Annotated in this window: 102 protein-coding genes, 1 rRNA gene, 2 pseudogenes and 1 riboswitch; of the genes and pseudogenes, 34 read left to right on the forward strand and 71 right to left on the reverse strand. The window is 74.1% G+C overall.

Annotated features, from left to right (window positions below):
• Window positions 1–123: pseudogene (locus D7I43_RS25350) on the forward strand (C39 family peptidase); the annotation flags it as partial.
• A 69-nt stretch (window positions 124–192) separates the two neighbouring features.
• On the opposite strand, the gene dusB reads toward D7I43_RS25350, so the two are convergent.
• The 4 genes from dusB to D7I43_RS25370 form a co-directional block, all read right to left on the reverse strand.
• Window positions 193–1365, reverse strand: coding sequence for a tRNA dihydrouridine synthase DusB (gene dusB, locus D7I43_RS25355; protein WP_120331080.1), 1173 nt, complete (start codon window positions 1363–1365; stop codon window positions 193–195).
• A gap of 64 nt (window positions 1366–1429) precedes the next feature.
• Window positions 1430–2809, reverse strand: a complete 1380-nt coding sequence (locus tag D7I43_RS25360; protein WP_120331081.1) for a glycine--tRNA ligase — start codon at window positions 2807–2809, stop codon at window positions 1430–1432.
• 109 nt (window positions 2810–2918) lie between these two features.
• Window positions 2919–3488 carry a hypothetical protein gene (locus tag D7I43_RS25365; protein WP_338042006.1) on the reverse strand — a complete coding sequence of 190 codons (570 nt, stop codon included), beginning with the start codon at window positions 3486–3488 and terminating at the stop codon, window positions 2919–2921.
• Window positions 3489–3512: 24 nt separating this feature from the next.
• Window positions 3513–3854 carry an antibiotic biosynthesis monooxygenase family protein gene (locus D7I43_RS25370; protein WP_120331083.1) on the reverse strand — a complete coding sequence of 114 codons (342 nt, stop codon included), beginning with the start codon at window positions 3852–3854 and terminating at the stop codon, window positions 3513–3515.
• A 26-nt stretch (window positions 3855–3880) separates the two neighbouring features.
• On the opposite strand from D7I43_RS25370, the gene D7I43_RS25375 reads away from it, so the two are divergent.
• From D7I43_RS25375 to D7I43_RS33120, 8 genes are all read left to right on the forward strand, one after another.
• Window positions 3881–4138: a DUF6703 family protein gene (locus D7I43_RS25375; RefSeq protein ID WP_120331084.1), complete on the forward strand. Its 258-nt coding sequence runs from the start codon at window positions 3881–3883 to the stop codon at window positions 4136–4138.
• A gap of 54 nt (window positions 4139–4192) precedes the next feature.
• A complete protein-coding gene (locus D7I43_RS25380; RefSeq protein ID WP_120331085.1) occupies window positions 4193–5140 on the forward strand; it encodes a metal ABC transporter substrate-binding protein in 948 nt (315 codons plus the stop codon).
• Window positions 5137–5898: a metal ABC transporter ATP-binding protein gene (locus D7I43_RS25385; protein ID WP_120331086.1), complete on the forward strand. Its 762-nt coding sequence runs from the start codon at window positions 5137–5139 to the stop codon at window positions 5896–5898. Before D7I43_RS25380 ends, D7I43_RS25385 begins: the two co-directional genes overlap by 4 nt.
• A 2-nt stretch (window positions 5899–5900) precedes the next feature.
• Window positions 5901–6773, forward strand: coding sequence for a metal ABC transporter permease (locus tag D7I43_RS25390; protein WP_120331087.1), 873 nt, complete (start codon window positions 5901–5903; stop codon window positions 6771–6773).
• 71 nt (window positions 6774–6844) lie between these two features.
• Window positions 6845–7141: an ArsR/SmtB family transcription factor gene (locus D7I43_RS25395; protein ID WP_120331088.1), complete on the forward strand. Its 297-nt coding sequence runs from the start codon at window positions 6845–6847 to the stop codon at window positions 7139–7141.
• Between the two features lie 31 nt (window positions 7142–7172).
• A complete protein-coding gene (locus tag D7I43_RS25400; RefSeq protein WP_120331089.1) occupies window positions 7173–7571 on the forward strand; it encodes a Fur family transcriptional regulator in 399 nt (132 codons plus the stop codon).
• A gap of 147 nt (window positions 7572–7718) precedes the next feature.
• On the forward strand, window positions 7719–8324 hold the full coding sequence (locus D7I43_RS25405; protein WP_120331169.1) for a hypothetical protein: 606 nt from the start codon (window positions 7719–7721) through the stop codon (window positions 8322–8324).
• A gap of 9 nt (window positions 8325–8333) precedes the next feature.
• Entirely contained in the window at window positions 8334–8501 is a 168-nt protein-coding gene (locus D7I43_RS33120; RefSeq protein WP_192902268.1) for a hypothetical protein, read from the forward strand.
• A gap of 32 nt (window positions 8502–8533) precedes the next feature.
• Here D7I43_RS33120 and D7I43_RS25410 read toward each other — a convergent pair whose 3' ends face one another.
• From D7I43_RS25410 to D7I43_RS25430, 5 genes are all read right to left on the reverse strand, one after another.
• Window positions 8534–10540, reverse strand: coding sequence for an acyl-CoA dehydrogenase family protein (locus D7I43_RS25410; protein WP_120331090.1), 2007 nt, complete (start codon window positions 10538–10540; stop codon window positions 8534–8536).
• A 115-nt stretch (window positions 10541–10655) separates the two neighbouring features.
• Complete coding sequence (locus D7I43_RS25415) at window positions 10656–11159, reverse strand: DUF6328 family protein (RefSeq protein ID WP_120331091.1); 504 nt, start codon at window positions 11157–11159, stop codon at window positions 10656–10658.
• Window positions 11160–11351: 192 nt separating this feature from the next.
• Window positions 11352–12101: a sugar isomerase domain-containing protein gene (locus tag D7I43_RS25420; RefSeq protein WP_120331092.1), complete on the reverse strand. Its 750-nt coding sequence runs from the start codon at window positions 12099–12101 to the stop codon at window positions 11352–11354.
• Window positions 12098–12367: a hypothetical protein gene (locus D7I43_RS25425; protein ID WP_120331093.1), complete on the reverse strand. Its 270-nt coding sequence runs from the start codon at window positions 12365–12367 to the stop codon at window positions 12098–12100. Before D7I43_RS25425 ends, D7I43_RS25420 begins: the two co-directional genes overlap by 4 nt.
• Window positions 12364–13188 (reverse strand): alpha/beta fold hydrolase, encoded by an 825-nt coding sequence (locus D7I43_RS25430; RefSeq protein WP_120331094.1) that lies wholly within the window; start codon window positions 13186–13188, stop codon window positions 12364–12366. The genes D7I43_RS25425 and D7I43_RS25430 overlap by 4 nt, the downstream gene beginning before the upstream one ends.
• Window positions 13189–13288: 100 nt before the next feature.
• Window positions 13289–13393: riboswitch (TPP riboswitch) on the forward strand.
• Between the two features lie 75 nt (window positions 13394–13468).
• On the opposite strand from D7I43_RS25430, the gene D7I43_RS25435 reads away from it, so the two are divergent.
• The 3 genes from D7I43_RS25435 (at window position 13469) to D7I43_RS25445 (ending at window position 16427) form a co-directional block, all read left to right on the forward strand.
• Window positions 13469–14053 carry an ECF transporter S component gene (locus tag D7I43_RS25435; protein ID WP_120331095.1) on the forward strand — a complete coding sequence of 195 codons (585 nt, stop codon included), beginning with the start codon at window positions 13469–13471 and terminating at the stop codon, window positions 14051–14053.
• A 140-nt stretch (window positions 14054–14193) separates the two neighbouring features.
• Window positions 14194–15630: an ABC transporter ATP-binding protein gene (locus D7I43_RS25440; protein ID WP_120331096.1), complete on the forward strand. Its 1437-nt coding sequence runs from the start codon at window positions 14194–14196 to the stop codon at window positions 15628–15630.
• Complete coding sequence (locus D7I43_RS25445) at window positions 15627–16427, forward strand: energy-coupling factor transporter transmembrane component T family protein (RefSeq protein ID WP_120331097.1); 801 nt, start codon at window positions 15627–15629, stop codon at window positions 16425–16427. Before D7I43_RS25440 ends, D7I43_RS25445 begins: the two co-directional genes overlap by 4 nt.
• Window positions 16428–16435: 8 nt before the next feature.
• Here D7I43_RS25445 and D7I43_RS25450 read toward each other — a convergent pair whose 3' ends face one another.
• Both D7I43_RS25450 and D7I43_RS25455 read right to left on the reverse strand, forming a co-directional pair.
• Entirely contained in the window at window positions 16436–17086 is a 651-nt protein-coding gene (locus tag D7I43_RS25450; RefSeq protein WP_120331098.1) for a response regulator, read from the reverse strand.
• Window positions 17083–18282, reverse strand: coding sequence for a sensor histidine kinase (locus D7I43_RS25455; RefSeq protein WP_120331099.1), 1200 nt, complete (start codon window positions 18280–18282; stop codon window positions 17083–17085). The genes D7I43_RS25450 and D7I43_RS25455 overlap by 4 nt, the downstream gene beginning before the upstream one ends.
• A gap of 154 nt (window positions 18283–18436) precedes the next feature.
• Here D7I43_RS25455 and D7I43_RS25460 point away from each other — a divergent pair, with 154 nt between their 5' ends.
• Window positions 18437–19132, forward strand: coding sequence for a hypothetical protein (locus tag D7I43_RS25460; RefSeq protein ID WP_120331100.1), 696 nt, complete (start codon window positions 18437–18439; stop codon window positions 19130–19132).
• A 113-nt stretch (window positions 19133–19245) separates the two neighbouring features.
• On the opposite strand, the gene D7I43_RS25465 is transcribed toward D7I43_RS25460, so the two are convergent.
• The gene (locus tag D7I43_RS25465; protein WP_120331101.1) at window positions 19246–19485 is read right to left on the reverse strand and encodes a hypothetical protein; all 240 of its coding nucleotides are present in this window, start codon (window positions 19483–19485) and stop codon (window positions 19246–19248) included.
• A gap of 372 nt (window positions 19486–19857) precedes the next feature.
• Here D7I43_RS25465 and gndA point away from each other — a divergent pair, with 372 nt between their 5' ends.
• Window positions 19858–21300: an NADP-dependent phosphogluconate dehydrogenase gene (gndA, locus tag D7I43_RS25470; protein WP_120331170.1), complete on the forward strand. Its 1443-nt coding sequence runs from the start codon at window positions 19858–19860 to the stop codon at window positions 21298–21300.
• Window positions 21301–21310: 10 nt separating this feature from the next.
• Here gndA and D7I43_RS25475 read toward each other — a convergent pair whose 3' ends face one another.
• From D7I43_RS25475 to recO, 4 genes are all read right to left on the reverse strand, one after another.
• Window positions 21311–21541: a thioredoxin reductase gene (locus D7I43_RS25475; protein ID WP_120331171.1), complete on the reverse strand. Its 231-nt coding sequence runs from the start codon at window positions 21539–21541 to the stop codon at window positions 21311–21313.
• Between the two features lie 203 nt (window positions 21542–21744).
• Window positions 21745–21930, reverse strand: a complete 186-nt coding sequence (locus D7I43_RS25480; protein ID WP_120331102.1) for a hypothetical protein — start codon at window positions 21928–21930, stop codon at window positions 21745–21747.
• Between the two features lie 141 nt (window positions 21931–22071).
• On the reverse strand, window positions 22072–22848 hold the full coding sequence (locus D7I43_RS25485) for an isoprenyl transferase (protein WP_192902272.1): 777 nt from the start codon (window positions 22846–22848) through the stop codon (window positions 22072–22074).
• A 32-nt stretch (window positions 22849–22880) separates the two neighbouring features.
• Window positions 22881–23723, reverse strand: coding sequence for a DNA repair protein RecO (gene recO, locus D7I43_RS25490; protein WP_120331104.1), 843 nt, complete (start codon window positions 23721–23723; stop codon window positions 22881–22883).
• A gap of 102 nt (window positions 23724–23825) precedes the next feature.
• Between recO and D7I43_RS25495 the strand changes: the two genes are divergently transcribed.
• Window positions 23826–24650 carry a DUF4097 family beta strand repeat-containing protein gene (locus D7I43_RS25495; RefSeq protein WP_120331172.1) on the forward strand — a complete coding sequence of 275 codons (825 nt, stop codon included), beginning with the start codon at window positions 23826–23828 and terminating at the stop codon, window positions 24648–24650.
• Here the strand turns inward: D7I43_RS25495 and D7I43_RS25500 are convergent.
• The 8 genes from D7I43_RS25500 to D7I43_RS25535 form a co-directional block, all read right to left on the reverse strand.
• Window positions 24631–25749 (reverse strand): acyltransferase family protein, encoded by a 1119-nt coding sequence (locus D7I43_RS25500; protein WP_120331105.1) that lies wholly within the window; start codon window positions 25747–25749, stop codon window positions 24631–24633. The two genes, D7I43_RS25495 and D7I43_RS25500, sit on opposite strands and share 20 nt — an antisense overlap.
• Window positions 25750–25973: 224 nt before the next feature.
• Window positions 25974–26873 carry a GTPase Era gene (gene era, locus D7I43_RS25505; RefSeq protein ID WP_120331106.1) on the reverse strand — a complete coding sequence of 300 codons (900 nt, stop codon included), beginning with the start codon at window positions 26871–26873 and terminating at the stop codon, window positions 25974–25976.
• Window positions 26870–27256: a cytidine deaminase gene (locus D7I43_RS25510; RefSeq protein ID WP_120331107.1), complete on the reverse strand. Its 387-nt coding sequence runs from the start codon at window positions 27254–27256 to the stop codon at window positions 26870–26872. Before D7I43_RS25510 ends, era begins: the two co-directional genes overlap by 4 nt.
• Window positions 27249–28655 (reverse strand): hemolysin family protein, encoded by a 1407-nt coding sequence (locus tag D7I43_RS25515; RefSeq protein WP_192902273.1) that lies wholly within the window; start codon window positions 28653–28655, stop codon window positions 27249–27251. Before D7I43_RS25515 ends, D7I43_RS25510 begins: the two co-directional genes overlap by 8 nt.
• Window positions 28631–29104, reverse strand: coding sequence for an rRNA maturation RNase YbeY (gene ybeY / locus D7I43_RS25520; RefSeq protein ID WP_120331109.1), 474 nt, complete (start codon window positions 29102–29104; stop codon window positions 28631–28633). The genes D7I43_RS25515 and ybeY overlap by 25 nt, the downstream gene beginning before the upstream one ends.
• Window positions 29105–29119: 15 nt before the next feature.
• Window positions 29120–30178, reverse strand: coding sequence for a PhoH family protein (locus tag D7I43_RS25525; protein WP_120331110.1), 1059 nt, complete (start codon window positions 30176–30178; stop codon window positions 29120–29122).
• Between the two features lie 211 nt (window positions 30179–30389).
• Window positions 30390–31736, reverse strand: a complete 1347-nt coding sequence (locus tag D7I43_RS25530) for a serine hydrolase domain-containing protein (protein WP_192902274.1) — start codon at window positions 31734–31736, stop codon at window positions 30390–30392.
• A 26-nt stretch (window positions 31737–31762) separates the two neighbouring features.
• A complete protein-coding gene (locus tag D7I43_RS25535; protein ID WP_120331112.1) occupies window positions 31763–32122 on the reverse strand; it encodes a histidine triad nucleotide-binding protein in 360 nt (119 codons plus the stop codon).
• A 91-nt stretch (window positions 32123–32213) separates the two neighbouring features.
• Here D7I43_RS25535 and D7I43_RS25540 point away from each other — a divergent pair, with 91 nt between their 5' ends.
• A complete protein-coding gene (locus D7I43_RS25540) occupies window positions 32214–32975 on the forward strand; it encodes an SDR family NAD(P)-dependent oxidoreductase (protein ID WP_120331113.1) in 762 nt (253 codons plus the stop codon).
• Between the two features lie 25 nt (window positions 32976–33000).
• Here D7I43_RS25540 and D7I43_RS25545 read toward each other — a convergent pair whose 3' ends face one another.
• The 3 genes from D7I43_RS25545 to hrcA form a co-directional block, all read right to left on the reverse strand.
• Window positions 33001–33735, reverse strand: coding sequence for a 16S rRNA (uracil(1498)-N(3))-methyltransferase (locus tag D7I43_RS25545; protein WP_120331114.1), 735 nt, complete (start codon window positions 33733–33735; stop codon window positions 33001–33003).
• A gap of 50 nt (window positions 33736–33785) precedes the next feature.
• Entirely contained in the window at window positions 33786–34931 is a 1146-nt protein-coding gene (gene dnaJ, locus D7I43_RS25550) for a molecular chaperone DnaJ (protein ID WP_192902275.1), read from the reverse strand.
• 71 nt (window positions 34932–35002) lie between these two features.
• Window positions 35003–36025, reverse strand: coding sequence for a heat-inducible transcriptional repressor HrcA (gene hrcA / locus D7I43_RS25555; RefSeq protein WP_120331116.1), 1023 nt, complete (start codon window positions 36023–36025; stop codon window positions 35003–35005).
• Window positions 36026–36274: 249 nt separating this feature from the next.
• Here hrcA and D7I43_RS25560 point away from each other — a divergent pair, with 249 nt between their 5' ends.
• Complete coding sequence (locus D7I43_RS25560; protein ID WP_120331117.1) at window positions 36275–36931, forward strand: DUF4870 domain-containing protein; 657 nt, start codon at window positions 36275–36277, stop codon at window positions 36929–36931.
• A gap of 40 nt (window positions 36932–36971) precedes the next feature.
• Here the strand turns inward: D7I43_RS25560 and hemW are convergent, their stop codons facing one another.
• The gene (hemW, locus tag D7I43_RS25565; protein WP_192902276.1) at window positions 36972–38195 is read right to left on the reverse strand and encodes a radical SAM family heme chaperone HemW; all 1224 of its coding nucleotides are present in this window, start codon (window positions 38193–38195) and stop codon (window positions 36972–36974) included.
• A gap of 19 nt (window positions 38196–38214) precedes the next feature.
• On the opposite strand from hemW, the gene D7I43_RS25570 reads away from it, so the two are divergent.
• The 3 genes from D7I43_RS25570 (at window position 38215) to D7I43_RS25580 (ending at window position 41407) form a co-directional block, all read left to right on the forward strand.
• Window positions 38215–39000 carry an enoyl-CoA hydratase family protein gene (locus D7I43_RS25570; protein ID WP_120331118.1) on the forward strand — a complete coding sequence of 262 codons (786 nt, stop codon included), beginning with the start codon at window positions 38215–38217 and terminating at the stop codon, window positions 38998–39000.
• Between the two features lie 424 nt (window positions 39001–39424).
• A complete protein-coding gene (locus D7I43_RS25575; protein ID WP_120331119.1) occupies window positions 39425–40282 on the forward strand; it encodes a hypothetical protein in 858 nt (285 codons plus the stop codon).
• 219 nt (window positions 40283–40501) lie between these two features.
• Window positions 40502–41407, forward strand: a complete 906-nt coding sequence (locus D7I43_RS25580; protein WP_120331120.1) for a phytanoyl-CoA dioxygenase family protein — start codon at window positions 40502–40504, stop codon at window positions 41405–41407.
• A gap of 130 nt (window positions 41408–41537) precedes the next feature.
• Here the strand turns inward: D7I43_RS25580 and D7I43_RS25585 are convergent, their stop codons facing one another.
• The 8 genes from D7I43_RS25585 to D7I43_RS25620 all read right to left on the reverse strand — a co-directional run bounded on the left by D7I43_RS25585 (window position 41538) and on the right by D7I43_RS25620 (window position 49271).
• Window positions 41538–42179, reverse strand: coding sequence for an MOSC domain-containing protein (locus tag D7I43_RS25585; RefSeq protein WP_120331121.1), 642 nt, complete (start codon window positions 42177–42179; stop codon window positions 41538–41540).
• A gap of 166 nt (window positions 42180–42345) precedes the next feature.
• Window positions 42346–43176 (reverse strand): carbohydrate ABC transporter permease, encoded by an 831-nt coding sequence (locus D7I43_RS25590; protein WP_120331122.1) that lies wholly within the window; start codon window positions 43174–43176, stop codon window positions 42346–42348.
• Window positions 43173–44159 carry a carbohydrate ABC transporter permease gene (locus tag D7I43_RS25595; protein WP_120331123.1) on the reverse strand — a complete coding sequence of 329 codons (987 nt, stop codon included), beginning with the start codon at window positions 44157–44159 and terminating at the stop codon, window positions 43173–43175. Before D7I43_RS25595 ends, D7I43_RS25590 begins: the two co-directional genes overlap by 4 nt.
• Window positions 44156–45445: a sugar ABC transporter substrate-binding protein gene (locus D7I43_RS25600; RefSeq protein ID WP_120331124.1), complete on the reverse strand. Its 1290-nt coding sequence runs from the start codon at window positions 45443–45445 to the stop codon at window positions 44156–44158. Before D7I43_RS25600 ends, D7I43_RS25595 begins: the two co-directional genes overlap by 4 nt.
• Window positions 45446–45658: 213 nt before the next feature.
• The gene (locus tag D7I43_RS25605) at window positions 45659–45946 is read right to left on the reverse strand and encodes a GlsB/YeaQ/YmgE family stress response membrane protein (protein WP_120331125.1); all 288 of its coding nucleotides are present in this window, start codon (window positions 45944–45946) and stop codon (window positions 45659–45661) included.
• A gap of 232 nt (window positions 45947–46178) precedes the next feature.
• Window positions 46179–46463 (reverse strand): GlsB/YeaQ/YmgE family stress response membrane protein, encoded by a 285-nt coding sequence (locus tag D7I43_RS25610; protein ID WP_120331126.1) that lies wholly within the window; start codon window positions 46461–46463, stop codon window positions 46179–46181.
• 306 nt (window positions 46464–46769) lie between these two features.
• Entirely contained in the window at window positions 46770–48647 is a 1878-nt protein-coding gene (gene lepA, locus D7I43_RS25615; RefSeq protein WP_120331127.1) for a translation elongation factor 4, read from the reverse strand.
• Between the two features lie 87 nt (window positions 48648–48734).
• A complete protein-coding gene (locus D7I43_RS25620; protein WP_120331128.1) occupies window positions 48735–49271 on the reverse strand; it encodes a DUF4240 domain-containing protein in 537 nt (178 codons plus the stop codon).
• 172 nt (window positions 49272–49443) lie between these two features.
• Here D7I43_RS25620 and D7I43_RS25625 point away from each other — a divergent pair, with 172 nt between their 5' ends.
• Window positions 49444–50439 carry a phosphotransferase family protein gene (locus D7I43_RS25625; protein ID WP_120331129.1) on the forward strand — a complete coding sequence of 332 codons (996 nt, stop codon included), beginning with the start codon at window positions 49444–49446 and terminating at the stop codon, window positions 50437–50439.
• Between the two features lie 314 nt (window positions 50440–50753).
• The gene (gene rpsT / locus D7I43_RS25630) at window positions 50754–51020 is read left to right on the forward strand and encodes a 30S ribosomal protein S20 (RefSeq protein WP_120331130.1); all 267 of its coding nucleotides are present in this window, start codon (window positions 50754–50756) and stop codon (window positions 51018–51020) included.
• A gap of 153 nt (window positions 51021–51173) precedes the next feature.
• On the opposite strand, the gene D7I43_RS25635 is transcribed toward rpsT, so the two are convergent.
• From D7I43_RS25635 to nadD, 10 genes are all read right to left on the reverse strand, one after another.
• Entirely contained in the window at window positions 51174–51623 is a 450-nt protein-coding gene (locus D7I43_RS25635; protein WP_240033147.1) for a hypothetical protein, read from the reverse strand.
• A complete protein-coding gene (holA, locus tag D7I43_RS25640; protein ID WP_120331131.1) occupies window positions 51620–52600 on the reverse strand; it encodes a DNA polymerase III subunit delta in 981 nt (326 codons plus the stop codon). The genes D7I43_RS25635 and holA overlap by 4 nt, the downstream gene beginning before the upstream one ends.
• Window positions 52601–52732: 132 nt before the next feature.
• Complete coding sequence (locus D7I43_RS25645; protein ID WP_192902271.1) at window positions 52733–55123, reverse strand: ComEC/Rec2 family competence protein; 2391 nt, start codon at window positions 55121–55123, stop codon at window positions 52733–52735.
• Window positions 55120–56082: a ComEA family DNA-binding protein gene (locus tag D7I43_RS25650; RefSeq protein ID WP_120331132.1), complete on the reverse strand. Its 963-nt coding sequence runs from the start codon at window positions 56080–56082 to the stop codon at window positions 55120–55122. The genes D7I43_RS25645 and D7I43_RS25650 overlap by 4 nt, the downstream gene beginning before the upstream one ends.
• Window positions 56083–56279: 197 nt before the next feature.
• Window positions 56280–57053: a hypothetical protein gene (locus D7I43_RS25655; protein WP_120331133.1), complete on the reverse strand. Its 774-nt coding sequence runs from the start codon at window positions 57051–57053 to the stop codon at window positions 56280–56282.
• Between the two features lie 113 nt (window positions 57054–57166).
• Window positions 57167–57934: an SDR family NAD(P)-dependent oxidoreductase gene (locus D7I43_RS25660; RefSeq protein ID WP_120331134.1), complete on the reverse strand. Its 768-nt coding sequence runs from the start codon at window positions 57932–57934 to the stop codon at window positions 57167–57169.
• Window positions 57935–58349: 415 nt separating this feature from the next.
• Complete coding sequence (locus D7I43_RS25665) at window positions 58350–59213, reverse strand: DegV family protein (protein ID WP_120331135.1); 864 nt, start codon at window positions 59211–59213, stop codon at window positions 58350–58352.
• A 126-nt stretch (window positions 59214–59339) separates the two neighbouring features.
• Complete coding sequence (locus D7I43_RS25670; protein WP_120331136.1) at window positions 59340–59969, reverse strand: histidine phosphatase family protein; 630 nt, start codon at window positions 59967–59969, stop codon at window positions 59340–59342.
• Window positions 59966–60373 (reverse strand): ribosome silencing factor, encoded by a 408-nt coding sequence (gene rsfS, locus D7I43_RS25675; protein ID WP_120331137.1) that lies wholly within the window; start codon window positions 60371–60373, stop codon window positions 59966–59968. The genes D7I43_RS25670 and rsfS overlap by 4 nt, the downstream gene beginning before the upstream one ends.
• 110 nt (window positions 60374–60483) lie before the next feature.
• Window positions 60484–61080: a nicotinate-nucleotide adenylyltransferase gene (gene nadD / locus D7I43_RS25680; protein ID WP_120331138.1), complete on the reverse strand. Its 597-nt coding sequence runs from the start codon at window positions 61078–61080 to the stop codon at window positions 60484–60486.
• A gap of 173 nt (window positions 61081–61253) precedes the next feature.
• Between nadD and D7I43_RS25685 the strand changes: the two genes are divergently transcribed.
• Both D7I43_RS25685 and D7I43_RS25690 read left to right on the forward strand, forming a co-directional pair.
• On the forward strand, window positions 61254–61901 hold the full coding sequence (locus tag D7I43_RS25685; RefSeq protein ID WP_120331139.1) for a PadR family transcriptional regulator: 648 nt from the start codon (window positions 61254–61256) through the stop codon (window positions 61899–61901).
• Window positions 61902–62091: 190 nt separating this feature from the next.
• Complete coding sequence (locus tag D7I43_RS25690; protein ID WP_120331140.1) at window positions 62092–63279, forward strand: FAD-dependent monooxygenase; 1188 nt, start codon at window positions 62092–62094, stop codon at window positions 63277–63279.
• A 125-nt stretch (window positions 63280–63404) separates the two neighbouring features.
• On the opposite strand, the gene pepN is transcribed toward D7I43_RS25690, so the two are convergent.
• Complete coding sequence (pepN, locus tag D7I43_RS25695; RefSeq protein WP_120331141.1) at window positions 63405–65921, reverse strand: aminopeptidase N; 2517 nt, start codon at window positions 65919–65921, stop codon at window positions 63405–63407.
• A 67-nt stretch (window positions 65922–65988) separates the two neighbouring features.
• Here pepN and D7I43_RS25700 point away from each other — a divergent pair, with 67 nt between their 5' ends.
• Window positions 65989–66207, forward strand: a complete 219-nt coding sequence (locus D7I43_RS25700; RefSeq protein ID WP_091346888.1) for a DUF397 domain-containing protein — start codon at window positions 65989–65991, stop codon at window positions 66205–66207.
• A gap of 11 nt (window positions 66208–66218) precedes the next feature.
• Here D7I43_RS25700 and D7I43_RS25705 read toward each other — a convergent pair whose 3' ends face one another.
• Window positions 66219–66644 carry a hypothetical protein gene (locus tag D7I43_RS25705; protein ID WP_240033148.1) on the reverse strand — a complete coding sequence of 142 codons (426 nt, stop codon included), beginning with the start codon at window positions 66642–66644 and terminating at the stop codon, window positions 66219–66221.
• A gap of 434 nt (window positions 66645–67078) precedes the next feature.
• On the opposite strand from D7I43_RS25705, the gene D7I43_RS25710 reads away from it, so the two are divergent.
• Window positions 67079–68326, forward strand: a complete 1248-nt coding sequence (locus D7I43_RS25710) for a cytochrome P450 (protein ID WP_120331142.1) — start codon at window positions 67079–67081, stop codon at window positions 68324–68326.
• Between the two features lie 74 nt (window positions 68327–68400).
• Here D7I43_RS25710 and D7I43_RS25715 read toward each other — a convergent pair whose 3' ends face one another.
• The 5 genes from D7I43_RS25715 to D7I43_RS25735 form a co-directional block, all read right to left on the reverse strand.
• A complete protein-coding gene (locus D7I43_RS25715; protein ID WP_120331143.1) occupies window positions 68401–69576 on the reverse strand; it encodes a zinc-dependent alcohol dehydrogenase in 1176 nt (391 codons plus the stop codon).
• Window positions 69573–70208 carry an SRPBCC family protein gene (locus D7I43_RS25720; RefSeq protein WP_240033150.1) on the reverse strand — a complete coding sequence of 212 codons (636 nt, stop codon included), beginning with the start codon at window positions 70206–70208 and terminating at the stop codon, window positions 69573–69575. The genes D7I43_RS25715 and D7I43_RS25720 overlap by 4 nt, the downstream gene beginning before the upstream one ends.
• Window positions 70209–70455: 247 nt before the next feature.
• A complete protein-coding gene (locus D7I43_RS25725) occupies window positions 70456–71106 on the reverse strand; it encodes a DUF3618 domain-containing protein (protein ID WP_120331145.1) in 651 nt (216 codons plus the stop codon).
• Window positions 71103–71549, reverse strand: coding sequence for a phage holin family protein (locus D7I43_RS25730; RefSeq protein WP_120331146.1), 447 nt, complete (start codon window positions 71547–71549; stop codon window positions 71103–71105). The genes D7I43_RS25725 and D7I43_RS25730 overlap by 4 nt, the downstream gene beginning before the upstream one ends.
• A gap of 31 nt (window positions 71550–71580) precedes the next feature.
• Entirely contained in the window at window positions 71581–72348 is a 768-nt protein-coding gene (locus D7I43_RS25735) for a hypothetical protein (protein WP_120331147.1), read from the reverse strand.
• A 261-nt stretch (window positions 72349–72609) separates the two neighbouring features.
• Here D7I43_RS25735 and D7I43_RS25740 point away from each other — a divergent pair, with 261 nt between their 5' ends.
• Both D7I43_RS25740 and D7I43_RS25745 read left to right on the forward strand, forming a co-directional pair.
• Entirely contained in the window at window positions 72610–73092 is a 483-nt protein-coding gene (locus D7I43_RS25740) for a DUF4383 domain-containing protein (RefSeq protein WP_120331148.1), read from the forward strand.
• A 139-nt stretch (window positions 73093–73231) separates the two neighbouring features.
• Window positions 73232–73867, forward strand: a pseudogene (locus D7I43_RS25745) (DUF6766 family protein); the annotation flags it as partial.
• A gap of 148 nt (window positions 73868–74015) precedes the next feature.
• Here D7I43_RS25745 and D7I43_RS25750 read toward each other — a convergent pair.
• The 11 genes from D7I43_RS25750 to D7I43_RS25800 form a co-directional block, all read right to left on the reverse strand.
• On the reverse strand, window positions 74016–74465 hold the full coding sequence (locus tag D7I43_RS25750) for a GNAT family N-acetyltransferase (protein WP_120331150.1): 450 nt from the start codon (window positions 74463–74465) through the stop codon (window positions 74016–74018).
• Between the two features lie 70 nt (window positions 74466–74535).
• Entirely contained in the window at window positions 74536–76020 is a 1485-nt protein-coding gene (obgE, locus tag D7I43_RS25755) for a GTPase ObgE (protein ID WP_120331151.1), read from the reverse strand.
• A gap of 89 nt (window positions 76021–76109) precedes the next feature.
• A complete protein-coding gene (gene rpmA, locus D7I43_RS25760; RefSeq protein WP_120331152.1) occupies window positions 76110–76364 on the reverse strand; it encodes a 50S ribosomal protein L27 in 255 nt (84 codons plus the stop codon).
• An 11-nt stretch (window positions 76365–76375) separates the two neighbouring features.
• Window positions 76376–76690: a 50S ribosomal protein L21 gene (rplU, locus tag D7I43_RS25765; RefSeq protein WP_120331153.1), complete on the reverse strand. Its 315-nt coding sequence runs from the start codon at window positions 76688–76690 to the stop codon at window positions 76376–76378.
• A gap of 165 nt (window positions 76691–76855) precedes the next feature.
• Complete coding sequence (locus tag D7I43_RS25770) at window positions 76856–77404, reverse strand: hypothetical protein (RefSeq protein ID WP_120331176.1); 549 nt, start codon at window positions 77402–77404, stop codon at window positions 76856–76858.
• Window positions 77405–77547: 143 nt separating this feature from the next.
• On the reverse strand, window positions 77548–80790 hold the full coding sequence (locus D7I43_RS25775; protein WP_120331154.1) for an Rne/Rng family ribonuclease: 3243 nt from the start codon (window positions 80788–80790) through the stop codon (window positions 77548–77550).
• Between the two features lie 130 nt (window positions 80791–80920).
• A complete protein-coding gene (locus tag D7I43_RS25780; RefSeq protein ID WP_120331177.1) occupies window positions 80921–81640 on the reverse strand; it encodes a TIGR03936 family radical SAM-associated protein in 720 nt (239 codons plus the stop codon).
• A gap of 392 nt (window positions 81641–82032) precedes the next feature.
• Window positions 82033–83529 (reverse strand): type VII secretion-associated serine protease mycosin, encoded by a 1497-nt coding sequence (mycP, locus tag D7I43_RS25785; protein WP_120331155.1) that lies wholly within the window; start codon window positions 83527–83529, stop codon window positions 82033–82035.
• Between the two features lie 10 nt (window positions 83530–83539).
• Window positions 83540–84997, reverse strand: coding sequence for a hypothetical protein (locus tag D7I43_RS25790; protein WP_120331156.1), 1458 nt, complete (start codon window positions 84995–84997; stop codon window positions 83540–83542).
• A gap of 13 nt (window positions 84998–85010) precedes the next feature.
• Window positions 85011–85457, reverse strand: a complete 447-nt coding sequence (locus D7I43_RS25795; RefSeq protein WP_120331157.1) for a hypothetical protein — start codon at window positions 85455–85457, stop codon at window positions 85011–85013.
• Window positions 85458–85662: 205 nt separating this feature from the next.
• On the reverse strand, window positions 85663–87648 hold the full coding sequence (locus D7I43_RS25800; protein WP_120331158.1) for a TIGR03960 family B12-binding radical SAM protein: 1986 nt from the start codon (window positions 87646–87648) through the stop codon (window positions 85663–85665).
• A 900-nt stretch (window positions 87649–88548) separates the two neighbouring features.
• Here D7I43_RS25800 and D7I43_RS34440 point away from each other — a divergent pair.
• Both D7I43_RS34440 and D7I43_RS25810 read left to right on the forward strand, forming a co-directional pair.
• Window positions 88549–89628, forward strand: coding sequence for a hypothetical protein (locus tag D7I43_RS34440; RefSeq protein WP_420870244.1), 1080 nt, complete (start codon window positions 88549–88551; stop codon window positions 89626–89628).
• Between the two features lie 67 nt (window positions 89629–89695).
• Window positions 89696–91168 (forward strand): cryptochrome/photolyase family protein, encoded by a 1473-nt coding sequence (locus D7I43_RS25810; protein WP_120331159.1) that lies wholly within the window; start codon window positions 89696–89698, stop codon window positions 91166–91168.
• Window positions 91169–91178: 10 nt separating this feature from the next.
• Here D7I43_RS25810 and D7I43_RS25815 read toward each other — a convergent pair whose 3' ends face one another.
• Entirely contained in the window at window positions 91179–91874 is a 696-nt protein-coding gene (locus D7I43_RS25815) for a lysophospholipid acyltransferase family protein (RefSeq protein WP_120331160.1), read from the reverse strand.
• Window positions 91875–92162: 288 nt separating this feature from the next.
• Complete coding sequence (locus D7I43_RS25820; protein ID WP_120331161.1) at window positions 92163–93719, reverse strand: alkaline phosphatase D family protein; 1557 nt, start codon at window positions 93717–93719, stop codon at window positions 92163–92165.
• A 188-nt stretch (window positions 93720–93907) separates the two neighbouring features.
• Between D7I43_RS25820 and D7I43_RS25825 the strand changes: the two genes are divergently transcribed.
• Entirely contained in the window at window positions 93908–94348 is a 441-nt protein-coding gene (locus tag D7I43_RS25825) for a carboxymuconolactone decarboxylase family protein (protein ID WP_120331162.1), read from the forward strand.
• Window positions 94297–95223 (forward strand): RNA polymerase sigma factor SigJ, encoded by a 927-nt coding sequence (gene sigJ / locus D7I43_RS25830; RefSeq protein ID WP_240033154.1) that lies wholly within the window; start codon window positions 94297–94299, stop codon window positions 95221–95223. The genes D7I43_RS25825 and sigJ overlap by 52 nt, the downstream gene beginning before the upstream one ends.
• Before the next feature lie 9 nt (window positions 95224–95232).
• On the opposite strand, the gene ndk is transcribed toward sigJ, so the two are convergent.
• Window positions 95233–95658, reverse strand: coding sequence for a nucleoside-diphosphate kinase (ndk, locus tag D7I43_RS25835; RefSeq protein WP_120331163.1), 426 nt, complete (start codon window positions 95656–95658; stop codon window positions 95233–95235).
• Window positions 95659–95801: 143 nt separating this feature from the next.
• Here ndk and D7I43_RS25840 point away from each other — a divergent pair, with 143 nt between their 5' ends.
• Window positions 95802–97091: a VOC family protein gene (locus D7I43_RS25840; protein WP_120331164.1), complete on the forward strand. Its 1290-nt coding sequence runs from the start codon at window positions 95802–95804 to the stop codon at window positions 97089–97091.
• Between the two features lie 65 nt (window positions 97092–97156).
• Here D7I43_RS25840 and D7I43_RS25845 read toward each other — a convergent pair whose 3' ends face one another.
• From D7I43_RS25845 to D7I43_RS25855, 3 genes are read right to left on the reverse strand one after another with little or no spacing between them, the layout of a single operon-like run.
• Entirely contained in the window at window positions 97157–97516 is a 360-nt protein-coding gene (locus D7I43_RS25845) for a DUF4233 domain-containing protein (RefSeq protein WP_120331165.1), read from the reverse strand.
• The gene (locus tag D7I43_RS25850) at window positions 97513–98784 is read right to left on the reverse strand and encodes a bifunctional folylpolyglutamate synthase/dihydrofolate synthase (protein ID WP_240033159.1); all 1272 of its coding nucleotides are present in this window, start codon (window positions 98782–98784) and stop codon (window positions 97513–97515) included. The genes D7I43_RS25845 and D7I43_RS25850 overlap by 4 nt, the downstream gene beginning before the upstream one ends.
• A gap of 59 nt (window positions 98785–98843) precedes the next feature.
• Window positions 98844–101462, reverse strand: coding sequence for a valine--tRNA ligase (locus D7I43_RS25855; RefSeq protein WP_120331167.1), 2619 nt, complete (start codon window positions 101460–101462; stop codon window positions 98844–98846).
• A gap of 70 nt (window positions 101463–101532) precedes the next feature.
• On the opposite strand from D7I43_RS25855, the gene D7I43_RS25860 reads away from it, so the two are divergent.
• Complete coding sequence (locus D7I43_RS25860; RefSeq protein WP_120331168.1) at window positions 101533–102216, forward strand: hypothetical protein; 684 nt, start codon at window positions 101533–101535, stop codon at window positions 102214–102216.
• Between the two features lie 384 nt (window positions 102217–102600).
• Here the strand turns inward: D7I43_RS25860 and rrf are convergent.
• Window positions 102601–102671: ribosomal RNA gene (gene rrf, locus D7I43_RS34515) — 5S ribosomal RNA — on the reverse strand; the annotation flags it as partial.

The raw sequence follows: 102671 nt of genomic DNA on the forward strand, positions 1-102671 counted from the left end.
TACCGCGACGGCGGCCACGAGGTGAAGATCGCCGACTCGGCCGACCCGGCCACCGCCTCCTACTGGATGAGCGTGGACAACCTGGCCGACTGGATCGCCACCCGCGGCTACAGCGCCTCCTGACCCACGAGGCCAGGAGCAACCACGAAGGGCCGACCCCCACCAGGGGTCGGCCCTTCGTCGTCTCCGAAGTCAGCCGCCGGAGTCGGCGAGCTCGGCGCCCTCGGGGACGGTGTCGTCGTCCCGGTCGGCCAGCCATCCGTCGGGCAGGAACACCTTGCCCGGCGAGTTCGTGCGGCCGCGCGGCTGACCCAGGGTCTCCACCGGGAACGGCACGCTCGGGTCGAGCTTGCCGAGCAGGTCGTCGAGCTGGGCCAGGCTCTCGATCATCGCGAGTTCGCGGCGCAGCTCGCCCCCGACCGGGAACCCCTTGAGGTACCAGGCGACGTGCTTGCGGAAGTCGGTGCAGCCGTCCCGCTCGCCCCGGCCCGGCGTACGCGACCCGGCCGTGAACTGCTCGACCAGCAGCTCGGCGTGCCGCCGCATCGTCACCGCGACCTCGCCGAGGGTGGGCAGCCGCCGCTCGGGCCGGCCGTTGAACGCGGCCTCCAGATCGGCGAAGAGCCACGGCCGACCCAGGCAGCCGCGGCCGACCACCACCCCGTCCACGCCGGTGTGCGCCACCATCCGCAGGGCGTCGTCCGCCTCCCAGATGTCGCCGTTGCCGAGCACGGGCACGTCGAGCGCCTGCTTGAGGGTGGCGATGGCGTCCCAGTCGGCGGTGCCCGAGTAGCGCTGGGCGGCCGTACGACCGTGCAGGGCGACGGCGGCCACACCCGCGTCCTGCGCGGCGAGCCCCGCCTCGACGTACGTCAGATGGTCGTCGTCGATGCCCTTGCGCATCTTCACCGTGACCGGCACCCCGGCGGGCGACGCGGCGTCCACCGCGGCCTTGACCAGCCGGGCGAAGAGCCGGCGCCGCCACGGCAGGGCCGCGCCGCCGCCCTTGCGGGTGACCTTGGGCACCGGGCAGCCGAAGTTCAGGTCGATGTGGTCGGCGAGGTCGCGCTCGACCACGATGCGGACGGCGGCCGCCGTGGTCTCCGGGTCGGTGCCGTAGAGCTGGAGGCTGCGCGGGCTCTCGTCCTCGCCGAACGCGATCATGCGGAGGGTCTTCGGGTTCCGCTCGACCAGCGCGACGGTGGTGATCATCTCGCAGACGTAGATGCCACCGCCCTGCTCCCGGCAGAGCTGCCGGAAACCGACGTTGGTGATGCCCGCCATCGGCGCCAGCACCACCGGCGGCCACACCTGATGCCGCCCGAGCGTGAGCGGGCGCAGTCGGGGCAGGGTCGCAGCGGTCACCGGACAAGTGTACGGGGCTCCGACCGGCGCTCCTGCGCGCCGCCGAAGCCCCGTACGCCGCTGGTCAGCAGCCGGGAAGGCGCTCGATCAGGTAGCGCTCGACCTGGTCGAGGGAGATCCGCTCCTGGGCCATGGTGTCCCGGTTCCGCACGGTCACCGCGTTGTCGTCGAGCGTGTCGAAGTCGACGGTCACGCAGAACGGGGTGCCGATCTCGTCCTGCCGGCGGTAGCGGCGGCCGATGGCCTGCGAGTCGTCGAACTCCACCACCCAGCGCTTGCGCAGGTCGGCGGCGAGCTGCTTGGCCTTCGGCGAGAGCGCCTCGTTGCGCGACAGCGGCAGCACCGCGACCTTCACCGGCGCGAGCCGCGGGTCGAAGCGCATGACCGTTCGCTTGTCGACCCCGCCCTTGGTGTTCGGCGCCTCGTCCTCGTCGTACGCCTCCAGCAGGAAGGCGAGCACCGCCCGGGTGAGGCCGGCGGCCGGCTCGATGACGTACGGGATCCAGCGCTCACCCTTGGTCTGGTCGAAGTACGACAGGTCGACCCCGGAGTGCTTGCTGTGCGTGGAGAGGTCGAAGTCGGTGCGGTTGGCGATGCCCTCCAGCTCCGCGAACTCGCTGCCGCCGAACTGGAAGCGGTACTCGATGTCGACGGTCCGCTTCGAGTAGTGCGACAGCTTCTCCTTCGGGTGCTCGTAGAAGCGCAGGTTCGACTCCGACAGGCCGAGGTCGATGTACCAGTTCCAGCGCTCGGTGAGCCAGTACTCGTGCCACTGCTCGTCGGTGCCCGGCTCGACGAAGAACTCCATCTCCATCTGCTCGAACTCGCGGGTGCGGAAGATGAAGTTGCCGGGGGTGATCTCGTTGCGGAACGACTTGCCCGTCTGCGCGATGCCGAACGGCGGCTTCTTGCGGGCGACGGTCTCGACGTTCTTGTAGTTGACGAAGATGCCCTGGGCCGTCTCGGGGCGCAGGTAGTGCAGCCCCTCGTCGCTCTCGACCGGGCCGAGGTAGGTCTTCATGAGGCCGTTGAACATCTTCGGCTCGGTGAAGGTGCCCTTGTTGCCGCAGTTGGGGCAGTTCAGCTCGGCGAGCGAGGTGAGCGGGCGGCCGTGCCGGGCCTCGTACGCCTCCTCCAGGTGGTCGGCGCGGAACCGCTTGTGGCAGGACTGGCACTCGGTGAGCGGGTCGACGAACTCGGCGAGGTGCCCGGAGGCCTCCCAGACCTTGCGGGCCAGGATCACGGCCGAGTCCAGGCCGACCACGTCGTCGCGCTGCTGGACCATGGTCTTCCACCACTGCCGGCGGACGTTCTCCTTCAGCTCCACGCCGAGCGGACCGTAGTCCCACGCCGACCGGGTGCCTCCGTAGATCTCGCTGGAGGGGAAGACGAAGCCCCGGCGCTTGGCGAGGCTGACGACGGCGTCGATACGGTCGACTGGCATGTTTCCTCCTACGCCGGCTGGCGGTCGGCGGGGACTGATAGGGACGCGACGATTCGGGACAACGGTAACGACGGCAGGGTCCCGAGCCCAGCACAATACCGGGGACGCCTCAGTTGATCCCGCAGACCTCCAGGCCACCGGTCTGCTGGTCCTGGCCGAGGACCACCTGCTGCCGCTCCCGGCGGCCGCCCTCGAGGGTCACGTCCACCGGCACGGTGAGGTTCGTGGTGTCGACCTCGCCGACCCGGTACGCGGTGACCTGCGGCTCCGCGGCCACCCGCTGCTCGAACTCCGACCGCGACTCGCGGCGCTGCGCGTCGTCGCAGAGCTGGTCGTACGCCTCGGCGTAGTCCCGGTCGACGAGCGCCTGGTAGTAGTCGGTGGAAACCGTGCGGCCCTGCTCGCGGACGGCCTGCACCCCGCTCACGGCGAGGCCCACCACGGCAGCCCCGCCCCCGCCGCAGCACAGGAGCACGGCGAGCGCGCCGACGCCGAGGCCCAGCCAGAGCCGGGCGCGGCGACCCTCCGTGGGCGGGGCGGCGAACGGCGGCGACACCCCGGGACCGGGCGGCGGGGCGGGTGGCCCCGACGGCGGACCGGGCACGGCGGGGGGTTGTTCGCCGGGCGGCCCGGGCGGCACGGGATGCGGCGGTGGGGCTGCCGGTCCGGGAGCGGTCATACGAGCAATCTAGTGCCCGACGGCTCAGCGGTGAGGATCCGCGGCGCGATCACTGGCGCTCACCACGACGGCGCCGCCGGGCGGTGCGGTGGCCAGCGTCTCGTACGCGGACGGCTCGTCGACCGACTCGGCGAGCAGCGGGACGGCGGTGACCTTGACCTCGAAGCCGCCGAGCGCCCGCCGGTACGCCCCGACGGACTCCCACTCGGTGACGAGGCACCAGTGCCGTGGGTCGTCCAGCGCGCGGACGAGCCGGCCGCGCAGGTAGCCGGGGCGGGCGGCCAGCGCGGTGAGGGCGGCGTGCGCCCGCTCGGTGAACTCGTCGGCGACATCGACGTCGACCACGAACCGGTTGGTCACCAGCACGGGCACCTCCTCGTAGAGTCTGTGGGATGCAGCGTACGCAGAGCCCCCTGCTGGCCCGACTGGCCCGGGCGAACCCGACGGCGGTGTTCCTGGTCACCCTGGCGCTGGTGCTGGTCGCCTTCTTCGCCCCCGGCGTGGTCGGCGGGGTGCTCCTGCTGGCCCTCGCGGCCGGGCTGGTGGCGCTGATGGCCACGACCTGGTCGGTGCAGGCGCCGCAGACCCGCCTCATCCGGCTCCTGATGCTGACTCTGCTGGTGGCGGTGGCCTTCGCCAAGCTGCTGTGACATGCACTCATGCGTTTTTGACAATCATTGTCGTTACCACGGACAGTTGACGGCATGAAGAAGCGCGTCACCGTCCGTACCCTCGCCGCCACCACCGCCCTGCTCGCTCTCGGCGGCGCCGCCGCCTGTTCGTCCGGCGGCCCGGCCGGCGACCCTCAGCGGGTGGACGTGGTGGCCGCCTTCTACCCCCTCCAGTTCGTCGCCGAGCGGATCGGCGGGGACGCCGTCCGGGTGACCAACCTCGTGAAGCCGGGCGCCGAGCCGCACGACCTGGAGCTCAACCCGGGCCAGGTCGGCGAGGTCAGCGAGGCCGAGCTGGTCGTCTACCTGAAGGGCTTCCAGCCGGCGCTCGACGAGGCCGTCGCGCAGAACGCGGCCGACCGGGCCTTCGACGTCGCCACCGTCGCGCCGCTGCTGGACGCCGCCGCGGGCGGCCACCGGCACGAGGGCGAGGAGGCCGAGGAGGAGGCGGCGTCCGGCGGCAAGGACCCGCACTTCTGGCTCGACCCGACCCGGCTCGCCACCGTGGCCGACCAGCTCGCCGAGCGGCTGGGCAGAGCCGACCCGGACCGGGCCGCCGACTTCACGGCCCGCGCCGGCGACCTCCGCGCCGAGCTGGAGAAGCTGGACGGCGAGTACCGGACCGGCCTCGCGACCTGCCAGCGCCGGGAGATCGTGACGAGCCACACGGCCTTCGGCTACCTGGCCGACCGCTACGACCTGGAGCAGGTCGGCATCACCGGCCTCACCCCGGAGACCGAGCCCTCCCCGCAGCGGCTCGCCGAGGTGGCCGAGGAGGCGCGGGAGCACAAGGCCACGACGATCTTCTTCGAGACGCTCGTGAGCCCGAAGATCGCCCAGACCATCGCCGACGAGGTCGGCGCGACGACCGCCGTCCTCGACCCGATCGAGGGCCTCACGGCCGACGGCGGTTCCGCGGACTACCTTTCAGTGATGCGTACGAACCTGCAGGCACTGCGTACGGGGCTGGGCTGCTCGTGAACGCGCCCGTCATCGCCGTCCAGCACGCGGCCGTCGGCTACGACGCCCGCACCGTGCTGCGGGACGTCTCGCTGACCGTCACCGCCGGCGAGGTGGTCGCCGTCCTCGGCGCCAACGGCTCCGGCAAGTCCACGCTGATCCGCGCCGTGCTCGGGCTCGTGCCGCTGAGCGCCGGGTCGGTCACCCTCTTCGGCCGCCCGCTGCGCCGCTTCCGGCAGTGGGAGCGGATCGGGTACGTCCCGCAACGCCTCGGCGCCGGCGGCGGCGTACCGGCCACCGTCCGGGAGGTCGTGGCCTCCGGCCGGCTCGCCCGGCGGGGCATCCTCCGCCCGCCCGGCGCCGCCGACCGGGCCGCCGTCGACGGCGCGCTGCGGGCGGTCGGGCTCGCCGACCGGGCGGACGACGCCGTCGCCACCCTCTCCGGCGGCCAGCAGCAGCGCGCCCTGATCGCCCGCGCGCTGGCCGGCCATCCCGAGCTGCTGGTGCTCGACGAGCCGACGGCCGGGGTGGACGCCACCAGCCAGGAGGCGTTCGCCGGGGCGCTGCGCGAGTTCGTCGACGGCGGCGGGACCGTGCTGCTGGTCGCCCACGAGCTGGGCCCGCTGCGCCCGTTGATCGACCGGGCGGTCGTCGTCCACGCCGGCGAGATCTGCCACGACGGCCCGGTGCCGGAACCCGCCGGCCACCACGCCGAGCCCGACCACGACCACGTGCACCCGCACTGTCCCGACGAGCCCGTCGGGCTCTGGAGCAACTGACCATGGAACTCTTCCAATACCCCTACATGCAGCGCGCCCTCATCGCGGCGCTGGTCATCGGCCTGGCGGCGCCGGCGCTCGGGATCTACCTGGTGCAGCGCCGGCTCGCGCTGATCGGCGACGGCATCGGCCACGTCGCGCTGACCGGCGTCGGCGCCGGTCTGCTGCTGAACCGCTCCCCGGTGCTCGTCGCGGTGATCGTGGCGAGCCTCGGCGCCGTGGCCGTCGAACTGGTCCGCTCACGCGGGCGCACCTCCGGGGACCTGGCGCTGGCGCTGCTCTTCTACGGGGGCATCGCCGGTGGCGTGATGCTGGTCGGGCTCTCCGACAGCACCCCGAGCAACCTGCTCGCGTACCTGTTCGGGTCGCTCGTCACCATCTCGCCGCCCGACCTCGTGACCATCGTGGTGCTGGGCGCGGTGATCCTCGTCCTCATGGTCGCGCTGCGGCCGGCGCTCTTCGCGGTCTCCCACGACGAGGAGTACGCCCGGGTCTCCGGCCTGCCCGTACGCGCGCTCAACATGCTGATCGCGATCACCACGGCGGTGACCGTGACCATCGCCATGCGGGCCGTCGGCGTGCTGCTGATCAGCGCGCTGATGGTGGTGCCGGTGGCCGCCGCCCAGCAGGTCGCTCGCGGTTTCCGCGCCACCATGACGGCCGCGATGGCGCTCGGCCTGTTCGCCGCGGGCTCCGGGGTCTGGGTGGCCGCCACCGCGAACACCGCCCCCGGCGCGTCGGTGGTGCTCATGGCGATCGCCTCGTTCCTCGTGGTGGCGCTGGGCGGGGCCGCCTGGCGGGCGGTACGCCGGCACCGCGTGCCGGCCGCGGCGCCGGCTCCCGAACCGCACGAGGTGGTGCTCGAGTCGTCGTGATCGACCGCACGGGGTCGTGCCCGGGTCACGGTGATCGACGCGACGCCGACGGGATTGGTTACCGTTACGGGGTGAACGTCGGATCGGGTCACGACGGCTTCGAGGGGGCCAGCGAGCTGCTGCGCGCCCTGTCGGCGCCCATCCGGCTCGCCATCGTCAGCGAGCTCGCCGCAGGCGAGCGGTGCGTGCACGAGCTGGTGGAGAAGCTCGGTGTGGCGCAGCCGCTGGTCTCCCAGCACCTGCGGGTGCTGCGGGGCGCGGGCGTCGTACGCGGCGCCCGCCGGGGCCGGGAGATCGCCTACTCGCTGGTCGACGAGCACGTGGCGCACATCGTGGCGGACGCGGTCAGCCACGCCGGAGAGAGATGATGGAGCAGCGACCGGTCGGAGGTGGTACGCGATGAGCGAGAGCGGCGCCACCGTACGCAACACCCGCCAGCGCAGCGCCGTGAGCGCCCTGCTCGGCGAGGTCGAGGGGTTCCACAGCGCGCAGGACCTGCACGCGATGCTCCGCGCCCGGGGCGAGCGGGTCGGCCTCACGACGGTCTACCGGACGTTGCAGGGGCTCGCCGACGCCGGTGAGATCGACGTGATGCGCCCGCCGGGTGGCGAGCACCTCTACCGCCGGTGCAGCGAGGGGCACCACCACCACCTCGTGTGCCGGTGCTGCGGGCGGACCGTCGAGGTCGCCGGGCCGGCCGTGGAGGACTGGGCCGACCGGGTGGCGGCCCAGCACGGGTACGCCGACGTGAGCCACACCCTGGAGATCTTCGGCACCTGTCCCGCCTGCGCGGGCTGAGGTCGCGGGCGCGGCCCGCCCGCCGACACCGCCGCCGGATGCCGGAGGGCGCCGCCGCCGGATCGCGCCCCGCCGCCGGAGGCCGCCGGCCCGAGCGCGCCCCGCGACCGGATGCCGGCGGGCGCCGGCCGTGGCACGCTGTCCGGCGTGAAGATCTACGCCGATCGTTTCCCGACCGCCGCCCGCCAGTTCCTCACCGACCTGCTCGTCGTCGCCTGGGTGTACGCGGCCGTCCGCGGCGCGCTGTGGCTGCACGACCTGGTCCAGAAGCTCGCCGTGCCCGGGCAGAAGCTGGAGGGGGCCGGCGGCGGGCTCGCCGACAACCTGGCCGACGCCGGCGGCAAGGTCGGCCGGGTGCCGCTTGTCGGCGACGAGCTGACGGCGCCGTTCACCCGCGCCGCCGGCGCGGCCCGGGCGCTCGCCGAGGCCGGCCGCGACCAGCAGGAACTCATCGACCAGCTGGCCCTCGCGCTCGCGGTGGCGGTGCTGGTCTTCCCGCTCGGTCTGGTGCTCGTCGGCTGGCTGCCGCTGCGGGTGCGCTGGATGCGCCGCGCCGGCTCCGCCGCCCGGCTGGCCTCCGCGCCGGCCGGACGCGACCTGCTCGCCCTGCGCGCGCTCACCAGCCAGCCGCTGGACAGGCTGGCCCGGATCGCGCCCGACGTGGCGGAGTCCTGGCGGCGGGGCGACGACGCCACCGTCGACGCGCTCGCCGCACTGGAGCTGCGACGACTGGGGCTGCGGGACGGCCGCTAAGGTCGTCGGGTGTTTGTCTTCCTGGTCGTCATCGCCGTCCTGCTGCTCGGCTACGCCGCCGTGCTGGTCGCCTACGTCCGCAAGGGCCGCCGCATCCCGCCCGCGGCCTACCTGGGTCTCGCGGCGCTCAACGGGCTGATCCTCGCCGCGATCCTGGCCTGGGCGATCGCCCGCTGAGCCACGACGACCGTCGCCGCGGCCACCGGCCGTCAGCGGGACGGCGGGATCCGGCGGCGGACGTCGGTCGCCGTCGACGGGCCCGCCGACCACCCCGTCACCCAGGGCAGGTCGGCCGGCGGGGTGATGACGCCGGACTCCAGGTCGGCGTAGCGGCCGGCGAGGATGCGCTTCGCGGCCGCAACGTCGACGGAGTCGGTGTTGTCCCAGAGGGACGTGAAGAGGGCGTCGACGCGTACCCGCGCCTGCCGGCAGAACAGGTCGGCCAGCTCGACGTTCTCCGGGTGGTCGTCCCGCTCGGCGTGGGCGCGGACGCAGACGGCGGCCATCGCGAACAGTTCCGCCCCGATGTCCACCACCCGGCCGAGGAACGCCTGCTTGCGCTCCATCCGGCCCTGCCAGCGGGACATGGCGTAGAAGGTCGACCGGGCGAGCTTGCGCGAGGCCCGCTCCACCTGCCGCAGGTGGCCGGCGAGCGGGCCGAACTCGGCGTACGCCCGGGGGCTCTGGCCCCGGCCCACGGCGAGCGTGGGCAGCCACTTCGCGTAGAAGACGCCGGCCCGCGCGCCGGCCCGCGCCTTGCGGCCGAGGCCCGCGTCGGGGTCGATGATGTCGCCGGCCACCGAGAGGTGCGCGTCGACCGCCTCGCGGGCGATCAGCAGGTGCATGATCTCGGTGGAGCCCTCGAAGATCCGGTTGATCCGCAGGTCCCGAAGGATCTGCTCGACGGCGGCGGGACGTTCGCCCCGCGCGGCCAGCGACTCGGCCGTCTCGTAGCCGCGACCGCCGCGGATCTGAATGAGGTCGTCGGCGATCCGCCAGGCCATCTCGCTGGCGTACAGCTTGACGAGCGCCGCCTCGATCCGGATGTCGTTGCGGTCGTCGTCGGCCAGCCGGCAGCACAGGTCCAGCATGGTCTCCATGCCGTACGTGGTGGCGGCCATGAAGGCGAGCTTCTGGGCGACCGCCTCGTGCTCGCCGACCGGCCGGCCCCACTGCACCCGCTCGGCGGACCACTCGCGGGCGACGTTCAGCGACCACTTGCCCGCGCCCACGCACATGGCCGGCAGGGACAGCCGCCCGGTGTTGAGGGTGGTCAGGGCGATCTTCAGGCCCTTGCCCTCGCCTCCGATCACGTTCTCCTTCGGCACGAAGACGTCGTGGAACCGGGTGAGGCTGTTCTCCAGGCCCCGCAGGCCGAGGAACTCGTTGCGGCGCTCCACGGTGATGCCCTCGGCGTCACCGTCCACGACGAACGCCGTGATCCCGCCGCGCCGCCCGTCGGCCGCCGGCACCCGGGCCATCACCACGAGCAGCGTGGCGACCGTACCGTTGGTGGCCCAGAGCTTCACACCGTTGAGCCGGTAGCCCGTGCCGTCCTCGGTGGGCTCCGCGGTGGTGGCGAGCCGGGCCGGGTCGGAGCCCACGTCCGGCTCGGTGAGCAGGAACGCGGAGACCTCGCCGGCGGCGAGCCGCGGCAGGAAGCGCTGCTTCTGCTCCGGGGAGCCGAACAGCTTCAGCGGCTGCGGCACGCCGATCGACTGGTGCGCGGAGAGCAGCGCGCCGATGGCCGGGCTGACCGAGCCGGCCAGCATGAGCGCCCGGCAGTACTGGAGGTTGCTCAGCCCGAGACCGCCGTACGCGGGATCGATCTTCATGCCGAACGCGCCGAGGCGGGCCAGCCCCTGGAAGACCTCGTCGGGGATGCGGGCGTCCCGCTCGATGGCCGCGCCGTCCACCTCCGTGGTGAGGAACTCGCGGAGCCGGCCGAGGAACTCCTCGGCGCGGGCGTCCGCCTCGGCGTCGGAGCGCGGCCACGGGTTGATGAGGTCGAGCCGGAACCGGCCGAGGAAGAGTTCCTTGCCGAAGCTGGGACGGTCCCAGGTGGACTCGCGTGCCGCCTCGGCGACCTGGCGGGCCTCCTTCTCGGAGACCTGGCCGGCCTCGCCGGGCAGCGGGGCGGCCGTGCCGCCGGTGGGTCGCTCGGGTACGCCGCCGGACTCGTCCGGCGCGGGTCGGCTGTTCTGTGTCGTGGTCACGGCTGCCCCCTCGAACCTCGGTCCGCTGCGTCAACGTGCTCGACAAACGTCACGCTACCCCCGGGTGTTACCCAGGGGTAGCTCCACGTAAAGATCGAGTTTCGGCGATGGCGGCTCAGTCGATGGCGGACGGGCGGGGGTCGTCGTCCTCGTCGTCGATGTCGTCGTCGCCCCAGTTGCGGCGGGCGAACGGCAGCAGCGCCCAGAAGGTGAGGAACCAGATGCCGGTCAGCGCGCTGATCACGAAGGCGATGGGCCGGTCGAGGACGAAGTCGGTGATGAGCAGCACCGCACTGACCATCGAGATCAGCATGAACGCGAGCCCGCCGGTGGCCATCCGGTGCGCGAACCGGACCAGTTCCGGCTTGCGGCCCTGGCGGAACAGCGCCCGGTGGAAGGCCACCGGCGAGATGATCAGCGCGGTGGCGGCCGCCGCGGCCAGCAGCGAGACGACGTAGACGTCCTTCTGGAAGGCGGTCGTGCGGGTGAACCCGTTGCTGAACGGCAGGGTCAGGAGGAACGCGAAGAGGATCTGCACGCCGGTCTGCGCCACGCGCAGCTCCTGGAGCAGGTCGGCGAAGTTGCGCTGCCAGCGCTGCTTCTCGGTCTCCTTCGACACGCGCTACCTCCGCTGTGACGGTACTGCCGCCGGCGCCCGGCCGACGGCAGCAACGGCAATGCCCGATCGCCCGTCACGCGAAACCGCCTCACGAAGGCCGGCCCGCGACCCGCCCGGACGCCCGCCGCGTCGATCCGTCACCCCGCGTCGGGAGGGGATCCCTCCGCTACCGGAGGGATCCCTCCTCGCACGTCAGGCGCCGCGGCGGATGCGGCCGGCGTAGCGGGCCTCCAGGGCGTCGTTGTGCTCGTCGCCGCCGGCGATGTTGGCCGACAGGTAGACCGGGGGCTTCTCCCCCGCGGCCAGCAGGCGGGCCACCACCTCGACGGTGATCTGCTGCGCGAGCAGGGCCGCGGTGATCGACGAGACGGCGCCGACCGCGCCGCCCTCGGGCAGCGGCAGCGTGGCGTCGCCGTACGGGGCGCCGTTGTCGAGCACCACGTCGGCGAAGTCGGCAAGCTTGCGCCCCGACGGGTGGCGGGAGGCCATCTGCCCCGAGTGCTGCGCCGAGGTGATCGCGATCAGCGCGTGGCCCCGGTCCTTGACGACCGACGCGAACTCCACCATGGCGCCGTTGACCCCGGAGTTCGAGGCGAGCACGAAGACGTCCTGCGGGCGGACCGGGGCCAGCTCGTAGAGGCGGTGCGCGACCTGGGGGTCGCGTTCGAGCTTCGGACCGAGCACGTCGACCGGCTCGCCGCCGTGGAGCACCAGGTCGCGCAGGGCGATCCGGTTGGTCGGGACCAGCCCGCCGGCCCGGCCGGCGATCTCCATGGCGAGAGCCTCGGAGTGGCCGGTGCCGAACGCGTGCACCACCCCGTCGGCCCGGATCGCGTCGGCGATCAGGTCGGCCGCTCGGCCGACCGCCTCCCGCTGGGTCGTGGCCACCCGGTTCATCGTCTCGGTCACCACGGCCAGGTAGCCCTCGGCGCTCAGCGTCATCGTTCCTCCGTCCGTCGCTTCCCGGTCGGCCGGTCCACCGCGAGGTCGACCGCCGCCCGCTGCCTCGTCGACCGGCCCGTGCCGTCGCCGGCCGGGCCGAACCGGACCGTCCCGGCGTCCTTTACGTGGACGCCGAACCGGCCGCCGTCGCACCGAACGTCGTCCACGGTGGGTGCCGCCCCGCCGGGGCGTACGCCGAGGGCGCGGAGCGGGGCGGCGAGCGACGCGCGGGCGCACGGCCGGGCCGGCGCGGACGCCGCGCTCATGCGCCCGCCCGCGCGAGGATCGCCTCGGCCAGCGCCCCCGGCGCCTCGTCGGGGATCCAGTGGGTGACGCCGGCCAGCTCCACGAAGCGGTAGTCACCGGTCACGTGGGCGGCGCACGCCTCGGCGGCCGTCCGCCCGATCGCGACGTCCCGGTCGCTCCACACGAAGGTGGTCGGCACGGCCACCGGCTCGACCGCCGCCAGGTCCACCCGGGACATCGCCCGGTACCAGTTGAGCGCGGCGGTCAGCGCACCCGGTTCGCGCATCGGGTCGGCGTACCGGGCCACCCGCGCGGCGTCACCCACCCCGGCCAGCATCCGCCGCAGCCCGGCCGCGCCCAGCGAGAGCAGCACCTTCTCCGCCGTGCCCGGCTTCCGGAACAGCGTCATGTAGGCGGAACGGGCCTTCTGCTGCGGGTCGGTGGCGAGCGCGTGGGCCATCGCCGCGGGGTGCGGGACCGATACCGCCGTCAGGGTGCGGACCCGCTCGGGGTGCGCGGCCGCCAGGCCCCAGGCCACGATCGCGCCCCAGTCGTGCCCCACCAGGTGCGCGGCCGTCACGCCGAGGGCGTCGAGCACGCCGGCCGCGTCGGCCACCAGCTCCGGGATCCGGTACGCCTCGACCGCGACCGGCCGGGCGCCGGGCGAGTATCCGCGCTGGTCCACCGCGTACGTGCGCAGCCCGGCGGCGTGCAGCGCGGGCACCACGGCGTCCCACTCGCCGGAGTGCTGCGGAAAGCCGTGCAGCAGCAGGACCGGGTCGCCGGCCTCGGGACCGCCCGTGCGTACCTCGAACGTCAGACCCCGCGCGTCGACCCGCATGATCGGCAGCCTACCCACGACCCGGCCGGCCGGTGTGGTCCCGACCGCCCTGCTGGGCCGGTGGGCGGGGTCGGTGCTAGCGTCTGCCCAGAGACAACTTCACATCCGACAGGGGAGCGCACAGCGCTGAGAGTGCGGGCACGCCCGCAGACCCTCGAACCTGATCTGGGTAATGCCAGCGCAGGGAGTTCGGTCGACCTCCAGCCGCGCCGCCGTCCGGGAGTTCCGGGCGCGGCGTGCGTCTTCTCCTGGTTCCTCCGGTTGAACTGGGAGCGATCAGATGAACCACACCGACACCAACCGTTGGCGGACGATCGACATCGTCGTCGCCTCGGTGATCGCGGTCGCCTTCGGCGTCATCTTCTGGGCCTGGGGCCTGCTCTGGAACGGCCCGGCCGACGCCATTCCGCTGCCCGGCCGGGCGGTCCTGTACGGCGTCTGGCTCGTGCCGGCCGTCCTGGGCGGGCTCATCGTCCGCAAGCCGGGCGCGGCCTTCTACACGCTCACGATCGCCGCGCTGGTCTCCGTGGCGCTGGGCAGCAGCTGGGGTTGGACGCTCGTCATCCAGGGCCCGCTGGAGGCGGCCGCCGGCGAGCTGGCCTTCGCGCTGTTCGGCTACCGGAACTTCCGGGCCCCCGTCGCCCTGCTCTCCGGCACGCTCGCCGGCATCGCGGCGGCCCTGTACGACGTCTTCGTCTGGTACCCGGACACCGCGTGGGGCAGCTTCCGGCTGCCGTACATCCTGATCACGGCCGCCAGCTCGCTGGTCGTCGCCGGTGTCGGCGGCCTCGCCCTCACCCGGGCGCTGGTGGGCACCGGCGTCCTGGACCGCTTCCCCGCCGGCCGGGAACGCACGGCGATCTGACGGCCCGCGCAGGCCGCCCCGATCACGCCCGCCCGTTCCCGGTCGATCATGAAGTTGTTGCCACGACACGCCGGTGGCCGGAGCAGCATGATCACGCCACGGGACGGCGGGGCGGTGGGGCGGCGGGGAGAGGGGGTTTCGTGGGGGCGGTGACGCTTCGGGGGTTCGGGTGGCGGCACGCCGGGCGTAAGCGCTGGGCCGTCCGCGGCGTGGACCTGCGCGTCGAGGCCGGCGAGCGCGTGCTGCTGCTCGGCCCCTCCGGCGCCGGCAAGAGCACCCTGCTGGCCGCGCTCGCCGGGCTGCTGCCCGAGGACTCGGGCGAGCAGGAGGGCACCGTCGAGATCGACGGGCTCGACCCGCGCAAGGCCCGGGAACGGGTGGGCATCGTCTTCCAGGACCCGGAGACCCAGCTCGTCATGGCCCGCTGCGGCGACGACGTCGCGTTCGGGCTGGAGAACCGGGGCGTACCCGCCGACGAGATCTGGCCCCGGGTCGACGAGGCCTTGCGCCGCGTCGGCTTCCCGTACGACCGGGACCGGCCCACCGCGGCGCTCTCCGGCGGTGAGCAGCAGCGCCTCGCGCTGGCCGGCGCGCTCGCGCTGCGGCCCGGGCTGCTGCTGCTCGACGAGCCGACCGCCAACCTCGACCCGCCCGGCGCCGCCCTGGTCCGCACGGCCGTCGCCGGTGCCCTCGACGCCGACACCACCCTCGTCCTCGTGGAGCACCGGGTCGCCGAGGCGCTGCCCCTGGTCGACCGGGTGGTGGTGCTGGAGCCCGGCGGCGGTGTCCGCGCCGACGGCAGCCCGGACGAGGTCTTCGGCGCCCACGGCGACGCGCTCGCGGCCGAGGGGGTCTGGGTGCCGGGCCGCACCGTGCCCGCGCGCCGCGGCACCGCGACCCCCGGGGAGGTGCTGCTCACCGCCGACCGGCTCGGCCTGCCACCCCGGCTGGCCCCCACCGACCTTCAGGTACGCGCCGGCGAGGCGCTCGCCGTGCTCGGCCCGAACGGCGCCGGCAAGTCCACGCTGGCGCTGCTGCTGGGCGGCCTGGTGAAGCCCGGAACGGGTACGGTGGCCGCCAGCGCGGCGCTCGCCGGCCGGGACGCCCGCACTCCCCCGCACCGCTGGCGCGCGCCGGCCCTGGCCACCCGGATCGGCTCGGTCTTCCAGGACCCCGAGCACCAGTTCGTCACCGGCACCGTCTTCGACGAGCTGGCGCTCGGGCCGCGGCGTACCGGCCGGCCGGAAGCGGAGGTGCGGTCCACCGTGGACGACCTGCTCGCCCGGCTGCGGCTCACGGCGCTCGCCGGTGCGAACCCGTACACCCTCTCCGGCGGCGAGGCCCGGCGGCTCAGCGTGGCGACCGCCCTGGCCACCGCGCCCCGCCTGCTCATCTGCGACGAGCCCACGTTCGGCCAGGACCGGCGCACGTGGCTGGAGCTGGTGGATCTCTTCGCCGACCTGCGCGACGCCGGGCACGGGGTCGTCGCGGTGACGCACGACGCCGAGTTCGTCGCCGCGCTGGCCGACCGGCAGCTCGCCCTGAGCCGCGGGCCGTCGTCCGGGGCGACCCCGTGATCGGCCCGCAGCCGGTCGCCGTCGCCTCGGCGCCGCTGGCCCGGCGCAACCCGGTGGCGAAGCTCGCCGCCGCGCTGCTCTTCTCGGTCGTCCTCATCGCCACGCTCGACCCGGTCGCGCCGGCGATCGCCATCGCGGTCGAGCTGGCGGTGCTGCCGCTGTTCGGCGTCCGCTACCGGGTGCTGGCCCGGCGGGCCTGGCCGTTGCTGGTCAGCGCGGTCGGCATCGTGGTGACGCTGGTGCTCTTCGCGGCCGAGCGCTCCGGCCGGGTGCTGGTCGAGGCCGGGCCGGTCGCGGTCACCTCGGGCGTCCTGCTCACCGCGCTCGGCCTGGTGCTGCGGATGATCGCGGTGGCGTTGCCCGGCGTCATCGTGTTCGCCACCACCGACGCCACCGACCTGGCCGACGCCCTGATCCAGAACGCGAGGGCGCCGGCCCGGTTCGCCATCGGCGCGCTGGCGGCGTTCCGCCTCGTACCGCTGCTCGGGCAGGAGTGGCAGGCGATCAGCATGGCGCGGCGGGCACGCGGCGTCGACGCGGGGCGCAACCCGGTGGCGAAGCTGCGGCTCTTCGTCTCGACCGCGTTCGCCCTGCTCGTCGGGGCGATCCGGCGGGGCACCCGGCTCGCGGTCGCCATGGACGCCCGGGGCTTCGACGCCGGTGTCCCGCGTACGACCGCCCGGCGGCAGCGCTTCACGGCCGCCGACGCGCTGCTGGTGGCCGGCGCGGTGGCGCTGGGGGGCGCCGCCCTGACCGCGAGCATCCTGCTGGGCACGTTCCGCCCGCTCATCGGCTGACCCGCCGGTCACCGCCGCAGCTGGGCCACCCCGCTGCGGTACGCCAGCACCACCGCCTGCACCCGGTCCCGCACCCCGAGCTTGGCGAAGATGCGGTTCACGTGCGTCTTCACGGTCGCCTCGCCGACGAAGAGCTGCTCGGCGATCTCCCGGTTCGACAGGCCGAGCGCCATCATCCGCAGCACCTCGGTCTCCCGCGCGGTCAGCTCCGCGAGGCCCGGGTGCGCCACCACCGACGCCGTGGCCGTGTAGTGGTCGATGAGGCGCCGGGTGATCGACGGGGACAGCAGGGCGTCGCCCCGGGCCGCGATCCGCACCGCCTCGGCCAGCTCGCGGGGCGGGGTGGTCTTGAGCATGAACCCGGAGGCGCCGGCCCGCAGCGCCCGGTAGACGTACTCGTCGAGGTCGAACGTCGTGAGCATGATGACGCGGGTCTCGCCGCGCGCCGCCAGGATCCGCTCGGTGGCCGCGATCCCGTCGGTCGGCGCCATGTGGATGTCCATCAGCACGACGTCGGGCGCGTACCGGGTCGCGAGCTGCACGGCCTCCTCGCCGTCGGCGGCGTCGCCGACCACCTCGAGGTCCGGCTGCGCCGTGAGGATCATGCGGAGGCCGCCGCGCACCAGCGCCTCGTCGTCGGCGATCAGCACCCGGGTCACCGCGTGACCCCCGCTGGCGCGAGCGGGCCGACCGACGCCTCGGCGTCGAACGGCAGCTCGACGCGTACCTCGAAGCCGCCCTGCGGGCGCGGGCCGGCGGTCACCGTGCCGCCGAACAGCTCGACCCGCTCGCGGATGCCGGTGAGGCCGTGCCCGGTGCCGGCGCTGCGGCGGGCCGCGCCGGTCCCGTCGTCGGTGACGCGCAGCCGGAGCGCGTCGGCCGCCACCTCGATCGAGACGCGGACGGCCGCGCCCGGCGCGTGGCGGGCGGCGTTGGTGAGCGCCTCCTGGAGGATCCGGTACCCGCTCACGTCCGCGGCGGCCGGGATCGCGTCGAGGTCACCCGTGACGGCCACGTCGACCTGCCCGCCGGCGAGGCGCACCCCGGTGGCCAACGGTTCGAGCCGCCGCAGCGAGGGCAGCGCCTCCGGGGCCGGCTCGGCGCCGCGGAGGACGACGAGCAGTCGGCGCAGCTCGGTCACCACCTCACGGCCGACGTCCTGCACCGCGTCGAGGGACCCGCGGGCCCGGGCCGCGTCCGAGTCGAGCACCGCCTGCGCCGCGGCGGCCTGCAGCACCATCACCGAGACCCCGTGCGAGACGATGTCGTGCAGCTCCCGCGCCACCCGCAGCCGCTCGTCCGCCCGGGCGGCGGCCTCCCGCTCGGCGGCGAGCGCCACGAGCCGGGCCGCCTGCGCCCGCCGCATCCGCACGGCGTACCCCGGACCGAGCACGGCGAGCCCGACGAACAGGATGAACACCCAGTCGGAGTCGCCGGCCACGGTGTTCTCGATCCCCAGCGGGACGAAGTAGCTCGACGCGGCGACCGGGAAGGCGGCCCGGCCGCCCAGGGCCACACAGCCGAAGGAGGCGGCGAGCAGCGCCAGCAGCGGCACGACCGGCCACTCCGGCAGGACCGGCGTGAAGCTCTGCGCCGCGAAGCAGGCGCCGGCGAGGACGGCCGCCGCCCGGGGGTACGTCGTGCAGCCGGCCACCGCGAGGCAGTAGCCGACCAGCAGCACGGTCAGGACGGCGAGCCAGCCGGCGGGAAGCGCGGCGAGGTCCGGCCCCTCCCCCTCGACGTAGCCGGCGAGCGGGACGTGGATCTCGGCCAGGCCGAACGCGAGCAACGCGGCACCGGCGAGCGAGGTGGCCACCTCGCGCCACCGGGCCCGGACGGCGAGGGTGGCTGACATGCCGGAAGGGTAGCGACGGCGGGCCCCGTTCCGCGTCCACCCACGGGTGTAGCGACCACCGCCGAGGCTCCACCCCCGGATCAACTTCCGCACCGACGACCCGGCCCGCCGCGGCTCCTAGCGTCCCTGCCACGACTTCGGAAAGGAGACACCGATGGACGACAGCACCGGACGGGACCGGAGCCGGCGGCTCACGGCGGCCGCCCTGCTCGCCGGCGGCGTCGTGTACGGCGCCGGGAACGCCTTCTACTGGCTGATGTTCCCCGACGACGTGTCCGACACGGCGGAGAACGTGGTGGCGGCCGCCGGGCACCTGGGCGCGTGGCGGTTCGAGACCGCCCTGTTCGCCCTGGCCCATCTGCTGCTGCTACCGGCCACACTCGGGCTGGCCGCCACGCTGGGCCGGCGCAGGCCGCTGGCGGCCACCGTGGGCGGCGCCGCGGCGCTGCTCGGGCTCTACTTCTCCACCGTCCACCTGTGGCAGTACAACGCGTTCTTCGGTGCGCTCGCCGGCGCCGGCGTGGACGCCGACACCGTCCGGCCGGTCACCACCGCGATCGACGGGGACGCCTTCGTGACGACGTCGTTCGCCGTGTGGCTGCTCGGCTGGATGGTCGGGCTCCTCGTGCTCGCGTTCGGCGCGTGGCGCGCCCGGCTGGTGGCGCTCTGGGTGCCGCTCGTCCTCACCACCGGGCAGGTGCTCGACCTGGTCGGCACCGGTGTCCCGCTCAAGATGGTGGTGAGTGTGCTGGTGGTGGCCGGTTTCGTCGGTCTGGCGCTCGGCGTCGGGCGGTCCCGTGCCGTCGAGGCACCGGCCGGAGCCGCGACCCCGGCGCCCGCGACGGCCTGAGCCGTGGGAGCGGGCGGGGCCACGGGAGCGGGGCGGGACGTGGCCCCGCCCCGGACCGGCTCGGCCCGGCCGGTGCGGGGATCCGCGGCCCGGCCGGGCGGGGTGAGCCCGTGTCAGCTCCGCCGGAAGGCGTAGAACCGCTGCTGGCCGGCGCGCTGGCTGCGCCCGCTGAGGCGGGCGTCGCGGCCGGCCGGCGGGCCGGCCTTCGGCGGCGGCGTGTCCGGCCGCCCGGGCAGGGCCACCGGCGCGACGGGAGCCACGGTGAGGGCGTCGAGATCCGGCGGGGTCACGTCCACCTGGGACGACGCCGGTACGGGCTTGCGGGACTTCTTCGGACTGCGCTTGGCGGGCATACGCTGCCTCCTGACTGTCGGGGCGCCGGACGGGCGCGGCGAGCGGGCAGGCCCCGGGGGTCCGACAGGAGACGCCGCGAGTGACGGCGGCGGAAGGATGCGGACGCCCGGAGCGGACGGGTCCGCGGCGCGAACGGCGGCGGACCGGGGCTCGGTGGAACGGGCGTCAGTTACGCATGCCGACACGCTAACCGGACGCCCGCCGTCGCGCAGCCGAATTACCGCACCGGTTGGCGGAACCGAGGCGGACCGGCGGAGGCGAGCACCGATCGTCACCCCCTCCGCACCGGGCGTCGACATCCCGGGCCCGCGTCCGCACCGCCCGCGCTACGGTCGCAGCACGGGCAACCGGACGGGAAGGGTGGCGTGGGCATGGCGGAGCGGGCGACGGCGCAGATCGGGGTCACCGGGCTGGCGGTGATGGGCCGCAACCTGGCCCGGAACCTGGCTCGCAACGGTTTCACGGTGGCGGTGCACAACCGCTCGCCGGAGCGCACCCGCAGTCTCGTGGCGGAACACGGCGGCGAGGGCCGGTTCGTGCCCGCCGAGTCGATGGCCGACTTCGTGGCGGCGCTGGAACGCCCCCGCGCGGTGATCGTGATGGTGAAGGCCGGCGGACCCACCGACGCCGTCATCGACGAACTGGTCCCGCTGCTCGAACCGGGCGACATCGTGGTGGACTGCGGCAACGCGCACTTCGCCGACACGCGCCGCCGGGAGGAGGCGTTGCGCGACCACGGCCTCCACTTCGTCGGCACCGGGGTGTCCGGGGGCGAGGAGGGCGCGCTGCACGGGCCGAGCATCATGCCCGGCGGCTCCGACGAGTCGTACCGCAAGCTCGGGCCGATCTTCGAGAAGATCGCGGCCCAGGTGGACGGCGTCCCGTGCTGCCGGCACATCGGCCCGGACGGCGCCGGCCACTTCGTGAAGATGGTCCACAACGGCATCGAGTACGCCGACATGCAGCTCATCGCCGAGGCGTACGACCTGTTGCGGGCCGGCCTGGGCGCGGAGCCGGCCGAGATCGCGGAGATCTTCCGGGGCTGGAACGGCGGCGAGCTGGAGTCCTTCCTCATCGAGATCACCGCCGACGTGCTGGCGCACACCGACGCGGCCAGCGGCCGCCCGTTCGTGGACGTCGTGCTCGACCGGGCGGAGCAGAAGGGCACCGGCCGGTGGACCGTGCAGAGCGCCCTCGACCTGGGCATCCCCATCACCGGCATCGCCGAGGCGACGTTCGCCCGCTCGCTGTCGGGCCACGCCGACCAGCGCGAGGCGGCCCGTGCGGCGTTCCCCGACGCGGGAGCGACGTGGCGGGTGGACGACCGGGACGCGTTCGTCGAGGACGTCCGGCGGGCGCTGCTCGCCAGCAAGATCGTGGCGTACGCGCAGGGCTTCGACCACATCCGCGCCGGCAGCCGGGAGTACGACTGGAACATCGACCTCGGGGGCACGGCCACCATCTGGCGGGGCGGCTGCATCATCCGGGCCCGGTTCCTCGACCGCATCCGGCAGGCGTACGACGAGCAGCCCGACCTGTCCACGCTGCTGGTGGCTCCGTACTTCGCCGACGCGGTCGCCGCGGGTGTGCCGAGCTGGCGGCGGGTCGTGGCCGACGCGGCGCGGGCCGGCGTGCCGACGCCCGCGTTCGCCTCCTCGCTGGCGTACTTCGACGCGCTGCGCGCGCAGCGGCTGCCCGCCGCGCTGATCCAGGGACTGCGGGACAACTTCGGCGCGCACACCTACCACCGGGTCGACCGGGAGGGCACGTTCCACACCCTCTGGGCCGGGGACCGGTCCGAAGTGGAGGCCTGAGCCGCCGGCCTCACCAGGCTCGCTGGGTCTCCTCCGGCGCGGTGGGCGCCCAGCCGGCGGCCGGCTCCCCGTGGGCCAGCTCGCCGATCTCGCCCGAGCGGATGGCGGGCGTGTGGCCCAGCTCGGCGCAGTAGCGCTCGGCCACCCCGGCGCAGACCTCGGCGACCCGCTCCCGCTGGGCGGCGTCGACCAGACCCTCGCCGGCCAAGGCGGCCGTCATCTCGTACCGGAGATCCCGCATGCCCACCCCCGCGTCGGGGCGTACCCCCGCGACACGCCCCGCGCTGTCGATCCTAGGCGTCGCAGCCCCGCCCGACCCCGCGAACGCCGGACCCCGCCCCGCCCGCCCAGCCCCGTGGATCATGCGGTTGTGGTGCCCGTTCCGTACGGACACGCCGCCTTCGCGGGGCACCACAACCGCATGATCGGCGAGACCGGGGGCGGTTACCAGAACCGGCGGCGCTTGGCCTTCCGCGGGCGCAGGAGGTCGGCGCCCTTGGTGAGCAGCCGGGTCACCCCGGAGGGACCGCGACGGGCCTCCAGCGTGTGGCTGAGCCGGCGGGCGCCGGCCGCGGCCAGCGGCACGGCCACCGCCATCAACGCCCACTGGGCGATGCGCTTCTGGATCATGTGGGTTCACCTCCGTCAGTGGCTCCTGCGCAGAGTGATACCCAGCGTGACGACCAGGTAAGCGTCGGCGGGGCGGCGACGCCGGCGGGCACGCGACCGGGCCCGGGTGGACGCGGGCCCCCGGCGCGCCGGAGGCGCGACTCAGGTCGAGGGGGCGACCGGGTTGGGCAGCGCGCCGCCGAAGCGACGGTCGCGCTGCGCGTAGAGCTCGCAGGCGTACCAGAGGTGCCGGCGGTCGAAGTCCGGCCAGAGCGTGTCGAGGAAGACCAGCTCGGCGTACGCGCTCTGCCAGAGCAGGAAGTTGGAGGTCCGCTGCTCCCCGGAAGGGCGCAGGAAGAGGTCCACCTCCGGGACCTCGGGGTGGTACAGGTACCTCGCCACGGTCTTCTCGTTGACCTTGCCCGGGTCGAGCCGGCCGGCCGCCACGTCCCGGGCGATGGCCGCCGCGGCGTCGGCGATCTCCGCCTGCCCGCCGTAGTTCACGCAGAACTGCAGCGTGAGCGTCGAGTTGCCCCGCGACATCTCCTCGGCGGTCTGCAACTCGGAGATGACGCTCTTCCACAGCCGCCCCGCCCGCCCCGACCACACCACCCGGACGCCCAGGTCGACGAGCTGGTCGCGACGGCGGCGGATCACGTCCCGGTTGAAGCCCATGAGGAAGCGGACCTCGTCCGGCGAGCGCCGCCAGTTCTCGGTGGAGAAGGCGTACGCCGACAGGTACGGGATGCCCAGCTCGATGGCGCCCTCGATGGTGTCGAAGAGCGAGAACTCCCCCGCCTCGTGGCCCTTGGTGCGCGGCAGCCCGCGCTCCTTGGCCCAGCGGCCGTTGCCGTCCATCACCACGGCGACGTGCCGGGGCACCGCCTCGGGAGGCAGCGCCGGCGGCCGGGCACCCGACGGGTGCGGTGTCGGCGGCACCGGCTGACGCCGGTCGGCCCTCGCGGATCGGATCACTCGCTACTCCCTGACTCCCTGCTCGCGCCACCGGCGCCGGACTCCCTGCTCACGCCACCGGCGCTGGACGCCGGGGCGCCCCGGTCGACCAGCGGCAGCGAGCGTAGCGCGCGCTCCAGGTGCCACTGCAGGTGCGCCGCGACCAGGCCGCTGCACTCCCGGCGTACGGCCGCCTCCGCGGCGTCGGCGGTCCGCCAGTCGCCGCTGCTCAGCGCGGACATGAGGTCGACGGTGGCCGGGGCCGGGTGGGCCGCGCCGGGCGGGCGGCAGTCCGGGCAGACCACGCCGCCGGCCGGGACGGAGAAGGCGCGGTGCCGCCCCGGCGTGCCGCAGACCGCGCAGGCGACCAGCGCCGGGGCCCAGCCCGCGAGGGCCATCCCCCGCAGCAGGTACGCGTCGAGCACCAGGGTCGTGGCGTGGCCGCCCTCCGCGAGCGCCCGCAGCGCGCCGAGCGTGAGCTGGAACAGCCGCAGGGAGGGCTCCCGCTCGACCGGGGTGAGCCGTTCGGCGGTCTCCGCGATGGCGCTGGCGGCCGTGTAGCGGGGGTAGTCGCCGAGGAAGCGTTTGCCGTAGAGGTCGATCCCCTCGACCTGGCTCACGGTGTGCAGGGAGCTGCCCTGGTTGCCCTTCGGGTCGCCGGCGAGCTGGAGGTCGACGTGCCCGAACGGCTCCAGCCGGGCCCCGAACCTGCTGGTGGTGCGCCGCACCCCGCGGGCGACCGCCCGGATGCGCCCGTGCCGGCGGGTGAGCAGCGTGATGATCCGGTCGGACTCGCCGAGCTTCTGCACGCGCAGCACCACCGCGTCGTCGCGGTAGAGCTGACGGCGGTACCCGGCCATACGGGCATTCTCCCTCGGGGTCCGAAATCAGGGTCGGCTCGGGGTGCGGGGCCGGACGAACCCGGATGCGTCCCCGGCGGGGCCGGCCGTAGCGTGCTCGCCATGACCCTGCAAGCCACCACCGACGGCGTCCACCGCGACCCCGGGAACCGGCGCCGTGCCGCCGCCCCGGTCGCGCTCGGCGCGGCCGCCGCGCTCATCCTGCTCTCCGGGTGCGACAACCTGTCCTACCGGCGGCTGGACTTCGACAACACCGAGACCGCCCGGATCGACACGATCCGGGTGCTGCCCGGCGCGGGCGACGTCGTGGTGCGGGCGACGGGCCCCGAGTCGGAGGTGCGGATCAAGCGGGTGGTGCGCTACCAGGGCGCCGAGCCGGACGCGAAGTACGAGGTCAAGGGCAGCGAACTGGTCCTGGACACCGAGTGCGGCATGCGGTGCACCGTCTCGTACGAGGTGACCGCTCCCGCGGGCGTGGCCGTGAAGGGCGAGACCAGCTCGGGCGACGTCGAGCTGACCCACGTCGGCGCCGTGGAGCTCCAGGTGCGGTCGGGGGACGTCCGGCTGAGCGGCGCCACCGGCCCGGTACGGGTCGAGGCGAGTTCCGGCAACATCGACGTGTCCGAGGCCACCGGCGCGGTGACGCTGCGCGCCTCCTCCGGTGACATCTCCGCCCGCCGGGTCGAGGGCGCGCTGGACGCCGAGGCCCGGTCCGGCAACGTCGTCATCGAGATGGAGAAGCCGGCCTCCGTCCGGGCCCACGCCACCAGTGGCGACGTCGACGTCGTCGTACCGGCCGGCCCCTACCGGGTGCGTGCCCACGCCAACTCGGGCGACGAGCACGTGACGGTCACCAACGACCCGGCCGCCACGCTGATGCTGGACGTGAGCACCACCAGCGGCGACATCAACGTCGGCCAGCGGTGACCTCGGCCGTGACCGTCTCCGGCGTGGTCCGCTGCGCCGGAACCCGGTCCGCGTCCGGCCGTGCGGCGGCCGTCGCCGGCGGAGCGGACGTCGCCGGGCGTCGGCCGCCGGGGAGCAGTTCCGGTCGCCGCCGGGCGGCCAGGTCCTCCACCCACCCGACGGCCAGGGTCACGAGGCCGACCAGGGCGAAGACCAGCACCACCCGGATCGCCAGGCCGCGCGGGTCCTCGTGGGACCAACCCACCCCGTCGAACAGCGGGGTGAGCACCACCACGAACGGCATGTGCCAGAGGTAGATGGTCAGCGCGCGCCGGTTCAGCACGGTCACGGCCCGCCCGAACGGTGCGAACCGGTCGACCCACGCCGCACCGGAGGGCCCCCGTCCGAGCACGACCAGGATGAACGCCGCCGACCAGAGGGCGTTGCCGAGGTGGTTGTCGTTCAGGTCGAAGCCGCGGGGACCGGGGTGGGTGAGGATCCAGGCCCCGCCGGCCGCGGCGAGGGCCAGCGCCACGGGCACGAGCACCCGGTTGGCGAGCCGGCGCAGCATCCCCGCCTGGTGGGCGAAGCCCAGCATCCAGGCGCCGAAGTAGAGGCCGAACTCGCGGTACGGGCCGGGCGCCGTCGGCCACAGTCCCGACTCGATGACCACCAGCAGGACGTACGGCGCCAGCAGGGTGGGCAGCGGCGCCCGGCGGAAGAACCAGAGCGCGATCGGCGAGGCGAACACGAACCAGAGGTAGTCGCGCAGGTACCAGATGGGGCTGAGCGCCAACGCGCCCCAGTCGTTGGCCGGCGGGTCGGAGACCGGGAACAGCCACAGCAGGACGCGCGGCGTCAACGGCAGCCCGCTGAGCAGCATCGCCGGCACGACGACGGCGGCCAGCACCCACAGCGAGGGCAGCAGGCGACGCAGCCGGCGCAGGACGGCCGCCGACCCGGACCGGGCCAGCGAGGTGGCCATCAGCGACCCGGCCAGCGCGAACATGACCGACATCGCCGGAAACACCAGGGTCAGCGAGGCGAGGCCGGTCACGTGGTAGACGACGACGCGGACGATGGCCAGGAAGCGGAGCAGGTCCAGGTATCTGTTTCGCATCAGCCTGCATCTGGTCGGGGGCGCGACGGATCTCTCCTACCCTCCGCCCCGCGGCCGGCAAACGGCCAGACTCCCCATCCAGAGGTGAAAAGGCCCATAGCAGGGACCGATCCGGATCACCGTGGCCGCCGTCCGGGTCGCGTCCGCCGACCCGATGACCGATGCCGATCAGCTGTTCGGACGGGCCGCCCGGCCGATCGTCGAGCGAACCTGTCGCGCCGGCGTCAGAAGCCGAGCTTGCGCAGCTGCTTCGGGTCGCGCTGCCAGTCCTTGGCCACACGGACGTGCAGGTCGAGGTAGACCCGCGTGCCGAGCAGCTCCTCGATCTGGCGGCGGGCCGTGGCGCCCACCTCCTTGAGCCTGCTGCCCCGGTGGCCGATCACGATCGCCTTCTGGCTGGGCCGCTCGACGTACACGTCGGCGTAGATCCGCATGAGCTGGCCCTCGGGGATCATCTCCTCCACCACCACGGCGATGGAGTGTGGCAGCTCGTCGCGGACCCCCTCCAGCGCCGCCTCCCGGATCAGCTCGGCGACCAGCACCTGCTCGGGGTCGTCGGTGAGCATGTCGTCCGGGTAGAGCTGCGGGGAGGCCGGCAGGTAGCCGGTCATCACGTCCACCAGGGTGTCGATCTGGTGCCCGGAGACGGCGCTCACCGGCACCACGTCGGCGAACTCGCCCAGCTGGCTCACCGCGAGCAGTTGCTCGGCGAGCCGCTGCCGGTCCACGAGGTCGGTCTTCGTGACGACGGCCAGCACGGTGGCCTTCAGCTCGGCCAGCTCGCCGCTGATGAACCGGTCACCCCGCCCGACCGGCTCGTCGGCGGGGATGCACAGCCCGATGACGTCGACCTCGCTCCAGGTCTGCCGGACGAGGTCGTTGAGACGCTCGCCGAGCAGCGTCCGGGGGCGGTGCAGGCCGGGGGTGTCGACGAGGACGAGCTGCGAGTCCGGCCGGTGCAGGACGGCCCGGATGACGTGGCGGGTCGTCTGCGGCTTGTTCGAGGTGATCGCGATCTTCTGGCCGACGATGGCGTTCGTCAGCGTGGACTTGCCGGCGTTGGGCCGGCCCACGAAGCAGGCGAAACCGGCCCGGTAGGGGCGCTCCTGCGGGCTGCCGGTCACTCGACCACCGTGCCGAGGACGGCCCCGTCGGGCGCGGCCACGTGGATCGGCGCGTCGGTGGCGAGGTCACGGACGGCGGCGTGGCCGGCGCCGTCGAGCGTCGACGCCTCGGTGACGACCGCGGCGGCCTCCAGCCGGGTCGCGCCGGCGGCGACCGCCGAGGCCACCGCCAACTGGAGCGCGGTGAGGGTCAGCGAGGGCAGCGCCACGCTGGCCGCCGCGTACGTCCGGCCGTCCTGGTCGCGGACCGCCGCGCCCTCCACGGCTCCCACCCGGCCCCGGGCGCCGCGGGCCAGGACGACCAGCTTGGCGTCCTCGGCGCTCAGCTCGACCGGTGCGGCCGGGGTGGGCCGGGCGGCGGGTGCGGCGGGCGACTCAGGCATCGGCGGGTTGCCTCTCCTCGATCTGGTTCTCGGTGCCCCGGGACTCGGTGCGCCCCGGGCTCTGCTGCTCGTCGGCCGGCTCGACGCGGCTCACGAGCACGGTGTCGATGCGGTTGCGCCGGCCCGTGGTGCCCTCGGCGAGCAGCCGCAGACCGGCCACCTCGACCCGGGCCCCGGGAATCGGCACCCGACCCAGGGACTGGGCCAGCAGGCCGCCGACCGTCTCCACCTCGTCGGTGGGCAGCTCGGTGTCGAACAGCTCGCCCAGGTCCTCCACGGGAAGCCGGGCGGTGACCCGCACCGACCCGTCCTCCAGCCGCTCGACCGGCGGGCGCTCGACATCGTACTCGTCGGTGATCTCGCCGACGATCTCCTCGAGGATGTCCTCGATGGTGACGAGGCCGCCGGTGCCGCCGTACTCGTCGACGACGATGACCAGGTGGTTGCGGGCGGCCTGCATCTCCGAGAGGAGGTCGTCGACGGGCTTGGACTCCGGCACGAAGGTGGCCGGGCGCATCAGCTCGGAGACCGGCAGCTGCTCGGCGGCCGGGTCGCCGCCGCGCACCCGCCGGATCAGGTCCTTGAGGTAGAGCACGCCCAGCACGTCGTCCACGCTCTCGCCGATCACCGGGATGCGGGAGAACCCGGAGCGCAGGAACAGCGCCAGGGCCTGGGAGAGCGTCTTGCCCTCCTCGATCCACACCATCTCGGTACGCGGCACCATCACCTCCCGGGCGATGGTGTCGCCGAGGGCGAAGACGGAGTGGATCATCTGCCGCTCGCCGTGCTCCACCACGCCGCGCTGCTCGGCGAGGTCGACCAGCTCGCGCAGCTCGACCTGGGTGCCGAACGGGCCCTCGGGGAAACCGCGCCCCGGCGTCACCGCGTTGCCGATGAGGATCAGCAGCGAGGCGAGCGGGTTCAGGGCACGCCCGAGCCAGCGGACCAGCGGCGCCACGGCCCGGCCCACGGGATAGGCGTGCTGCCGGCCGAGGGTACGCGGGGCGACCCCGACGACCACGAAACTGACCACGGTCATCGCGCCCGCGGTGACGAGCGCCGCCCGCCACCCCGCGCCGAACGTGTCGACGGCGACCAGCGCCACGAGGGTGGTGGCCGTCAGCTCGGCGAGCAGCCGCAGCAGCAGGAGCAGGTTGAGGTGCCGGACCACGTCGCCCGCGACGACCTGCAACGCCCGGGCGCCGCGCGCGCCGTCGCGGGCCAGTTCGGCGGCCCGGGCCGGCGAGACCGTGGCGAGCGCCGCCTCGGTCATCGCGATCAGCCCGGCGAGCACCACCAGACCGGCGGCGAAGACGATGAGTTGCAGGTCCGGGAGGCCGGCGGTGGCGCCGGCTGCGGACGCCTGGACGGACATCACTGTGACCGGCTCGACCGCCAGCTGGACAGCAGTCGGGCCTGGAGCGCGAACATCTCCCGCTCCTCCTCAGGCTCGGCGTGGTCGTACCCGAGCAGGTGCAGCACCCCGTGCACGGTCAGCAGGTGCAGCTCGTCCGCGGCCGAGTGGCCCGCGGTCGCCGCCTGCTTGGCCGCCACCTCGGGGCAGAGCACGATGTCACCGAGGAGGGCCGGCTCGCCGGAGGCCGGGGCGCTCTCCCCGGGCCCGTGGTCGACGCTGCCCTCGTCCATGGGGAACGCGAGCACGTCGGTCGGCCCGTCGCCCCCCATCCAGCGGTGGTTCAGCTCGGTCATGTAGTCGACGTCGACCAGCAGCACGGAGAGCTCGGCGAGGGGGTTGACCCCCATCTCGTCGAGGGCGTGGCGGGCGACGGCGAGCACGGCGTCGGTGTCGACCTCGACACCGGACTCGTTGGCGATCTCGATGGACAACTGGATTCCCCTGATCTAGCGGCGCCGGCCGGACCGGCCGCCCTCGGCGGCGCGCCCCGGCACGGCGTGCACGCTCTTCGCCTGCTGGTTCTCCCGCTCGGCGTCCCAGCGGGCGTACGCGTCGACGATCTCGCCGACGAGCCGGTGCCGTACGACGTCGGAGCTGGACATCTGGGCGAAGTGGACGTCGTCCACGTTCGCCAGGATGTCCCGGACCACGCGCAGGCCGCTGGTCGTACCGCCGGGCAGGTCGACCTGGGTCACGTCACCGGTCACGACGATCTTGGAACCGAAGCCGAGCCGGGTGAGGAACATCTTCATCTGCTCGGGCGTCGTGTTCTGCGCCTCGTCGAGGATGATGAACGCGTCGTTCAGCGTCCGACCCCGCATGTACGCCAGCGGCGCGACCTCGATCGTGCCGGCCGCCATGAGCTTCGGGATCGAGTCGGGGTCGAGCATGTCGTGCAGCGCGTCGTAGAGCGGCCGCAGGTACGGGTCGATCTTCTCGTTGAGCGTGCCGGGCAGGAACCCGAGCCGCTCCCCCGCCTCGACGGCCGGGCGCGTGAGGATGATCCGGTTGACCTGCTTGGCCTGGAGCGCCTGCACGGCCTTCGCCATGGCGAGGTAGGTCTTGCCGGTACCGGCCGGGCCGATGCCGAAGACGATGGTGTGCGAGTCGATGGCGTCGACGTAGCGCTTCTGCCCGAGGGTCTTGGGACGGATGGTGCGTCCGCGCCGGGAGAGGATGTTGAGCGTCAGGACGTCGGCGGGCCGCTCGGTGCTGCCCTGCTCGAGCATGCCGACGGTACGCCGGACGGCGTCAGTGGTCAGCGTTTCGCCTTTCTCGATGAGTTCGAGCAGCTCGGTGAAGAGGCGCTCGGCGAGGGCGTTGTCCGCGGGCGCACCGGAGATGGTGATCTCGTTACCCCGGACGTGCACGTCACTGTTGACCGAGCGTTCGACGAGTCGCAGGATCTCGTCACCCGCACCGAGCAGATTGACCATGATCTTCGGATCGGGGACCGTGATCCTGGTCTGCACCTGGGGCGGGCCGGGAGGTGGGGTGCCGGTCATAGATCGGGCCGAGAGGCCCTGTGCCACCTGCTCTCGATCTCGGCGCCGGCCCTGCTGGCGCGGCGTACGGACGTTCCATCCATCGTATCGGTTCAACAGCCGCGGCACCGTGCGCATTTCGCCCCCGTCGACCCGCCCGCAGCTCCGGGGCGAAATGCGACAAAGACGACGTCCGGCGGGCCGGATCACGGGCCGGCCCGCCGGGCTGGCGTCACTCTCCGGCGCGGAAGTCGTACCGCTCGAAGGTCTCCTGGTTGCGGGTGAACCGGTACGTCGCCCAGTGCATCCGCACCACCGCGCCGTGCTCGTCGCGGGTCAGCCGCAGCAGCTCGCCGACCTCCCGGCCGGAGACCGTGCGGAACACGTCCGGCTGGTCGGGCACCGGCGCGAAGACCGCCGGCGGCCGGCCCGGCGGGTCGCCGGCGCCGCGTGCCCGCAACGACCCGTCGTGCCAGGTGAAGACGTACTCGTACCCCTCGCCCCACCAGCGGCCCAGGACGCCCCGCAGTCCGGCGGGCGCCGGCGGGCCCGGCCGCCACGGCTCGATGTCGGCCGGGTCGTGCTCCACGGCCGCGGCGAGCAGCCGGTGGGGCAGGTCCAGCGCCTCCGCGGCGGTGCCGGAGGAGACGAGCACGGCGGCGCCCATCGCCCCGGGCGTGCCCTCCCCGCCGCGCCGGCCGTAGACGCCGGCCAGGAAGCCCGGCATCGCGCCGTCGTGCCCCACGTGCACCACGCGCTCGCCCTGCGGCACGAGGATCAGCCCGAGCCCGAAGCCGCCGGTCCAGAGGGTCTCGTCGGTCACCGTGACCGGCCAGCGCATCTCGTCGAGGGTCGCCGCGGCGAGCACCGCGCCGGCCGGGTCCACGGCCGCCGGGTCGGCCAGGAACGCGGCCCAGCGGGCCATGTCCCCGGCCGTGCTCCAGAGCTGGGCGGCGGGCCCCACGGCGGAAAAGTCGGTGGGCGGCTCCGGGTGCGCCTCGTCGGAGTACGCGTCCACGAGGAACCCGGTGGCGGCGGTCGGCCCGGGGGTGACCGTCGTGGCGGTCAGCCCCAGCGGTGCCAGCACCCGGTCGTCGAGCACCTCGGCCCAGGTGCCGCCACGCAGCCGCCCGACCAGTTGCCCGAGCAGCGCCAGGCCGAGGTTCGAGTAGTGGAAGCGGCGGGCCGGTGGCAGCACCCGCTCGGCCCGGGCCAGGTCGGCCAGGAGCTGGTCGGCGTCCGGGGGGCTCAGCGTGTCCCACACGTCGCCGTACGGCTCCCGTTGCAGACCGGCCGTGTGCGACAGCAGCCGCCGCACGGTCAGCTCGCCGTGCGCCGGCAGCTCCAGGTGCCGGCCCACCGGGTCGTCCAGGTCGAGCAGACCGTCGTCGCGGCACTGCATCGTGAGCACGGCCGTGAAGGTCTTGGTGACCGAGCCGATGCGGAACTGGGTTCCGGGATCGAGCGGCCGGTCGGTGCCGGTGTCGCCGACCGTGCAGGTCCACAGCGGGCGGTCGGCCCGGTGCAGCGCCGCCGACACCGCGGGGATCCGGGCGTCCGCCTGGACCCGGCGCACCATCCGGTCCAGCCGGTCCGTCGGGACGCTCACGCGAGGTTCCGTGCCAGCATCGGGCCCAGCGGTGCGCCGCCGAGCAGGTGCGCGTGCACGTGGAACACCTCCTGGCCGGCGTACGCCCCGGTGTTGAACATCAGCCGGAAGCCGTCGCCGAGCAGACCCTCGTCCTCGGCCACGGCGGTGGCCGTGGCGAGCACCTCACCGGCCAGCGCCGGGTCGCCCTGCGCGAGCGTGGCGACGTCGGCGTAGTGCTCCTTCGGGATCACCAGCACGTGCACGGGCGCCTGCGGGCTGATGTCGCGGAAGGCGAGGGTGGTGGGCGTTTCCCGGACGACGGTCGCGGGGATCTCCCCGGCGACGATGCGGCAGAACAGGCAGTCGGATCCCATCCGCGCAGTGTAAGGGCCTCCCCGCCGGCGCTCCCGGGACGGGAAGGGCCCCTCGTCGGCGGCGCCGACCCCGTCCGGCAGGATGGCGCGCGTGACTTCACGGGCGGTACTGGTGACGGGAGGCTCGCGCGGCATCGGGCGGGCCGTGGTGAGGGCGTTCGCGGCCGGCGGCGACCGGGTGGCGATCCACCACCGGGACTCGGCGAAGCTCGCCGACGAGCTGCGGGCGGAGCTGCCCGGCGAGGGCCACGTGGTGGTCCGGGCCGACCTCGCCGACCCGGACGCCGTCAAGGCGATGGTGGACGAGGCCGCCGGGCTGCTCGGCGGGCTGGACGTGCTCGTGAACAACGCGGGCGTGTTCGGGCCCGCCGACCCGCCGCACCCGGTCTTCGGCAGCAGCTACGAGCAGTGGCGGCAGCGCTGGCGCGAGGTGCTCGACACGAACCTGCTCGGCGCGGCCAACGCCGCCTGGTGCGCCGCGCAGCACATGCGCGACCGGGGTGGCCGGATCGTCAACGTCTCGTCCCGGGGCGCGTTCCGCGGTGAGCCGGCCAACCCCGCGTACGGGGCGAGCAAGGCGGGGATGAACGCCATGGCCCAGTCGTTGGCGGTGGCGCTGGCCCCGTACGGCATCGCGGTGGCCACCGTCGCGCCCGGCTTCGTCGAGACCGACATGACCAACGAGCACCTGAAGGCCGAGCGGGGCGCGGCCGTCCGGGCGCAGAGTCCGTTCAACCGGGTGGCCCGCCCGGAGGAGATCGCCGCGGCGGTCCACTGGCTCGCCTCCCCCGAGGCGGAGTGGGCCTCCGGCACCATCGTCGACCTCAACGGCGCGTCCTACCTGCGCACCTGACCCGCACCCGGCCCGGGCGGACGGGTCACCAGCGGGAGAGGCGGGTGGCCAGCACGCTCAGGGCGGCGACGCCGGCCGTCGAGGTGCGCAGGACCGACGGGCCGAGGCGTACGGGGCGGGCGCCGGCCGCCGCGAACGCCTCCAGCTCGGCCGGGGCGATGCCGCCCTCCGGGCCGACCACCAGCACGATCTCACCGGTGTCGGGCAGCGGCGCGGTGGTCAGCCGGTCGTCGGCCTCCTCGTGCAGCACGAACGCGCCCGCGGCCCCGCCGATGCGCCGGGCCACCCGGTCGGTCGACTCGTCGGGCGACCCGGCCACCACGGGCAGCCACGGCCGCCGGGCCTGCTTGGCCGCCTCCCGGGCGGTCGCCACCCACTTCTCCCGGGCGCGTACGCCCCGGTCGCCGCGCCACTGCGCGACCGAGCGGGACGCCGCCCACGGCACGATCTCGTCGACCCCGACCTCGGTCATCGCCTGCACGGCCAGCTCGCCCCGGTCACCCTTGGCGATGCCCTGCACCACGACGAGCCGCGGGACGGGCGCGTCCACGTACCCCCGGGAGGTCAGCTCCAGTTCCAGGCTGCCCCGGCCGACGGCGGTGACCACGGCGGTGGCCGTGCCGCCCCGGCCGTCGGCGAGCAGCAGTTCCTCGCCCACCCGCAGCCGTTGCACGGTGGCCGCGTGGTGCCCCTCGGGACCGCCGAGGGTCAGCGAGTTGGCGGTGGGCAGCGAGTCGACCAGGAAGAGCGGCGCGGACACGGTCAACAGGCTAGCCGCCGCGGCACGGGCCGGGACGGCGAGCCGGCCGCTCAGGCGTGGCCGTTGAAGGCGTCCCGCATCCGGGAGAAGAAGCCGCCCTGCTTGGTCAGCTCGGCGACCTCCTCGCCCCGGGTCTTGGCGAACTCGCGCAGCATGCGCTCCTGATCGGCGTCGAGCTTGGTGGGCGTCCGCACGTCGAGGTGGACGTAGAGGTCGCCCCGGCCGGTGCCGCGCAGGTGCGGCACGCCCCGCGCGCGCAGCCGCAGCGTGCTGCCCGGCTGGGTGCCGGGCTTGACGTCGACGGTCTCCTCGCTGTCCAGCGTCTTGATGGTCAGCCGGGTGCCCAGCGCGGCCGCCGTCATCGGCACCGTGACGCGGCAGTGCAGGTCGTCGCCCTTGCGGGAGTACACGTCGTGCGGGCGCTCGTGGATCTCCACGTAGAGGTCGCCGGCGGTGCCACCGCCCGGACCCACCTCGCCCTGCTGGGCCAGGCGGATCCGCATCCCGTCCTCGACGCCGGCCGGGATCTTCACGGTCAGCGAACGCCGGGTGCGTACCCGGCCGTCGCCCGCGCAGGTCGGGCAGGGGTGCGGGATGGTGGTGCCGTACCCCTGGCAGACGGTGCAGGGCCGGGCGGAGACGACCTGGCCGAGGAAGGTGCGCTGGACCGACTGCACCTCGCCGCGGCCCCCGCACGCCTCGCAGGTGGCCAGGTGGGTGCCCGCGGCGGTTCCCGCGCCGGAGCAGGTGGTGCACAGGACGGCGGTGTCGACGGTGATGGGCGCCTCGACGCCGAACGCGGTCTCGTGCAGGTCCAGTTCCAGGCGCAGGATGGCGTCGGCGCCGGGGCGGGTACGCGGCCGGGGACCGCGCGAGCCTCCGGCGGCGCCGCCGAAGAACGCGTCCATGATGTCCTGGAACCCGACGAACGGACCGGCGCCGCCGGGGCCGCCCGCGCCACCGGGACCGCCGCCGCCCGGAGCGAGCGGGTCGCCGCCGAGGTCGACGATCTGCCGCTTCCGGTCGTCCGAGAGGACCTCGTACGCGGCGTTGATGTCCTTGAACTTCTCCTGGGCCTCCGGGTCCGGATTGACGTCCGGGTGGTACTTGCGCGCCAGCTTGCGGTAGGCGCGCTTGATCTCGTCGTCGGAGGCGTCCCGGCTCACGCCGAGAATGCCGTAGTAGTCCCTGGCCACTGCGTTCCGTGTCCTCATGTTCGTCTCGCGTTGCGCCGGCCGCCGGCGGCAAGCCCGCCGGACGGTACTGCCTAGTTCTGGGCCAGCAGGTCGCCCACGTAGCGTGCCACGGCCCTCACCGTGGCGATGGTGCCGGGGTAGTCCATCCGGGTCGGCCCCAGCACACCGAGACCACCGACGATCGTCGAGCCCGGCCCGTAGCCGGTGCTCACCACGGAGGCGGCGCGCAGGTTGTCGATCTCGTTCTCGTCGCCGATACGGACGCGCATCGTGCTCGGCTCGACCTCGCCGATCAGCTTGAGCAGCACGACCTCCTCCTCGAGGGCCTCGAGGATCGGTCGCAGCGAGCCCTGGAAGTCGAGCAGCCCGCTGCGGGCCAGGTTGGCCGTGCCGGCCAACGCGATCCGCTCCTCGTGCCGCTCGACCAGCGTCTCCAGCAGCACGCTGGAGAGCGCGGCCATGGCCGGCCGCCGGTCGGGGCTGGCCTCGTCGACCAGCGCCTGCACCAGCGGCGGCGTCTCGGACAGGCGGGTGCCGACCAGCTTCTCGTTGACCAGCCGGCGCATGTCGGTGACGTCGTCGGCGAGGATCGGCGCCGGCATCTCCACGAGCCGCTGCTCGACCCGGCCGGTGTCGGCGATCATGACGAGCATCAGCCGCGTGGTGGAGATCGGCACCAGCTCCAGGTGCCGGACCGACGAGCGGGCGAGGCTCGGGTACTGCACGACGGCCACCTGCCGGGTCAGCTGGGCCAGCAGGCGCACCGTGCGGTGCACCACGTCGTCGAGGTCGACCGCGCCGACCAGGAAGCGCTCGATGGCCCGGCGCTCGGCCGGGCTGAGCGGCTTGACCTTCGACAGGCGGTCGACGAAGAGCCGGTAGCCGCGGTCGGTGGGCACCCGTCCGGCGCTGGTGTGCGGCTGCCGGATGTAGCCCTCCTCCTCGAGCACCGCCATGTCGTTGCGGACCGTCGCCGGGGAGACCCCGAGTTGGTGCCGCTCGACCAGCGCTCGGCTGCCGACCGGCTCCTGGGTCGCGACGTAGTCCTCGACGATCGCGCGGAGCACGGCGAGCTTGCGGTCGTCGAGACCCATCCTCCCCACCTCCTACGCGCATCGGCCCCCGGCGCTCGGCACCGCGGGCGGCGTTCCTGGCACTCGACTGTAGCGAGTGCCAGTCTACGTCGGCGGGGCCGCCGACGCGATGATCAACGACGCACCGTCGGTGCGCCCCCGGCCACGTCACGGCGCCCGGCGCCTCCGGTCGCACTCGGCCGAACGGCCGGTCCGACCCGGCGGTGTCGCCCTGGCGTGCCGTTGCGGACGGCCCCTACCGTGACGTCCATGACTGAACCACCTCGCCCTCCCGGCGGTGGTCACCCCGACGAACACCCGTCGGACCCGACCCAGCCGCCGGCAGCACCCGGCCCGTCCGCCGCGGACGAGCCGCCCACCGCACCACTGTCCGGCGCGCCGGGACCGGCTGGCTATCCCCCGCCCGGTGGCTATCCGCCGCCCGCCGGGGACCAGCCGCCGTCCGGCGGCTATCCCCCACCGGGCGGCTATCCCCCACCGGGCGGGTACCCGCCGCCGGGCCCCGGCTACCCGCCACCGGGAGCGGGCTACCCGGCCGGCGGCTACGGCCCGCCCGCCGGTTACGCCAACAACGAGGACAAGACGTGGGCCCTGGTCGCCCACTTCGGCGGTGCCGTCGGCGCCCTGATCAGCTTCGGCCCGCTCGGCTTCGTCGGCCCGCTGATCGCCTACCTGGCCCGCGGGCAGCAGTCCCCGACCGTACGGGCGCACGCGGTGGCCGCGCTGAACTTCCAGATCCTGTGGTCGGCCATCGCCTTCGTCCTGCTCTTCGTGAGCTGGTGCCTGCTGTTCCTGCCGAGCATCGCCGTCGTGGTGATCCAGATCGTGTTCGGCATCGTCGCCGGCATGCGGGCCAACGAGGGCACGACCTACCGCTACCCGATGTCGGCGAGCTTCATCAAGTGACCTCGGTCGGCCGCTCCCCCGGCCGGCCGGAGCCCGGCCGTTAGGGAAGCAGGTCCCGGACGACGGCGTCGGCCAGGAGCCGGCCGCGCAGGGTGAGCACGGCGCGGCCGGCCGCGTACTCGGCCGGGGCCAGCAGACCGTCGGCGAGCGCCCGCTCCGCGCCGGCCCGCCCGGCGGGATCCAGCGCGTCCAGCGGCAGCCCCGACGCGAGACGCAGGCGCAGCATCACGTCCTCCATGTGGGCCTCGTCCGGGGTGAGCACCTCCCGGGCGAGGCCGGGCGAGCGCCCCTCCGCGAGCCGCTGGGCGTACGCCGCCGGGTGCTTGACGTTCCACCAGCGCACCCCGCCGACGTGGCTGTGCGCCCCCGGCCCGAGCCCCCACCAGTCGCCGCCGGTCCAGTAGAGCAGGTTGTGCCGGCAGCGGGCGGCCGGCGTGCGCGCCCAGTTGGAGACCTCGTACCAGGAGAAGCCGGCCCCGCCGAGCGCGGCCTCCGCGGCCAGGTAGCGGTCCGCGGCCACGTCGTCGTCGGGGTACGGCAGCTCGCCGCGGCGCATCCGGGCGGCGAGCCGGGTGCCGTCCTCGACGATCAGGGCGTACGCGCTGACGTGGTCCACCCCGGCCGCGACCACCTCGTCCAGCGAGCGGGCGAAGTCCTCGGGGCGCTCGCCGGGCGTGCCGTAGATGAGGTCGAGGTTGACGTGGTCGAAGCCGGCGTCGCGCGCCTCCCGCGCGGCGGCGGTGGCCCGCCCGGCGCTGTGCCGGCGGTCGAGGACCGCCAGCACCCCGGGCGCGGCGGACTGCATGCCCAGCGAGATCCGGGTGTAGCCGGCCGCCCGCAGCGCCTTGAGGGAGTCGGGGGTGACTGACTCCGGATTGGCCTCGGTGGTCACCTCGGCGTCGGCGGCGAGCCCCCAGGTGCGGTCGATGCCGTCGAGGATGCGGGCCAGGTCGTCGGCGGGGAGCAGCGTCGGGGTGCCCCCGCCCACGAAGACGGTCTCCACCCGCCCGGGCGGGGCGTCGCCGAGCACGCGGGCGGCGAGGCGCAGCTCGGCCAGGACGGTCTCGGCGTACTCCTCACGGGTGGCACCCCCGCCCAGCTCGGCGGCCGTGTAGGTGTTGAAGTCGCAGTAGCCGCAGCGGCTGGCGCAGAAGGGCACGTGGACGTACACCCCGAAGCCCCGCGCGCCGACCTCGCGGAGCGCCGTGGCGGGCAGCGAGCCGTCGACGGGGACGGGCTCGCCTTCTGGAAGGACGCCGGGCATGGCCACTAGTGTGCCCGGCATGACCTCTCCCGACGCGCTCGTGCGGGTCGCGACGGCCCGTGGGGTGACCACCCTCACCCTCGACAGCCCGCACAACCGCAACGCGCTCTCCACGCCGCTGATGACGCAGCTGCTCGCCGGCCTGGCCGACGCGGTCGCCGACGAGTCCGTCCGGGTCGTCGTGCTCGACCACACCGGTCCGGTCTTCTGCTCCGGCGCGGATCTCAAGGAGACGGCCGCCGCGTACGCCAGCGGGACGGTGCCGGCCGGCATGCTCGGCGACGTGCTGGCCGCCGTCTGGGAGTGCCCGAAGCCGGTGGTGGCCCGGGTGGCCGGCCCGGCACGCGCCGGCGGCCTGGGGCTGATCGCCGCGGCCGACGTGGCGGTCTGCGCCGAGGAGGCGACGTTCGCGTTCACCGAGGTACGGATCGGCGTGGTGCCGGCGGTGATCTCGGCGACCGTGCTGCCCCGGCTGGCGCCGCGCGCGGCGGCCGAGCTGTACCTCACGGGAGACACGTTCGACGGCCGCCGGGCCGCCGAGATCGGCCTCGTCACCGCGGCGGTGCCCGCCGACGGGCTGGACGCGGCGGTGCGGCGGTACTGCGATTCGCTGGTCCGGGGCGCGCCGGGGGCGCTCGCCGGCGCCAAGGAGCTGCTGCGCCGGCCCGCCCCCGGCGACCTGCGCACCGAGATCGCCGAGCTGGGCGCCCTGTCGACCCGCTACTTCCTCTCCGACGAGGGGCGCGAGGGCGTGCTGGCGTTCCGGGAGAAGCGGCCGGCCCGGTGGGTGCCCGCGGACGACTGACGCCCGGGCGGTCCGGCGGCGCCGGATCACCCGTCCGGGACGTGCGGCGGCGGGTCGGGAACCCCGGGGTCGCGGCCCGGGTCACGGTCGCGCCGCCGCCGACCGCGCCGGTGATGTACGAAGCCCGGTCGGAGGCAGCCCCGTGACCGGTCGACGGCCTCCTGGCGATCACCCTCGGTGACGCTCGTGACAGGGCCGGCCACCGGCACGTACGGTGCTCTCGCCGGGGACGGTGATCTCCTGGCCGGGCCACGAGGAGGGGCCATCCCGCCGTCACCGGACGCACCGGACGCCGGTGCGATCCGTGCGGGTGAGACCGCAGCCGGGGCGGGAATGCGGTACCCGGCCCGGCCGGCCCGAACCGGCCGGACGGCCCCGGGAGGGCCGACGAGGGACGTACGCTTGGCAAACTGTCGAACAGGGGGTGTGGGTGCGAACTCGGGCGGTGGTGGCCGGCGGCGTGGCTCTCGTCCTGCTCGCCGTGGTCGGCGCCCTTGTCCTCGTCCGGCGCATCGGCGGTGAGCTGCGCCTGCCGCTGACCAGCCGGACCTGCACGGTGCAGGCCGACGGCCGCGTGGTGCTCGACGCCGACCAGATGGCCAACGCGGCGACGATCGCGGCCATCGGGGCGCAGCTCGGCATGCCGGAGCGGGCCGTGGTGGTCGCGCTGGCGACCGCCTACCAGGAGTCGGGCCTGCGCAACCTCCCGGACGGTGACCGCGACTCGATCGGCCTGTTCCAGCAGCGTCCCAGCCAGGGCTGGGGCAGCCCGCAGGAGATCCGCGACCCGCGGTACGCGGCCAGGCGGTTCTACACGGCGCTCAAGAAGGTCCGGGGCTGGGAGCGGATGCGGATCACCGACGCGGCCCAGCGCGTGCAGCGCTCCGCCTTCCCCGAGGCGTACCAGAAGTGGGCCGACGAGTCGGCCGTGCTCGCGCGGGCGCTGCTGGGCGACGCGACCGGCGCCGTGGCGTGCACGCTGATGGGCACGCCGGTGATGCGGGGCGCCACGGCCGTGGCCGCCCTGACCCGGAACCTCGCCCTCGACTGGGGGTTGCCGGGCGACGACGTGCCGACGGATCTGACCGGGCTCACGCTCGCGGCCGCCGACCAGCGGGACGGCTGGCGGTACGCCCACTGGCTCGTCTCGCACGCCAGGGACCACGGGGTGAAGCGGGTGCGCTTCGGCGACCTCGAGTGGACCGCGCGCAAGGGCTCCTGGACCGCGGTGGGCGGGGAGTCGGAGGCGCGCGTGGTCGCCGAGGTCTACGCCGACAGTTGATCGACCCGGATTTCCCTACCCTCAGTCATCGCACAATCCGTCAATTCGGGCGTGCTGGCCTATAACGCGCCTTGCCCATGACGATGCGTGTCCGTACGGTTTCCGAAGGTCCCGAACCGGCGGAAGGCCGCCTCCTCGCCCTCCCGGGCCCACGGCTGGGCGCGTTACGATCGGCGGCCTGTGCCAGAAGTGGGTTCACCTCATGGGGAGGGGTACGACGTGGCGTTCGACTACGGCGGCCGGACCGGTTACGAACCGATCAGCGACACTGACCGCAAGGAGTTCCACGAGCAGGGCTTTCTCCTGCTGCGCAATGTCCTGACGGAGGACCACCGGGCGGCGCTGGAGGCGGCGGTCGACCGCGTCTACGCCGAGGAGAAGGCCAAGGGCAACACGACGAAGGACGGCACCCTGCACCTGCTGGGCTTCGTCGAGCGGGACGAGCTCTTCGGCGAGCTGCTCACCCACCCGATCACCTTCCCGTACATGTGGGGCCTGGCCGGGTGGAACATCTACACCCACCACAACCACCTCGACGTGACGCCGCCGGCGCTTGAGCCGGAGAAGCCGTACTGGGGTTGGCACCAGGACGGGTACCGGCAGAACTCCGACCCGGAGACCATGGACCCGAGCGTCCCGCGGCCGATGTTCTCGCTGAAGGTCGCCTACGTGCTCTCCGACCTGTCGGAGACCGGGCGCGGCGCCACCAAGGTCATCCCGGGCAGCCACCTGTGGAACTCGCTGCCCCGCCCGGACGACCTGACCGTGCACAACCCGGACCCGGAGGGCACGGTGGAGATCACCGCGAACCCGGGTGACGCGTTCATCTTCGACCGTCGCCAGTGGCACTCCCGGTCGACGAACCTGTCGAACATCACCCGCAAGATGCTCTTCATCGGCTACACCTACCGGTGGATCCGGCCGCTTGACGAGCTGCACATCGACAAGGACGGCGAGTGGTGGGCCAACCGCACGCCGGTGCAGCGCCAGCTCTGCGGTGAGGGCACGCACACCGCGAACTACTGGGGCATCAACTGGGACGGCTACATCGACGACGAGATCCCGCTGCGCAAGGAGCTCAAGGAGCGCGGCCTTCTCGACCGCAACATCCCCTGGCTCCGCTGATCGCGTAGCTTGAGGGCCCCCTGTCGACGCCCACGGCGCGACAGGGGGCCCTTCGCGTGCGCCGGTCCCAGATCCGGCGCTCGGCACCGGAACCGGCGCTGGGCGTCAGACCGGGCTCACGAGGCGGCCGTCAGACCCGGCTCCCGAGGCGGCGGCGCGCCTTCTCCCGTAGCGACTCCGGCAGGTCGGCGGCGTCCAGCAACCGGGGCAGCAGCTCCGGTTCCAGGTTCAGCGCCCGGAACACCTCGCCGATCGTCACCCCGTGCGCGGGCCGCTCGACCACCCGCACCGGATCGCCGGCGGCCGCCTCCCCCTCCCGCAGCACCCGCAGGTACGCCCCGGGCATCGCCCGCGCCGTGAACCGCTTGATCAGGTCGGGCACGCCCCAGAAGCCGGCGAACGTGGTGCACGGCGTACGGGGCTTGGTCACCTGGAGCAGGGCGGACCCGACCAGCCACTGCTCGCCGATCACCGCACCGGTCACGTCCACCGCGTACGTCGTGAGGTTCTCGCCGAGGTTGCCGGGCCGCACGGGCCGGCCCAGCTCGGCCGCCCACCAGCCGGCGTCCTCCTCCGCGTACGCGTAGACCGCCTGGTCGGGGCCGCCGTGGTGGGCGCGCTCGCCGATGAAGTCGCCGGTCACGCCGTCGCCGCGGAAGAGCACCGGGCCCTCGGCGGGCCGCTTGTCGATGCCGCTGCGACCGCTCGCGTCGCCGGCCCAGTCCGCCTCGGTGACCACACCGAGGTTCACCGCCACCACCCTGCCCGTCATGGCGGCCAGCCTAGCCCTCGGCGCGGGTCGGTGCGGCGGCGAGCGGGGCGGTGTCGACGGCGGGGTCCGCCGCCGTCGACCTTGACGACCCCCGCCGTCGGCCCTTGACGACCCCCGCCGTCAGCCCTTGACGACCCGCGGTGTCGGCCCTTGACGACAGCCGCTGTCAGCCCTTGACGGCCCCCGCCACCAGCCCGGAGACCATCCGCCGCTGCACGAGCAGGAAGAAGACGATCACCGGGAGGGTGAACAGGGTGGACGCCGCCATCACCGGGCCCCAGGCCGTGTCGTCGCGCCCGAAGAAGAACGTCATGGCGACGGGCAGGGTGTAGCGGTCCTGGTCGTTGATGAACGTGAGCGCGAAGATCAGCTCGTTCCAGGCGGTGATGAAGGAGAAGATGCTGGTCGCCACGAGCCCGGGGGCGACCAGCGGGAAGAGGACCCGCCGGAAGATCTGCGCCCGGCTCGCGCCGTCGATGGCCGCCGCCTCCTCCAGTTCCTTGGGCACCGCCGCGACGAAGCCGCGCAGCATCCACACCGCGAACGGCAGCGAGAAACCGAGGTACGTGAGGATCAGGCTGGGCAGGGTGTTGTAGAGCCCGAGCCGCTGGATCATCAGGAAGAGCGGGATGACGAGCGCCTCCAGCGGGATCATCTGCACGACGAGCAGCATGATCAGGAAGCTGGTGCGCAGCCGGAACCGGAACCGGGCCACGGCGGTGGCCGCCAGCAGCGCGACCAGCCCGCTGAGGACCACGGTCGTGACGGCGACGAGCGCGCTGTTGAGGAAGAAGTCGGCGAAGGTCACCCCGGGGATCAGGTTCCCGGTGAGGATCTCCCGGTAGTGGTCGAGCGTGGGGTGGGCCGGCACCGGCTGGGGCGTGCTGGCGAAGATGTCCCGGCTGGGCTTCAGGGATGTGGCGATCATCCAGTAGACGGGGAAGGCCGCGAAGAGCGCCACCAGCAGCCCGGCGCCGTTGAGGGCCACCTTCTTCACGACTCGTCCTCCTGCTTGAGCACCATCCGCACGTAGACGCCGGTCACCACGAGCAGGATCAGCGTGAGGATCACCGCGATGGCCGCGCCGAGGCCGTACTTCGGCGGGGGCGAGAAGGCCTCCGCGTACGAGTAGATCGAGAGCATGAACGTCGGCCGGTCCTGGGTGCCGCCGGCCAGGACGAACTGCTGCGTGAACACCTTGAAGTCCCAGATCGTGGAGAGGACGATCAGGATCCCGAAGACGGGGCGCAGCAGGGGGAAGGTGATCCGCCAGAAGACCCGCCACGGGCCCGCGCCGTCGACCCGGGCGGCCTCGTGCAGTTCGCTCGGGACGCTCTTCAACCCGGCGAGCACGCTGACCGCGATGAACGGGAACGAGTGCCAGACCACCACCAGCGTCAGGATCGAGAAGAACAGCAGCGGGGAGTTGAACCAGCCGTACCCGGTCCAGTCGCTGCGCCCGAAGAGCGTCTCGGACACGCCGTCGGGCAGGGCGTTGAACAGCCAGGTGACCAGCCCGCTGGTGTCGTCGAAGATCCACTTCCAGACGATCGTGCCGGTCAGCGCCGGGGTGGCCCAGGCGAGCATGACGCAACTGGCCACGAACGTGGCCATCTTGCGGCCGAGGCGGTTGAGCAGCAGGCCGACGAGGGTGCCGAGGATCATGGTGAGCACCACGTTGGCGACCGCGAAGAGCACGGTGTTGCGCAGCACCGTGAGGAAGAACGGGTCACCCAGGATCTGGGTGTAGTTCCCGAGCCCGACCCACGGCCACTCCCGGTCGCCGCGCAGCTGCCGGACGTTGTTGAGCTGGTGGAACGACATGACCACCACCTGGCCGAGCGGCCAGAGCAGCAGGACGCCGATGACGACCAGGCACGGCAGGAGCAGCAGGTAGGGCAGGCGGTCGACCGGGCGACGCCGCCGCACGGGGATCTCCCGCGCGGCGGGCGTCTCCGGCGCCTCGGTCAGCGTGGTCACTTGGCGTTGAGGATGCTTTCCATCTCGGCGGCCGCGTCGGCGGTAGCCTTCTCGACCGTCTTCTGACCCTTCATGACCGAGCTGTTCATCGCCTGCGTCACCGTCTTGGTACGGCTGACCTCCACCCACTTCGGGGTGAGCGGCGTGACCTTCGTGTTTTGCATCGCGGTCGCGAACGCCGACATGATCTTGTCATCGGTGTACTTGGAGCCGCCAACCAGGTCCCGGTAGACGGGAAAGAAGCCGAGGCTGTCGGCGAACGTCTGGGCGTTCTTCTTGTTCAGCAGGACGGTCACGTAGTCCCAGGCCAGGTCCTGCCGCTCGCTGTCCTGCCAGATCGCGATGTCCGAGCCACCGGCGAACGCGGGCGCCGGCTTGCCGTCCGGGCCGGGGATCGGGAACGTGCCCCAGACCTTCTCGATCTCCGGGTTGTCCTTCTTGATGGCGCCCTGCTGCCAGCTGCCGGCGAAGGCCATGGCCGCCTTGCCCGTGGCGAACTGGGTCCGGGCGTCGATCTCGTTCCACCCGGCCGCCGCCGGCGGGGCCACCTTGTGCACGGTCACCAGGTCGGTCCAGAACTTGACCGCCCGCTGCGCCTCGGGCGTGGTGTAGCCCGACTTCCAGGTGCCGTTCTGCTCGGTGGCGATCTCCGCGCCCGCCGCCCAGAGGAAGGAGTAGAAGGGCAGCTCGGAGTTCCCGGGCACGGCGATGCCGTACGTGTTGGGCTTCTTGGCCTGCACGGCCTTGGCCGCGCTCACGAGTTCGTCCCACGTGGTCGGCGGCTTCACACCGGCCTCGGCGAACCAGTCGGTGCGGTAGTAGATCCCCCGGACGCCGGCGTACCACGGCACGCCGTACTGCTTGCCGTCGAGCTGGGCGTTGCGCACCAGGTCCGGCAGGAGGTCCTTGCCGTCGGCCCAGCCGTTCATGCGGTCGCTGATGTCGGCCAGCGCCTCCTGCGCCGCCCAGCCCTGCGTCTCGGTGTTACCCAGCTCCGTGACGTCCGGCCCCTCACCGCCGGCGAGGGCGGCCTGGAACTTCTTCGGCGCCTCCAGCCACGGGATGTACTGCACCACCACGTCGGTGTCCGGGTGCTTCTGCCGGAACTCGGCCTCGACGCCGTCGAGGAACTTCGTCTGCTCCTCGCTGCCCTCGCCCATCATCCAGACCGTCAGCTTGCTGGTGTCGCCCGCGTTCTCGTCACCGCCGCCGCCGCAACCGGCCAGCACCATCGCGGCCGAAGCCACCACGGCGGTGACCGGGGCCAGCCGCTTCCACCTGTTCACGCCACATCTCCCCTCGGGCCGCCTGGCACTAACCTTCTCCGCCGCACCTTAGTAGGAAAAAATCCTTTACGACAGTGGTGGCCGGCGAGGCGACGCGACCGTACCGCAGGTGGGCGACGCGGGGCAGTCTCCCGGCGGGGACGAATCCGGCGGCATCCACACGAAGGGCGCCCGGCCGGTTGGCGGGGCGCCCTTCGTGTGTGCGGGTGGGGATTACCGGTACGTGACACTGCGGCGTCGGCCGAAGCCGGCCACCAGCGCCACCGCGATGGCCGCCAGCACGACCTGCACCAGCAGCTCACCCCAGTCGATCCCGGCGGTCTCCGTCGCGATGCCCAGCGCCCGCGCCAGCACCGTGCCGAGCAGCGCGGCGCCCACACCGATCAGCATGTGCAGCCACATCGGCATGTCCTGGCGGCCCGGGACGACCAGACGGCCCAGCGCCCCGACGATCAGACCGACGATGAGCGCGGTGATGATGCCCCAAACGGTCAGCTCCACGGTCGCCCTCCTTCTCGACAGTCCTGCTTGACAGTCGTCTCGTTCGTCGTTGCTTCCTGTCCTGACCGCCAAGGTTCCCGATCGGCGTGAGCGGCAAACCGGCTTTCCGGGACACTGTCGCCCGACATGCGCGTACCAGCATGTTTCCGGCACACCACACGCCGACGGGCGCCCGACCTGCCGGTCGGGACGCCCGTGACGGAACTCTGGTCGTACGGCGCGCCGCGGTCGTTTACCGCGTCACGCTGCGGCGTCGGCCCACGCCGGCCACCAGCGCCACCGCGATGGCCGCCAGCACGACCTGCACCAGCAACTCACCCCAGTCGATCCCGGCGGTCTCCGTCGCGATGCCCAGCGCCCGCGCCAGCACCGTGCCGAGCAGCGCGGCGCCCACACCGATCAGCATGTGCAGCCACATCGGCATGTCCTGCCGTCCCGGAACGACCAGACGGCCCAGCGCCCCGACGATCAGACCGACGATGAGCGCGGTGATGATGCCCCAAACGGTCAGCTCCACGGTCGCCCTCCTTCAAGAATGTGTTCACACGAGGTGTGTGCTTCCTGTCGTGGGCGCTAAGTTCCCGAGCCGCGAGAACGCCAAACCGGCGGCGGGCAACAAGGTCGGCGGACGTCAATGCGAAACCGTCGGCGCAATTTCGCCGGCCGCACCGTCCACCCAGGTCGCGCACGGTGTGGACGGTCTCCGGCCGGACGCCGGGAGCCGTAGAAAATTTTCCCGCCGCAGCGGCGTACGGCGACGGCCGGCACCGTCCGGAGGCCGGCGACCACGCTGGTCGCGGCCCGGGCCGGTGCCGGCCGTCGGCTACTTCTTCCCGCCGCCCTTGGCGTCGCCGGAGTCGGAGGAGAGGGCGGCGATGAAGGCCTCCTGGGGGACCTCCACCCGGCCCACCATCTTCATCCGCTTCTTGCCTTCCTTCTGCTTCTCCAGCAGCTTGCGCTTACGGCTGATGTCACCGCCGTAGCACTTGGCGAGCACGTCCTTGCGGATCGCGCGGATCGTCTCCCGGGCGATCACGCGGGTGCCGATCGCCGCCTGGATCGGCACCTCGAACTGCTGCCGCGGGATCAGGTTGCGCAGCTTCGCGGCGATCGAGACGCCGTAGTTGTACGCCTTGTCCTTGTGCACGATGGCGCTGAACGCGTCCACCGGCTCGCCGTGCAGGAGGATGTCCACCTTGACCAGGTCCGACGACTGCTCGCCCGAGGGCTCGTAGTCGAGCGAGGCGTAGCCCTTGGTACGGCTCTTGAGCTGGTCGAAGAAGTCGAAGATGATCTCGGCGAGCGGCAGCGTGTAGCGCAGCTCCACCCGGTCGGCGGACAGGTAGTCCATGCCCAGCAGCGTCCCCCGCCGCCCCTGGCAGAGCTCCATCACCGCGCCCACGTAGTCGTTCGGCGTCAGCACGGTGGCCCGCACCGTCGGCTCGTACACCTCGGCGATCTTGCCGGTCGGGTACTCGCTCGGGTTGGTGACCACGACCTCCCGGCCGTCCTCCTGCACGGCGCGGTAGACCACGTTCGGTGCCGTGGAGATGAGGTCGAGGTTGAACTCCCGCTCCAGCCGCTCCCGGATGATCTCGAGGTGGAGCAGGCCGAGGAAGCCGCAGCGGAACCCGAACCCGAGCGCGCCGGAGGTCTCCGGCTCGTAGGTCAGCGCGGCGTCGTTGAGCTTCAGCTTGTCGAGCGCGTCGCGCAGGTTGGGGTAGTCGGACCCGTCGATCGGGTAGAGGCCCGAGTAGACCATCGGCTTCGGGTCCTTGTACCCACCCAGCGGCTCCGAGGCCGGGTTGGCGTTGATGGTCACCGTGTCACCGACCCGCGACTGGCGGACGTCCTTCACACCGGTGATGAGGTAGCCCACCTCGCCGACGCCGAGCGCGTCGGCCTTCTCCATCTCCGGCGAGATGACGCCGATCTCCAGCAGCTCGTGGGTGGCGCCGGTGGACATCATCTTGATCCGGTCGCGGGCGCTGATGCGGCCGTCGACCACCCGGACGTACGTGACCACGCCGCGGTACACGTCGTACACCGAGTCGAAGATCATCGCGCGGGCCGGCGCGTCGGCCACGCCGACCGGCGGCGTGAACTGCCGGACGATCTCGTCGAGCAGGTGCGGCACACCCTCGCCGGTCTTGCCGGAGACCTTGATGCAGTCCGCGGGGTCGCCGCCGATCAGGTGGGCCAGCTCCTCGGCGTACTTCTCGGGCTGGGCCGCCGGCAGGTCGATCTTGTTGAGGACCGGGATGATGTGCAGGTCGTTCTCGAGCGCCAGGTAGAGGTTCGCGAGCGTCTGCGCCTCGATGCCCTGCGCGGCGTCCACCAGCAGGATGGCGCCCTCGCAGGCGGCCAGCGACCGGGACACCTCGTAGGTGAAGTCGACGTGGCCGGGGGTGTCGATCATGTTGAGCACGGCCTGTTCGCCGGCCCGCTCACCCTCGCGGATCGTCCACGGCATCCGGACGGCCTGGCTCTTGATCGTGATGCCGCGCTCACGCTCGATGTCCATCCGGTCCAGGTACTGGGCGCGCATCTGCCGCGGGTCGACCACACCGGTGAGCTGCAGCATCCGGTCGGCCAGGGTCGACTTCCCGTGGTCGATGTGGGCGATGATGCAGAAGTTCCTGATGCGGGCCGGGTCGGTGGCACCAGGAGCGTTCGCGCCGGAATCGAGCGTCGGTGGCACAGCTGTCCGTTCTGGTCGGCTGACGTGAGCAGGCCGGCGCGGAGCCGGCCCCCTCTATGCTCCCACGCCCTCCCGGGCGCGGTCGGATCACTCCTGCGGCGGCTCGACGAACAGCGCGGCGAGCCGCGGCAGCCGCCGCCGGGCCTCGTCCTCGTCGTCGAAGTCCCAGAAGTCGTCGAGGTCCGGCGCCACGACCGGGTCGGGCTGCGCCGGCAGGTCGGTGGCGGTCGCCTTGCGGTACGCCTCACCGGGCACCGCGAGCATCTCCTCCGACCCGAACTCCTCACCGGTGAGCGCGGCCGACCGGATCCGGGGCAGCTCGGCGAGGGAGTCCGGATCGGCGACCGCCCGGGCGAAGACCGCCCGGCCCTGGGTCATCAACCAGCCCCGGAAGTGCGCGAAGCCGTCGTCGGAGGCGCCCCCGTTGACGAGGTAGGCGGCGCCCCAGAGGTCGGCCGTGTAGGAGGCGGCCAGCACCCGCGCCTGGTGCCGCGCGTACCCGACGATCTCGGCCGGGTCACGCTCGGCCAGCAGCGCCACCGCCCGGGCGGCCACCGCGTGGGCCTCTCCCCCACCGCCGGCCCGGGCCTGGTCGATCAACTGCCAGAAGTCGTCGGTCCTCATGGCCTGGCAGTCTCCCAGACCGGTCGCGCCGGTGCCGTCTCCCGGGCGCGGCCGTGGCGCGTCACGTCGGCCGGGGCGCCGCCGCGGTGGCCGGTCACGCCGGCCGGGGTGCCGCGTCGTCGGTGGCCGGTCACGCCGCGTCGTGTCGCCCGGGGCTCGGCGAGGGGGCAGCATGGACGGCGTGCCCGCGCCGTCACCACCCCCCGTACCGTACGACGCGACGGCCCGGCGCCCCCACTGGGACGAGCTGCCGGGGGCGCTGCGGACCGCCCTCGCCGACCGGCTGGGCGCCCCGGTGGTCGCTGTCCGCACCGCCGGCGCCGGCTTCACCCGGGGCTTCGCCGGCGTGCTCGACACCGCCGCCGGCGAGCGGGCCTTCGTGAAGGCCGCGCCCGCCGCCGGTCAACCGCACCTCGTCGACTGGTACGCGCGGGAGGCCGCCGTCCTCGAACGGCTCCCGGCCGGCCTCCCGGCGCCCCGCCCCCGCTGGACGCTGAGCGTCGCCGGCTGGTTCGCCGTCGCGCAGGAGGCGATCGACGGCCGGACGCCCCGGCTGCCCTGGGACCCGGCCGAGCTGACCGCGACGCTCGCCGCGTACGCCGAGGTCACGGCCGCCCTCGCCGACCCGCCGGCCGGCCTGGTCGCGCTGGGCCTGCCCCACCTCGCCGACCTGGCCCGCGACGACATCCTCTGGTGGGGCGAGGTCGCCGCCGGCCGGGAGCCGGCGCCACCGCTGCCCGCCGCCGCGCGCGGCCGGCTGCCCGAACTCGTCGCGCTGGAGTCGCGCCTCCCGCCGTACGCCGCCCGCGGCACCGGGCTGATCCACGGCGACCTCCGCCTCGACAACGTCCTCGTGGGTGGCGACGGGCGGGCCTGGCTCTGCGACTGGACCTGGCTCTGCCACGGGCCGGCCTGGTTCGACCTGACGACCCTGCTGATCACCGCGTACGCCAGCGGGCTGGACGCCGACGCCCTCTTCGCGCGTCACCCGGCCGCGGCCGACGCCCCGCCGGACGCGCTGGACGCCACCCTCGCCGCGCTGGCCGGGTACTTTCTGACCGGCGCCGCGGCGGCACCACCGACGGCCTCCGCGTCGCTGCGCGCCCACCAGCGCTACAGCGGCGAGCAGGCGCTCGCCTGGCTCGCCCGCCGGCAGGGCTGGGCCTGACCACGGTCGGGGCGGACCCGGGTGCGACGCGGGACGGACCTGGGCACGGTCGGGGCGGACCTGGGCACGTCGCGGGCCGGACCTGGGCGCGGTCGGGGCGAACCTGGGCACGTCGCGGGGCTGGGCGGCTGTCGCGGCGGTGGACCGCGGTCGCGGCGCGGGTCGGGCCGCTCTCCAGGGCCGGACGGCTGTCGCACCCCCGCCGTTTTGGCTCGTCCCGGCCGACCTGGTAACCTGGCTCTTCGCGCGGCGATGACGCATGCTCGTCGTGCGGAGAAGCTGACCAACCCGAGCTATCAAGACGAGGCTGTCGCGTGGCGAACATCAAGTCCCAGATCAAGCGCAACCGGCAGAACGAGAAGCGCCGGCTGCGTAACAAGTCGGTCAAGTCGTCGCTGAAGACCGCCATCCGCAAGTTCCACGAGGCCGCCGAGGCTGGCGACGTCGAGCAGGCCACCGCCCTCATGCGGGACGCCTCGCGCAAGCTCGACAAGGCCGTCAGCAAGGGCGTGATCCACGCCAACCAGGCCGCCAACCGCAAGTCCGCGATCGCCAAGCGCGTCGCGTCGTTCTCCGCCTGACCCAGGCGGCGACAGACCTCGCCGGAAGCCCCCGGGCCACTGCCTCGGGGGCTTCCGGCTGTCTGTTTCCCGAGCTGTGGCCGGTGACGGGTCCGCGGTGGACGAGGGCGGGCGTCCACTCCCCTGTCGGCGTCAGCGCCGCCACGTGCCGGATCAGGAGGGCTCGCGACCCGGCCGGCTGCTCGTCGGAGCGTCGGACCGGACCGCCGGAGCGGACGGATCGACGGACACGACGACGCCGGGCACGCTGTGGGTGATCCACTCGACCCGCGCGCGGCCCACCACGGGCTCCATCTGCCGCCGGAACCGGTCGCGCTCCTGCTCGGGTACGAGCGCCGCGGACCGGACCACGACGGCGGCCACCATGTCGTTGAGCTTCACCATGACCGCGACCGTTGCGGGCAGGATCACGACGGCCCACCAGCTGACCAGCTCGGCGAGGGCGAGCAGCGCCGCCAGCGCGATCACGCCTTCGAAGAAGAGGAAGCAGAGCACGCCGCCCGGGTTGACGAACCGCAACCCGAGCACCCGCGCGTACAGCGGGCGGTACTGATCCTCGTCGGCCGGGATGGTGGCCCACGCCGTGCGGACCGGTCCGCTCACGGGGCGCCACCCCGCCGGGCGGCCGCCACGGAGAAGACGGCCCGCTCCAGGGCGTACGCACGGTCGTCGGAGCCGCCCTTCACGGCCGCGTTGCACTCGGCGGCGACCTGCATGGCGCGGACCAGCCCCTCCGGCGTCCAGCCCCGGCTCTGCCGCTGCGCCCGCTCGATCTTCCAGGCCGGCATGCCGAGGGTGCCCGCCAGCTGGTACGGGCTGCCCCGGCCGGCGGACGCGACCCGGGCCACCGTCCGTACGCCGTCGGCCAGGGCGTCGGCGATCGGCACCGGGTCGACGCCGACGTGCAGCGCCCACCGCAGCGCCTCCAGCGCGGCCGGGACGTCGCCGACCATGGCGGCGTCGGCGACCGTGAAGCCGCTCACCTCCACCCGACCCCGGTAGTACCGGGCGACCGTGTCGGCGCCGATGCGCCCGTCGGTGTCGGCGATCAACTGGGAGCAGGCGGCGGCCAGTTCCCGCAGGTCGTTGCCGACCGCCGCGAGCAACGCCTCGGCGGCGCTCTCGGTGCACGTGCCGCCGCCCCGGCGGATCTCGTCGCGGACGAAGGCCACCCGGTCGCGGTGCCCCTTCAGCTTCGCGGCCGGCACCACCGTCGCGCCGGCCGCCTTCAGCCCGTCGGCGAACGCCTTCCCCTTGGCCCCGCCGAGGTGCAGCACGACCAGTTGCACCTCGGGGTCGGGGTTCTTCGCGTACGCCAGCAGGGCCGCCACCAGGTCCTTGCGGGCGTCCTGGCCGGAGCGCAGCACGAGCAGCCGCCGCCCGCCGAACAGCGACGGGCTGAGCATCTCGGCGATTTCCCCCGGGGTGAGCGCGCCGGCCTGGTACTCGCGGACGTCCACGTCGGGGTCGACGCTGCGCGCCTTCGCGACGGCTTCGGTCACGGCGCGCGTGGCGAGCAGCTCCTCATCGCCGAGGACCAGCAGAATGGGGGCGAGGCTGGCGGGGGTCACGTCGCCCATATTCGCACGCCCGGCAACGGGATCGTGCCTGCTCATCGACGCCTCAGGCGGCGGAGCCCGCAGTCAGTGCGAATCCAGACATTTATGTCAATCCACCATGCAGCGACACAAGACCCCCGCGTCCGGGCCGCGTCACGGCGGGCGACCGGGCGGTGAGCCTCGGGCGACGACCGCGAGCCCGCCGTCCCGCCGCACCGCGGCGACATCGCCGTCCACGTCGGTCCGCAGCACACGGGCGCCGTTGCGGGCCAGCCGCGCCAGCAGGCCGGGACTGGGGTGCCCGTAGTCGTTGCCGGCGCCCACCGGCACGAGCGCCACGGCCGGGCGGACCGCGTCGAGGAACTCGGGATCCTGGTAGGCCGACCCGTGGTGGGCCACCTTGAGCACATCGGCCCGCAACACGTCGTGGGGCACCCGGTCCAGCAACGCGCGTTGTTCCTCGGTCTCGGCGTCCCCGGGCAGCAGGAGCCGTACGCCCCGGACGGTCGCGCGCAGCACCAGCGAGTTGTTGTTCGGATCCGAGCGCGTGCCGCGCAGCGGATACGGCGGACCGAGCACGACGAGTTCCGCCCCGCCCGCCCGGTACGTCGTGCCCGCCGTCGCGGTGAGCAGCCGGGCGTTGCCGCCGTCGGCCGCCTCGCGTACCAGCGCCTGGCCGGTCTCCGGCTCGGTCAGCGCCGGTGTGAGCACGGCCGCCACGCGCCGGCCGCGGAACACGCCGGCGACCCCACCGACGTGGTCGACGTGGAAGTGGCTCACCACGAACAGCGGCACCTCCCGGACTCCGAGCCGCCGCAGGCAGGCGTCCACGGCCGCCGGTTCCGGGCCGGCGTCGACCACCACCGCTCGCCCGGACGCCACCGGGAGCACCACGGCGTCGCCCTGGCCGACGGCGCACGCCACCACGACCCAGCCGGACGGCGGCCAGCCGCGGACCACCAGCCGGACCGGCACCGCACCGAGGACCGCCGCGACGCCCACGACCGCCACCAACCGGCGCACCACGGGCCGCCGGATGGCGACGAGCAGCGCCACGGTCGACGCGGCCAGCAGCAGGGCTCCCCACACCCCACCTGGCCAGGGCAGCGTGCCCGCCGGCAGGCGAGCGCCGTACCGGGCCACGAGCACGAGCCACCACGCCGGCCAGCTCGCCAGCCAGGCGGCGAACTCGGCGCCCGCCGGCCAGATCGGTGACAGCACGGCGGCCAGCACCCCGAGCACCGTGGCGGGGGCGATGGCCGGTACGGCCAGCAGGTTGGCCGGCACGGCGACGACGCTGACCGTGCCGGCGATTCCCGCCACGACCGGTGCGCAGGCGAGCTGGGCGGCGGCCGGCACCGCGAGCGCCTCGGCCAGGCCGGCCGGCACGCCGCGGCGGCGCAGTCCGTCGCGCCAGCGCGGGGCGAGCAGCAGCAGTCCACCGGTGGCCAGTACGGAGAGCGCGAAACCGGCGTCGCCGGCGAGCGCGGGATCCACCAGGATCAGCACGGTGACGGCCGCGGCCAGCGCCGGCAGGGCGGCACGCGGACGGCCGGCGGCCAGCGCGGCCAGCCCGATGGCGCCCATCGTGGCGGCGCGTACCACGCTGGGCGACGGACGCACCAGGATCACGAAACCCACGAGGGCGACACCGCAGAGCCCGGCGGCGAGCCACGGACCGGCCCGGCACCACCGCGCGACGAGCAGCACCGCACCGACGACGATGGCCACGTTGGAGCCGGAGACCGCGTTCAGGTGTGTCATGCCGGTGGCCCGGAAGTCCTCCTCGACGGTGGGCAGCAGCCGGCTGGTGTCGCCGACCACCAGCCCCGGCAGCAGGCCGCCCTGCTCGTCGGGCAGGGGCGCGCACGCGCGTTGCAGCCCGGCGCGGAGCGAGCCGGCAGCCCGCTGCGCCCACGACGGCGAGCCGTGCCGGACGGGCGGGCCCGTGGCGCCGAGCACCACGGCGGTCAGGTCGCCACCCCGGGGGACGTCCAGGCGCCCCTGCGCGCTGAGCCGCTGCCCGGGCAGCAGCCCTCGCCAGGCGGGATCGGTGGCGAGGACGAGGAGCCGGACCGGGGCGGCCACCCGCGGGCCGTCCCGCTCGGCGAGCCGGACGAGGTCCGTGGCGACGAGCAGGGTGGCCGGACGCCCGGGCGCGGTCCGGATCGGCCGCGGGTCGTCGCGGACCACGAGGTCGGCGGTGACGCTCGCCCGTTGCTCGGCGAGCGCGCGCAGGGCATCGGCGTCGCGTACGGCCAGCCGGGCGCCCGTCGCCGCGCCGCCACAGACGACGCCGAGGCCGACCGCGACGGCGATCCAGCCGTACCGCCGGACGCGAGTCGTGGGCCGGCCGAGCACCTGGAGCAGGTGCAGCGCGCCGATGACCGAGAACACCGCGCCGAGTGCCGCGAGCAGCAGCGCGGCCCCCGCGCCGAGGTGCAGCCCGGCCAGGGCGGTGAGCCACGCCGCGACCGCCGATCCGGCCAGCCGCAGATCCGGTCCGTCGTCCCGCGGCGACACCTCCGCGATGCGGGTGCTCACACCGTCACCAGGTCCTTGAGCTGCTCGTAGCGGGCGTCGCCGATGCCGTCGACCTGCCGCAGGTCGCCGACCGACCGGAAGCCGCCGTGCTGCTCACGGTGGGTGAGGATGCGCTGGGCGAGCACCGGGCCGACCCCGGGCAGCGCGTCGAGCTGCGCGAGGGTCGCCGTGTTGAGGTTGAGCTTCCCGCCGGCGCCGGGGATCCCGGCCGGTGCCGGCGCGCCCCCGGGTGCGGGCGGCACCTGGCCCGCGGCGGCGGGCGGCGCGGTCACGCCGACCAGGATCAGCTCGCCGTCGGCCACCCGGCGGGCGGGGTTCAACAGGGCCACGTCCACCCCGGGCAGCGCCCCGCCGGCCGCCTCGACCGCGTCCGCGAGGCGAGCGCCCGCGGGCAGCCGCACCAGGCCGGGGCGGCGTACCTTGCCGGCGACCGCCACGACGAGTTCACCGGCCGGGCTCGCCCCGGATCCGGCGACGTCCTCGGCCACCGGCACCGCGGTGCCGACCGCCGGCGCGGCGGTGTCCGGCACCGGCTCCGCCCGCGGTCGTGACCGCCACGCCCAGAAACCGGCGCCCAGCACCACGAGCGCGGCGACGGCGGCGAGGACGCGCACCCCGCGACGCCCCGGGTCGAACGCGCCGGGACCGGGAAGGCGGCGGCCGCCGGAGGACTCCGGCGCGGTCGCCGGGTCGTCGCCCGTCACGGCGTCCCGCAGAGCCGATGCCGACGGCAGGGGGCCGGGCGGGTCGCCCGCGTACCCGTCGGGCACCCCGACCCGGCGCGGACCGCCGCCGTCACCGGCCATATCGCGTGCCGAGTCGGCCACGAACGCCGGACCGGCCAAGAACCCCGAACCGCCCGTAAGCGCCTGGTCGCCGGTGAGCGAGCTGTCCGATGGCGTCTGCCCGGCCAGCCGCCACAGGCGTCGGCGTACCACGGATTCGTCGTCGTGTGACACGGCGTGACGCTACGGCGATCCACGCCCGGCGCGGGCGTCCCGGACCGTCACCTGTGGACGGCGCCGCCGCCTGTGGACAACGCCCTGATCATGCCGCCGTCTGCTATGAGCCGGACACGGGCCCGGAGGCGGTCCCGCCCCGCCGTCGCGGGACGGGACCGCCGACCCCGGTCACGGGACGGGACCGCCGACTCCGATCAGTAGTAGCGCATCGACGAGGCGACGTCGTTCCAGCCGAAGACGCCCAGGTCGGGGTACAGGCCGGGGCCGTCGACGCCGTTGCCGTTGTAGAGCCAGAGCTGCTGGCCCTGCAACTCGATGTGCTCGAACAGGATCGTGTACGGGATGTACGGAATGTTGCCGTCGATGTAGCTGACGTTGGTGTCGACCGACGACACCTTGTCGTTGATATTGCTGCACCACAGGAAGCAGAAGACGCTGCGGAAGTCGCGCTGGCTACCCCAGTCGGCGTTGAACTGCCACTTCCCTCCCTGGTAGTGCCAGTGCTCGTGCAGTACGACCATGCCGCCGACCGGCCCGTAGTAGCCGATGCCGGCGTTCGTCGTGTAGTCCCCCGCCGCCTCCGGCGCCCGGGCGGGCTGCGTCGGCGGTGCCGGGCGGCTGCGCGGCCCGAGACTGGCCCGGGTGAAGCGCTGCTGCACGTCGGCAACGTACTCGTTGGCCGCCTCCGGACGGCGGAACACCTGCAGTTCCCCGTCGCGGAACGTGTCGGGCGTGACCACGTACCGCAGCGGTTCGTGGGCGTGCCGCGCCAGGTTCCGCGGCTCGACCTTGCGGCCGTCCAGTCGTATGGGCAGTTGCGGCGGTTGGATCTCCGCCTTCGGTCCGGCGGGTGCGGTCGGTGCCGCCGTGGCCCGCCTCGCGCCGGACAGGGACTGCCCGGCTCCGAGGAGGGCCCCGGCCGCGAGGCCCGCGGCGATACCACCGAACGCTCTTCTCGTCGTCACCATTTCCCCCACGGTGTGCGATGAACGATGCGGAAGATTCTTACGAGTCGATCCCGTGGGGCGACATCTTCTGTCCGAGGCGGGACAGTCGCGAACTGAACAGATGCGATCAACGCTCAGTGTGCCTCCGGGTCCAGCCCCAGCACCGCCCGTCCGCCGTCCACGGGCAGGGTCACCCCGTTGACGAACCCCGCGGCGGGGGACAGCAACCAGACGATCGCGTCGGCGGCCTCCTCGACCCGGCCGATGCGGCCCAGTGGGTGCAGGCGGGCCAGCTCCGCGTCGATCCGGGCCGCCTCGGCCGGTTCCTGGCCGGCCAGGAACCCGGCGTGCCGTTCGGTGGCGATCGACCCGAGCGCCACCGCGTTGGCCCGGATGCCCCGAGGCCCGTACTCCACGGCGAGCGCCCGGGTCATCCCCTCCACGGCGGCCTTGGCGGTGGCGTACGGCAGGCAGCCGGGCACCGGCCGGGCCGCCTGGTGGGAGGACACGTTCACGATGGCCCCGGCCGTGCCGGCCGCGAGGAAGCGGCGCACCGCCGTCGCGGCCCCGGCGAGGGCCGGCCGCAGGTTCCGTCCGATGAGGTCGGCCACCTCCGCGACCGGTGTGGCGTGCACCGAGGCGTCCCGGAACACCGCCGCGTTGTTGACCCAGCCGGTCAGCGGCGCGGCCCGTTCGGCGAGGTCGGCGGCGTGACCTGCGACGGCCTCGTCGCCGGCGTCACCGACGACGCCGACCAGCCGGTCTGCGGCGGGGTGCCGGGCGAGCCAGTCGAGCGCCCCGGCGTCCCGTTCGACGACGACCACCGTGCCGCCCGCGGCGGCCAGCCGCTCGACGACCGCCCGGCCCACGCCCCGGCCTCCGCCGGTCACCACGCAGGACACTCGCCTCCCCCTTCCGCCGGCCACCCGCCGACCGCGGGTCGCCCCGTCGCCGTCACCCGCCGGCCGCGGCTCAACCCCCGTCGCCCTCACCCGCCGGCCGCCCGCGCCTGCCACGGACCGGCGGTCACGGACCCGCCGGGCGCGCGCGACGTCGGTCACCGACGGCCGCCCGCCCGCCGCGGATCGGCACTGCGTCACGGCCCCGTCGGCCGCACGCGACGTCGGTCACCGACGGCACGCCACTCCACCCTCGCAGCCGCCGGCAGCGACGGGCAACGGCCCTGCGGGCCTGCCCCAGATCCGGGGCAGCTCGACAGCGTCGGACCACACCCCGCTGGCCACCCCGTACACCGACCCTCGGCCCCGCCTCCGCGGGCCGTGGGTCGACCCGCGCCGGGCGGCCGGCCCGCGCCGGTCAGGCCGCGCCGAGCGGGGCCCGGCGGTGCACGACGACGCAGGCCAGCCCGGGTCCGGCGTGCGCGGCGACGACCGCGCCGGCCTCCGAGACGTACGTCTCGCGGATCCGGTCGCCGAGCCGCTCGGCGAGCGCGTCCAGCAGCGCCCGCGCCCGCTCCGGGGCGGCGAGATGGTGTACGCCCAGATCGACCTCGGCGTCCCCGGCCGCCTCGACAGCCAGGTCGACAAGGCGGGCGATCCCCCGGCTGGCCGTGCGCACCTTGTCCCTGAGCACGATCGCCCCGTCCGGCATGTGCATGATCGGCTTCACCGAGAGCGCCGTGCCGAGCAGCGCCTCGGCGGCGTTGATCCGTCCGCCCCGGCGGAGGAACTCCAGCGTGTCGACGTAGAAGAAGATGGCCGTCCGGTCGACGGCCTCCACGGCGGCGCGGCGTACCCCGTCGAGGTCCGCACCCCGCTCGGCGGCCTCGGCGGCCGCGAGCACCGGGAAGCCCAGCCCCATGCCGGTGGCGCGGCTGTCGACCACGGCGACCCGGTCGTCCAGGCCGTCGGCGGCCAGCCGAGCCGCGTCGACGGTCCCGGAGAGCTCCGCCGACAGGTGCACCGACACCACGCCGTCCGCGCCGGCGTCGAGCAGCCGGCGGTACGTCCGGGCGAACTGCTCCGGGGCCGGGCGCGACGTGCTCGCCGAGACCCGCCGGCCCTGCAGGGCCTGGGTCGCGTCGGCCGGAGAGATCTCCACTCCCTCGAGCCCCTCCGCGCCGTTGAGCACGACGGTCAACGGCACCACGGTCAGCCGGTGCGCCCGCACCAGTTCGGGCGGAAGGTAGGCGGTGGAGTCGGTGACGACCGCGACGGGCATGCCCGGCACGCTAGCCGATGCCGCCGGCCACCACGAGGGCGCGTCGCGCGCGGCCGGACCCCGCGAGACGGCCGGGCCGCGCGAGGCTGCTCGACCCCGGGATGCGGCCGGGCCGGCGGCGTGATGTCAGAGGGCGTCGGCGACGGCCGGGGCGACGATGAGGCCGACGTTGTGGGCGCGCAGGTGCCACCCCCGCACGTCGTCGTGCCGCAGTTCGCTCCAGTGGCAGTTCTGCAGCGACCCGACGGCGCGCAGCACGGCGGCGTCCCAGCCGAGCACGTGTCCCATCCCCTGCCGGGCGCCGCCGCCGTGGGTGGCGACGACGACGGTGCCGCCCGGGGCCGCCTCGGCGGCGTCGATGAGGGCACTCCCCACCCGCTTGCCGAGGTCGTCGAGCGTCTCGATCTCCGAACCCGGGTCGGGGTCGCCGGCGCGCCAGCGGGCGTACTCGGCCGGGAAGCGCTCGGCGACCTCGGTGAGGAGGAGCCCCTGCCACCGGCCGAAGTGGCGTTCCCGGAGCCGGGCGTCGGTGCGGACCGTCAGCCCGGTCACGGCGGCGAGCGCGGCGGCGGTCTCCGCGGCCCGGCTGAGGTCGCTCGCCACGATGGCGTCGGGGCGCAGGGCGGCGAGCAGCGGCGCGGCGGCGCGGGCCTGCTCCCGGCCGAGGTCGTTCAGCGGGACGTCGGTCTGGCCCTGGACGCGGTTGGCGGCGTTCCAGTCGGTGTTGCCGTGCCGCCAGACGATCAGCCGCGTCATTCCGCGGCGGAACCGGCGCCGGACTCGGCGTCCACCAGGGCCCGGTCGACGAACGGGATGGTCGGGCAGTCCTTCCACAGCCGGTCGAGGGCGTAGAACTCCCGCTCCTCGGTGTGCTGGACGTGCACCACGATGTCGACGTAGTCGAGCAGCACCCAGCGCCCGCCGCGCTCCCCCTCGCGCCGCACCGGCTTGGCCTTCTCGGGAAGCTCCAGCAGGCGCTCCTCGATGGCATCGACGATGGCGAGCACCTGACGCTCGTTCGGGGCCGCGGCGAGCAGGAACGCGTCGGTGATGGCCAGCTGGTCGCCCACGTCGATGATGACGATGTCCTGCGCCTTCTTGTCGGCGGCGGCCTGGGCCGCGGCGGTCGCCAGCTCGTACGCGCGCTCGGAAACTGTCACCGTTCTCCTTCGATCAACCGTGCGATCCTCCAAGGGTCTCACACGCGGCGTCGTTCCGACTTGTCAGTTCTGGCGGGTAACCCGCTGGACCGGGGACATAACGGGCAGGGTCAGCGCTGGTAGAGGCGACGCTTGGCGATGTACTGGACCACACCGTCGGGCACCAGGTACCAGACGGGTTCGCCCCGGGCGACGCGAGCACGGCAGTCGGTGCTGGAGATGGCCATGGCCGGCACCTGCACGAGGCTGACCGTGTCGGCGGGCAGGTGCTTGTCGGTGAGTTCGAAGCCGGGCCGGGTCACCCCGATGAAGTGGGCGAGTTCGAAGATCTCGTCCAGGTCCTTCCAGGAGAGGATCTTCTCCAGCGCGTCCGCCCCGGTGATGAAGTAGAGCTGCACCTTCGGGCCGTACTCGGCGTGCAGGTCCCGCAGGGTGTCGACGGTGTAGGTCGGGCCGCCGCGGTCGATGTCCACGCGGCTCACCTGGAAGCGCGGGTTGGAGGCGGTGGCGATCACCGTCATGAGGTAGCGGTCCTCGGCGGGGCTGACCGGCACGTCGGCCTTCTGCCACGGCTGGCCGGTGGGCACGAAGACCACCTCGTCCAGCCCGAACCGGTCGGCCACCTCACTGGCCGCGACCAGGTGCCCGTGGTGGATCGGGTCGAAGGTGCCACCCATGATCCCGATCCGCCGGATATCTTCCTCCACCCCGTGATCGTAGGCCGGTCGCCCGCGCCGGCACCCCCGGCGGTGACGTGGCCCGCACCACGCTCGCCACCGGCGGCACGCGACGGGGGCGCGGACCGGACGGGGTCGCGCTCGGTTGCTCGCACCCGTACACTCGTTTGCGAGTAATCGGGGACGAGCAACAGGAGGACGGCATGCCGAAGCGGCGCAAGGTCGGAAACCTGCTCGCCCTCGCGTCGCTCTCCGCCCTCGTCCAGCGGCCCATGCACCCGTACGAGATCGCCACCGCCCTGCGCACCTGGGGGAAGGACCAGGACATGGAGATCAAGTGGGGGTCCTTCTACACGGTGGTCCGCAACATGGAGCGGCACGGCCTCATCGAGGCCGTGGAGAGTGTCCGGGCGGGCCGGCGGCCCGAGCGGACGGTCTACCGGATCACCGACGCCGGGCGGGCGGAGCTGGTCGACTGGGCGCGCGAGCTGGTGTCCACGCCGGAGCCGGAGCACCCGCGCTTCCGCGCCGGGCTCAGCGTGCTCGCCGCCCTGCACCCCGACGAGGCGGTGACGCTGCTGCGGCGGCGCCTGTCCCTGCTCGACGAGGGGATCCGCGCCGCGCGCGACACGCTCGCCGAGGAGGGGCGGCGGATCCCGCGGCTGTTCCTGGTCGAGTCGGAGTACGACCTGGCCATCCGGGAGGCCGAGGCGGCCTGGGTCCGCGGCCTGCTCGCCGAGCTGACCGCGGGCACCTATCCGGGGCTGGACCAGTGGCGGGCGTTCCACGAGACCGGCGAGATGCCACCGGAACTGACCGAACTCACGGAGAGGGGCGACGGCACGCAGTGACACGACGGCCCCGGCGCGGTGCGCCAACACCGCGCCGGGGCCCTACCTCGGTACCGCACCTGGACGGTGCCCGGCCCGAAGCGGCAACCACGAGGATAGCCGGGCCTCCTCCCAGGTCGGTGCCACACGCGCGCCCACGACTGCCGTGGGCGCGGCGGACGAACGAGCACCCACGACCAGGGAGACGACCATGCCCACAGTCAGAACGGCCATCGTGATCGGCGGCGGTGTCGCCGGCCCCGTGACGGCGCTGGCGCTGCGCCGCGCCGGCATCGCCGCCACCGTGTACGAGGCGTACCCGACCACTGCCGACGGCGTCGGCGGCACCCTCGCGCTGGCGCCCAACGGCGTCGCCGCGCTGCGCGTCGTCGGAGCGGACCGCGCGGTCACCGACATCGCCACCCCGATCCACCGCACGGCCATGGCCGTGGGCCGCAAGCGGTTCGACCTTCCGGGGCTGGCGGACGTGCCCCCGTTGCAGGTGGTGCACCGCGCGGCGCTGCACCGGGCGCTGCACGACAGGGCCCTGGCCGAGGGGGTGGTGATTGAGCACGGCAGGCGCCTCGTCGACGTACGGGAGACGGCCGACTCCGTCACCGCCCGGTTCGCCGACGGCACCACCGCCACGGCCGACGTCCTCGTGGGCGCCGACGGGATCCGCTCGACGGTGCGTACGCTCATCGACCCGGACGCGCCGGGGCCGCACTACACCGGGCTGCTCGGCTTCGAGTCGGTGGCCCGGCACGAGGTGGACGTCGCACCGGGCACCATGACGTTCGCCTTCGGCCGGCGGGGCTACTACATCTACTGGCCGGAGCCGGGTGGCGGCACCCGGTGGGGCGTCAACCTGCCGCAGGACCGGCCCATGACGCTCACCGAGGCCCGCGCCGTGCCCGCCGAGGAGTGGCTGCGTACGCTGCGCGCCGCGTACGGCGACGACGACCCCGGCGGGCAGCTCATGCGCACCAGCGACGCGGACGGGCTCCAGGTGGTGGGCTCGCTGCTGATCATGCCGCCGGTGCCGCGCTGGCACCGGGGGCGGATGGTGCTGGTCGGCGACTCGGCCCACGCGCCATCGAACAGCTCGGGCCAGGGCGCGTCGCTGGCGATCGAGAGCGCCGTGCAGCTCGCGCGCTGCCTGCGGGACCTGCCCGACGTGCCGTCGGCGTTCGCCACCTACGAGCGGCTGCGGCGGGAGCGGGTGGAGAAGGTGGCCGCCCGCGCGGCGCGGATCAACCGGGCCAAGGCGCCCGGTCCGCTGGCCCGGGCGCTCATGCCCCTGCTCATGCCGCTGCTGGTGCGCACGGCCATGAACCCGGAGAAGACGATGGGCCACGAGCAGCGCTACGTCATCGACTGGGACGCCGCGGTGCGCTGACCCCGAGCGACACTCCTCGTCGATCTTGCACTTTCGGCCCGCGAAACGCGAGGCATGTACCTTTCGTCGGGGCCGAAAGTGCAAGATCGCGGGGGCTCGGGACGGCTGTGGCTCGGGACGGGCTGTCAGGCCACGGTGGCGGCCACCGCGGTGCGTGCCACGAGCGCGCGGCGCATGTCGTCGTCGGCGTCGGTGACCACGCGGCGCAGCCCCGGGGTCAGGTCGTCGCGCGCCAGCAGCGCGGCCGCCGCCTCCCAGGTGGACTGCGCCACGGCGTAGCGGGGGTACGCGAGGCTCGCCACCCGCTCCGCCGTCCAGGCCGTACGCCGCCGGGCCGTGGCGGGCATGTCCGCGAAGTACCGGTCGACGTACTCGGCGGTCAGCTCGGCCTGCTCGGGCTGCCAGAAACCCGCCGCGGTCGCCTCGACCAGCCGGTTGGACAGCTCGGTGTTACGGGTGACGATCTCCCAGGCGGCCCGCTTGGCGTCGGCGTCGGGCAGCGCCGCCCGGCACCGGGCGGCCCGTTCCGCGCCCGCCGCGCTGCGGTCGGCCGCCTCCTCGGCGGCGATCTCCGCTTCGCCGGCCGCGCCGAGCACGACGAGCCGGCGCAGCACCGCCCAACGCAGCTCCGCGTCGACGGCCAGTCCGGGCGGCACGTCCCGGCCGGCGAGCCAGCCGGTCAGCAGGTCCGCGTCGGCGGTGGCCTCGACGAGCCCGCGCGTGGCGGCGAGCTGCAGGGAACCGCCGGGCGGCGCGCCGCGCAGCAACGCCGCGCAGGCCTCGGCCATTCGGGCCAGCGCCGCCTCCCGGCTCGCGGGGTCGAGGTAGCGGTCGACGAGCGACCGGCTCATCGTGAGCACGTCCTCGGCGATGATCACCTCGGTCTCGGTGGGCAGCGCCGCGGCGATCAGCGCGACGACGGCGGACACGGGCCGCTCCCCGTCGGTCGCCGCGTCCAGCGCCTCACCCCACAGCAGCGCCCGGGCCAGCGGATCGGCCAGACCCGGCAGCACGAGCGGTACGGCGTCGGCCGAGGCGGGGTCGAGGCGCACCTTCGCGAAGGTGAGGTCGCCGTCGTTGGGCAGCAGCAGCCGGGCGGCCGGGGCCCCGGCCAGCGTGCCCAGCACCGTCCGTCCACCGTCGGCGTCCGGGTCCAGGTCCACCTCGATCCGGTCGACGCCGCCGTCCACGGCGTACCGGCCGACGCCGATGCGGTGCGGGCGCAGCACCGGATGGGACGGCGGCGCGGTCTGCACCACGGCGACCTCGCGGTAGCGCCCGTCGGCGTCGACCCGCACCTCGGCGCGCAGCGTGTTGACCTGCGCCCGGCGCAGCCAGCGCTCGGCCCAGTCGGTGAGGTCCCGACCGCTGGCCGCGCTGAGGCTGGCGAGCAGGTCGGCCAGCGTGGCGTTGCCGAACCGGTGCGCCGCGAAGTGCGCGTTCAACCCCGCCAGGAAGGCGTCGTCGCCGAGCCAGGCGACCAGCTGCCGCAGCACGCTCGCGCCCTTGGCGTACGAGATGCCGTCGAAGTTGAGCAGCGCCTGCGCCGCGTCGGCGACCTCCTCGGGGGCCACGGGGTGGGTGGAGGGGCGCTGGTCGGCGGCGTACCCCCACGCCTTGCGGCGCAGCGCGAACGTCGTCCAGGCACCGCCGAACCGGGTCGCCTCGGCGGTCACCCGGGTGCCCAGGTACTCGGCGAAGGACTCGTTCAGCCACAGGTCGTCCCACCAGCGCATGGTGACGAGGTCGCCGAACCACATGTGCGCCATCTCGTGCGCGATCGTGGTGGCCCGCAGCTCCCGCTGGCTGTCGGTCACCGCCGAGCGGAACACGTAGTCGTCGCGGATCGTGACGAGACCCGGGTTCTCCATGGCGCCGGCGTTGAACTCCGGCACGAACGCCTGGTCGTACTTGCCGAACGGGTAGCGCTCGGCGAACAGCTCGTGGAACCGGTCGAGGCACTGCTTGGTGACGGTGAAGATCTCGTCGGCGTCCGCGTCGAGGTGCTCGGCGAGCGACCGCCGGCAGTAGACGGCCAGCGGAACGCCGTCGTGCTCGTCCCGCCGGACGTGGTACGGCCCGGCGATCAGCGAGAAGAAGTACGTGGCCAGGGGCCTCGTCGGGGCGAACTCCCAGCGCCCCGGGCGCGGGGTGGCCGCGAGCTGCCCGTTGGCCGCCACCGTCCACTCCGGCGGCGCGGTGACGGCGAGGGTCACCGGCGCCTTCAGGTCGGGCTGGTCGAAGGCGGCGAAGATGCGCTGCACGTCGTCGAGGAAGGACATGGCGTAGAGGTAGGTCTCGCCGTCGGCCGGGTCGACGAAGCGGTGCATGCCCTCCCCGGTGTTCGAGTACGCCATCTCCGCCTCGACCGTCAGCGTGTTGTGCTCCCGCAGCCCGGCCAGCGGCAGCCGGTTGTCGTCCAGGTCGCCGGGGTCGAGGGCGCGGTCGTTCAGGCGTACGGCCAGCAGCTTCGCGGGCTTCACCTCGGCGAACGTCGCGGAGCCGGGGGTCGCCCGGAACCGGATCGTGACGCGGGAGTGGAACAGTTCCCCGCCGCCGGTGAGGTCGAGGTCCACGTCGTAGGACTCGACGGTAATCGCCGCGCCACGCGCGGTCGCCTCTACACGGGTCAGGCTCGGCATCCGCTTATCCTGCCCGATGGGGATCCGCACGTGTTTCCCCCGCGACGTGTGCACTGGAGGAATGACCATGGCTCAGCACCCCAAGGGCGACTTCGACCTGTCCCGGGCGGTCTGGCAGCGGGCCGAGGGGGACACCTCCGAGAGCGCCGTGGAGGTCGCCTTCGTCGACGACCTGATCGGCATGCGCAACTCCGCGGAGCCGGACGGGCCGGTGCTGGTGTTCACCCAGGCGGAGTGGGACGCCTTCGTGGCCGGCGCCCAGGACGGCGAATTCGACCTGGACTGACCGCGACCGGTTCACGTGTCGCCGTCGCCCCAGCCGAGGCCGCCCGGGCCGGGGGCGTGGTGGAAGCCGGGGTGGTCGGCGACGTCGGCGCAGCGCTCGCCCTCCGGACCGACGGCGCCGCAGAAGAGGCGCTCGGCCCGGTGCCAGGCGTCGGCTCCGGAGAGGGCGGCCGCGCCGAGCGCCAGCTCGGGCCGCAGCAGGCTCAGCGCCTCGGCGTAGCCGACGGCCAGCTCACGGGCCTGCTCCGGGTTGGCGGCCGTGAAGCCCAGGTGCACGGTGTAGTAGCGGGGACCCGGAGCCGGCCGTCGCGGCGCGGCGATCAGCGGGGTGTCCGCCCCACCCGGGCCCGTGTCGCCCCGGCCGATCTCCAGGCCTCGGCCGGTGCCGTACGCTCCGGTCGACCGCCGCCGCCACTGCGCCGAGTCGTTCCCCCGCATGACCGTCCTCCGTCGTCGTCGTGCCGTCCGTGCCGCACCGCGTCGGCTCCGGTACGCCCCGCCGGTGCCGTGGCGGGTCCGTCTCCGCAAGCCAACCAGATTTCCGCGCTGCTGGGAGGGGCCAGCGGGCGCGGCGTCGAGGGGCGGGAATCGCCGCTCCGAGAGCCCGGGAACGGGGTCGACACGCCGCTGCGGCTGGCCCCCTCCCCCGGCCGACACGCCATGGTCGCTGGCCCCCTCCCTACGGCGCGTCGCGACCGCCGCAGCGCCCGGGAGCCGCCCCGGCGACCGCCGCAGGCGCCCGGGACCCGCCGCCGCGTCGCCGGCACGGGTGGTGCCCCGCCACCGCGCCCGGCGGGATTCAGCGGCCCGGACCCGGGTAGACGCCACCGGCCGGGGCGGCCCGCCGCCGGCGATCCCATGAGGAGGCCCCGATGGCGAGCACCCCGGCCGACCGCAGCCCGGACAGCACGCTCGCCCTGCTCCGCGAGGGCTACCGGTTCATGGGTTCGCGCTGCGACCGGTACGACAGCGACGTCTTCCAGACCCGGCTGCTGCTGCGGCGGACGATCTGCCTGCGCGGACACGCCGCCGCGACGCTCTTCTACGACCAGGACCGCTTCGAGCGGGCCGACGCCCTGCCGCTGCGGGTGCAGCGGACGTTGACCGGGCGCGGCGGGGTGCAGGGCCTCGACGGCCCGGCGCACCGGGACCGCAAGGCGATGCTCATGTCGCTCATGACGCCGACCGCCATCCGGCACCTGGGCCAGCTCTTCGACGACGAGTGGCGGGCCCGGATCCCGGTGTGGGAAGGGGTCGGACCGGTCGTGCTCCACCGGGAACTGGGCCTGATGCTCACCCGGGCGGTCTGCGCGTGGGCCGGCGTGCCGCTGGCGGAGGGGCAGGTCGGACGGCGTACCGCCGACCTGCACTCGATGATCGACAGCGGGGCGGCGGTCGGACCGAGGCACTGGCGGGGGCTGCTCGCCCGCCGGCGTGGGGAGCGGTGGGCCGGCGACCTCGTCGACCGTACGCGCTCCGGCGCCCTGCCGGCACCCACCGGCAGCGCCCTGCGCGTGATCGCCGACCACCGCGACGCGCGCGGCCGCCCGCTGCCCCGCCGGATCGCCGCGGTGGAACTGCTCAACGTGCTACGCCCCACCGTCGCCGTCGACCGGTTCGTCGTGTTCGCCGCGCTCGCCCTGCACGACCATCCGGCGTGGCGGGAGCGGGTCCGCGGCGACGACGAGGCCACCGAGCTCTTCGTGCAGGAGGTCCGCCGGTACTACCCGTTCTTCCCGGCCGCCGCCGCCCGGGTACGGCGCTCCTTCGACTGGCACGGCCACCACTTCCCGCGCGGCCGTCGGGTGCTGCTCGACCTCTACGGCACCAACCACCATCCCGCGCTGTGGCCGGAGCCGGAGCGGTTCCGGCCGGAGCGCTTCGCGGGCCGCCCGCCGGACGCGTTCGCGCCGATCCCGCAGGGCGGCGGTGAGCACCACACCGGGCACCGCTGCGCCGGCGAGTGGCTCACCATCGAGCTGATGAAGCGGGCGGTCACCAACCTGACCAGCACCATGCGGTACGACGTACCCCCGCAGAACCTGGCGGTGAGCCTGCGCCGGATGCCGGCGCTGCCGCCCAGCGGCTTCGTCGTCACCAACGTCCGCCGGACGGCCTGAGGCGGGCGATCCCCGCCCGCCTCAGGCTGCCTGCTCGTCCCGGCCGCCGCGCCGGACCCGCCGGCGCGGCCCGCTCATCCCACCGGGTGCAGCACGGTACGCAGACAGCCGTCCCGCTTCTTCTCGAACAGCTCGTACCCGCGCACCCCCTGGTCGAGCGGCAGCGGGTGCGTGGCCAGGTAACCGGGATCGATCTCGCCGGCGGCGAGCCGGTCCAGCAGCATCGGGATGTAGCGCTGGGCGTGCATCTGCCCCATGCGCAGCACCAGCGCCTTGTTCATGGCCGCGCCGAGCGGGAACTTGTCGACCAGGCCGGCGTAGACGCCCACGATGCTCACCGTGCCGCCCTTGCGGCAGGCCATGATCGCCTGGCGGACGGAGGTCGGCCGGTCGCTCTGCAGGCGGGCCGACTGCTTCAGCCGGTCGTACGCGTAGGTCGGCCCCACGTCGTGCGACTCCATGCCGACGGCCTCGATGCAGGCGTCCGGTCCCCGCCCGGCGGTCATCTCGCGCAGCGCCTCGAGCACGTCGGTGCGCGCGTAGTCGATCGTCTCGACGCCGAGCCGGGCGGCCGCGGTGGCGAGCCGCTCCGGCAGCCGGTCGATGACGATCACCCGCTCGGCGCCGAGGATCTGGGCGCTGCGCGCCGCCATCTGCCCGACCGCGCCGGCGCCCCAGACCGCCACGACCTCGCCGCCCTTCAGCCCGCAGAAGTCGGCCGCCATCCAGCCGGTGGGCATCGCGTCGGAGGCGAAGACCGCCGCGTCGTCGGGCACCCCGTCGGGCACCGGGAACGCGCCGACGTCGCCGAAGGGCACCCGGATGTACTCGGCGTGGCTGCCGGCGTAGCCGCCCGCGGCGTGGGAGTAGCCGAGGATGCCGGCCGGCGAGTGCCCCCAGAGCTTCTCGGTGAGGACCGGCTGGGGGTTGGAGTTGTCGCAGAGCGAGAACTGCTCGGTACGGCAGTACCAGCAGCCGCCGCACGCGACCACGGACCCGACCACCACCCGGTCACCGACGCGCAGCCGCTGCACTCCCGGCCCGGTCTCCACGACCTCGCCCATGAACTCGTGGCCCATGACGTCCCCCTCCCGCATCGCGGGGAGGTATCCGTTGATCAGGTGCAGGTCGGAGCCGCACACGCTGCTCGCCCGCACCTTGACGATGATGTCGCCGGCCGCGCGGACCCGGGGCTCCGGCACGTCGCGTACGGCCAGCTTGCCGACACCTTCCCAGCACAGCGCCCTCACGCGCGTCCTCCCGTCGTGAGCTTCTCCCGGACCTTGTCGGTGGCCCGCTCCTGCCGTTCGCTGCGCCCGGACGGGTCACGCCGGGTGTCGATGATCTGGCCGCACTCGACGAGCGACTTCACCCGGCGCAGGGTGTCCCGGAGGGCCAGGTCCGGCTCGTCGCCCCCGACCAGGCCGAACGCCCGGCGTACCGGCCCGGAGCGGTAGCGCAGCTCGGCGCGGATCTCGGTGCCGCGGTCCTGTGGCGCGTCGACGAGTTCGACCCGTCCCTCCTGCCGGACGGGCCCGTCGACGACCGTCCAGCGCAGCAGCCCCGGCCCCTCGACCGTGATCTCCGCCTGCCAGGCGGTGCCTCCGCCGGCCGGGTCCGCCGCCACGCACCGCCAACGGTCGCCGTCGATCCGTTCGAGGGTCGCCCACTCGGCCAGCGCCCGGTCCAGCCGTTCGCGGTCGGTCCAGAAGCCGATCACCGCGTCCCGTGGCCGGTCCACGGTGATGCCGCGGCGCACCACGTACCACCCGTCCTGCCGCTCGGGCTGGTGCCGCCGGCGGCGTCGGGCCACCAGCCGCCCCACCCCGACGACGCCGACCGTGCCGGCGCCGGCCAGCGCCCACCTCGTCGCCCTGCTCATCATCACGCCTCCTCAGGAACCCCCGGTCCACGCCAGCGCTACCCGCAACAAACCCCCCAAAACCAACCCCACCCGCCCCCTCCCCGCCCCCGCGCGCCTCCCAAGCCCCGCGATCTTGCACTTTCTGCCCCGGCGAACCGGGCGTAAGCCGCGAACCGCGGGCCGAAAGTGCAAGATCGCGGGGGTGGGAGGGGCGGGAGCACGGGCACGCGGGTTCGGGGGCACGCGGGGCCGGGGGTGGGCGGGGTCAGGGGGTGACGTGCTGGCGGGCCTGGTGCGCTTGGTCGCGTACGTCCTGGGCGGCCGAGCGGGTGTCGTCCTTCACGGCGGCGACCGCCTCCTGGGCGGTCTCCCGGACCGACTCGGTGGCGTGCCGCGCGGGTTCGCGCAACTCCTGCTTCAGCTCGCTCGCGACCTCGCCGAGCTTCTGCGTGACGGCGCCGCCGTGCTCGCTCGCCTTCTCCCTGACCTGCGTCGCCACCTGCTGCTCGCGGCGCGTCGCCGGGATCAGCGAGGACGCCAGCCAGCCCACGCCGAAGGCGATGAGGCCGGCCGCGAGGGGGTTGCCCTGCGACGTACGCCGGACGGCCTGCGGTGCGCGGTGCGCGGCGTCACCCACCGTGGACGCGGCCGAGTGCGCGGCGTCGCCCACCGTGGAGACCGCCGACGAGGCCCGGTCGCCCACCGCGTGCGTGGCGTGGCCGGTGGCGTGGCCGAGGTCGGACGTGGTTCCCATGACCCTGTCCCTCACATTCTGCAGAGCGGTACGGACCCGCTGCTTGCGGTCGTCGACGATGCGGCCGGGGCTGACCTTGTACGCCAGCGCGTCCACATCGGAACTCAGGCTGTTGCGGGTGGCTTCGATCTCCCGGCGGATCTGGTCGGGATCGGTGCTCATCGGGTGACTCCCTCCGGACGTGGCTTGAGCGCGTCGGGGATCCGCTGCACGCTGTCGCTGGTCTGCGCGAGGCCCCGCACGCGCCGCGCGTGCTGCCGGGCCTTCGAGTAGAGGACGGCGGCGACCGCGCCCCACACGACGGCCACGATCAGGGCCGCCCAGCCGGCGTCCATCACGTTGGACAGCCCGGCCCAGAGCGCGAGCGAGAGGAAGAGGGCGACCATGTAGCCGCCGAAGCCGGCGCCGCCGAAGAGCCCCGCGGCCTTGCCCGCCTTGCGACCCTCCTCGCGGATCTCCGCCTTGGCCAGCTCCACCTCCTGCCGCATGAGCGTGGACAGGTCCGTGGTGACCTGGCGCAGCAGCTCACCGATCGAACTGCCGCGGACCTCGTCCGCGGTGTGCCGGGCGCCGTCCAGTCCGGGCCCCTGCGTCGGCACGCTCATGCCGCCGTCTCCTTCCGGACGCTCGGGCCGCTCACGGACGCACCGTCCCCTGCGACGGCACGCCGGGCAGCGGGTCCGTGTGGGTAACCGGAGGAAGCGGCTGACCCGTGCCGCCCGCCGGGTCGGCGTAGCTGGTGGTGGTCCGCGGATCGGGGTACCCGGCGGGGGCCGGGTCGAGGTAGCCGTCCACCTGGCCCGACGCCTGGCGTACCGACGGCGGGGTGGGGGTCGGGATCACCGCTGTGCGGTCCGGATCGTCGTACGGGCCGGGGGCCGCGTGCGAGGAGCCGTCGCCGGCGCTGGCGGCGAGGTTGCGGGTCAGCCGGCCGGCGAGCACGCCGAGCACGGCCGCGCCGACGAGGAACGTCCCGCGGTTGCGTCGGGCGTAGTCGCGCACCTCGGAGACGAGGTCGCCGGGCTCCCGTGACTCGAGCCAGCCGGCCACACCGTGCACGCGGTCGGCGGCCTGGCGGGCCAGCTCGCTCACCGGGCCGGACTGACCGCCGTGCTCGGCCATCGCGCGCATCTCGTCGGCGAGCGACCGCAGGCCGCCGGCGGCCCGGCGCTGCTGCTCGCCGGCCTGCGTGACGACCTGGTTGCGGGCCTCGCCGTAGAGGTCGCGGGCCTGCCGGGCGGCCTCGCGGCCGACCTCCCGGCCCTGCTCGCGGGCCGTCTCGGCTACCGCGCCGCCCGCGTGGGCAGCCTCCGAGCCGACCTGGCGTGCCTGCTCGCGTACGCCGCCGCCGTTGGCCGAGTCCGGCCCGTACGGGGCCGTCGTGGGTGACAGATCGTAGGTCATGATGTCCCTTCCGCTCGATAAGTCGTCGCGGTGGTGCTTGGGGGGGAGATGGCGGGGAACGCACCGCCGTCACCGGATGACCTACCCTCCGTCGCCGGGTCCATACCTGTTCCGGCGTTTCTCTGCGCCACGCCCGGTCCGGACTTCAAAATGGAGGATCGTCGGCTGCGTCACGTCGCCGCCACGGAGCGTGACCCACACGGTCCGTACGACCAGTGCCCGGAGCATCCGCGGGCGGAGCAATCCACGGAGGTGGCATCGATGGCACGGGACGCCCGCGGTGGCCGACCGGCGGGGTCGAGGCCCCTGGTCCAGCTGGCCGCCGCGGCGGTCGGCGCGGTGTTCCTCCTGGTCGGCGTGCTGGGCTTCGTCCCGGGGGTGACCACCGGCTACGACCAGCTCACCGCCGCCGGGCACCACTCGGGCGCGAAGCTGTTCGGCGTGTTCCAGATCTCGATCCTGCACAACGCCGTGCACCTGCTGTTCGGGGTGCTCGGCCTCGCGATGGCCCGCACCATCGGGGCGTCCCGCCTGTTCCTGGCTGGCGGCGGCGCCCTCTACCTCGGCATCTGGCTCTACGGGTTCGTGATCAAGCACGAGAGCGCGGCCAACTTCCTGCCGCTCAACAACGCCGACAACTGGCTGCACCTGGGGCTGGGCTTCGGCATGCTCGTGCTCGGGCTGCTGCTCTCCAACCAGTACGGCACGGGCGGCCGGCTGGACACCCCCGTCGACCGTCCCTGAAGGCCCCGACACCCGACCGGCGGGTGGCTCGACCGGGTGGTGCCTGCCGTACGGCGTTTGCCGAGTGATCCGGTAGGGCAACGGAGAGTCACGGATCACCGCCAAGGAGGTCGAGATGCCGCGCTGACTCCGCAACAACGCTCTCACGATCGCCATGTTCGGCGCGTTCTTCGTCTTCCTGACGTTGCAGAGCGTGTTCGGCTGGCAGACCCACAACGAGGAGCTGGCCGAGTTCGGCGCCGCACCGCTGAGCTGGCCCGCGTACCTGGGCACGGGCCACTTCGCCGAGGCGGTCTTCGAGAACTGGGAGTCGGAGTTCCTCCAGATGGGCGGCTACGTCCTGCTCACCGCGTACCTGGTGCAGCGGGGGTCGGCCGAGTCGAAACCGGAGGACCAGACGGACCGGCCCGAGGACGACGAGCGCCGCGCCACGCCCGCCTCGCCCTGGCCGGTCCGCGTGGGCGGGGTGCCGCTGCTGATCTACCGCAACAGCCTGTCCCTCGCCCTGCTGCTGATCTTCGCGGGCTCGTTCCTCGGGCACCTGCTCGGCGGCACGGCCCAGTACAACGCCGAGCAGGCGTTGCAGAGCGGCGCCCCGCCGATCAGCGCGCTCCAGTTCCTCGGCACCAGCGACTTCTGGTTCCAGTCGATGCAGAACTGGCAGAGCGAGTTCCTGGCGGTCGGCACGCTGATCGTGCTGAGCATCTTCCTGCGCCAGCACGCCTCGCCCGAGTCGAAGCCGGTCACCGTGGCGCACGCGCAGACCGGAGCCTGAGCCGGGGTGAGGCGTCCGCCCGCGCCCGGCCGCCGTCAGGCCGCGGCAGGCCGACGTCAGGCCGCGCCCGGCCGTCGTCAGGCCGCGGCAGGCCGACGCCGTCAGGACCGGCAGCCCCCCGCCGTCACCGCGCGGCGGCCGGGCTCGATCAGGCCCGCACCGGCAGGCGCTTGGCGAAGCAGACGCTGTACGGGTTGCCGACGTACGGGCCGTAGACGGGGATCGGCTCGTACCCGCACGAGGTGTAGAGCCCGATGGCGGCGGGCAGGTAGGTGCCCGTCTCCAGGCAGATCCTCGTGTGGCCGCGCTGGTAGGCCAACTCCTCCAGGGCCGCCAGCAACTGACGGGCGATCCCCCGGCCGCGCAGCGCCGGCCGGACGTACATCCGCTTGACCTCGCCGGTCTCCTCGTCGAGCGCCTGGAGGCCGCCGCAGGCGACCGCCCGGCCGTTGACCACCACCGCGAGGTAGCGGATGTCGTCGTGGGTCGCCGTCGCCTGCCCGTCCAGCCCGCCGTCGGCCTCGCGCAGCTCACGCTGCTGGGCGGTGACGAGCGCGGCGATCTCGGGGTCGGTGGCGGGGCGGGACTCGATCAGCACCCTCTCACGGTATGCCGGGCGGATTTCCGCCAGGTTTCCGCGGAACGGCCCGATCGCAGACGGTACGGGGCTATTCGGCGTCCTCGCTGCCGCTCGCCACGTCCGCCCCGACCCCGTCCGCCTCGACCCCGCCCGACTCGATCTCGTCGGCCGGACGCTGCCGGCGGGCCTTGCGGGCGGCCAGCCGCTCGGCCGCGGTGGCCCGCGTCGGCCTCTCCTCCAACCGCTGGTCGGTGCCCCGGACGCCGGGGACGAAGTCGGCGCCGGCGTAGAGGGTGGGCTGCCAGTCGAACTCGCGCTCCCCGATCCGCACCAGGTCCCCGGGCTGGGCGCCGGCCTTGGCGAGCTGGTCCTCGACGCCGAGCCGGGCCAGCCGGTCGGCGAGGTAGCCGACCGCCTCGTCGTTGTCGAAGTTCGTCTGCCGGACCCAGCGCTCCGGGCGCGCCCCGCGCACCGTGTACGAGCCGTCGGGCTCCGCCTCCACGGTGAAGCCGGCGTCGTCCACGGCGGTCGGCCGGATCACGATCCGGGTGGGCTCGGCGACCGGCGCCGCGGCGCGGGCCGCCTCGACCAGCTCCGCCATGGCGTACGTGAGCTCCTTGAGCCCTTCCCGCGTGGCGGTGGACACCTCGAACACGCGGAACCCACGCGCCTCCAGATCGGGCCGGACCATCTCCGCGAGGTCACGGCCGTCCGGAATGTCGATCTTGTTGAGCGCCACGAGCCGGGGCCGGTCGGCGAGGCCGCCGTACTCGTTCAGCTCGGCCTCGATGGCGTCGATGTCGGCCAGCGGGTCGCGGTCGAGCTCCAGCGTCGCGGTGTCGATGACGTGCACCAGCACGGCGCAGCGCTCGATGTGCCGGAGGAACTCCAACCCCAGGCCCTTGCCGCTCGCCGCGCCGGGGATCAGGCCGGGCACGTCGGCGACCGTGAACGTGTGGTTGTCGACGCGCACCACGCCCAGGTTCGGCACCAGGGTGGTGAACGGGTAGTCGGCGATCTTCGGCTTGGCCGCCGAGATCACCGAGATGAGGGAGGACTTTCCGGCCGACGGGAAACCGACCAGCCCGACGTCGGCGACGCTCTTCAGCTCCAGCACCACGTCGAGCTTCTCGCCCGGTTCGCCCAGTTCCGCGAAGCCGGGCGCCTTGCGCCGGGCGTTGGCCAGCGCCGCGTTGCCCCGGCCGCCGCGGCCGCCGCGGGCCACCTCGAAGGTGGTGCCGGCGCCCACCATGTCGGCCAGGACCGTGCCGTCGAGGGTCTGCACCACGGTCCCGTTGGGGACCTTGAGCACCAGGTCGGCACCGTTGGCGCCGTCCCGGTGCGAGCCGGCGCCGCCCTTGCCGTTCCCCGCCTTCACGTGCGGGCGGAAGTGGAAGTCGAGCAGCGTGTGCACCTGCGGGTCGACGACGAGCGACACGCTGCCGCCGTGCCCACCGTTGCCGCCGTCCGGGCCGCCGAACGGCTTGAACTTCTCCCGGTGGATCGAGACACAGCCGTGCCCGCCGTCGCCAGCCTGCAGGTGCAGGACGACCCGGTCAACGAACGTCGTCACGCCGTCAATCCTTCCAGCGGGGACCGCCCCGCATCAGAAAACGCGAAGCGGGCCGGGACACCAGGTCCACGGCCCGCAACGCCGGAGAACTACTGCTGCGGCACGATGCTGACGGTCTTGCGACCGCGCTTGGTGCCGAACTGGACCGCACCGTCGGCCAGCGCGAAGAGCGTGTCGTCGCCACCGCGGCCGACCAGGTCACCGGGGTGGAACTTGGTGCCCCGCTGCCGGACGAGGATCTCGCCGGCGCTGACCACCTGACCACCGAAGCGCTTCACGCCGAGCCGCTGCGCCGCGGAGTCACGGCCGTTACGCGAGCTGGACGCACCCTTTTTGTGAGCCATCTGTGGACGACCTACTTCCCGCTGGAGATGCCGGTCACCTTGACCTGGGTCAGCGGCTGGCGGTGACCCTGGCGCTTGTGGTAGCCGGTCTTGTTCTTGAACTTGTGGATCCGGATCTTGGGGCCCTTGGTGTGCGCGGCGATCTCGCCGGACACCGCGACCTTGGCAAGCTGGGCCGCGTCGGTCACCAGGTCGTCACCGTCGACGAGGAGCACCGCGGTGAGCTGCACCGCGTCGCCGGGGGCGCCGGCGAGCTTCTCGACCTCGATCACGTCGCCCTCGGCGACCTTGTACTGCTTGCCGCCGGTCTTGACGATCGCGTACATCGGAGGCGGACTCCCTGTCGTTGAGGCTGCTGGTGGTCGTCCCCGCGGCGGCTCGCCGGGTAGCAGTGGCACGGCGGCGCGGGCACGCGGGAACTCGGCACACAAGAGTGCGCCGCAGGCAAGCGTACGCCATGGGCCCGCCCCGCCCCAAACCGACCCGGCCGATCAGCCCCGGCAGAGCTGGTCGAGGCGCTGCCGGAGGCGGTCCAGCTCGGTCTCGTCGAGCCCGCCCACGTCGGTGCCCATCGCCGCGACCTCGGCGTCCAGGTCGCGCAGGAGCGCGGCGAGCGACGGGTCCGCGGCCCGCGCCGACTGCTCCCGGAGGGTGCGCCGCCAGCCGTCGAGCGCCGCCTCGGCCCGGCGCCGGGCGGTCTCGGCGGCCGTGTGGTCGTTCGCCCCGATGGCCGCGACCATCCTGCCGAGTTCCTCGTCGTACGTCCGGATCGCGGTGGCCTCCGCCCGCTGGACCGCGGCGCAGACCGCCGGGGCGTTCTCGCCGGCCGGCGCACCACCCCCGACGGCCGGGCCGGCGGTCGGAGCCGCGGGCGGACCGCTCCCGGTGGCCGGACCCGCGGTCGGACCGCTCCCGCTCGTGGCCGGCGCGGTCGGGCCCGGCGCGGTCCCGGTCGGCGACGCCGCCCCCGGGCCGGTGCCGCCGCAGCCGCCGGCCGCGCAGAGGCCCGTGGCCAGCACGGTGGCGACGAGCAGACGCATCGGCATCCCTCCGCGAGGTCCCGGCCGCGGACGACGGCCCGCCGGCGACCAGCTCCGCCGCACGGACCGGGCCCCGTCCCCGCATCGTGCCGGGGCCGGGGCCCTGCCGTCCACTCGCCGGTCCGCCCTCGCGGGCAGGGCCGCTACGGGCGGGTACGCCGCCGGGCGCCGCCGCGGCGGGACCGCCGCCGGCCGGTGCCGCCGACCTCCTCGTCGCCCTCGTCGCCGAGCGCGTCCGGGTCGTCCGCGGCCGCCAACCGCGCCGCGTCACCCGCCTGGCTGTCGGCGACCGCCGGGGCGGCCTCCGTGTCCGTCTCGTAGCGGGACAGGTCGTAGCCCATCGTGTCGTAGTAGTCGGCCTCGTGGCTGGTGGCCGTGTCGGACCCCGTGACGGCGGCCGCGCTGGTGGTCGCGTCCGCGGCGGTGGTGTCGGCGTCGGTGTCGGCCTCGCTGACCTCGGCCACGGCCCGCTCCACCGGGGCGCTCTTGCGCGCCCGGCGCCGCGAACCGGCACCGCCGGACTCGGCGACCGGGGCTGCGACCGCCGAGGCCACCGCCTTGACCTTCTCGCCGGCACCGCCCGTACGCGGCTTCTCCGGCACCGGCTCGGTGTGGATGATCACGCCGCGGCCCTTGCAGCACTCGCAGGTCTCGCTGAACGCCTCCAGCAGCCCGGCGCCGATCCGCTTGCGGGTCATCTGCACGAGGCCCAGCGAGGTGATCTCGGTGACCTGGTGCTTGGTGCGATCCCGGCCGAGGCACTCGGTCAGCCGACGGAGCACCAGCTCCCGGTTCGACTCCAGCACCATGTCGATGAAGTCGATCACGATGATGCCGCCGATGTCGCGCAGCCGGAGCTGCCGGACGATCTCCTCGGCGGCCTCGAGGTTGTTCCGGGTGACCGTCTCCTCCAGGTTGCCGCCGGCGCCCGTGTACTTGCCCGTGTTGACGTCGACCACGGTCATCGCCTCGGTCCGGTCGATCACCAGGTGGCCGCCGGAGGGAAGGAAGACCTTGCGGTCGAGGCCCTTGAGGATCTGCTCGTCGATCCGGTACTCGGCGAAGACGTCGGTCGTGCCGACGTGCCGGCGCAGCCGCGGCACCAGGTCCGGCGAGACGTGCGACAGGTACGACTCGACCATGTCGTACGACTCGTCGCCCTCGATGACCAGTTCGCGGAAGTCCTCGTTGAACAGGTCCCGGACCACGCGAATGACCAGGTCGGGCTCCTCGTAGAGCAGCACCGGCGCGCCGCCCTCGGCCGCCTTGGCCTGGATGTCCTCCCACTGCGCCTGGAGCCGCTTGACGTCCCGGGCCAGCTCGTCCTCGCTGGCGCCCTCGGCGGCCGTCCGGACGATCACACCGGCACCGTCCGGCACCAGCTTCTTCAGCACGTCCCGCAGCCGCTTGCGCTCGGTGTCCGGCAGCTTCCGGCTGATCCCGGACGCGTTGCCGTTCGGCACGTACACGAGGTGCCGGCCGGAGAGCGCGATGTGGCTGGTCAGCCGGGCGCCCTTGTGCCCGATCGGGTCCTTGGTGACCTGGACGAGCACCGAGTCGCCGGACTTGAGCGCCTGCTCGATCGAGCGGGCGCGGCCCTCCAGGCCGGTGGCGTCCCAGTTGACCTCGCCGGCGTACAGCACGGCGTTACGGCCCCGCCCGATGTCGACGAACGCCGCCTCCATGCTGGGCAGGACGTTCTGCACCTTGCCGAGGTAGACGTTGCCGGCCATCGTGGCCGACGAGTTGCGCGTGACGTAGTGCTCGACGAGGACGCCGTCCTCGAGCACCGCGATCTGCGTACGGTCGCCGCGCTGCCGGACCGCCATCACGCGGTCCACCGCCTCCCGGCGGGCCAGGAACTCGGCCTCGCTGAGGATCGGCGGGCGCGTACGCCGCTGCTCCCGGCCGTCCCGGCGGCGCTGGCGCTTGGCCTCCAGCCGGGTGGACCCGGAGACGCCCTGCACCTCGTCCACGGTCCGGCGCGGCTCCCGGATCTTGACGACCGTCGGGACGCCGTCGTCCGCGACCGTCGTCTCGGTGTCCCCGGCACCCCGGCGGCGGCGCCGACGGCGACGCCGGGTCAGCCCCTCGCCGCCGTCGGTGTCCTCGTCCTCGGCCTCCTCGACGGCCTCCTCCGGCTCGGCCTCGGCCTGAGCCGCAGCCTCCTCGGACTCCTCGTCCTCGGCCTCCTCGACGCCGCCCCTGCCCCGGCCGCGCCCGCGGCGGCCACGCCGGCGCCGGCGCCGGCCCGCCAGGGACTCGTCCTCGTCCTCCTCCGCCTCGGCGGCCTCGACGGCCTCCTCGGTCGGCTCCTGCTCGGCCTCGACGGCCTCCACCGGCTCGGCCTCGCGGCGACCCCGGCGGCGACGGCGGGGCTGCTCGGCGGGCTCCTCGCCGGCCGGCTCCTCGCTCGGGCCGGGCTCCACGACCCGGACGAGCGGCACCGCGTCCGGCTGCGGGGGCATGAAGAGCACGGTGGGCGCGGACAGCGCGGCCCGCCGGCGGGGCGTACGCCGCTCCTCCGGCTCGGCGGCCTCGGCCGGCTCGGTCAACCGCTCGGCGGCCCCGGGCACGGCGACACCGGGCGGCACCTCCCCCGACTGGGGCTCCGCGCCGCTGGTGGGCCGCTTCGTGGCCGCCTCGGCGGCCGGCGGAGCCTCGCCGGGCTTCCCGCCGGCGGTCTCCTCGGTGGCCGCGCCGGCCTCGGCGGTCGCCGGTCCCGCCTCGGCGGCCGGCTCCTCGGAGGTCTCGGCGGGCGTCTCCGCCACCGGCTCGGCCAACTCCTCGGTAGTGTCGGCGGGCGTCTCCGCGGCCGGTCGGGTCGGCTCGGTGGCGGTCTCCGCGGCCGGCTCGGCCTCGGCGACCGGCTCGCCCGGCAGGCCGGCGGTCTCGGCGGGCGTCTCCGCCGCCGGCTCGGCCGCCGCGGGCGCGGTCTTGCGCCGCCGCGTACGGGTGACCTTGACGGGCGGGACGACCTCCGCGGAGGCCTCCTCGGCGGACGCCGCGACCACCGGCTCCTCGACGGCCTTCGCGGCGGTCGCCTTGCGGCGCCGACGCGGGGTCTTCGGCGCGTCGTCGAGGTCGCCGGAGAGCGGCGCGAAGACCTCCGCCTGGGGGGACTCCGCGCTGCCGGTGCCGGTGGCGGGCGCCGCGGCCGGCGCGTCGACCTGCTCCGGCTGGTTCACCGGTGTGGCACGCCGCCGCGTGGCCCGGGCCCGTCGGGCGGGTGGGGCCTCGGCGGCCGGGGGCTCGTCGGCGACGCCCCGCGTGCCGGTCGCCTCGCCGGCGGCGCCCCCGTCCACGGGGTTCTTCTGCTGTTCGGCGGTCTCGCCGGCCGGCTGTGAACCGGGCCGTTCGCCGCCCTCGGGCTCGTTCTCGAGCATGGACGTTCTCCAGTTCTGGCTGCCCCGGGCGCGGGTGAGCGCTGCCACGCAGGGTCGCCGCAAAGGTGTTTCCGCCGGCGCGCGAGGTGCGCGACGGCCGAAGTCTGCCTACCTGAACGCCGACCGTCGGTCAGCGTTCACCGATGGTTGCCCCGTCGCGGTCCGCATCCAACGGATCCACGATCTCGCCCTGCGCGGTCAGCGTGCCCTGAGCCAGCCGGGTCACACGCGGCGGAACCGGCGGCTCCAGGCCGGCCACCACGCGGAGGCCGGAAAGGACGTCATCGGGCCGTACGGACGGGGTGACCTGCCGCACGACCACTTCGAGTATCGCACACGGTACGGCCGGTCCCCCGGAAGGCGTCTCCGTCGGTGCCGCCACATCGATGGCGATGACCGCCCCTCGCGCGTCGAAGGTGCGCCGGCCCTGCTTGGTCATCCGCTCGACCAGCACCTCTCCGGCGGCGGTGAACGCGTCGACGGCGGCGCGGAGCGCGGATGGGTCCACCTCCGGCAACTCCACCCGCCAGGACGACGCCTCGATCCGGTCGGCCAGGCTGCCGCCGGTCGCCACCACCGCGTCCACCACGTCGAGCCCCGGCGAGAGCGCCGAGTCCAGGGCGATCCGCAGCTGCTCCGGGTCGACCGGCGCCTGAAGCGCGATCTCCAGGTATTCCGCCTCGCTCGCCACACCCGTCGGGGCGGCGCTCGCGTACGAGATCTTCGGGTGCGGGGTGAAGCCCTGCGAGTAGGCCACCGGTACGCCGGCCCGGCGTACGGCCCGCTCGAAGGCCCGGGCGAAGTCCCGGTGCGAGGTGAACCGCAGCGGCCCCCGCTTGGCGTACCGGATCCGGACGCGCTGGACGACCGGCGCCTGGCCGCCCTCGGGTTGAGGCTTTCTGGCGATCGTGAGCTCCTCGGGTGAACCTGCGTGTCCGTTCCATCCTGGCGCAGGGCCCGGGACGGGACGCGGCCGGGGCAGCCGGACCCCGGATGAACCGGCACGAAGCGGTCGTCCCGGCCCGGCGGGAACCGCCTCCCAGAGCGCGGTGACCGGCCGGTGATCGGCCCCGAAACCGTGCGGTTCGTCACTTGGAGGAGGGGCACCGGATCGGCCAGGCGTGGCACACGTGGCCGGCCGGCACGCCCACCCCCGCGGCCGATCGGGACCACACGCCCCGGCCTCGCCGCGGCCACGCCGGCGGCCCGCCGGGACGCACGCTCCCCGGCGGGCCACGACGGTCAGGACGGGTTGCCGCTCCCCGGCGGCGGGTACGACCCCGGCGGTGCGGGAGGCGCGCCGGGCGGGGCGTACGGGCCACCCTGCGGGGGCGGCTGGTACCCGCCGGCCGGCGGCCCGTAACCGCCCGGAACGGGCGGCGCGCCCGGGGAGCCGTAGCCGCCCGGGGTCGGGGGACCGTAGCCGGGGGCCGGGGAGCCGTAGCCGCCGGGGGCCGGCGGCGCGCCCGGCGGGAGGTGACCGGCCGGGACGGGTGGCCCACCGGGCTGCCCGTAGCCGTGACCGGCCGCCTGGTCGAGCGCCTCGTCCGGGACGTCGGCCGCCCGGGCCGCCTCACGCCGGTACCTGCGGCGGTTCCAGATCAGGAACACCACCAGCGCCACCAGCACCACGAGCGCCACGGCGATGCCGATGCCGATCACCATGACCTGCTGGTCGGTGGGACCACCCCGGTCGCCGTACTTCGTGACGTCGAACTCGTCGTCCTCGGCCGCCTGGTCGGGAGCCGCGCTGGCGCTGGCCGCCGGGCCGAGCAGCGGGTTCGCGGAGACCCGCGGCACGTCCGCGGTCAGCGCGGCGACCGGGTCGATGAGGCCGAAGCCGTACTGAGGGTCGCGGCCGGTCGGACCCGCGTCCCGGGCGGTCCGGATGATCCGGTTGATGACGTTCGGCGCGTCGAGATCCGGGTGCTCCGCGCGGATCAGCGCCGCGACGCCCGAGACGATGGCCGCGGCGTCCGAGGTGCCGTCGCCCCACCCGTAGCCGTGCTCGGGCCCGATGTTGAAGATGCCGTCGCCGGGAGCGGCGATCACCGCCTCCGGCCCCTGGACGGAGCCCGACCAGAAGCTGCCGCCCCGGGTCGTGCCGGTCACCGCGATGACGCCGGGCGTGTTCGCGGGGCTGCTGACGTCCACCGCGCCGTCGGCCGTGTTGCCGGCGGCGGCGATCACGACGACGTCCTTCTCCAGCGCGTACCGGATCGCGCTCTCCTGGTCGGGGTCGGACATACCGGGCGCGCCGAAGGACATGTTGATCACCTTGGCGCCGGCGTCGACCGCCATCCGGATGCCGAGAGCGACCGCCTCGTTGCTGTTCTGGCCGGTGCCCTTGCGTAGCTTGATGGGGAGGATCTTCGCGTCGGGCGCGACCCCGACCACGCCGTCGCTCCCGGCGTTCCGCGCCGCGATGATCCCGGCCATGTGCGTGCCGTGGCCGTCCTCGTCAGCGCGCCCGTCTCCCGGGGCGCCGTAGCTGCGCGCCCCGGGAAGCACCTGGCCACGAAGCTCCGGATGGGTGGCGTCGACGCCGCTGTCCAGCACCGCCACGACCACTCCGCGGCCGGTGGAGACCTTGTGTGCCCGGTCGATGCGCAGCTCGTCCAGGTACCACTGCTCGGCCCGCCGGTCGGCCGCGGCCGCCGGTTGGGCGGCCCCCAGCACCATCAGCCCGGCCAGCAGGCCGGCTGTGATCGGCCGGAGTGCGCCGACGTTCACCCTCATCCGTCCGTCCTTATCGCAGGATGCCCGGGGACGCGGAGCCGTCGCTGCCCCACGGATCGTCGTCCTCAGTCAACCACGACGAGTGCTCGCTGCCGGAGCTGCCGGCGCCGGCGCCGTGACCGCCCATGCCACCGCCCATCATGCCGGCGCCCATCATCCCGGCGCCCCGAGCACCGCCCGCGCCCGCGGCGCCGGCGCCACCGGCCGCGGCACGCAGGGCGTTGGCGGCGCTGGTCATGGGCGGCACCTTGCCGTTGCCGCCGCCCATCATGCCGGGGACGGCGCCCACGCCGATCCCGCCGGCCGCGCCGACGCCACCGCCGCCGATCCCCCCGGCCGCACCCACGCCGCCGCCGCCGATCCCGCCGGCCCCGGCGCTGCCCAGCCCGGGGCCGCCCGCGCCGCTGTACCCGCTTCCGATGGTGCTGGGCGGTGAGGCGCCGGCGAGGCCGGTGCCGAAGTCGCTGTCGCCGGTGCCCGGGTAACCGGCGGACGGCGGCGTGAGGCTGCCGGGGCCGCCGCCGATGCCACCCGTGCCGCCACCTCCGTGGTCACCGCCGCCGATCGTCGGCGGGGTGATCTTGGGAGTGTCGCCGCGGTACGGGCCGGGGTCGCCCATCTTCGGGGTCGAGCTGTCGATGGAGGGGCGGACGCTGCTGGGATCGGCTCCGCCGTCGAAGCCGCCGCCGATGTCGGGGCGGCCCGTCGGCGGGACGCGGTCCTCCGGCCGGTAGCCGCCGTAGTCGTCCTGGCCGGACGGCGCCCGCACGATGAGCTTCGGGCGCTCGTCGACCACCGCGGTGGGCAGCGGCGACATGGCCTTGTTGGCCGCCGACATGTTGTCGTTGTACCAGTTGTCCAGGTGGGACTTGGTGTCCCACAAGCCGCCCCGCTTGTTGTCACTGGCCTGGCCGTCGACCTTCATGGTCGCCTCCAGGTCGTCCGCCTTGTCGCGGAACGCGCCGTCGGCGTACGACGCGGGGTTGCTCTGGTAGTCCTTGCGCAACGCCGCGAGGAAGCCCGACTGGCTCTCGCCGTCGCGCGCGTCGTCGAGCTCGGTGCCGTTGGGCAGGCTCCACTCGTTCCAGCCGAAGTCGTCCATGAGCGGGATCGGGATGCTCGCGACGGCCTTGCGGATGTCGGCCTCGATCCGGGTGAGCGCCCCGCTCACGTTGCTCGCGTCGGTGATGAGCTCCTCAATGTCCTTGCCCATCTCACCGAGGTGCTCGCGGTACGCGTCACCGCCGCTGCCCTTCCAGCCGGCGAGCATGCCGGGCAGACCGCCGACGTTCGGGCGCTCCGTGCCGGGCGCGACCGGCCCGATGAACGAGCGCCCGGCCAGGGCGTCGCGCAGGTAGCCCAGCGCGGTCGACAGGTTCTTCCAGCCCGCGCCGACCGAACCGACCGTCTCCGGATCCGCCGAGAGCGTCACCTCGCGGACGCACCGCTCCCACGTTCCTCCAGCCATGACCCTCTCCCCCTCAGGCCGTGTACGGGTAGGTGGACGGCGGCGTTCCGCCCGCCTGCGGCGGCGGAGCGGCGGACTCCAGCATCCGTTCGATCTCCTTGCCCGTGGCGGCGTTGCGCGCCTCGACGTCGCGGAACGCCTGGGCGATGTCCTCGGTGCCCTTCTTGAGCGCGGCGAGCCGGGTGGAGAGCTGCTTGATGTGAGCCTCCATGTTGGCCGTCGACGTGGTCAGCGCCTGCCACTGCATCCGGGCGTCCTCGTACGCCCCGAAGGGCGTGCCGTTGGGGACCGTCTGACCGTGCTCGCTGTCCCCCTTCATCCGCTCCTTGATGCGCTCCATCTCGTAGGTGATGGTCTCGTCGACGTACTGCTTCAAACGCTCGACGTACGCCGCCGCCGCGTCGAGGTCCTCGACGCTGACGGTCAGATCGCCGACGTCCGGCGGTCTGATGTCACCCATGTTGCTGCCCTCCCCGTCGCCGACCGGCCAATCGGTCCATGTGGGACGCAGCGTATCCATTGACGGCCAGTCGGGTCACCCCCACCCCGTGTCATGGTAGGTGGGCCGCACGACAGGGCCCGGACACGCCGGAGCGCGGGAACCGTGCCGGTTCCCGCGCTCGGTGCTGGTCGGCGACGCCGCCCGGGGCAAGCCCGCGTCGGCGCTACCGCTGCGCGCCGGTGGGCAGCTTCAGTCCCTTGACCGGCGTCAGCGGCAGCAGCTTCCGGCCGGTGGGGCCGATCTGGATCTCGGTGTCCATGGACGGGCAGACGCCGCAGTCGAAGCACGGGGTCCACCGGCAGTCGTCCTGCTCGTACTCGCTGAGCGCGTCCTGCCAGTCCTGCCAGAGCCAGTCCTTGTCGAGGCCGGAGTCGAGGTGGTCCCAGGGCAGGACCTCCAGCTCGTCGCGCTCCCGCGTCGTGTACCAGTCGAGGTCGACGCCGTAGGCCGGCAGCACCTCGGCGGCGGCGTCCACCCACCGCTGGAACGAGAAGTGCTCGCTCCACCCGTCGAACCGGCCGCCGTTCTCCCAGACCTTGCGGATCACCGCGCCGACCCGGCGGTCGCCCCGGCTGAGCAGGCCCTCGATGAGCGACGGCTCCCCGTCGTGGTAGCGGAAGCCGATGGCCCGGCCGAGCGAACGGTCCGCGTTGATGGCGTCCTTGAGCAGCTTGAGCCGGCGGTCGATGACCTCGGGCCGCTCCATGGCCGCCCACTGGAACGGCGTGTGCGGCTTCGGCACGAACCCGCCGATGGAGACGGTGCAGCGGATGTCCTTCGAGCCGGTGGCCGCCCGCCCCGCCTTGATGACCTCGTGGGCCATCCGGGCGATCTGGAGCACGTCCTCGTCGGTCTCGGTGGGCAGGCCGCACATGAAGTAGAGCTTCACCTGCCGCCAGCCGTTGGTGTACGCCGTCACGACGGTGCGGATGAGGTCCTCCTCCGACACCATCTTGTTGATCACCCGGCGGATCCGCTCCGACCCGCCCTCCGGGGCGAACGTCAGGCCCGTCCGCCGGCCGTTGCGGGACAGCTCCTGGGCCAGCTCGATGTTGAACGCGTCCACCCGGGTCGACGGCAGGGAGAGCGAGACGTTGGTGCCCTCGTACTGCTGCGCCAGGCCGGAGCACATGTCGCCGATCTCGGAGTGGTCGGCCGACGACAGCGACAGCAGGCCCACCTCGTGGAAGCCGGAGAACTCCAGCCCCTGCTGCACCATCTGGCCCACGGTGGTGATCGAGCGCTCCCGTACCGGCCGGGTGATCATGCCCGCCTGGCAGAAGCGGCAGCCGCGGGTGCAACCGCGGAAGATCTCCACCGCGTACCGCTCGTGGACCGTCTCGGCGAGCGGCACCAGCGGCTTCTTGGGGTACGGCCAGGCGTCCAGATCCATGGTGGTGCGCTTGTGCACCCGGAACGGCACGTCCGGGCGGTTCGGCACGACCCGCTGGATCCGGCCGTCCGGCAGGTAGTCCACGTCGTAGAAGCGCGGCACGTAGACGCTCTCGGTGCGGGCCAGCCGCAGCAGCAGCTCGTCGCGACCGCCCGGGCGGCCCTCGGCCTTCCAGTCCCGGACGATGGCGGTGATCTCCAGGACCGCCTCCTCGCCGTCACCGAGCACGGCGGCGTCGACGAAGTCGGCGATCGGCTCCGGGTTGAACGCGGCGTGCCCGCCGGCCAGGACCACCGGGTCGGCGTCGGTCCGGTCGGCGGCGAGCAGCGGGATGCCGGCCAGGTCGATCGCCGTGAGCAGGTTGGTGTAGCCCAGCTCGGTGGCGAAGGAGACGCCGAACACGTCGAAGTCGCGCACCGGGCGGTGGGCGTCGACGGTGAACTGCGGCACGCCGTGGGCGCGCATCAGCTTCTCCAGGTCCGGCCAGACGGCGTACGTCCGCTCGGCGAGCACGTCGGGCAGCTCGTTGAGCACCTCGTACAGGATCTGCACGCCCTGGTTGGGCAGGCCGACCTCGTACGCGTCCGGGTACATCAGCGCCCAGCGCACGGCCGCCGCGTCCCAGTCCTTGACCACCGCACCCAGCTCACCACCGACGTACTGGATGGGCTTGGTCACCTGGGGCAACAGCGGCTCCAGTCGGGGCCAGACGGAGTTCGCCGCGACGGGGCGCGAAGTCGTGGACGGGACGCTCATGATGCCCAAGGGTACGCGCCCGCCCGAGCGCGACCACGCGCGCGGCGGGATCCGCCGTGGCGTGGTCGACCCCCACCCGGTCACCCCGACCGCCGCAGGTCAGCGGGTCGCCGCTCACGCAGGCGCGGGCACGGCCCCGGGGCGCGGTGGGCGGATCCCCACGGTTGGCGGGCCGGTACTAACCTCGGGTCGGCGCGAGAGGAGATTGCCGCGATGCCGCAGCCGGGGACGGACCGGCCGGCCCACGGGAGCACCCCGGGCACGGGGCCGGACCGTGATCCGGCCGTCGCCGGGGACGCGACCTCCCCCGTCGTACCCCAGGCCGACGCCACCGCGGCCCCGACCGCACCGGAGAAACCGACGACGAGCGCCGACGCCGCGGCGCCGACCGTGCCGGAGGCAGCGACGAGCGCCGACGCCGGAGTGCCCGCCGACGCCGCAGTGCCCGCCGACGCCGCGAACGCCGCCGACGCCAGGCCGACGGACCGCGACGCCACTCCGACGGACGCCGCCACGGCCGGCACCGACACCGCACGGACTGACGCGGCCACGGCGGGCGCCGACGCCGTGCCGGCGAAGGACGCCGCCGCCACGGCGGGCACCGACGCGACGCGGGCGATCGCCGACGCCGCCCCGGAGCCGACCGACGGCACCGACGCCGCGCGGTCCACCGCCGACGCCGGGCCTGCCGTACCCGAAGCCACCCAGCGGCTCGACGGACCCGCGCCGGCATCCGCGCCGGACGGGCCGGCCTCCGCGCCCGAGGTCGGGCCCACGGGCACCCGGCGGATGCCCGCCGTCGAGGTTCCCGACCCCGCGCCCCGGTGGAGCGGGTCCGCCCCCGTGCCGCCCCCACCGCCCCGCCGGCGCTCCTGGGGCGAGTCGGCCGAGCCGACCCCGCTGCCGCCGCCCCTGCCGGACGCCCCGGAGCACCAGGTTCCCGTCGACCCCTGGGCCGGCGCGGACACCGGCGGCTGGGAACTGCCCTCGGCCGAGCTGCCGGCGTTGCCGCCCCTGCCGCCGACGCTCCCCTACCCGGCGCCGCCGCCCACGCGCCCCTACTCCGGGCCGCCCGCCGACGCGCCGCCGGTCGCTCACCCGCTGTCGCCACCGCCGGGTCGCCCCGTGCTGCCGGGTCACCCCGTGCCGCCGCCCGCGCGTCCGGTGCCGGGTCACCCCGCGCCGCCCCCGTCGGCCGCTCACCCCGTGGCGCCCCCGCCGATCGTCCACCCGGTGTCGCCGCCGGCCGCCCGGCCTCCGGTCGCACCACCTCCGATGGCGCCACCGCCTGTCGCACCGCCGGCCGGCCGCCCGCCGGTACCGGCCCCCGCGACGACGCCGACCCCACCACGGCAACGCCGGTCGAAGCGGCGCCCGACCGCGCCGCCGCCCGACTGGCAGGCCCCGAAGGGGTACGTGCCGGTCCGCCGGCGACGCCGCTGGCCGTGGGTGCTGCTGCTCACCATCGCCTGCTGCTGCGGCTGCCCCGCGTACTACGGCCGGCCGATCTGGTCGCAGTACCCCGTCCACGCCTCACTCCCCGCCCAGGTGGCCGACCTGTCGCTGCGGGACGACAACCGCAGCGAGGAGACCGCGCGCCGGCTGGAGACGGAGGTACGCAAGGAGCACTGGCTGGCCGAGGAGACCTTCGCCGGTGTCTACACCGACCCGAACGGCAAGCAGGTGACCGTCTTCGGCGCGACCGGCGTCCGGCTCGACCCGGAGGGGGACGCGGACGACGAGATCGCCCGCCTCGCCGGCACGTACCGGCTCGGGGAGGTCGAGAAGATCGACACGGGCGTACGCGGCCGGCATCAGCGCTGCGCCGTGGGCCGCGCCGACGGCGGGACGGTGGTGGTCTGTACGACGGTCGACCACGGCAGCATCGCGACGGCCGTCTTCACGCGCCTCTCGGTGCAGGACAGCGCGGCCCTGCTCGAGACATTGCGGGCGCGGATCGTCACGTCCGGCCGAAGCTGAGCCGACACACCCTCGGTTTTCACCTTCGTTACGACCGTTAAGACGCCACAAGAATCACAATTGGGACATGTCGCGGCGTTGGCTCTTCGCCGATCAACTGGGACCGCACTTCCTCGACGAGCGTCGCCAACCGGTGCTGCTGATCGAGTCGAAGGCGGTCTTCCGGCGCCGCGCGTTCCACCGCCAGAAGGCGCACCTACTGCTGTCCGCCCTGCGCCACCGCGCCGCCGAACTCGGGGACCAGGCGATCTTCCTGCGGACCGAGACGTACGGCGACGCGCTGCGCCGGGTGCCCGGGCCGCTGGAGGTGTGCCATCCGACCTCCCGGTCGGCGTTGCGGTTCGTCCGAGGGCTGGACCGGGTCGCCGTCCTGCCGCCGCGCGGCTTCGTGACGACCATCGACGACTTCGCCGAGTGGGCCGACGGGCGCCGGGGCGCGCTCCGGTTCGACGCGTTCTACCGGTTCGCCCGGCAGCGCCACCGGGTGCTCCTCGACGGGGACGAACCGGTGGGCGGCCGCTGGAGCCCGGACCCGGGGAACCGGGGCCCGCGTCCGAAGGGGGTTCGCCGGCTCGACGTGCCGCCGCCGCCCGTGCCGACCGAGGACGACATCGACGCCGAGGTCCGGGCGGACCTCGACCGGTGGGAGCGGGAAGGGGTGCGGTTCGTCGGCCGGGACGGCCCGCGCCGGTTCCCGGCGACGGCCGCGGAGGCCAAGGCGCGGCTGCGGCACTTCCTGCGGCACCGGCTGGCGCACTTCGGCCCGTACGAGGGCGTCATGCTCGCCGCCGACCCGTGGCTGGCGCACAGCCTGCTCTCCACCTCCCTGAACCTGGGCCTGCTCGACCCCATGGAGGCCGTACGCGGGGCCGAGCAGGCGTACCGCCGGCAGGGCGCCCCGCTCTCCAGCGTGGAGGGCTTCATCCGGCGGATCCTCGGCTGGCGGGACTTCGTCTGGAACCTGTACTGGTACGTCGAGCCGGACCACCTGGGCGGCGACCGGCTCGCCGTACGCCGGCCGGTGCCGGACTGGTTCCGGGACCTGGACGCCGACGCGGTGCGGGCGCGCTGCCTCTCCGACGTCCTGGCGGAGGTGCGCGACCACGGCTGGGTGCACCACGTCGCGCGGCTCATGGTGCTGGGGAACTACGGGCGGCAGCGCGGCTGGCGGCCGGCCGAGATGGTGGACTTCTTCCACCGCAGCTTCGTCGACGGGTTCGTCTGGGCGATGACGGTGAACGTCGCCGGCCCGAGCCAGTACGCCGACCTCGGCCGGACGGCCACGACGCCGTACGCCGCCGGCGGGTCGCCCATCGACCGGGCGAGCGACTACTGCGGCGGCTGCCGGTACGACCCGGGGCAGCGCCTCGGCGGGAACGGGTGCCCGTACACGGCGGGCCACGTCGCGTTCCTGGCGCGCAACCGGGACCGGCTGCCGCCCGACGCGCGGACGGCCCGGCAGCTGGCCCAACTGGACCGCCTGCCGGACGTCGACGAGGTCGTCGCGCAGGAGGAGCGCCGCGGCGCAGACCCGCCGTGACCGCGGTCGGTCAGGCGGGGCCGTCGCGGGTCGGGTCGGGGTGGGCGCGCGGCGGGGCGTACCGGGGGACGTACTCCTGGCCGGTGAGCTTCTGGATCTCGCTCATGACCTCGTCGGTCATGGCCCGCAGCGAGGTCCGGTCGTCGGAGCGGCCCGTGAAGTCCAGCGGCTTGCCGAACCGGACGGTGATCTTCGCGGCGCCGGGCCGGGGCATCCGCGCCCCGATCGGCTGCACCTTCTCGGTGCCGATCGTGCCGACCGGGATGATCGGCACGCCGGCGGCCAGCGCGAGCCGCACGGCGCCGGTGCGCCCCCGGTAGAGCCGCCCGTCGGGCGACCGGGTCCCCTCCGGGTAGACGACCACCAGGTCACCGGCCTTGAGCGCCGGGATCGCGGCGTCGAAGGCGGACAGCGCCGCCCGCCCGCCGGCCCGCTCGACGGGGATGGCGCCGAGCCCGGTGAGGACGAACTTGGAGAACGCGCCCTTCAGTCCGACGCCCTTGAAGTACTCCGACTTCGCCCAGAACGCGAGGTGCCGCGGGACGACCGTGCCGAGGAAGAGCTCGTCGGCCACGGAGAGGTGGTTGCCGGCGAAGATGGCGCCACCGGTCTCCGGCACGTACTCCAACCCCTCCACGGTCGGACGGAACGCCAGCCGCAGCGCGGGCGCCACGGTGAGCTTGCCGATGGTGTAGAGCAGCGGCACTGTTCCTCCGGCGGATCGTGTGCGAAGCAGGCGGTGTCACGGTAGCGGACGCCGCCCCGCCGCACCGACGGGGTGGCGAACCGGCCGGCGGCTGGTCGAAAGACGCCGGGCCACCGCCCACCTGCTATCTCATACCGAGGCCCCCCGGTCACCCGTCGAGGCGCACCCCCGCGCCCCACCCCCCTTCTCCCCGCGATCTTGCACTTTGGGCCCTCGTTTTGCCGGTCTGAGCCCGGTTTGCCGGGGCAGCAAGTGCAAGATCGCGGGGGTGAAGCCCGGGGCGCGGGGTTAGCGGACTGGGGGTGGGAGGGTGCGGGTCCAGAGGGAGACGCCGGCGCGGTCGCGCAGGTGGACGGTGAGCGCGCCCGTGGCGCCGTCGATGCTCACCTCACCGAAGTGCTGGTATCCCTCGGCCGGCGACGTGTTGGCCCGCGGCGGGGCGTGCACGAAGACGGCCTCCGGACCGAACGTGCCGTCCAGGGCGTTCGGGCCGAACGCGCCGGCGTGCGCCGGCCCGGAGACGAACTCCCAGAACGGGGTGAAGTCACCGACCGCCGCGCGGGCCGGGTCGTAGTGGTGCGCCGCCGTGTAGTGCACGTCGGCCGTGACGAAGACGACGCCGGTCACCCCGGCCCGGTGGACCGCCCGCAGCACCTGCGCGAACTCCAGCTCCCGCCCGGCCGGCGCGCCCGGGTCGCCCTGGGCCACGCCCTCCTGGGCACCCGGCCCGTCCGGCACCACCAGCCCGATGGGGAGGTCGGCCGCGATCACCTTCCACGTGGCGCGGGACCGGGTCAGCTCCCGGACGAGCCACTCGCGCTGCTCCCGGCCGAGCAGGCCGCGGTTCGGGTCGGCGTACGTGTTGCCGTCGTTCGGGTCCTTCCAGGTCCGCATGTCCAGCACGAAGACGTCCAGCCGCGACCCGTACGACAGGCGCCGGTAGAGCCGGCCGTCGCGCGGGGTGGGCACCCACTCCCCGTACGCCCGCCGGGCCCGGGCCGCCAGCACGTCGACGCGGCGCTCGGTGTACCGGTCGTCGGTGAGGATCTCGCCCGGGTACCAGTTGTTGGTCACCTCGTGGTCGTCCCACTGGTTGACCTGCGACACCTCGGCGAGGAACCGGCGCAGGTGCTCGTCGAGCAGGTTGTACGCGTACTGGCCCCGGTACTCGGTCAGCGTCTCGGCGACCTTGCTCTTCTCCGGGGTGACGATGTTGCGCCAGATCCGCCCGTCGGGCAGCGCCACGGTCTCGGTGAGCGGCCCGTCGGCGTAGACGTTGTCGCCGCTGCACAGGTAGAAGTCGGGGCGGGTGGCCCGCATGGCGCTGAAGATCGACATGCCGCCGGAGTCCGGGGCGATGCCCCAGCCCTGGCCGGCGATGTCGCCCGTCCAGACGAAGCGGACGTCCCGCCGGTCGTGCGGGCGCGCGGCGGTGGTGAGGGTGCCGGTCAGCGGCTCGCTCACCAGCCCGTGCCGGTCGAGGCTCTCCACCCGCACCCGGTAGTGCAGCCGCTCGCCGGCGGGCAGGCCGCGCAGCCGCACGGTGCCGGTGAAGTCGCCGGACGGGTCGAGCACCGGTCCGGTGACCCGCCGGGCGCCCCGGAAGTCGGGGCGGCGGCTCACCTCCACGAGCATCCGCCCGGGGCGGTCTGCGCGGGTCCACACCAGCGCCGAGTCCGCCGTCGCGTCGCCGCTCTGCACGCCGTGCGTGAGCACGGGACGCCCGCTGGGCCGCCACGCGGGCGCGGCCGGCGCGGCGCCGCCGCCCAGCAGGCCGCCACCCACCACGCCGGCGCCGGCCACCAGGCCGGCCCGCAGCACCGTACGTCGATCAAGCTCGGTCATCGTTCCTCCCGGATCGGGGACTGACCCCGTGGGTGTACCGGGCGGACATGACCGGTTCCCGCGTCCCGGGTGTCCACGGCCGGAACGCCGGCTGACCGGCAGGACATGATCGGCGTCACAGCCCTTGTTGTCACACCGCGACCCGGCGGACCCGTCGTACCGGTGTCACACCGACACGGGAGGTTGTCATGCAACGGATGGACGTGACCACGGTGGCGCCGGAGGCGTACCACGCCGTGCTGGGCCTGGAGAAGTACGCCCGGTCGAACGTCGACCACACGGTGTACGAGCTGGTCAAGATCCGGGCGTCGATGCTGAACGGCTGCGCGTTCTGCGTCGACATGCACACCACCGACGCGCTGGCCGCCGGGGAGTCGAGCCGGCGGCTGTTCGCCCTGGCGGCCTGGCGGGACGCGCCCTTCTTCACCGAGCGGGAGCGGGCCGCGCTGGCGCTCACCGACGCGGTCACCCGGCTCGGCGAGCACGGGGTGCCGGACGAGGTCTGGGACGAGGCGGCGAAGGTCTGGTCGGAGAAGGAGCTCGCCGACCTGATCGTGGCCATCGCGACAATCAACGTGTGGAACAGGATCTCGGTGACCACCCGGAAGCAGCCTCCGACGCAGGAGTGACCACCACCGACGCCGTGGCGGCGGCCGGTGCGCTCGACGCGCACCGGCCGATGCTGCTCGGCCTGGCCTACCGCCTGCTCGGCAGCCGGCACGACGCCGAGGACGTACTCCAGGAGGCGTACCTGCGTTGGGCGGCCGTGGACCGGACCTCGGTGGCCGAGCCACGGCGGTACCTCTCGCGGGTGGTCACCCGCCTCGCCCTGGACCGGCTCCGGGCGCGGCAGGCCGCCCGCGAGACGTACGTGGGGCCGTGGCTGCCCGAGCCGGTGCCGACCGAGCCGTCCCCCTTCGGCCCGCTGGACCGGGCCGAGCTGCGCGACTCCCTCGCCACCGCGCTGCTGCACGTGCTGGAACGGCTGAGCCCGCCGGAGCGCGCGGTCTACGTGCTGCGCACGGCGTTCGACCTGCCGTACACGGAGATCGCCGAGATCCTGGACCGCTCCCCCGCCGACTGCCGGCAACTGCACCACCGGGCCGAGGCCCGGGTGCACCAGGACCGGCGCCGCTTCACGGCGGACCGCGCGGAGCAGGAGCGGCTGCTCGACGCGTTCCTGGCCGCCGCCCGCGAGGGCGACCTCGCGGCGCTGACCGGCCTGGTCGCCCGCGACGCGATCGCCTGGACCGACGGGGGTGGACGGGTGAAGGCCGCCCGCAACCCGATCATCGGTGCGGAGCGGGTGATCCGCTTCGCGGCCGGTGTCTACGGCCGCAGGCCGGTGCGGACCCGCTGGCTGGAGCTCAACGGCCAGCCGGGCGCTCTCGTCGAGAAGTCCGACGGCACGGTCTACGCGCTCACGCTCGCCGTGTCGGAGGGCCGGATCACCGACCTGTACATGGTGGGCAACCCGGCGAAAATGCCCGGGCTGCCCGACTGAGCCGCGGCGTCAGGAGAGCTCGGGGAACCAGAGCGCGATCTCGCGCTTCGCGCTGTCCACCGAGTCGGACGCGTGCACCAGGTTCTCCCGGTTCGACAGGGAGTAGTCGCCACGGATCGTGCCGGCCGCCGCCCGGCGCCCGTCGGTGGCCCCCACCAGGCCCCGGACCACGTCGATGACCTGGTCGCCGGAGAGCACCATGGCGACCAGCGGGCCGCCGGTCATGAAGGTCTTCAGCGGCGGGTAGAAGGGCTTGTCGACGTGCTCCGCGTAGTGCTCGTCGGCCAGCGCCGCGTCCATGGTCCGGGTCACCATGGCGTCGATGCGCAGCCCCTTGCGCTCGAACCGGGAAATGATCTCGCCGACCAGCCCCCGGCGGACCGCGTCGGGCTTGATCAGTACGAGCGTGCGCTCATCGGGGCTGGTGCTGGACACGCTGGGTTCCTCCTGTGCGCGGAAGCCGGGCTGTCTGGGTACGGTCAGCCTAGCGACCCGGTCCCGGCGCCGGCGCGGCGGCCGGCCTTCCCCCCGGCGGCCCTTCCGGCCTAGCCTGGCCCTTGACCCCCGGGAGGTCCACTGTGGCGAACGGCGGCAGCCGACCCATCGCGCCGGTACGGAAGCTGATCGCCGCGGTGCTCGGCACCGTGGCCACCTTCGTGATGCTCTTCGGCCTCGGCATGACGAGCTGGGCCATCGTGGCGCTCGGGGCCGCCCTGCTGGTGCTGGCGATCGCGCTGGCCACCGTCCGCGCCGGCGGGCGTACGTGGGTCGTCGGCGAGGGGCACGTGCACAGCGCCTCCGAGCCGCCCACCCAGTACGCCTTCGGCCGCTGCGAGCTGCAACTGGTCATCGACGCGCCGGGGCTGCCGCCCCGCAGCAAGAAGATCATCGAGCCGCGCGTCCCCGTGTCAAAGTGGCCGTCGCTCGGGCAGACCCTGCCGATCCGGGTGGCGCTGGACGACCCCCGGCACGTCCGGGTGCTCTGGGACGAGGTGCCCACCCACGCCGAGACCGCGGCGGCGGCCACCGCCGACCTGCCACCCGAGTACGCCGACCTCGACCCGGTGGACGAGGTGCTCATCGAGCAGGACGCGCCGCCGTGGGCCGGCCGCTCCGCCGAGGACGACTTCCGCGGCCCGCTCGGCGATCCGCTGCCCGACGACCCGGGTGTCCCGCGGGACGAGCGCGAGCCGGTCGTCGTGCACCAGCGCCCGGGCGGCCCGGTCGTGCTGGAGGGGACGCTGGTCGAGCCGCAACCGGCCAACCCGCTGCCCCGCCGGGCCACGCCCGCTCCCCGGTCCCCCGCCGAGGAGGACTTCGACGTGCCCGCCCCCGCGCGGGAGGATCCGGCCGACCCGCTTGACCTGCCGCTGGACGACCCGGCGACGCCCCGCGAGCCGCGGGACGAGCCGGTCAGCGCGGCCGAGCTGGACGAGGCGATCTTCGGCTACGAGCCGGCCGGCCCGGCCGACGAGCCGTCCGACCCGGTCGGGCCGATCAGCGGCGTGGGACTCACCCTGCTGGTGACCGACCTGTCCCGCTCGCTGGGGTTCTACCGGGACGTGCTGGGCTTCACCGAGGTCGACCAGGGCACGGGCAACGCCGTGCTCGCCTCCGGCTCGACCCGGCTGGTGCTGCGTCAGGTCACCGAGGCCGCGCCGGTCAGCCGCCGGCTGGTGCACGTGAACCTGGAGGTCGACGACATCGAGGCGGCGTACGAGCGGCTGCGCGACTCCGGCGTCCGCTTCACGTACGCGCCCCGGGTGGTCAACCGGGGGACGAAGCTGGAGGTGTGGGCCGCCGCGTTCCGCGACCCCGACGGCCACGGCATCGCCCTCACCCAGTGGCGGGAACGCGCCGACGCCTGAGCCCGCCGGGGCCGCGACGGGGGCGGCCGCCTCGGCACCCCCGGGGCCCGCTGTCTGCTGCGGCCCTAGCCGAGGATCACCCGGCGTACGTGCAGGGCGTAGCCCCAGACCAGGGCGAAGATGACGCCGAGCACCAGCAGCGACCAGTGCAGCAGGCCGGACAGCATCAGCAGTCCCTGCAGGACGGTGCCGGCGTTCCAGGCCCACGGCCGGCGGATCAGGCCGGCCAGCACCACGGCCACCACGGCGAGCGCCACCACGGCGCCGATCGCGGTACCGCCGAGGTCACCGCCGACCACCCGGATCGGCTGGATGGCGAGCAGCAGCACCAGCGCCTCGAGGGTCAACGTGGCCGCCCCCAGGCCGCGCACCGCCCGCTGCGGGTCCCGCAGCCCCGACCGGCGTGGCTGCTCGGGGCCGCTCATCGCTTCAGCAGCCGGCGGGCGTCGGCCACGGTCACCACCGATCCGGTGATCAACACACCCACTCCGCTCAGCTCACCCGGCACGTCCTCCTCGGCCAGGGCCACCGCCGCCTCGATGGCGTCCGGCATCTCCTCGGCCACCTCGACCCGTTCCGGACCGAACACCTCGGCGGCCAGGGCGGCCAGCTCGCGGGCCGGCATCGCCCGCGGCGAGCTGTTCCGGGTGACCACCACCTGGTCGACCACCGGCTCCAGCAGCTCCAGCAGGGCGGCCGCGTCCTTGTCGCCGAGCACGCCGACGACCGCCACCAGCTTGCTGAACGCGAACTCCTCCTGGAGCGCGGTGACCGTCGCGGCCATCCCGTGCGGGTTGTGCGCCCCGTCGAGCAGGATCGTCGGGGCGCTGCGCACCCGCTCCAGCCGGCCCGGCGAGCTGGTCGCCGCGAACCCCTCGCGTACCGCCTCGACGTCGAGCTGCCGGCGGGCGCCGGCGCCGAGGAACGCCTCGACCGCTGCCAGCGCCACCGCCGCGTTCTGCGCCTGGTGGGCGCCGTGCAGCGGGACGAAGACCTCCTCGTACACGCCACCGAGCCCCTGCAGGGTCAGCACCTGGCCGCCGACCGCGACCGCCCGGCGCAGGACGCCGAACTCCGACCCCTCGCGGGCGATGGTGGCGCCCACCTCGGCGCACCGCTCCAGGATGGGCCGGGCCGCCTCCTCCTCCTGCGCGGCCGAGATGACCGTGGCGCCGGAATGGATGATGCCGGCCTTGTGCAGGGCGATGTCCTCGATGGTGTCGCCGAGCCACTCGGTGTGGTCCAGCCCGATCGGGGTGATCACCGCGACCCCGGCCTGGAGCACGTTCGTCGAGTCCTCCGCCCCGCCGAGCCCCACCTCGACGACCGCCACGTCCACCGGCGCGTCGGCGAACGTGGCGAACGCCAGCGCCGTGGTCATGTCGAAGTAGGTCAGCGGCTCCGCGGACCGCTCGTCGACGAGCCGGGCCAGCGGGGCCACCTCCCGGTAGGTGGCCACGAACCGCTCCTCGCTGACCGGCTCCCCGTCCAGGCTGATCCGCTCCCGGACCGTCTCCAGGTGGGGGCTCGTGTAGCGGCCGGTGTGCAGGCCGAACGCGCGCAGCAGAGAGTCGATCATCCGGGCCGTCGACGTCTTGCCGTTGGTCCCGGTGAGGTGGATCGACGGGTACGCCCGCTGCGGGCTGCCGAGCAGGTCGAGCAGGGACTCGATCCGGTCCAGCTCGAAGACCATCCGGGTGAAGCCCCGCTCGGCCAGCTCGGCCTCCACCCGGGTGAAGGCGTCGTGATCGGTCACGAGGGCAGCGCCTCCAGCGCGGCGTCGATGCGGACCAGGTCCGCCTCGGCCACCGCGAGCCGTTCCCGGATCTTCGCGACCACGTGCTCGGGGGCCTTGCCCACGAACGCCGGGTTGTCGAGCTTCGCCCGTGCCTGCGCGGCCTCCTTCTCGGCGGCCGCCCGGTCCTTGCCGAGCCGCGCCCGTTCGGCGGCCACGTCGATCGAGCCCCGGGTGTCCAGCGCCACGCTCACCTCGCCGGGCATGGCCAGGGTGGCGCTCGCCTGGAAGTCGTCGCCGGCCGGGTCGAGCCGGGCCAGCGAGCGGATCAGCGTTTCGTGCGCGGCGATGCCCGCCGCCGCGAGACCGTCGAGCCGGGCGACCACCCGCTGGGTCGGCCGCAGCCCCTGGTCGGCGCGGAACCGCCGGATCTCCGTGACCACCCGCTGGAGGGTGGCGACCTCGCTCTCCGCGGGGTCGTCGACGAGCGTACGGTCGGCCACCGGCCAGGCGGCGACCATCACGCTCTCCCCGCCGGTGAGCGCGGTCCACAGCTCGTCGGTGACGAACGGGATGACCGGGTGCAGCAGCCGCAGCAGCTGGTCGAGCACGTGACCCAGCACCCGGCGGGTGGCGTCGGCGGCCGGCCCACCCGCGGCGAGCACCGGCTTGCTCAGCTCGACGTACCAGTCGCAGACGTCGTCCCACGCGAAGTGGTAGAGCAGGTCGCAGACCTTCGCGAACTCGTACGCCTCGAACTGCTCGTCCACCTCGGCGGTGACGTGCGCGAGCCGGGAGAGGATCCAGCGGTCGACGGTCGAGAGCCGCTCGGCGGCCGGCAGCGGCCCGTCGGTGTGCGCGCCGTTCAGCAGCGCGAACCGGGTGGCGTTCCAGAGCTTGTTGCAGAAGTTGCGCGAACCCTGGCACCACTCCTCGCTGACCGGCACGTCGCCACCGGGGTTCGCGCCCCGGGCCAGGGTGAACCGGGTGGCGTCGGCGCCGTACCGGTCGATCCAGTCCAGCGGGTCGACCACGTTGCCGAACGACTTCGACATCTTCTTGCCGTGCTCGTCGCGGACCATGCCGTGCAGGGCGATGACGTCGAAGGGCTGGGTGCCGTCCATCGCGTACAGGCCGAACATCATCATCCGGGCGACCCAGAAGAAGAGGATGTCGTACCCGGTGACGAGAACGCTGGTGGGGTAGAACTTCGCGAGGTCCGGGGTGCGCTCCGGCCAGCCGAGCGTGGAGAACGGCCACAGCCCGCTGGAGAACCAGGTGTCGAGCACGTCCTCGTCCTGGCGCCAGCCCTCACCGGTCGGCGGCTCCTCGTCCGGGCCGACACAGACGACCTCGCCCTGCGGGCCGTACCAGACCGGGATGCGGTGCCCCCACCACAGCTGCCGGGAGATGCACCAGTCGTGCATGTTGTCGACCCAGGCGAAGTACCGCTTGGCCAGCTCCGCCGGCTCGATCTTCACCCGCCCGTCGCGGACCGCGTCACCGGCCGCCTTCGCCAGCGGCGACGTGTTGACGAACCACTGCAGCGACAGCCGGGGCTCCACCGTCGTACGGCACCGCGAGCAGTGGCCCACCGCGTGCACGTACGGCCGCTTCTCCGCCACGATCCGGCCCTGCTCGCGCAGCGCCGCGACGATGGCGGGGCGGGCCTCGAACCGGTCCAGGCCCTGGAACGGGCCGTGCGCGGTGATGACGCCCCGCTCGTCCATGATCGTGAGCGAGGGCAGGTCGTGCCGCTGGCCGATCTCGAAGTCGTTCGGGTCGTGCGCCGGGGTCACCTTGACCATGCCGGTGCCGAACGAGGGGTCGACGTGCTCGTCGCCGACGATCGGGATGCGGCGGCCCGTCAGCGGCAGTTCGACCTCGGTGCCGATCAGGTGCCGGTACCGCTCGTCGTCCGGGTGCACGGCGACCGCGGTGTCACCGAGCATGGTCTCGGCCCGGGTGGTCGCGACCACGACGTCGTCGCTGTAGCGGATCGAGACCAGCTCACCCTCGTCGTCGGTGTGCTCCACCTCGATGTCGGAGAGCGCCGTGAGGCAGCGCGGGCACCAGTTGATGATGCGCTCGGCCCGGTAGATGAGCCCGTCGTCGTACAGCTTCTTGAACATGGTCTGGACGGCGCGCGACAGGCCCTCGTCCATGGTGAAGCGCTCGCGGGTCCAGTCGACGGAGTCACCGAGCCGGCGCATCTGGCCGAGGATCGCGCCGCCCGACTCGGCCTTCCACCGCCACACCCGCTCGACGAACGCCTCCCGGCCCAGGTCGTGCCGGGACAGGCCCTGCGCCGCGAGCTGCCGCTCCACCACGTTCTGGGTGGCGATGCCCGCGTGGTCCATGCCGGGCAGCCACAGCGCCTCGTAGCCCTGCATGCGCTTGCGTCGCACCAGGGCGTCCTGCACGGTGTGGTCCAGGGCGTGGCCCATGTGCAGGGAACCGGTCACGTTCGGCGGCGGGATGACGATGGTGAACGGGGGCTTGTCGCTCTCCGCCGACGCCCGGAAGTGGCCGGCGGCTACCCACTGCTCGTACCGTCGCTGCTCTACCTCACCCGGCTGGTACTGGCCGGGCAGGGTGGGGGCGTCGGGGCGTCGGGCATCCAGTCTCTCGGTCACCCGAGAAAGTCTACGGAGGGCTTCGGCCGACCCGACGTGCGCCACCTGTCATTCGCGTACGGTGTCGGCTATGTCCGACGCACATCTCACCGATCGTCGGTTCGACGACGGACCGGAGCCCCTCGAGCTGACCGAGGAGCCGATCCAGCTGAGCACCCGGGACCCGGGTGGCGTTCCGCGGCAACGGACGGCGCGGTCACGGCGGCGACGGATCGCGTGGGCGGCAGCGCTCGCCGTGGGTCTCGCCGGCGCCGGCGCGCTGGGGACCATGGGCTGGCGGGTGGCCCAGGAGAAGGACACGAGGATCACGTCGCCGGACCAGGTGGCCGGCCTGACCCGCGACGACAGCGAGCGCGCTCGCAGCACGGCGGACTACCTGCGCAGCGGCATCGCCGCCGACATCGACCTGGACCGCAGCTTCGGCACCGTCTACCGCGACCCGGCGGACGAGAAGCGCTCGGTCCTGATCTTCGGGGGCACCACCCTCCTCTGGCAACCGGAACGCGACCTGGACACCCTCTTCGGCCTCATGGGCGACGAGACGGGCCGCGTGACGGGCCTCCGCGAGGTGCCGGCGGGCGAGCTCGGGGGCGTGATGAAGTGCGGCACGACCAGCGGCGAGGGCGGCGACTTCGCCGTCTGCGGCTGGGCCGACCACGGCAGCGTCGTCATGGCGATGTTCCCGGGCCGGACGGTCGACGCCGCCAGCGCGCTGTTCCGCGACATCCGGGGGGCCGTGCAGACGCGCGGCTGACCGCACGTTTGCTACGCGCGGCGCCTCTGGTCCTCCCCGGCGCCTTCCGGTTCTTCCCGGCCTCTCCCCGGCGGCTTTCGGTTCTCCGGGCGCCTTCCGGTTCTCGCCGGCGCCTTTCGGTTCTCCCGGTGCGACCCCCGGCGGTCCCGCTCTCCCGCTGATGGGCGTGCGCCGGCCGCTCGTCGGGCAGTGCGCCCTCCATCTGAATGTGGCGGGCGCCCGCCGCTCGCCTGTGCTCGGGCAGTCGCGATTCCCAGGGAGGCCGACTAGTCACCGGCGCTTTCCGCGGGCACGCGGCCAGGCGGCGGAATGCGTCCGGAAAAGGGTGCGTAAACGGTGTCAGGGCCACCCCCTTTGCTAGGGGGTGACCCTGACCGAAAGAATGTCCGGCGGCGTCCTACTCTCCCACACCCTCACGAGTGCAGTACCATCGGCGCTGGAGGGCTTAGCTTCCG

Origin of the sequence: Micromonospora globbae, from assembly GCF_003610785.1 — a bacterium.
In the GTDB taxonomy this organism is placed as follows: Bacteria; Actinomycetota; Actinomycetes; order Mycobacteriales; family Micromonosporaceae; genus Micromonospora; species Micromonospora globbae.

What these genes read in the sequence shown, in the direction of transcription:
- D7I43_RS25625 (WP_120331129.1), top strand. Translation starts at nt 49,444, where the DNA reads ATGGACGGCGTGCCCGCGCCGTCACCACCCCCCGTACCGTACGACGCG.
- gndA (WP_120331170.1), top strand. Translation starts at nt 19,858, where the DNA reads ATGGCGGAGCGGGCGACGGCGCAGATCGGGGTCACCGGGCTGGCGGTG.
- D7I43_RS25435 (WP_120331095.1), top strand. Translation starts at nt 13,469, where the DNA reads ATGAACCACACCGACACCAACCGTTGGCGGACGATCGACATCGTCGTC.
- D7I43_RS25560 (WP_120331117.1), top strand. Translation starts at nt 36,275, where the DNA reads ATGACTGAACCACCTCGCCCTCCCGGCGGTGGTCACCCCGACGAACAC.
- D7I43_RS25845 (WP_120331165.1), bottom strand. Translation starts at nt 97,516, where the DNA reads ATGAGCGGCCCCGAGCAGCCACGCCGGTCGGGGCTGCGGGACCCGCAG.
- D7I43_RS25670 (WP_120331136.1), bottom strand. Translation starts at nt 59,969, where the DNA reads ATGACGCGGCTGATCGTCTGGCGGCACGGCAACACCGACTGGAACGCC.
- D7I43_RS25850 (WP_240033159.1), bottom strand. Translation starts at nt 98,784, where the DNA reads ATGGTCTTCGAGCTGGACCGGATCGAGTCCCTGCTCGACCTGCTCGGC.
- D7I43_RS25420 (WP_120331092.1), bottom strand. Translation starts at nt 12,101, where the DNA reads ATGACGCTGAGCGCCGAGGGCTACCTGGCCGTGGTGACCGAGACGATG.
- recO (WP_120331104.1), bottom strand. Translation starts at nt 23,723, where the DNA reads ATGGCCGGGTACCGCCGTCAGCTCTACCGCGACGACGCGGTGGTGCTG.
- D7I43_RS25455 (WP_120331099.1), bottom strand. Translation starts at nt 18,282, where the DNA reads ATGTCAGCCACCCTCGCCGTCCGGGCCCGGTGGCGCGAGGTGGCCACC.
- D7I43_RS25810 (WP_120331159.1), top strand. Translation starts at nt 89,696, where the DNA reads ATGTCGCGGCGTTGGCTCTTCGCCGATCAACTGGGACCGCACTTCCTC.
- D7I43_RS25425 (WP_120331093.1), bottom strand. Translation starts at nt 12,367, where the DNA reads ATGAGCGCGGCGTCCGCGCCGGCCCGGCCGTGCGCCCGCGCGTCGCTC.
- hemW (WP_192902276.1), bottom strand. Translation starts at nt 38,195, where the DNA reads ATGCCCGGCGTCCTTCCAGAAGGCGAGCCCGTCCCCGTCGACGGCTCG.
- D7I43_RS25400 (WP_120331089.1), top strand. Translation starts at nt 7,173, where the DNA reads ATGAGCGAGAGCGGCGCCACCGTACGCAACACCCGCCAGCGCAGCGCC.
- mycP (WP_120331155.1), bottom strand. Translation starts at nt 83,529, where the DNA reads ATGAGGGTGAACGTCGGCGCACTCCGGCCGATCACAGCCGGCCTGCTG.
- D7I43_RS25365 (WP_338042006.1), bottom strand. Translation starts at nt 3,488, where the DNA reads ATGACCGCTCCCGGACCGGCAGCCCCACCGCCGCATCCCGTGCCGCCC.
- D7I43_RS25375 (WP_120331084.1), top strand. Translation starts at nt 3,881, where the DNA reads ATGCAGCGTACGCAGAGCCCCCTGCTGGCCCGACTGGCCCGGGCGAAC.
- D7I43_RS25710 (WP_120331142.1), top strand. Translation starts at nt 67,079, where the DNA reads ATGGCGAGCACCCCGGCCGACCGCAGCCCGGACAGCACGCTCGCCCTG.
- D7I43_RS25585 (WP_120331121.1), bottom strand. Translation starts at nt 42,179, where the DNA reads ATGACGGGCAGGGTGGTGGCGGTGAACCTCGGTGTGGTCACCGAGGCG.
- D7I43_RS25480 (WP_120331102.1), bottom strand. Translation starts at nt 21,930, where the DNA reads ATGATCCAGAAGCGCATCGCCCAGTGGGCGTTGATGGCGGTGGCCGTG.
- D7I43_RS25720 (WP_240033150.1), bottom strand. Translation starts at nt 70,208, where the DNA reads ATGAGCAGGGCGACGAGGTGGGCGCTGGCCGGCGCCGGCACGGTCGGC.
- D7I43_RS25685 (WP_120331139.1), top strand. Translation starts at nt 61,254, where the DNA reads ATGCCGAAGCGGCGCAAGGTCGGAAACCTGCTCGCCCTCGCGTCGCTC.
- holA (WP_120331131.1), bottom strand. Translation starts at nt 52,600, where the DNA reads ATGGGCGACGTGACCCCCGCCAGCCTCGCCCCCATTCTGCTGGTCCTC.
- D7I43_RS25700 (WP_091346888.1), top strand. Translation starts at nt 65,989, where the DNA reads ATGGCTCAGCACCCCAAGGGCGACTTCGACCTGTCCCGGGCGGTCTGG.
- D7I43_RS25655 (WP_120331133.1), bottom strand. Translation starts at nt 57,053, where the DNA reads ATGGTGACGACGAGAAGAGCGTTCGGTGGTATCGCCGCGGGCCTCGCG.
- D7I43_RS25725 (WP_120331145.1), bottom strand. Translation starts at nt 71,106, where the DNA reads ATGAGCACCGATCCCGACCAGATCCGCCGGGAGATCGAAGCCACCCGC.
- D7I43_RS25740 (WP_120331148.1), top strand. Translation starts at nt 72,610, where the DNA reads ATGGCACGGGACGCCCGCGGTGGCCGACCGGCGGGGTCGAGGCCCCTG.
- D7I43_RS25770 (WP_120331176.1), bottom strand. Translation starts at nt 77,404, where the DNA reads ATGCGTCTGCTCGTCGCCACCGTGCTGGCCACGGGCCTCTGCGCGGCC.
- D7I43_RS25475 (WP_120331171.1), bottom strand. Translation starts at nt 21,541, where the DNA reads ATGCGGGATCTCCGGTACGAGATGACGGCCGCCTTGGCCGGCGAGGGT.
- D7I43_RS25380 (WP_120331085.1), top strand. Translation starts at nt 4,193, where the DNA reads ATGAAGAAGCGCGTCACCGTCCGTACCCTCGCCGCCACCACCGCCCTG.
- D7I43_RS25525 (WP_120331110.1), bottom strand. Translation starts at nt 30,178, where the DNA reads ATGACCGGCACCCCACCTCCCGGCCCGCCCCAGGTGCAGACCAGGATC.
- rpmA (WP_120331152.1), bottom strand. Translation starts at nt 76,364, where the DNA reads ATGGCTCACAAAAAGGGTGCGTCCAGCTCGCGTAACGGCCGTGACTCC.
- D7I43_RS25800 (WP_120331158.1), bottom strand. Translation starts at nt 87,648, where the DNA reads ATGAGCGTCCCGTCCACGACTTCGCGCCCCGTCGCGGCGAACTCCGTC.
- D7I43_RS25730 (WP_120331146.1), bottom strand. Translation starts at nt 71,549, where the DNA reads ATGAGCGTGCCGACGCAGGGGCCCGGACTGGACGGCGCCCGGCACACC.
- D7I43_RS25530 (WP_192902274.1), bottom strand. Translation starts at nt 31,736, where the DNA reads ATGGTGCGCCGGGTCCAGGCGGACGCCCGGATCCCCGCGGTGTCGGCG.
- D7I43_RS25790 (WP_120331156.1), bottom strand. Translation starts at nt 84,997, where the DNA reads ATGGCTGGAGGAACGTGGGAGCGGTGCGTCCGCGAGGTGACGCTCTCG.
- D7I43_RS25360 (WP_120331081.1), bottom strand. Translation starts at nt 2,809, where the DNA reads ATGCCAGTCGACCGTATCGACGCCGTCGTCAGCCTCGCCAAGCGCCGG.
- D7I43_RS25510 (WP_120331107.1), bottom strand. Translation starts at nt 27,256, where the DNA reads ATGCCTGAGTCGCCCGCCGCACCCGCCGCCCGGCCCACCCCGGCCGCA.
- D7I43_RS25495 (WP_120331172.1), top strand. Translation starts at nt 23,826, where the DNA reads ATGACCCTGCAAGCCACCACCGACGGCGTCCACCGCGACCCCGGGAAC.
- D7I43_RS25665 (WP_120331135.1), bottom strand. Translation starts at nt 59,213, where the DNA reads ATGCCCGTCGCGGTCGTCACCGACTCCACCGCCTACCTTCCGCCCGAA.
- D7I43_RS25535 (WP_120331112.1), bottom strand. Translation starts at nt 32,122, where the DNA reads ATGGGATCCGACTGCCTGTTCTGCCGCATCGTCGCCGGGGAGATCCCC.
- D7I43_RS25465 (WP_120331101.1), bottom strand. Translation starts at nt 19,485, where the DNA reads ATGCCCGCCAAGCGCAGTCCGAAGAAGTCCCGCAAGCCCGTACCGGCG.
- pepN (WP_120331141.1), bottom strand. Translation starts at nt 65,921, where the DNA reads ATGCCGAGCCTGACCCGTGTAGAGGCGACCGCGCGTGGCGCGGCGATT.
- D7I43_RS25735 (WP_120331147.1), bottom strand. Translation starts at nt 72,348, where the DNA reads ATGACCTACGATCTGTCACCCACGACGGCCCCGTACGGGCCGGACTCG.
- D7I43_RS25795 (WP_120331157.1), bottom strand. Translation starts at nt 85,457, where the DNA reads ATGGGTGACATCAGACCGCCGGACGTCGGCGATCTGACCGTCAGCGTC.
- D7I43_RS25820 (WP_120331161.1), bottom strand. Translation starts at nt 93,719, where the DNA reads ATGACCGAGCTTGATCGACGTACGGTGCTGCGGGCCGGCCTGGTGGCC.
- D7I43_RS25825 (WP_120331162.1), top strand. Translation starts at nt 93,908, where the DNA reads ATGCAACGGATGGACGTGACCACGGTGGCGCCGGAGGCGTACCACGCC.
- D7I43_RS25620 (WP_120331128.1), bottom strand. Translation starts at nt 49,271, where the DNA reads ATGAGGACCGACGACTTCTGGCAGTTGATCGACCAGGCCCGGGCCGGC.
- hrcA (WP_120331116.1), bottom strand. Translation starts at nt 36,025, where the DNA reads ATGGGTCTCGACGACCGCAAGCTCGCCGTGCTCCGCGCGATCGTCGAG.
- D7I43_RS25705 (WP_240033148.1), bottom strand. Translation starts at nt 66,644, where the DNA reads ATGCGGGGGAACGACTCGGCGCAGTGGCGGCGGCGGTCGACCGGAGCG.
- D7I43_RS25570 (WP_120331118.1), top strand. Translation starts at nt 38,215, where the DNA reads ATGACCTCTCCCGACGCGCTCGTGCGGGTCGCGACGGCCCGTGGGGTG.
- D7I43_RS25430 (WP_120331094.1), bottom strand. Translation starts at nt 13,188, where the DNA reads ATGCGGGTCGACGCGCGGGGTCTGACGTTCGAGGTACGCACGGGCGGT.
- rplU (WP_120331153.1), bottom strand. Translation starts at nt 76,690, where the DNA reads ATGTACGCGATCGTCAAGACCGGCGGCAAGCAGTACAAGGTCGCCGAG.
- D7I43_RS25390 (WP_120331087.1), top strand. Translation starts at nt 5,901, where the DNA reads ATGGAACTCTTCCAATACCCCTACATGCAGCGCGCCCTCATCGCGGCG.
- D7I43_RS25690 (WP_120331140.1), top strand. Translation starts at nt 62,092, where the DNA reads ATGCCCACAGTCAGAACGGCCATCGTGATCGGCGGCGGTGTCGCCGGC.
- D7I43_RS25500 (WP_120331105.1), bottom strand. Translation starts at nt 25,749, where the DNA reads ATGCGAAACAGATACCTGGACCTGCTCCGCTTCCTGGCCATCGTCCGC.
- D7I43_RS25860 (WP_120331168.1), top strand. Translation starts at nt 101,533, where the DNA reads ATGTCCGACGCACATCTCACCGATCGTCGGTTCGACGACGGACCGGAG.
- D7I43_RS25775 (WP_120331154.1), bottom strand. Translation starts at nt 80,790, where the DNA reads ATGCTCGAGAACGAGCCCGAGGGCGGCGAACGGCCCGGTTCACAGCCG.
- D7I43_RS25460 (WP_120331100.1), top strand. Translation starts at nt 18,437, where the DNA reads ATGGACGACAGCACCGGACGGGACCGGAGCCGGCGGCTCACGGCGGCC.